93 protein-coding genes and 7 pseudogenes (1 of these 100 running past the window's edge) are annotated in these 113318 nt (G+C 72.1%); 43 read left to right on the top strand and 57 right to left on the bottom strand.

Annotated elements, in window-relative coordinates:
* Positions 1–466 carry the 3' portion of an Lrp/AsnC family transcriptional regulator gene (locus tag ACH5AC_RS29015; protein WP_398865144.1) on the top strand. It extends 11 nt beyond the left edge of the window, so 466 of the gene's 477 nt are visible here — the last part of the coding sequence; its start codon lies beyond the left edge, outside the window; the stop codon is at positions 464–466.
* A 15-nt stretch (positions 467–481) separates the two neighbouring features.
* Positions 482–1136 (top strand): annotated as a pseudogene (locus ACH5AC_RS29010) (glycosylase); the annotation flags it as partial.
* A gap of 195 nt (positions 1137–1331) precedes the next feature.
* On the opposite strand, the gene ACH5AC_RS29005 reads toward ACH5AC_RS29010, so the two are convergent.
* The 3 genes from ACH5AC_RS29005 to ACH5AC_RS28995 are packed head-to-tail and all read right to left on the bottom strand — an operon-like array spanning position 1332 to position 5025.
* Positions 1332–2381: an ABC transporter ATP-binding protein gene (locus ACH5AC_RS29005; protein WP_398865143.1), complete on the bottom strand. Its 1050-nt coding sequence runs from the start codon at positions 2379–2381 to the stop codon at positions 1332–1334.
* The gene (locus ACH5AC_RS29000; RefSeq protein WP_398865142.1) at positions 2378–3970 is read right to left on the bottom strand and encodes an ABC transporter permease; all 1593 of its coding nucleotides are present in this window, start codon (positions 3968–3970) and stop codon (positions 2378–2380) included. The genes ACH5AC_RS29005 and ACH5AC_RS29000 overlap by 4 nt, the downstream gene beginning before the upstream one ends.
* Positions 3971–3975: 5 nt before the next feature.
* Positions 3976–5025, bottom strand: a complete 1050-nt coding sequence (locus ACH5AC_RS28995) for an iron ABC transporter substrate-binding protein (protein WP_398865141.1) — start codon at positions 5023–5025, stop codon at positions 3976–3978.
* Positions 5026–5216: 191 nt separating this feature from the next.
* Between ACH5AC_RS28995 and ACH5AC_RS28990 the strand changes: the two genes are divergently transcribed.
* On the top strand, positions 5217–7820 hold the full coding sequence (locus ACH5AC_RS28990; protein ID WP_398865140.1) for an AMP-binding protein: 2604 nt from the start codon (positions 5217–5219) through the stop codon (positions 7818–7820).
* A 39-nt stretch (positions 7821–7859) separates the two neighbouring features.
* On the opposite strand, the gene ACH5AC_RS28985 is transcribed toward ACH5AC_RS28990, so the two are convergent.
* Complete coding sequence (locus ACH5AC_RS28985; protein ID WP_398865139.1) at positions 7860–8606, bottom strand: LysR family substrate-binding domain-containing protein; 747 nt, start codon at positions 8604–8606, stop codon at positions 7860–7862.
* A gap of 58 nt (positions 8607–8664) precedes the next feature.
* Between ACH5AC_RS28985 and ACH5AC_RS28980 the strand changes: the two genes are divergently transcribed.
* On the top strand, positions 8665–9060 hold the full coding sequence (locus ACH5AC_RS28980) for a DUF5997 family protein (RefSeq protein WP_398865138.1): 396 nt from the start codon (positions 8665–8667) through the stop codon (positions 9058–9060).
* A gap of 373 nt (positions 9061–9433) precedes the next feature.
* On the opposite strand, the gene ACH5AC_RS28975 is transcribed toward ACH5AC_RS28980, so the two are convergent.
* Positions 9434–10246, bottom strand: a complete 813-nt coding sequence (locus ACH5AC_RS28975; RefSeq protein ID WP_398865233.1) for an EamA family transporter — start codon at positions 10244–10246, stop codon at positions 9434–9436.
* Between the two features lie 164 nt (positions 10247–10410).
* Between ACH5AC_RS28975 and ACH5AC_RS28970 the strand changes: the two genes are divergently transcribed.
* Together ACH5AC_RS28970 and ACH5AC_RS28965 are read left to right on the top strand one after the other, a co-directional pair.
* Positions 10411–11286: a LysR family transcriptional regulator gene (locus ACH5AC_RS28970; protein ID WP_398865137.1), complete on the top strand. Its 876-nt coding sequence runs from the start codon at positions 10411–10413 to the stop codon at positions 11284–11286.
* An 87-nt stretch (positions 11287–11373) separates the two neighbouring features.
* Positions 11374–11763, top strand: coding sequence for a cold-shock protein (locus ACH5AC_RS28965; protein WP_398865136.1), 390 nt, complete (start codon positions 11374–11376; stop codon positions 11761–11763).
* A 21-nt stretch (positions 11764–11784) separates the two neighbouring features.
* Here ACH5AC_RS28965 and ACH5AC_RS28960 read toward each other — a convergent pair whose 3' ends face one another.
* Positions 11785–13152, bottom strand: a complete 1368-nt coding sequence (locus ACH5AC_RS28960) for an alpha/beta hydrolase (protein WP_398865134.1) — start codon at positions 13150–13152, stop codon at positions 11785–11787.
* Positions 13153–13420: 268 nt separating this feature from the next.
* Between ACH5AC_RS28960 and ACH5AC_RS28955 the strand changes: the two genes are divergently transcribed.
* Genes ACH5AC_RS28955 through ACH5AC_RS28935 form a run of 5 tightly spaced genes read left to right on the top strand, consistent with a single transcriptional unit; the run spans position 13421 to position 25896 of the window.
* Positions 13421–14275: a DUF4132 domain-containing protein gene (locus tag ACH5AC_RS28955; RefSeq protein WP_398865133.1), complete on the top strand. Its 855-nt coding sequence runs from the start codon at positions 13421–13423 to the stop codon at positions 14273–14275.
* On the top strand, positions 14272–19263 hold the full coding sequence (locus ACH5AC_RS28950; protein WP_398865132.1) for a hypothetical protein: 4992 nt from the start codon (positions 14272–14274) through the stop codon (positions 19261–19263). Before ACH5AC_RS28955 ends, ACH5AC_RS28950 begins: the two co-directional genes overlap by 4 nt.
* Before the next feature lie 53 nt (positions 19264–19316).
* Positions 19317–20492 (top strand): AAA family ATPase, encoded by a 1176-nt coding sequence (locus ACH5AC_RS28945; protein ID WP_398865131.1) that lies wholly within the window; start codon positions 19317–19319, stop codon positions 20490–20492.
* A gap of 5 nt (positions 20493–20497) precedes the next feature.
* Positions 20498–24082: a DUF5682 family protein gene (locus ACH5AC_RS28940; RefSeq protein WP_398865130.1), complete on the top strand. Its 3585-nt coding sequence runs from the start codon at positions 20498–20500 to the stop codon at positions 24080–24082.
* A complete protein-coding gene (locus tag ACH5AC_RS28935) occupies positions 24079–25896 on the top strand; it encodes a hypothetical protein (RefSeq protein ID WP_398865129.1) in 1818 nt (605 codons plus the stop codon). The genes ACH5AC_RS28940 and ACH5AC_RS28935 overlap by 4 nt, the downstream gene beginning before the upstream one ends.
* Before the next feature lie 14 nt (positions 25897–25910).
* On the opposite strand, the gene ACH5AC_RS28930 is transcribed toward ACH5AC_RS28935, so the two are convergent.
* The 7 genes from ACH5AC_RS28930 to ACH5AC_RS28900 all read right to left on the bottom strand — a co-directional run bounded on the left by ACH5AC_RS28930 (position 25911) and on the right by ACH5AC_RS28900 (position 30862).
* Positions 25911–26312: an anti-sigma factor antagonist gene (locus ACH5AC_RS28930; RefSeq protein ID WP_398865128.1), complete on the bottom strand. Its 402-nt coding sequence runs from the start codon at positions 26310–26312 to the stop codon at positions 25911–25913.
* A 30-nt stretch (positions 26313–26342) separates the two neighbouring features.
* Positions 26343–26780, bottom strand: coding sequence for an ATP-binding protein (locus tag ACH5AC_RS28925; protein ID WP_398865127.1), 438 nt, complete (start codon positions 26778–26780; stop codon positions 26343–26345).
* Positions 26777–28501, bottom strand: coding sequence for a SulP family inorganic anion transporter (locus ACH5AC_RS28920; protein ID WP_398865126.1), 1725 nt, complete (start codon positions 28499–28501; stop codon positions 26777–26779). The genes ACH5AC_RS28925 and ACH5AC_RS28920 overlap by 4 nt, the downstream gene beginning before the upstream one ends.
* Positions 28498–28836, bottom strand: a complete 339-nt coding sequence (locus ACH5AC_RS28915; RefSeq protein WP_398865125.1) for an ArsR/SmtB family transcription factor — start codon at positions 28834–28836, stop codon at positions 28498–28500. Before ACH5AC_RS28915 ends, ACH5AC_RS28920 begins: the two co-directional genes overlap by 4 nt.
* A 143-nt stretch (positions 28837–28979) precedes the next feature.
* Positions 28980–29630: a vitamin K epoxide reductase family protein gene (locus tag ACH5AC_RS28910; protein WP_398865124.1), complete on the bottom strand. Its 651-nt coding sequence runs from the start codon at positions 29628–29630 to the stop codon at positions 28980–28982.
* Positions 29631–29720: 90 nt separating this feature from the next.
* Positions 29721–30197, bottom strand: coding sequence for an SRPBCC domain-containing protein (locus tag ACH5AC_RS28905; protein WP_398865123.1), 477 nt, complete (start codon positions 30195–30197; stop codon positions 29721–29723).
* Positions 30198–30259: 62 nt separating this feature from the next.
* Positions 30260–30862, bottom strand: a complete 603-nt coding sequence (locus ACH5AC_RS28900; RefSeq protein ID WP_398865122.1) for a DM13 domain-containing protein — start codon at positions 30860–30862, stop codon at positions 30260–30262.
* Positions 30863–30981: 119 nt separating this feature from the next.
* Between ACH5AC_RS28900 and ACH5AC_RS28895 the strand changes: the two are divergent.
* Positions 30982–31158: pseudogene (locus ACH5AC_RS28895) on the top strand (hypothetical protein); the annotation flags it as partial.
* Here ACH5AC_RS28895 and ACH5AC_RS28890 read toward each other — a convergent pair.
* The 5 genes from ACH5AC_RS28890 to ACH5AC_RS28870 form a co-directional block, all read right to left on the bottom strand.
* On the bottom strand, positions 31148–31765 hold the full coding sequence (locus tag ACH5AC_RS28890; RefSeq protein WP_398865121.1) for a DUF4232 domain-containing protein: 618 nt from the start codon (positions 31763–31765) through the stop codon (positions 31148–31150). The pseudogene ACH5AC_RS28895 and the gene ACH5AC_RS28890 sit on opposite strands and share 11 nt — an antisense overlap.
* Positions 31766–32247: 482 nt before the next feature.
* A complete protein-coding gene (locus tag ACH5AC_RS28885; protein ID WP_398865232.1) occupies positions 32248–33483 on the bottom strand; it encodes an MFS transporter in 1236 nt (411 codons plus the stop codon).
* A gap of 50 nt (positions 33484–33533) precedes the next feature.
* Positions 33534–34625 (bottom strand): PLP-dependent cysteine synthase family protein, encoded by a 1092-nt coding sequence (locus ACH5AC_RS28880; protein ID WP_398865120.1) that lies wholly within the window; start codon positions 34623–34625, stop codon positions 33534–33536.
* An 89-nt stretch (positions 34626–34714) separates the two neighbouring features.
* The gene (locus tag ACH5AC_RS28875) at positions 34715–35125 is read right to left on the bottom strand and encodes a hypothetical protein (protein WP_398865119.1); all 411 of its coding nucleotides are present in this window, start codon (positions 35123–35125) and stop codon (positions 34715–34717) included.
* Positions 35126–35802: 677 nt separating this feature from the next.
* Positions 35803–37506 (bottom strand): VanW family protein, encoded by a 1704-nt coding sequence (locus tag ACH5AC_RS28870; protein WP_398865118.1) that lies wholly within the window; start codon positions 37504–37506, stop codon positions 35803–35805.
* 366 nt (positions 37507–37872) lie between these two features.
* Here ACH5AC_RS28870 and ACH5AC_RS28865 point away from each other — a divergent pair, with 366 nt between their 5' ends.
* On the top strand, positions 37873–38172 hold the full coding sequence (locus ACH5AC_RS28865) for a heavy-metal-associated domain-containing protein (protein WP_398865117.1): 300 nt from the start codon (positions 37873–37875) through the stop codon (positions 38170–38172).
* Positions 38173–38328: 156 nt separating this feature from the next.
* Here the strand turns inward: ACH5AC_RS28865 and ACH5AC_RS28860 are convergent, their stop codons facing one another.
* From ACH5AC_RS28860 to ACH5AC_RS28845, 4 genes are all read right to left on the bottom strand, one after another.
* A complete protein-coding gene (locus tag ACH5AC_RS28860; RefSeq protein WP_398865116.1) occupies positions 38329–39822 on the bottom strand; it encodes a flavin-containing monooxygenase in 1494 nt (497 codons plus the stop codon).
* A 167-nt stretch (positions 39823–39989) separates the two neighbouring features.
* Positions 39990–40460 (bottom strand): hypothetical protein, encoded by a 471-nt coding sequence (locus tag ACH5AC_RS28855; RefSeq protein ID WP_398865115.1) that lies wholly within the window; start codon positions 40458–40460, stop codon positions 39990–39992.
* Entirely contained in the window at positions 40436–40846 is a 411-nt protein-coding gene (locus tag ACH5AC_RS28850) for a hypothetical protein (RefSeq protein ID WP_398865114.1), read from the bottom strand. The genes ACH5AC_RS28855 and ACH5AC_RS28850 overlap by 25 nt, the downstream gene beginning before the upstream one ends.
* A 214-nt stretch (positions 40847–41060) precedes the next feature.
* A complete protein-coding gene (locus tag ACH5AC_RS28845; RefSeq protein WP_398865113.1) occupies positions 41061–41483 on the bottom strand; it encodes a secondary thiamine-phosphate synthase enzyme YjbQ in 423 nt (140 codons plus the stop codon).
* Between the two features lie 100 nt (positions 41484–41583).
* Here ACH5AC_RS28845 and ACH5AC_RS28840 point away from each other — a divergent pair, with 100 nt between their 5' ends.
* Entirely contained in the window at positions 41584–42687 is a 1104-nt protein-coding gene (locus ACH5AC_RS28840; protein ID WP_398865112.1) for an NAD(P)-binding domain-containing protein, read from the top strand.
* Positions 42688–42699: 12 nt separating this feature from the next.
* Here ACH5AC_RS28840 and mltG read toward each other — a convergent pair whose 3' ends face one another.
* Together mltG and ACH5AC_RS28830 are read right to left on the bottom strand one after the other, a co-directional pair.
* Positions 42700–43545, bottom strand: coding sequence for an endolytic transglycosylase MltG (gene mltG / locus ACH5AC_RS28835; RefSeq protein ID WP_398865111.1), 846 nt, complete (start codon positions 43543–43545; stop codon positions 42700–42702).
* A gap of 43 nt (positions 43546–43588) precedes the next feature.
* Positions 43589–45436 (bottom strand): ABC transporter ATP-binding protein, encoded by a 1848-nt coding sequence (locus ACH5AC_RS28830; RefSeq protein ID WP_398865110.1) that lies wholly within the window; start codon positions 45434–45436, stop codon positions 43589–43591.
* 130 nt (positions 45437–45566) lie between these two features.
* On the opposite strand from ACH5AC_RS28830, the gene ACH5AC_RS28825 reads away from it, so the two are divergent.
* Positions 45567–46016, top strand: a complete 450-nt coding sequence (locus ACH5AC_RS28825; RefSeq protein WP_398865109.1) for a MarR family winged helix-turn-helix transcriptional regulator — start codon at positions 45567–45569, stop codon at positions 46014–46016.
* A gap of 94 nt (positions 46017–46110) precedes the next feature.
* Here ACH5AC_RS28825 and ACH5AC_RS28820 read toward each other — a convergent pair whose 3' ends face one another.
* Complete coding sequence (locus tag ACH5AC_RS28820) at positions 46111–47511, bottom strand: cation:dicarboxylate symporter family transporter (protein WP_398865108.1); 1401 nt, start codon at positions 47509–47511, stop codon at positions 46111–46113.
* 285 nt (positions 47512–47796) lie between these two features.
* Here ACH5AC_RS28820 and ACH5AC_RS28815 point away from each other — a divergent pair, with 285 nt between their 5' ends.
* From ACH5AC_RS28815 to ACH5AC_RS28805, 3 genes are all read left to right on the top strand, one after another.
* Entirely contained in the window at positions 47797–49599 is a 1803-nt protein-coding gene (locus tag ACH5AC_RS28815) for an ABC transporter ATP-binding protein (RefSeq protein WP_398865107.1), read from the top strand.
* Positions 49596–51377, top strand: a complete 1782-nt coding sequence (locus ACH5AC_RS28810) for an ABC transporter ATP-binding protein (protein ID WP_398865106.1) — start codon at positions 49596–49598, stop codon at positions 51375–51377. The genes ACH5AC_RS28815 and ACH5AC_RS28810 overlap by 4 nt, the downstream gene beginning before the upstream one ends.
* A gap of 591 nt (positions 51378–51968) precedes the next feature.
* The gene (locus ACH5AC_RS28805) at positions 51969–52436 is read left to right on the top strand and encodes a DUF5709 domain-containing protein (protein ID WP_398865105.1); all 468 of its coding nucleotides are present in this window, start codon (positions 51969–51971) and stop codon (positions 52434–52436) included.
* A 38-nt stretch (positions 52437–52474) separates the two neighbouring features.
* Here the strand turns inward: ACH5AC_RS28805 and ACH5AC_RS28800 are convergent, their stop codons facing one another.
* Positions 52475–53269: a metal-dependent hydrolase gene (locus ACH5AC_RS28800; protein WP_398865104.1), complete on the bottom strand. Its 795-nt coding sequence runs from the start codon at positions 53267–53269 to the stop codon at positions 52475–52477.
* 145 nt (positions 53270–53414) lie between these two features.
* Between ACH5AC_RS28800 and ACH5AC_RS28795 the strand changes: the two genes are divergently transcribed.
* Both ACH5AC_RS28795 and ACH5AC_RS28790 read left to right on the top strand, forming a co-directional pair.
* The gene (locus ACH5AC_RS28795; RefSeq protein ID WP_398865103.1) at positions 53415–55928 is read left to right on the top strand and encodes a DEAD/DEAH box helicase; all 2514 of its coding nucleotides are present in this window, start codon (positions 53415–53417) and stop codon (positions 55926–55928) included.
* 19 nt (positions 55929–55947) lie between these two features.
* Positions 55948–56817, top strand: a complete 870-nt coding sequence (locus tag ACH5AC_RS28790) for an acyl-CoA thioesterase (RefSeq protein WP_398865102.1) — start codon at positions 55948–55950, stop codon at positions 56815–56817.
* On the opposite strand, the gene ACH5AC_RS28785 is transcribed toward ACH5AC_RS28790, so the two are convergent.
* From ACH5AC_RS28785 to ACH5AC_RS28755, 7 genes are all read right to left on the bottom strand, one after another.
* On the bottom strand, positions 56804–57706 hold the full coding sequence (locus tag ACH5AC_RS28785) for a DUF6397 family protein (protein ID WP_398865101.1): 903 nt from the start codon (positions 57704–57706) through the stop codon (positions 56804–56806). The two genes, ACH5AC_RS28790 and ACH5AC_RS28785, sit on opposite strands and share 14 nt — an antisense overlap.
* Before the next feature lie 123 nt (positions 57707–57829).
* Positions 57830–58243 (bottom strand): roadblock/LC7 domain-containing protein, encoded by a 414-nt coding sequence (locus ACH5AC_RS28780; protein WP_398865100.1) that lies wholly within the window; start codon positions 58241–58243, stop codon positions 57830–57832.
* A gap of 152 nt (positions 58244–58395) precedes the next feature.
* Positions 58396–59001 (bottom strand): GTP-binding protein, encoded by a 606-nt coding sequence (locus tag ACH5AC_RS28775; RefSeq protein ID WP_398865099.1) that lies wholly within the window; start codon positions 58999–59001, stop codon positions 58396–58398.
* Between the two features lie 48 nt (positions 59002–59049).
* Entirely contained in the window at positions 59050–59463 is a 414-nt protein-coding gene (locus ACH5AC_RS28770; RefSeq protein WP_398865098.1) for a DUF742 domain-containing protein, read from the bottom strand.
* Positions 59464–59485: 22 nt separating this feature from the next.
* Complete coding sequence (locus ACH5AC_RS28765) at positions 59486–59923, bottom strand: roadblock/LC7 domain-containing protein (protein ID WP_398865097.1); 438 nt, start codon at positions 59921–59923, stop codon at positions 59486–59488.
* Positions 59920–62508, bottom strand: a complete 2589-nt coding sequence (locus ACH5AC_RS28760) for a nitrate- and nitrite sensing domain-containing protein (RefSeq protein ID WP_398865096.1) — start codon at positions 62506–62508, stop codon at positions 59920–59922. Before ACH5AC_RS28760 ends, ACH5AC_RS28765 begins: the two co-directional genes overlap by 4 nt.
* 44 nt (positions 62509–62552) lie before the next feature.
* The gene (locus ACH5AC_RS28755; RefSeq protein WP_398865095.1) at positions 62553–63347 is read right to left on the bottom strand and encodes an MHYT domain-containing protein; all 795 of its coding nucleotides are present in this window, start codon (positions 63345–63347) and stop codon (positions 62553–62555) included.
* 193 nt (positions 63348–63540) lie between these two features.
* On the opposite strand from ACH5AC_RS28755, the gene ACH5AC_RS28750 reads away from it, so the two are divergent.
* Positions 63541–64140: a class I SAM-dependent methyltransferase gene (locus tag ACH5AC_RS28750; protein ID WP_398865094.1), complete on the top strand. Its 600-nt coding sequence runs from the start codon at positions 63541–63543 to the stop codon at positions 64138–64140.
* Between the two features lie 189 nt (positions 64141–64329).
* On the opposite strand, the gene ACH5AC_RS28745 is transcribed toward ACH5AC_RS28750, so the two are convergent.
* Positions 64330–65226, bottom strand: a complete 897-nt coding sequence (locus ACH5AC_RS28745) for an oxygenase MpaB family protein (protein WP_398865093.1) — start codon at positions 65224–65226, stop codon at positions 64330–64332.
* A gap of 263 nt (positions 65227–65489) precedes the next feature.
* On the opposite strand from ACH5AC_RS28745, the gene ACH5AC_RS28740 reads away from it, so the two are divergent.
* Positions 65490–66404: a hypothetical protein gene (locus ACH5AC_RS28740; protein ID WP_398865092.1), complete on the top strand. Its 915-nt coding sequence runs from the start codon at positions 65490–65492 to the stop codon at positions 66402–66404.
* Between the two features lie 40 nt (positions 66405–66444).
* On the opposite strand, the gene ACH5AC_RS28735 is transcribed toward ACH5AC_RS28740, so the two are convergent.
* A complete protein-coding gene (locus ACH5AC_RS28735; protein WP_266832363.1) occupies positions 66445–66627 on the bottom strand; it encodes a hypothetical protein in 183 nt (60 codons plus the stop codon).
* Positions 66628–66855: 228 nt separating this feature from the next.
* On the opposite strand from ACH5AC_RS28735, the pseudogene ACH5AC_RS28730 reads away from it, so the two are divergent.
* Together ACH5AC_RS28730 and ACH5AC_RS28725 are read left to right on the top strand one after the other, a co-directional pair.
* Positions 66856–68838 (top strand): annotated as a pseudogene (locus ACH5AC_RS28730) (DEAD/DEAH box helicase); the annotation flags it as partial.
* Positions 68839–69242: 404 nt separating this feature from the next.
* On the top strand, positions 69243–71270 hold the full coding sequence (locus tag ACH5AC_RS28725; RefSeq protein WP_398865091.1) for a HelD family protein: 2028 nt from the start codon (positions 69243–69245) through the stop codon (positions 71268–71270).
* Positions 71271–71367: 97 nt separating this feature from the next.
* Here ACH5AC_RS28725 and ACH5AC_RS28720 read toward each other — a convergent pair whose 3' ends face one another.
* The 8 genes from ACH5AC_RS28720 to ACH5AC_RS28685 form a co-directional block, all read right to left on the bottom strand.
* The gene (locus tag ACH5AC_RS28720; protein ID WP_398865090.1) at positions 71368–71505 is read right to left on the bottom strand and encodes a hypothetical protein; all 138 of its coding nucleotides are present in this window, start codon (positions 71503–71505) and stop codon (positions 71368–71370) included.
* A 25-nt stretch (positions 71506–71530) separates the two neighbouring features.
* A complete protein-coding gene (locus tag ACH5AC_RS28715) occupies positions 71531–72250 on the bottom strand; it encodes an SGNH/GDSL hydrolase family protein (RefSeq protein ID WP_398865089.1) in 720 nt (239 codons plus the stop codon).
* On the bottom strand, positions 72247–72717 hold the full coding sequence (locus tag ACH5AC_RS28710) for a cupin domain-containing protein (protein WP_071366020.1): 471 nt from the start codon (positions 72715–72717) through the stop codon (positions 72247–72249). Before ACH5AC_RS28710 ends, ACH5AC_RS28715 begins: the two co-directional genes overlap by 4 nt.
* 83 nt (positions 72718–72800) lie before the next feature.
* The gene (locus ACH5AC_RS28705; RefSeq protein ID WP_398865088.1) at positions 72801–73637 is read right to left on the bottom strand and encodes a helix-turn-helix domain-containing protein; all 837 of its coding nucleotides are present in this window, start codon (positions 73635–73637) and stop codon (positions 72801–72803) included.
* A gap of 320 nt (positions 73638–73957) precedes the next feature.
* Positions 73958–74371 (bottom strand): hypothetical protein, encoded by a 414-nt coding sequence (locus ACH5AC_RS28700; RefSeq protein ID WP_398865087.1) that lies wholly within the window; start codon positions 74369–74371, stop codon positions 73958–73960.
* Entirely contained in the window at positions 74368–76602 is a 2235-nt protein-coding gene (locus ACH5AC_RS28695) for an integrase (RefSeq protein ID WP_398865086.1), read from the bottom strand. The genes ACH5AC_RS28700 and ACH5AC_RS28695 overlap by 4 nt, the downstream gene beginning before the upstream one ends.
* Positions 76599–78329: a hypothetical protein gene (locus tag ACH5AC_RS28690; RefSeq protein WP_398865085.1), complete on the bottom strand. Its 1731-nt coding sequence runs from the start codon at positions 78327–78329 to the stop codon at positions 76599–76601. Before ACH5AC_RS28690 ends, ACH5AC_RS28695 begins: the two co-directional genes overlap by 4 nt.
* On the bottom strand, positions 78326–79783 hold the full coding sequence (locus ACH5AC_RS28685) for a site-specific integrase (protein WP_398865084.1): 1458 nt from the start codon (positions 79781–79783) through the stop codon (positions 78326–78328). The genes ACH5AC_RS28690 and ACH5AC_RS28685 overlap by 4 nt, the downstream gene beginning before the upstream one ends.
* 130 nt (positions 79784–79913) lie before the next feature.
* Here ACH5AC_RS28685 and ACH5AC_RS28680 point away from each other — a divergent pair.
* From ACH5AC_RS28680 to ACH5AC_RS28670, 3 genes and pseudogenes are all read left to right on the top strand, one after another.
* Positions 79914–80822: pseudogene (locus ACH5AC_RS28680) on the top strand (DEAD/DEAH box helicase); the annotation flags it as partial.
* Positions 80822–82126 (top strand): SWF or SNF family helicase, encoded by a 1305-nt coding sequence (locus tag ACH5AC_RS28675; protein WP_398865083.1) that lies wholly within the window; start codon positions 80822–80824, stop codon positions 82124–82126. The pseudogene ACH5AC_RS28680 and the gene ACH5AC_RS28675, both read left to right, overlap by 1 nt.
* An 83-nt stretch (positions 82127–82209) precedes the next feature.
* A pseudogene (locus ACH5AC_RS28670) lies at positions 82210–82689 on the top strand (esterase-like activity of phytase family protein); the annotation flags it as partial.
* 131 nt (positions 82690–82820) lie between these two features.
* Here the strand turns inward: ACH5AC_RS28670 and ACH5AC_RS28665 are convergent.
* Positions 82821–83198, bottom strand: coding sequence for a hypothetical protein (locus ACH5AC_RS28665; protein ID WP_398865082.1), 378 nt, complete (start codon positions 83196–83198; stop codon positions 82821–82823).
* A 157-nt stretch (positions 83199–83355) separates the two neighbouring features.
* Positions 83356–84522 carry a xylose isomerase gene (gene xylA / locus ACH5AC_RS28660; RefSeq protein ID WP_398865081.1) on the bottom strand — a complete coding sequence of 389 codons (1167 nt, stop codon included), beginning with the start codon at positions 84520–84522 and terminating at the stop codon, positions 83356–83358.
* A gap of 151 nt (positions 84523–84673) precedes the next feature.
* On the opposite strand from xylA, the gene xylB reads away from it, so the two are divergent.
* From xylB to ACH5AC_RS28625, 7 genes are all read left to right on the top strand, one after another.
* On the top strand, positions 84674–86113 hold the full coding sequence (gene xylB / locus ACH5AC_RS28655) for a xylulokinase (protein ID WP_398865080.1): 1440 nt from the start codon (positions 84674–84676) through the stop codon (positions 86111–86113).
* Between the two features lie 14 nt (positions 86114–86127).
* A complete protein-coding gene (locus ACH5AC_RS28650; RefSeq protein WP_398865079.1) occupies positions 86128–87336 on the top strand; it encodes an ROK family protein in 1209 nt (402 codons plus the stop codon).
* A gap of 257 nt (positions 87337–87593) precedes the next feature.
* Entirely contained in the window at positions 87594–88193 is a 600-nt protein-coding gene (locus tag ACH5AC_RS28645) for an N-acetylmuramoyl-L-alanine amidase (protein WP_398865078.1), read from the top strand.
* Between the two features lie 154 nt (positions 88194–88347).
* Positions 88348–89640 carry a GAF domain-containing protein gene (locus ACH5AC_RS28640; protein WP_398865077.1) on the top strand — a complete coding sequence of 431 codons (1293 nt, stop codon included), beginning with the start codon at positions 88348–88350 and terminating at the stop codon, positions 89638–89640.
* Between the two features lie 342 nt (positions 89641–89982).
* Positions 89983–91506, top strand: a complete 1524-nt coding sequence (locus ACH5AC_RS28635) for an aldehyde dehydrogenase family protein (RefSeq protein ID WP_398865076.1) — start codon at positions 89983–89985, stop codon at positions 91504–91506.
* Positions 91507–91763: 257 nt separating this feature from the next.
* The gene (locus ACH5AC_RS28630) at positions 91764–91976 is read left to right on the top strand and encodes a hypothetical protein (protein WP_398865075.1); all 213 of its coding nucleotides are present in this window, start codon (positions 91764–91766) and stop codon (positions 91974–91976) included.
* A gap of 352 nt (positions 91977–92328) precedes the next feature.
* The gene (locus ACH5AC_RS28625; RefSeq protein WP_398865074.1) at positions 92329–92910 is read left to right on the top strand and encodes a fibronectin type III-like domain-contianing protein; all 582 of its coding nucleotides are present in this window, start codon (positions 92329–92331) and stop codon (positions 92908–92910) included.
* 100 nt (positions 92911–93010) lie between these two features.
* Here the strand turns inward: ACH5AC_RS28625 and ACH5AC_RS28620 are convergent, their stop codons facing one another.
* From ACH5AC_RS28620 to ACH5AC_RS28610, 3 genes are read right to left on the bottom strand one after another with little or no spacing between them, the layout of a single operon-like run.
* Complete coding sequence (locus ACH5AC_RS28620; protein WP_398865073.1) at positions 93011–93931, bottom strand: DUF1918 domain-containing protein; 921 nt, start codon at positions 93929–93931, stop codon at positions 93011–93013.
* Positions 93932–93947: 16 nt separating this feature from the next.
* Positions 93948–94145 (bottom strand): hypothetical protein, encoded by a 198-nt coding sequence (locus ACH5AC_RS28615; protein WP_398865237.1) that lies wholly within the window; start codon positions 94143–94145, stop codon positions 93948–93950.
* A complete protein-coding gene (locus tag ACH5AC_RS28610) occupies positions 94142–94747 on the bottom strand; it encodes a hypothetical protein (RefSeq protein WP_398865072.1) in 606 nt (201 codons plus the stop codon). The genes ACH5AC_RS28615 and ACH5AC_RS28610 overlap by 4 nt, the downstream gene beginning before the upstream one ends.
* A 556-nt stretch (positions 94748–95303) precedes the next feature.
* Between ACH5AC_RS28610 and ACH5AC_RS28605 the strand changes: the two are divergent.
* Positions 95304–95522: pseudogene (locus ACH5AC_RS28605) on the top strand (universal stress protein); the annotation flags it as partial.
* A gap of 325 nt (positions 95523–95847) precedes the next feature.
* Here ACH5AC_RS28605 and ACH5AC_RS28600 read toward each other — a convergent pair.
* The 4 genes from ACH5AC_RS28600 to ACH5AC_RS28585 all read right to left on the bottom strand — a co-directional run bounded on the left by ACH5AC_RS28600 (position 95848) and on the right by ACH5AC_RS28585 (position 100476).
* The gene (locus ACH5AC_RS28600) at positions 95848–96549 is read right to left on the bottom strand and encodes a FadR/GntR family transcriptional regulator (RefSeq protein ID WP_398865071.1); all 702 of its coding nucleotides are present in this window, start codon (positions 96547–96549) and stop codon (positions 95848–95850) included.
* Between the two features lie 85 nt (positions 96550–96634).
* Positions 96635–97678: an ABC transporter permease gene (locus ACH5AC_RS28595; protein WP_398865070.1), complete on the bottom strand. Its 1044-nt coding sequence runs from the start codon at positions 97676–97678 to the stop codon at positions 96635–96637.
* A 2-nt stretch (positions 97679–97680) separates the two neighbouring features.
* Positions 97681–99258, bottom strand: coding sequence for a sugar ABC transporter ATP-binding protein (locus ACH5AC_RS28590; protein WP_398865069.1), 1578 nt, complete (start codon positions 99256–99258; stop codon positions 97681–97683).
* A 165-nt stretch (positions 99259–99423) separates the two neighbouring features.
* On the bottom strand, positions 99424–100476 hold the full coding sequence (locus tag ACH5AC_RS28585; protein WP_398865068.1) for a sugar ABC transporter substrate-binding protein: 1053 nt from the start codon (positions 100474–100476) through the stop codon (positions 99424–99426).
* Positions 100477–101049: 573 nt separating this feature from the next.
* On the opposite strand from ACH5AC_RS28585, the gene ACH5AC_RS28580 reads away from it, so the two are divergent.
* From ACH5AC_RS28580 to ACH5AC_RS28560, 5 genes are read left to right on the top strand one after another with little or no spacing between them, the layout of a single operon-like run.
* Positions 101050–101901: a fumarylacetoacetate hydrolase family protein gene (locus ACH5AC_RS28580; protein ID WP_398865067.1), complete on the top strand. Its 852-nt coding sequence runs from the start codon at positions 101050–101052 to the stop codon at positions 101899–101901.
* Positions 101902–101912: 11 nt separating this feature from the next.
* A complete protein-coding gene (locus ACH5AC_RS28575; protein ID WP_398865066.1) occupies positions 101913–103250 on the top strand; it encodes an L-fuconate dehydratase in 1338 nt (445 codons plus the stop codon).
* Positions 103247–104020 (top strand): SDR family NAD(P)-dependent oxidoreductase, encoded by a 774-nt coding sequence (locus ACH5AC_RS28570; protein WP_398865065.1) that lies wholly within the window; start codon positions 103247–103249, stop codon positions 104018–104020. The genes ACH5AC_RS28575 and ACH5AC_RS28570 overlap by 4 nt, the downstream gene beginning before the upstream one ends.
* On the top strand, positions 104017–105072 hold the full coding sequence (locus ACH5AC_RS28565) for an aldo/keto reductase (RefSeq protein WP_398865064.1): 1056 nt from the start codon (positions 104017–104019) through the stop codon (positions 105070–105072). The genes ACH5AC_RS28570 and ACH5AC_RS28565 overlap by 4 nt, the downstream gene beginning before the upstream one ends.
* On the top strand, positions 105069–105380 hold the full coding sequence (locus ACH5AC_RS28560) for an L-rhamnose mutarotase (protein WP_398865063.1): 312 nt from the start codon (positions 105069–105071) through the stop codon (positions 105378–105380). The genes ACH5AC_RS28565 and ACH5AC_RS28560 overlap by 4 nt, the downstream gene beginning before the upstream one ends.
* Positions 105381–105452: 72 nt before the next feature.
* Here the strand turns inward: ACH5AC_RS28560 and ACH5AC_RS28555 are convergent, their stop codons facing one another.
* From ACH5AC_RS28555 to ACH5AC_RS28540, 4 genes and pseudogenes are all read right to left on the bottom strand, one after another.
* Entirely contained in the window at positions 105453–105554 is a 102-nt protein-coding gene (locus ACH5AC_RS28555) for an RICIN domain-containing protein (RefSeq protein ID WP_398865231.1), read from the bottom strand.
* A 224-nt stretch (positions 105555–105778) separates the two neighbouring features.
* Positions 105779–105859 (bottom strand): annotated as a pseudogene (locus tag ACH5AC_RS28550) (hypothetical protein); the annotation flags it as partial.
* Between the two features lie 164 nt (positions 105860–106023).
* Positions 106024–106587 (bottom strand): MBL fold metallo-hydrolase, encoded by a 564-nt coding sequence (locus ACH5AC_RS28545; RefSeq protein WP_398865062.1) that lies wholly within the window; start codon positions 106585–106587, stop codon positions 106024–106026.
* 47 nt (positions 106588–106634) lie between these two features.
* A complete protein-coding gene (locus ACH5AC_RS28540; RefSeq protein ID WP_398865061.1) occupies positions 106635–107249 on the bottom strand; it encodes a TetR/AcrR family transcriptional regulator C-terminal domain-containing protein in 615 nt (204 codons plus the stop codon).
* A 178-nt stretch (positions 107250–107427) separates the two neighbouring features.
* Here ACH5AC_RS28540 and ACH5AC_RS28535 point away from each other — a divergent pair, with 178 nt between their 5' ends.
* Both ACH5AC_RS28535 and ACH5AC_RS28530 read left to right on the top strand, forming a co-directional pair.
* Positions 107428–109083, top strand: coding sequence for an amidohydrolase (locus ACH5AC_RS28535; protein ID WP_398865060.1), 1656 nt, complete (start codon positions 107428–107430; stop codon positions 109081–109083).
* Between the two features lie 89 nt (positions 109084–109172).
* Complete coding sequence (locus ACH5AC_RS28530) at positions 109173–110660, top strand: APC family permease (RefSeq protein WP_398865059.1); 1488 nt, start codon at positions 109173–109175, stop codon at positions 110658–110660.
* Between the two features lie 126 nt (positions 110661–110786).
* Here the strand turns inward: ACH5AC_RS28530 and ACH5AC_RS28525 are convergent, their stop codons facing one another.
* Entirely contained in the window at positions 110787–112103 is a 1317-nt protein-coding gene (locus ACH5AC_RS28525; RefSeq protein ID WP_398865058.1) for a ferric reductase-like transmembrane domain-containing protein, read from the bottom strand.
* Positions 112104–112604: 501 nt separating this feature from the next.
* On the opposite strand from ACH5AC_RS28525, the gene ACH5AC_RS28520 reads away from it, so the two are divergent.
* Positions 112605–113318 (top strand): SGNH/GDSL hydrolase family protein (locus ACH5AC_RS28520; RefSeq protein WP_398865057.1); only part of this gene is annotated, 714 nt, incomplete at its 3' end.

Below are 113318 nucleotides of genomic sequence, written 5' to 3'. Positions count from 1 at the left end.
CGAACTCGACACCCGCATCCTGAGGCTGCTGCTGGAGCAGCCCCGCACGAGCATCCGCGAGTACGCCCGCATCCTCGGCATCGCCCGCGGCACCCTCCAGGCCCGCCTGGACCGCCTCGAACGCGACGGCGTGATCACCGGCACGGGCCCCTCCCTCTCCCCCGCCGCCCTGGGCCACCCGGTGCTCGCCTTCGTGCACATCGAGGTCACCCAGGGCCACCTCGACGACGTGGGCGACGCGCTGGCCACCGTACCGGAGATCGTGGAGGCGTTCTCCATCACCGGCGGCGGCGACCTGCTCACCCGGGTCGTGGCCCGCGACAACGCCCATCTGGAGGACGTCATCCAGAAGCTGATCAGCCTCCCGGGCGTCGTCCGCACCCGCACGGAGGTCGCCCTGCGGGAGCGCGTACAGCACCGCCTGCTGCCCCTGGTGGAGTCGATCGGCCGCACGGCCAGGAAATGACGGCCGTCGAAAATGGCCGAGCGCGGGGTCACCGTCGAGCAGAGGACCGAGTTCCCGCGGGAGCACGGGACCACGCTCACCGTGCGCGGGCCGGCCTCCGCGTTCGCGCTGAAGCTGCGGGTGCCGTCGGGGGCCGTCGCCGGGTTCCGGGTGACGGTCAACGGGCGTGCGGTGAGCGGGACTCCGGCGCCGGGGAGCTACCTCACGGTGTCGCGGACCTGGCGGGACGGGGACACCGTGCGGGTGTCCATGCCGTTCCGGCTGCGGGTGGAGTAGCCGATCGACGACCCGTCGCTTCAGACGCTCTTCTACGGGCCCGTCAATCTGGTCGGGCGCGACTCGGCCACGTCGTACCTGCGGTTGGGGCTGTACCGGAACGCGGCGCTGTCCGGGGATAAGGGGACCGAGAATCCCACGCACGCCTACGTACGGCGCTCGGAGCCCCGTGTTGTCTTCGGCAACACCGACTCCGGTGTCGCCAACCCCGCGAAGGCGGACGGGACGACGCTGCTCGACGAGGTGTGGGCGGGGGACCGTTCGCCGGGAAGGGTGCGCTGGTGGCACGGGTGCGGTCCGTGGTCGACGCGTGGGTGGCGGCCGGGGGTCGCTGACGCCGACGGACGGGGAGACGGTGGCCCGCACCGCTCAGGCCGCGCAGTTCGCGCCCTGAGCGCGGACGCGGGCCTGAGCGCGGACGCGGGCCTGAGCGCGGACGCGGGCCTGAGCACGGACGCGGGCCTGAGCGCGGACGCGGGCCTGAGCGCGGACGCGGGCCTGAGCGCGGACGCGGGCCTGAGCGCGGACGCGGGCCTGAGCGCGGACGCGGGCGCGGCGCAGGGCGCGCGCCCGCTACGGTGCAGGTCCGCTACGGGTGCAGGTCCGCCTCGCCCACGACGCGGATGCCGGCCTCCTCGCCGGGGCGGACTGCCAGGGGGCCCGCGACGCGGATGCCGACCGGGGTGGGATGGCCGTCGACGGTCATGGTGACCATGGCGTCGTGACCGTAGTACGCGACATCGCTCACGGTGCCCCGGACCGAGCCGTCGGCGTCCGCGTCGGTGAGCAGGAGCTGTTCCGGACGGAGCAGGACCGTGCCGGACCGCAGGCCGTCGGACGGCGCGGCCAGGGCGACGGCGCCCAGGGCCGTCACCGCCGTGCCGTCCGTGCCGACCTTGCCCGGCAGCAGCACGGCGTCACCGACGAAGCCGGCGATCCAGGGGTCCGCGGGGCGCCGGTACAGGTCCTGCGGCGTGGCGCACTGGGCGACCCGGCCGTCCCGTACGACGGCGACCAGGTCGGCGGTGGACAGGGCCTCCTGCTGGTCGTGGGTGACCAGCACGGCGGTCGCGCCGGTCGCCCGCAGTGCCGCCCGGACGTCCGCCCGCACTCCGGCCCGCAGGGCGCTGTCCAGGGCGTTGAACGGCTCGTCGAGCAGGACGAGCTGAGGGCGGGGGGCGAGGGCGCGGGCCAGGGCGACGCGCTGCTGCTGACCACCGGACAGCTCGTGCGGCATGCGGTCGCCGTATCCGGCGAGGCCGACCAGCTCCAGCATCTCCTCGGTGCGGCCGCGCCGTTCGGCCCGGTCGACGCCGGTCAGGCCGAAGGCGACGTTGCGGGCCACGCTCAGGTGCGGGAAGAGGGCGCCCTCCTGGGGCACGATGCCGATGCGGCGCCGCTCGGGCGGGAGGTGGACACCGGGTCCGCCGAGTATCCGGTCGCCGAGGCGGACGGTGCCCGCGTCGGCGCGCAGGAATCCGGCGACGATCCTCAGCGTGGTGGTCTTGCCGCAGCCTGAGGGGCCGAGGAGGGCGGCCAGCGCACCGGCCGGAACGGTGAGGTCGAGGCCGCGCAGCACCGGCTCGCCGGCTCCGGCCGCGTAGGACTTGGTGAGTCCTTCGACGTGCAGTTCGTTCATGTCCGGTGCCTGCCTAGGAGGTACGAGGGGATGGCCGCCAGCAGGATCAGCGCGGCGGCGTAGGGCGCGGCGGCCGCGAAGGAGCCGGCGCCGGTCTCCGTCCACAGCCGGGTGGCGAGCGTGTCCATGCCGGTGGGGCGCAGGAGCAGGGTCGCCGGCAGTTCCTTCATGCAGACCACGAAGGTGAGCGCGGCCCCGGCGGCCACGCCGGGTGCGGCCAGCGGCACGGTGACGTCCCGCAGAACCTGCCAGGGCCGTCGGCCCAGCGACCGGGCGACGTCCTCCAGGACGGGCGGGGACTGGAGCACGGCGGCCCGGGTGGCGGCCACCGCGACCGGCAGGAAGAGCACGGCGTACGCGCAGACCAGCAGCGGGAGTTCCTGGTAGAGCGGGTAGGCGTAGCGCACGGCGAAGAAGACCAGGGCGAGCGCGACCGTGATGCCGGGCAGCGCGTGCCCGGCGTACGCCGCCTGCTCCAGCAGCCGGGCGCCACGCCCCCGGTGGCGCGCGGCGATCACTCCGACCGGCAGGGCGAGGAGCGTGGTGAGTCCGGCGCCGGCCGCGGCGACGCCGAGCGTCGTCCAGGCCGTGGCCGCGAGTCCGCCCAGGTCCCAGGTGGCCGAGGTGCCGACGGCCAGCCAGTATCCGAGGGTGCCCAGCGGGAAGGCCACGGCCACGGCCGTCACCGCGCCGCACCACAGCAGGGCGAGCGGACGCCACCGGCCGAGGGCGACCGCGGTGGCCGGGCGGGCGGTGCCCGTGCCGGTCCTGGCGTGGCCGGCCCGGCCGCGGGTGCGTGCCTCGCCGGCGACCAGCGCGATCGTCATCACCACCAGCACCACGCTGAGCGCGGCCGCCGGGGTCCGGTCGAAGGAGGCGCGGTACGAGGTGTGGATGGCCCGGGTGAAGGTGTCGTACCGCATCAGGGACACCGCGCCGAAGTCGGAGAGCACGTACAGGGCGACCAGCAGCGCCCCGCCCGCGGCGGCCGGCCGCAGCTGGGGCAGGGTGACGCGCAGGAACGTCCGCAGCGGGCCGTGCCCGAGGGAGCGTGCGGCCTCCTCCTGCGCCGGGTCGATGCCGCGCAGGGCGGCGGCGACCGGCAGGTGGACGTACGGGAAGCTGACCAGGGTGAGGGCGAGGGCGGCGCCGCCGAAGCCGGCGAGGCCCGGTTCGGCCGAGAGCCAGGCGAACGCGGCGACGTAGCTGGGCACGGCGAGCGGCAGCGTGGCCAGCACCGACCAGGCGCGGGCTCCGGGCAGCGCGGTGCGCACGGTCAGCCAGGCCAGCGAGACGCCGAGCACCAGGCAGGCCGCGACGACCACGGCGGTCAGCCCGAGGCTGCGGCCGAGGAGGTCGAGGGTGCGCTCGTCGGCGACGACGTCCCAGGCGAAGGCCGGGCCTCGTTCCAGGGCGCGGACGGCGAGGTAGCCGAGCGGCAGCAGGGCGAAGAGGGCGGCGACGCAGGCGGGCAGGAGCAGGACCAGGGGCGGTCTGCGGCCGGGGCCACGGCCCGTTCCCTGGTCGCGCCGGCGCCCGGCCGGGGCGACAGCTCCGGCCGGGCGCGCGGCGGACGGTGAGGTAGGCACGACGGTCAGACCAGCCCGACGTCCTGGAGCATGGCCAGCGTCTCCTGGAGCGACTCCAGCTTGCCGAGGTCGATGTCGGGGGCCTGCAGGGAGTCCAGCGGCGGCAGATCCTCGACGCTGCTGGTGACGCCCGCGGCCAGCGGGTACTCCTTGGTCTCGTCGGCGAAGTAGGTCTGGGCCTGCTTCGACAGCAGGAAGTCCACGGCCTTGCGGGCGGTTTCGCTCTGCCCGCCGTCCTTGAGGACGCCGGCTCCGGCCACGTTGATCAGTGCGCCGGGGTCCTTGCCGGGCAGGAAGTGCAGCTTGGCGTTGACCTTGTCGGCGCCCTTCTCGGCGACCCGCTCGTACCAGTAGTAGTGGTTGACCAGGCCCAGGGAGACCTCGCCGGACTCGACGGCGTCCAGCGTGGCGAGGTTGTGGGCGTAGGTCTTGCCGTTCGCCTTCAGGCCCTTGAGCCACTCACGGGTGGCGTCGTCGCCCTTGAGGACGCGCATGCCGGTCACGAACGCCTGGAAGGAGGCGTTGGTGGGCGCGAAGCCGACCTTGCCCTTCCACTCCGGCTCGACGACGTCGAGCACACTGTCCGGCACCTGGTCCGCGCCGACCTTGTCCGGGTTGTAGGCGATGACGCGGACCCGCCCCGAGAGGCCGATCCAGTCCCCGTCGGAGCCGCGGTACGCCTTGTCGACCTTGTCGAGCGTGGCCTCGGGCAGCTTCTCCAGCATGCCCTCCTTGGACAGGGCGCCCAGCGCGCCGGCGTCCTGGGAGAAGAACAGCCCCGCCTTGGTGCGGTCGCCCTCCTCCAGGATCTGAGCGGCGAGTTCGGCGCTGTCGCCGTAGCGCACCTCGACCTTGGCGCCGACGGCCTTCTCCAGCTCGTCGAGCAGGGGCTTGACCAGCTTCTCGTTGCGGCCGGAGTAGATGACGAGCGAGGAAGAGCCTCCGCCCTCGCTCCCGCCGTCCTTCTTGTCGTCGGAGCCGCACGCCGCGAGGGCGGGCAGCATCAGTCCGGCCGCGACCAGCGCGGTGGTACGGCGAACCGAGGGGCGTTGCATGCTGTGTGCCTTCCCGCGTCTGTGACGTTCCTGTGGCTTGTTTACGACCATGCTATGAATAAGGTAATCCTTACCTAAACGTCAAGCGTTTGTGCTATCGGCTGACATGCCGTGGAAAGGGCCCGCCTGTGCTCCACCCCTTCGAGCCCCTCGTGTCCCCTTCCCGGGTCTCCCCCGCTCCTGCTCCGGGTGTGCCCTTCGCGCGCGGGCTCGCCGCGTACGGCGACCGTGTCGCGCTCGTCACACCGGAGGGCGAGCTGTCGTACCGGGAGCTGGCCGAGCGGGTCGCCGTCACCGCCGCGCGTCTCGGCCCCGGGCGGCGGCTGGTGCTGCTGGCCGGCGCCAACCGGGCCGACGCGCTGGTCACCCACCTGGCCGCCCTGTCCGCCGGTCACCCCGTCCTGCTGGTCCCCGGCGACAACGACGGCACGATCCGCTCGCTGACGCGGGCGTACGCCCCCGACGTCGTGGCCCGCCCGGACGCCGACGGCACGTGGACCCTCGACGAACGGCACCCGGGCAGCGCCCACACCCTCCACCCGGACCTGGCCCTGCTGCTGAGCACCTCCGGCTCGACCGGATCGCCCAAGCTGGTGCGGCTCTCCCGCGAGAACCTCCAGGCCAACGCCGAGTCCATCGCCACGTACCTCGGCATCGACGACACCGACCGGGCGGCCACCACCCTGCCCATGCACTACTGCTACGGACTGTCCGTCATCCACAGCCACCTGCTGCGCGGCGCCGGGCTCGTCCTCACCGAGCGGTCGGTGTCCGACGCGGCCTTCTGGGAGGAGTTCCGCGCCGCCCGCGGCACCTCGCTGGCCGGGGTTCCGTACACCTTCGACCTGCTCGACCGGGTCGGCTTCGCGCGGATGGAGCTGCCGCATCTGCGCCGCGTCACCCAGGCCGGCGGCCGGCTCGCTCCGGACCGCGTCAGCCGCTACGCCGAGCTGGGGCGGCGCCGGGGCTGGCAGTTGTTCGTGATGTACGGGCAGACCGAGGCCACAGCCCGGATGGCCTACCTGCCGCCGGAGCTCGCCGCCGAGCGCCCCGAGGCCGTCGGGGTGCCGATACCCGGCGGTTCCTTCCGGCTGCGGCCGGTCGACGGCCATGAGCCGGGCGTCGGTGAACTGGTCTACTCGGGGCCGAACGTGATGCTCGGTTACGCCGAGAGCCCCGCCGACCTCGCCCTCGGCCGCACCGTGACGGACCTGCACACCGGGGACCTCGCCCGGCGCGCGCCCGACGGGCTGTACGAGATCGTGGGCCGCCGCAGCCGCTTCGCGAAGATCCTCGGGCTGCGGATCGATCCGCAGCGCGTGGAGAGCCTGCTGGCGGAGCACGGGGTCACCGCGTACTGCGCGGCGGACGGCGAGGCGCTGGCGGTGGCGGCGCTCGGAAACACCAGTGCTCTCGGGAACACCAGTGCGCTCGGGAACACCGGTGCGCTCGGGAACACCGGTGAGGAGGCACGGATCCGGCGGTTGGTGATGGGCGAGTGCGGTCTGCCGGCCCGCGCCGTGCGGGTCGGGGTCCTCGACGTGCTGCCGCATCTGTCCACGGGCAAGCCGGACTACGCGGCCGTACGACGACTCGCGCGCGCCGCGGAAGCCGCGACGCCCGGCCCCGGCGACGATCTGTGTCTCCTCTACGCGGAGATCCTCGGCCACCCGGACGTCACCGAGGACAGCAGCTTCGTCGGTCTGGGCGGCGACTCACTGTGCTACGTGGAGTTGTCCCTGCGCCTGGAGGAGACGCTGGGCCACCTGCCCGCCGACTGGCACACGACGACGATCCGCGAACTGCGTGCCGTGCCGGGAGAAGCTGCCGCGCCGGAGCAGCCGCGCCGGGCGCGGACCACGACGGGGCTCCGCGGAGCGCTGCGCTCCTGGACGGCCCCGGAGTCCTGGCGGACCCGCCGCACCCTGGAGACCGGCATCGCCCTGCGCGCCGTCGGGATCGTCCTCATCGTCGGCTCGCACATCCATGTCTTCTACCTCCCGGGCTTCGCCCACATCCTCCTCGGCGTCGCGGGCTACAACTTCGCCCGCTTCCAGCTGACCTCCGCGGGACGCCGGGAGCGCGTACGGCGTCTGGGGCGCAGCATCGCCCGCATCGCGGTGCCGAGCATGCTGTGGATCAGCGGTGCGGTGGTCCTGACCGACTGGTACGACCCGGCGAACGCTCTGCTGCTCAACAGCCTGGTCTCCCAGGGCACCGACCGCTTCGAGTGGTCCTACTGGTTCGTGGAGGCCCTGGTCTACTTCCTGGTCGTCCTCGCCGCCGTGATGTCCGTACCGCTGCTGGACCGGCTGGAGCGACGGTACGCGTTCGGGGTGCCGCTGGTGTTGGTGGCCGTCGCTCTGGTCGGCCGCTACGACCTGCTCGGTCTGGCGTCCGCCCGGCCGCATCTGAGTCCGACCGTGGTCTTCTGGCTGTTCGCGGTCGGGTGGGCGGCCGCTCGGGCCCGGTCGGTGTGGCAACGGGCGCTGCTCACGGGGGTGCTGCTGCTGTCCGTACCCGGGCTCTTCCAGAACCAGCCGCTCCGTGAGGCCACGGTGATCGCCGGGCTGGCGCTGCTGATCTGGGTCCCCTCGCTGCCGAGCCTCGGTCCGCTCAACGCGCTCGCGGGCGTCCTGGCGAGCAGTTCGCTCTACATCTATCTGACGCACTTCCAGGTCTACCCGTACCTCCAGCGGGACTTCCCGCTGACCGCCCTGTTCGCCTCCCTCGCGGTCGGTGTCGGCTACGCGACGGTCGTGACCCGGCTGTCGAGGAAGGTGGCGTGGCTGTGAGGGTGCCCCTCGTGCCCCTCGTGCCCGTCGTACCCGTCGTCAGGAGCGGCGGCGGGGCTTCCTGCCGCCCTGCCGGCCGCCGCCGCTCTTCGAACCGCTCCCGGCCTTGGCACCGCCGGTGCGGCGCGGCTGCTTCTTCTCCCGGGCCGGAGGCGTCTGGGGGGCCGGCTTGGTGCGGCCCCTCGTGCTGTTGACGGTGCGGCCCCGGACGATGCCGATGAAGTCGTCGACCTCGTCGGTGGTCGCGTCCTCCGGCCAGGAGAGGGCGACCGTCGACTGGCGGGCGTCGGTGACCGGGCGGTAGGTGAGGTCGCGGCGGTGGTGGAGACGGGCCAGGGACTGGGGGACGTAGAGGACGCCTATGCCCGCGGCGACCAGTTCGATCGCGTCGGCCGTCGTGGCGGGGCGTTCGAAGGCGGGCTCGCCGGGCGGGGTGCCGTCCCAGCCGAGGACGTCGTCCAGCGGGTGGAGGACGACCTCGTCGGAGAGGTCGTCGAGGGTGACCTCCTCGGCGGCGGTGACCAGGTGGTCCTTGGGGACCACGACGACGGTCGTCTCGGTGTAGAGGGGGATCGCGCTGAACACCTTACGGTCGACCGGGAGGCGGACCAGGCCCGCGTCGGCCGAGCGGGCGCCCAGGAAGTCCTCGGCCTGCGCGGCGGTGATCTGGAGGAGGGTGAGGGGGGTGTCCGGGTGGCGCTCGTTCCAGACGCGCACCCACTTGGCGGGCATCACTCCGGGGACGTGGGCGAGCCGGAACGTGGGGGAATCCGCCGAGTCAGTCACCCCGCCAGGTTACCGGCTGTGGTCGGAGGGCTCGGCCGCGGCCGATAGTCTGGACAGCATGAAGTCGCACCAGAGCGCCCAGACGATGAAGCCCGCCACCGCGGCGAAGAAGCTGGGCGTGTACCTCCCCGCCACCCCCGCCGAGTTCCAGGAGGGTGTCGTCTCACGCGCCGAGCTCAACGAGCTGCAGGCGAACCCGCCGGAGTGGCTGCGGGAGCTGCGACGCAACGGCCCGCACCCGCGTCCGGTGGTCGCGGCCAAGCTCGGTGTGTCCATCGCGGGGCTGGCCCGCGGCGGGGTGACCGAGGCGCTGACCACCGAGCGGATCGAGGCACTCAAGAGCGAGATGCCCGAGTGGCTGGTGAAGGAGCGCGCCACACAGGCCGAGGTGCGCAAGGAGGCGTCCCGCCTGAAGCAGCGCGACGCGGAGCGGGCGCAGCAGGCAGGCGAGTAGCCACCCCTAACCACGCACCAGCCGCCGGACGGCGGCGGGATCGCTGACGGCGACGCCCCTGCGGGGGCGGCGCCGTCGCACCTGTGGCCCCGCCACCTCCGACGACGGCAAGATCACCGTCCGCCTCGTACGCTGTCGACGCCGACGGGCCGTACGACAGCGTCCTGAAGGCCGGCCTGCCTGGCCGCGTCGAGGCCGTCACGGTGACCGCCGCCGGGGAATCCGACGACCTGGCCCCTTCCACCCCGGCGTCGGCCAGGTACGACGAACCGAAGTCGGCCCCGCGGGAGTCATCAGCGCGGCAGACCCGAGAACCATCCCGCGCGCGGGTGATTTCGGTCTTCCGGACCGGCCGGTCGGCCCGCTCGCCGTCTCACCTGCGCGGTGCCAGGATGCTCAGCGCGTTGGACGCGACGACGGCGCTGACGGCGGCCCAGTCGAGGAGGCCGAGGGTCTGTCCGAGGCCGATCCAGCCGACCAGTGCGGCGAGGACCGGGTTGACACTCATGAAGAGTCCGAAGGCGGCGGGCGGCACCCGGCGCAGGGTGAAGAGGTCGGCGAGGTAGGGCACCGCCGAGGACAGCACTCCGGCGGCGACGGCACAGCCGAGCGCCGGTGCGGTGGGCGGGGTGCGGACCGCGAGGACGATCCCGATCGGCAGGAAGAGCAGCGCGGACACGGCGGCGGCCGCGGCGGACCCCTGGGCACCGGGTATGCGCCGGCCGACGGTGCGGTTGAGCAGGATGTACGACGCCCAGCAGGCGGCGGCGAGCAGCCCGAGCCCCATGCCGAGGTAGTCGGTCGAGGGCTGAGGGCGCATCAGGGTCACGGCGCCCGCCGCGGCGACCACGGCACAGCAGGCGTCGACCCGGCGGCGGGCGGCGGCCAGGGCGAGGGCGAGCGGGCCGAGGAACTCCAGGGTCACCGCGAGGCCCAGGCCGATGCGGTCGATGGCCGTGTAGAGGGACAGGTTCATGGTGCCGAACACGACGGCGAGCAGCAGGACGGGGCCCCACTGCCGCCGGGTGAAGGAGCGCAGCCGGGGGCGGCCGACGGCCAGCAGGACGAGCGCGGCGACGTACTGGCGCACCGCGACGACGCCGACGGGGCCGAGCACGGGGAAGGCGAGGGAGCCGATCGCGGCGCCGGTCTGGTTGGACAGGCCGCTGCCGACCATGGTGGCCACGCCGGCGAGGCGGCCCGCGCCGGGCCGGGACGAGGGGACGGGGAACGTCGGAGGGGCGGCGGCAGGGGCCCCTGCGGGGGCGGACGCGGCAGGCATAGCGGGATGGTCCTCCGGGCGCGCCCTTGCGCAAAATGCATTCCGCATCCGATCTATACGATGAGCGTATGGATGAGGGTGTGGGTGCTGCGGGTGTGGAGCTGCGCCAGCTGAGGTGTCTCGTCGCGATCCTCGACGAGGGCGGCTTCACCGACGCGGCCGCGGCCCTCGGCGTCTCGCAGGCGGCCGTGTCCCGGACGCTCGCCTCGCTGGAGCGGGCCCTGGGCGTACGGCTGCTGCGGCGCACGTCGCGGGTGGTGACGCCGACGGCGACGGGGCTGCGGGTGGCCGCGCACGCCCGCCGGGTGCTCGGCGAGGTGGACACGCTGGTACGGGAGGCCACCTCGGGCCACCCCCGGCTGCGGATCGGGTACGCCTGGGCGGCTCTCGGCCGGCACACCCTGGCCTTCCAGCGGCAGTGGGCGGCGCAGCACCCGGAGACGGAGCTGCAGCTCGTCCGGGTGAACGCGATCACGGCGGGGCTGGCGGAGGGCGCCTGCGACATCGCGGTGGTGCGCCGACCACCGCCCGACCGGCGGTTCGACTCGGCCATCGTGGGCCTGGAGCGCCGCCTGTGCGCCCTGGCGGCCGACGATCCGCTGGCCCGGCGCCGCTCGGTGCGGCTGGCCGACCTGAGCGGTCGCACACTGCTCGTGGACCGCCGTACCGGTACCACCACGCCCGAGCTGTGGCCGCCGGACGCCCGGCCGGCCACCGAGGAGACGCACGACGTCGACGACTGGCTCACGGTGATCGCCACCGGCCGCAGCGTCGGCATGACCGCCGAGTCGACCGCGAACCAGTATCCGCGGCCCGGGATCGTCTACCGGCCGGTGCGCGACGCGGAGCCGGTCGCCGTCCGGATGGCGTGGTGGCGGGACGACCCGCACCCCGCCACACAGGCCGTGATGGAGCTGGTGGCGGCTCTCTACCGAGGTCAGTGACACCCGGGAGTCGCACTGAGGGCCCCGGCATGGCTACGATCTGGCCAGGTTCACCAAGAGGGTGTTTCGAGGCTGTTGGGGGTCGGGATGGTTACGGGTCGTGTGGTGCGCTTCGACAGCGCGCGAGGTTACGGGTTCATCACGCCCGATGACGGCGGGGAGGATGTCTTCCTGCACGTGAACGACATGCTGATGCCGGAGTCGCAGGTGCGGCGGGGTGTCGCGGTGGAGTTCGAGATCGAGGACGGCGAACGCGGTCCGAAGGCGTCGGGCGTGCGGCTCGCACGCGGGGCGGACGGAAAGCCGCTCACCCCGGACGACGATGTGCTGTGCGACGTACTGAGCACGGAGGAGTTCACGCGGGACGTCACGGAGGCACTGCTGACGGCGGCGCCTTCGCTGACCGCCGAGCAGATCCTGCAGGTCCGCGCCGGGCTGGCGCAGTTCGCCAAGCACCACGGCTGGGTCGAGGGCTGACCCGGCGCGCTCCCCTGGCCGTCAGCCGGTGCGGCCGACGGTCAGGGGTGCCGGGCGGTACGCGACGTACGCCGCGCCGTCCAGGCCGAGGGCCGTGGCCGCCCGCTGCAGGGCGGCCGGGGTGGCGGTGCCGTCCCAGCGGCCGGTGTCCACGCGGTGTTCGACGGCGTGCAGGGCGGCCACCGTCTCGGCGGTGGTGATGTTGCAGTGGCCCACCCGCTCGACGTACGCCTGCCGCAGCAGCGCGCCGTCGCCCGCCGCGCGCACCCGGTCGGCGAAGCGCCGCTCGTGTTCCACGGGGACGAGGTCGTCGGCGACGGTGTGCACGTTCAGCAGCGGTACGGCGAGCCCCTGCCCGGCGGACGAGGTGCGCTCGGCGGTGTGCACGGCGGCCGGGTCGGCGGTGATGTCGGCGCCTTCGGTCAGCTTCCTGAGATCCGCGCGCAGGTCGAGGCCGGCCGCGCGGTAGAGCGCCCGCACCTGCGGGGCGTGCGCGGAGCCGGCGAGCAGACGGGCGTAGTCGACGCCCTGGTTCCAGGAGTTGTTGCCGCCGAGGGACTGCTCGATCGCGTACCGTCCGCCCGCGACGAACGACAGGACGCCCTGCTCGAACCACGCGTACTGCTGCTCCTGCCGCCCCGCCCAGTCGGTCGGTGCGGGCGGGGTCGGACCGGACGACCAGGCGGGCAGGTTGAGGAAGGCCGCGGCCAGGGCGACCCGGGCGCGGCCCCGCGGGGTGGCCTGGGCGGCGGTGACGACGTCCGTGAGCCGCCGGGCGGCGGCGCCGGCCTCGGCGGCGGAGCCGAAGCGGACGAGGTCGGGCGGCTCCTGTCCGTCGTCGAGCAGGAGGCGGGCGATGGTGTACTGCGCGTCCAGTTGGTAGTTGGACAGGTCGGTGGCGCCCGCGACCAGGCCGCACAGGCCGAGGGCACCGTCGATCCGGCCGGCGCCGTCGCGGGCCAGTTGCGCGTTGACGAGACCGCCCATGGACTGGCCGACGGCGAGGGTGCGACGCGGGGTGCCGATCTTCGCGGTGACGGCGTCCAGCGTCTCGAACTGGTCGCGTTCGGCGCTCTCCAGGGCCCACATCGAGCCGTTCGGGTCGTACGACGATCCGGCGAGCGCGTAGCCCTGGTCGAGGAGTTCGGTGCGGACGGCCTCGGAGGGGGCGTTGCCGGCGACGGTCGGGCCGAAGCCGTGGCTGAACAGGACCAGGGTGCCGTTCCAGTCGGCGGGCACATCGGCGATCCAGGTGGCGCCGTCGGCGAGGGTGCCGGTGAGGCGGGCGGGTGTCGCGGTGTCCGCCCGCGCGGGCGAGGCGAGTAATGCGGCGGACAGCGTCAGGGCGAGGGCGGCCAGGGCGATCCGGGGGCGGGTGGGAGCGCGCATGTCGTCGTCGGCTCCTGTCTCGGGGGTGGGGGTGATGGAGCGTGAAAATACGAAAGACCAGTGCGCCGACGGTACTTGACGACCCGGAGTCCAGGGCAGTTTTCTCTGCGGCGGCCCCGGACGGGACGCAGCATCCTCGAACCGCTCGCCACCGAGGGCAGCGCGCCCGTGCAGGTCCGCGTAGCCGGTGAGCCCCGCCCCGGCGGGCGTTGTCAGTGGCCTGCCCTACAGTTCCCGTGACTTGATCAATGCGGTGCGGGAGGCACGTATGGGGTGGGTGTCGGCCGGTGACTACGAAGTCGCCCTGGACGGCGGGAAGGTGGTATGCCGCAACACGGCGGGGCGACGGCTGAAGTCCGTACCCGCCAAACTCGCGGACGACCCGGCGGTGGTGGGTCTGCGGCAGCTCGCCGAGTGGCTGGAGCGGCACGAACGGCAGTGCCTGGCCGACGTGGAGCGCTGGATGGTGCGCTCGCTGACGGTGCCGCTCGCCGTCGTCACGCGCGTGTGGCCGGATCCGGCCTGGCAGTCCGCTCTGCGTGACCTGGTCGTCACCGGACCCGACGGCGAGGTGGCCGGATTCCTGCGCGACGCCGACCCCGAGCGCGGCCTCGGCCTGGTGGACCTCGACGGCGACACCGTCCGCATCAGCCCCGACCTGGTGCGGCTGCCGCACCCGGTGCTCCTCGACGACCTGGAGGAACTGCGGGAGTTCGCCGTCGAACTCGGCGTCGAGCAGCGCGCCCAGCAGCTGTTCCGCGAGGTGTGGCACCGGCCGGCCGCGCTCGACGCCGAGGCCACCGAGGTCGACGAGTTCGCGGGCGGCACGTACAAGCAACTGCGGTTCCTGCACGGCCGGGCCGCCCAGCTCGGCCACCGGGTGCGCGGCGGCCACTCCGTCTGCGCCGTCCTGGAGGAGGGCCGCACCGTCGAGGCCCGCGTGTGGATCGGCGACTACGACGGCTACGACGACGCGGAGACCGGCCCCCTGGTGTTCACCGACACCGCCGGCCGGGTGCTGAGGCTGGGTCAGGTCGGGCCGGTGGCCTGGTCGGAGGGCATGCGCATGGCGGCCGCGCTGTACGCCGGGCGCGACATCGAGGACGAGGAGCGGGCGGCATGAACGCGATGTACGACGAGACCGCCGCGGCCGCGCTGCTCGACGCCGGCGCGGTCCTGCCGCCGGGCAGCACCGCGCGGGAGGACGCCGACACCCTCACCGTCCGCACCTACACCCATCCCGCGCTGGACGACCGTCCGGTCGTACGGCTGGTGCCAGGCACCCTCGGCGAGGCCGAGGACCTCGCCCTGGACTTCCTCGGCCTGGCCCGCGAACCGGAGACGCCCGAGGTGGGGCAGGTGCGCCGCGAGACCCTGGGCTTCCCGGCCTGGGCGCTGGTCCACGACCCGGCGAACGGCCATCACGCGCTGGCCCTGGTGAAGGACGTCGAGCGGCTCGCCCGGCAGGCCAAGTCCCGCCCGGGCACCGCCAAGGAGGGCTTCGAGGCGCTCGGGACCCGGCTCGGCCGGGCCGTGCCGCACTTCCTGCCGACCTTCTACGAGCAGGCCGCGCGCGTCTTCCTGCAGCACGAGAACACCACGTACGCCGCCGCCTTCTTCGGCAAGGCCCGCGAGGCCGAGCGGGTGCACGCCCTCGCCGTCGACGAGGAGCGGCAGCAGGCGGTGTTCCTGGAGTTCGCCTTCGCGGGGGCGCTGACCGTGAAGGCGCTCAAGGAACATGTGAAGGACCTCGCCCGGCGGCTGGAACCGGCCGCGGCCTGGGCGCAGTTCCGGCAGCTGACGGTGGAGCGCTGCGCGGCCGGCATGCCGCCGTACGCCTCGCTGCCGCAGGACGCGCGCGGGCTGATCAAGGCGGCCGGCCTCGACCGGGTCACCGAGGAGTGCGCGCTGGTCGCCGACCTGATCGCGTCCCCGGCGGCGGTGCGGGCCCCGGCCTCCTTCTGGACCGCGTACCGGGCCACGCTGCCCGTCCTCGCCGAGCGGCAGCCGGCCGTCCGGGAGCGGCTGCTGGAGATCATGCCGGCCGGACTGGGCGGCAAGGTGGAGGACGACGAGTTCTGGCTGACGCTGCTCACGGAGTGCGGCGCGGACCGGCTGCTGACCGGCGAGGACGACAGCGGGGTCGACTCCGCCGAGTGGCTGGGGCGTTGGGCCGGCCACCGCAAGCACGGCGGGTCGGTCTCCGGCCGCTCCCCCGCCACGCTCGCGCTGGTCGCGCGGATGGCGCCCCGGCTGCGCGACCGGGGCCGCCCGGTGGACATCTTCAGCGGCCGCTGGCACGCCGGCGCCGACCTCGACCTGCTGGACCTGTGCGCGGCGGAGGGCATCCCGCTGGCCGTGCCGGGCGAGGACGAGAGCGTGCACCTGGCGCTCGACCGCTGGCTGCGGGACGACCGGGACGGGCGGCGCGACCTCACCGCCACCGCGGCCGACCCGCGCCTGCGGCGGCTGCTGTACGACGCCGTCGGCGCGCTGGTCGACCACCGGTCGGCGGGCGCGGTGGCGGAGCCGCTGGCCGACCACCCCGTCCTCGGGGACGTACTGCGCGCCTGGCTGGACGACACGGCGGGCGAACTGCTCCGCGCGGCCGGTCTGCCCGCCGCCCGCGCGGCGCTGGCGCGGCTGCGTCCCTTCCGCCCGGTGGCCGCCCGGGTCAGCCCGCAGGCGGTGGCCCGGATCGCCGGGTACGCGATCGCGCCGCTGCTCGGCCGCACCCTGCGCGCCGGGATCCTCGACGAGCTGGGCTGGCCCGCCCTGGAGGAGGCGGTGGCGCTGCTCGACACCGAGACCCGCGCCGACCGCGACGACACCCTCACCGTCCACGACGCGTGGCCCGCGCTGATCCTCGCCCGTCGGCACAAGGCGGTCGTGGCGGGCCCGGACGGCATCCTGCTGGAGCACGACCTGCGCCTGCCGGTCGAGCTGGACCGCTGGAACCGCCCGCAGTTCCGCTTCGCGGACGGTGAGCTGCTGGTGATGTGGCGGCACGACCGGCACCAGTACGGCTACTGGTCCGCCCGCCCGTCCGAGGTGTTCACCCTGGGCGGCGAGAATCTTCCGCACTGGTACGGCGACGCCGACCACCCCTCGATCCCGCTGACCGGCGGGGGCCGGGCCACCGGCGGCCGCGCCCTGCACGCCGGGGACACCGTCCTGCCGCCGCGCCGCCGGATCCTGGGCGACGGCACCACGCTGTGGCGCCAGGGCAGGCAGGGCCGGCAGCAGGCGTGGCTGGAGTACGACCCGGCCACCGGCACGCACGGGCGTGCCTCGCTGCCCGCCTTCCTGGGGACCGGGATCCGTGAGGACGCCAGGCTGGACCAGGACGCGTGCGAGGTGCTGCCGTTCCAACCCGGCCTGGAGAACAGCCCGTTCGGTACCGACGGCACGGTCCTGGGCCGCTGGGTGCGGGTCGAGGGCGAGGGCGCCGAGCGGCGGACGACCGTGGGCACGCCGGACGGCCGCACGGCGACCCTGCCGACACCGCGCGGCCGCAGTGCGGGCGCGCCGCTCGGTGCGCTGCGGCTGCCGGGCGGCGCCGAACCCGTCGCCGTCCGGGCGCACCGGCAGATCGTCCTGTTCGCCGCCGACGACACCACCACCGCCGGGGAGCTGGGCCGGGTCACCGTGAACGAACGCGGGGGCGAGTTCGCCGCCGGCACCCGCTTCGTCCCGCCGGCCGCCTTCTGGCACGCGCTGCGCCCGCGCGACGAGGAGGGTTCGCGGCTGCTGCGCGCCCTGACCGACGCGCAGGTGGCCGAGGTGCTGCACGCCGGGGCCGAGGCGCTCGCCGAGCGCCGGGAGCGGCTGGCCGCCGCGGGTGGCTCCGTCGCCGAGCAGCTGGCCGTGCCGGGTGAGGACGCGTTCGTACGGGACGCCGTGGCGCGCCTGCTGGCCGGCATCGGCGACGAACGGCTGCTGACGGGTGTCGTCGCACTCGTCCGTGGCGCCCTGAAGGTCGCCGACTCCAGCGCCTCGTTCGCGGCGCCGCCGCCGCAGGAGCCGACGCCGGTGGACCGCCGTCGTGTCGAGGGCATGTTCGCCGACCTCAGCCCGGTCCACGGCGACGACCAGACGCTGCGCGAGGCCGCCGCCGGGCTGGCGCACCAGCACGGCTGGTGGGGTGGCCGGAAGGGATGGACGGCGCTGCGCCAGATCCGCTCGGTGAACCATGTGCTGTCCGGGCGTCCCGCCGACGGCAGACCGCTGCCCGCGCACACCCGGCGCGCCCCGCTGGAGGGCGGCTGGCACACCGAGGAGTTCACGGTCCCCGGGATCGGGCTGGTGTGGCCTCCGGTGCTGTCCGTGCTGCGGCCGCTCGCCTACCGTGCCGCCTCCCCGACCCTGTCCGAGGCGCACCGGGAGGCGCTGGCCCTGCTGTTCGAGGCCGTCGCCGAGGGACCGCTCGCCGTGCACGACGGCACCCTGCGGGAGGTCGTGCTCACCGAGGCGTACGACCGGCAGGAGCGGGCCGGGCAGGTGCTCCGCCAGGGCGACCGCACCGTGGTGGTCCTCGGCTGTGAACGCGTCGACACGGCCCGCGACCGGGCGAGCTGGCTGGCGCTGGACCACGACCCGACCGGTGCGTTCGGCGCCGTCGCCCACTTCACGCTGACCCGGGAGACCCGGTTCGCGTCGGAGTTCCCCGCGGAGCGTCTCGCCGCCGTCGCCCGGCTGGTCCGGGACAAGGGGGCGAGCACCTGGCTTCCCGAGGCCCCGCAGGCGCTCGTGGCCGCGACGGAGGGCGGGCTGGGCCCCGTACAGGCGACGCTGGTGCTCGCAGGGCTGCCGGAGGAGGCGTCCGGGGACGTGCTGGCCCTGATCGGACTGAAGCCGGGTCAGCGGGACCTCGGAAACGGGCTGCTGGCCTCGCTCACCGCGGCGGACCGGGCGGCGCTGGTGGGCGCCCTGCTGCCGCGGGACCCGGCCGACCTGTGGACGTCGGGGCCGGACACGGCGGCCGCCGGCCGGGTGTGGCAGGAGCGCCGGGGCGGGCAGCTGCGCCTGCCCGAGGAGGTCGCCGCCGGTCTCGACCTCAGCCGGGTGCCCACCGCCACCGCCGAGGAGATGCTCAACCCCGCGCGGACACCCTGGCTCACCCGCACCACCGTCCAGCGGCTGGACGGCGAGGGCAACCTCGTCCCCGACGACCCGACCGCGTTGCCCGGCGGCTCCGACCTGACCCACTGCGTGGCCGCCCTGACCACGCTCGCCTACGGCCTCCCTTACGGACACCCCCTGCGGGCCAAGCTGCCGGAGGGCCTGGCCGCGCTGCGCCGCCGGGTCGCCGATCCGGGGCTCCTGCTGGACCTCGGCATCTCGAGGGCGGAGCAGGGCGGCACCACATGCGTCGCCCTGCGCAAGGCGCACGGACTGCCGGCCTCCGGGGGCGCCGGGGCCGACGGGCTGACACGGCTCGGCGAGGCGCTCGTCCTGCGGCCCTGGTACGCCGACGAGGAGGCGGTGCTGGTCCGGCCGGCCGGGCTGACCGGGCCCGACGACGCGGTGTTCGAGCTGGTCGAGGGGCTCGTCGACAGCTGGCGTGGCGGGGGCATGCGTGCCCTGCGCGCGATCCTGGGCGACGACCTCGCCCGCGCGGTCGCGGCCGACAGCGGATCCGAAGGGTCCTCCGGGTACGCCCAGGACCCGACCGTCAGTGTGCCCGCGCTGGTCGCCGAGGTGGCGGGGGCCCACGGCCTGAGCGGGGACGCGGCCGCGCTGTATCTGCAGTTGCTGGCGCTGCCCGACCCCACGGACCGCAACTGCGCCCGCTGGACCGGGTGGAAGCCCGCCCGGCTGAAGAGGGCCCGCGCCGAACTCGCCGCGACCGACCTCGTCGTGGAGGCCAAGCGGCCACGGGCCGGCCGCACCCTCTTCCTGCCCTGCGGCTGGCTCGACCTCAAGTCGCCCGCGCTGCCCGTGGAGATCTGGAAGCGGGGCCTCTACCCGATCGTCGGGTACGCGCGCGCGGTACCACTGGTGCCGGTGCCCGAGTTGTTCACGCGCGCCTGGGAGCGGGTCCGCGCGGGCGACGCGCCGGCGTACGAGGAGCTCACCACACGGGCGACCCGTAAGGGCCGGCGGCGATGAGAACCGACAACGCTCCGTCCGCTTCCCCGTCCCCGTCGAAAGAGCGCCACTCGATGACCACCACTCTCGCCCCCGCCGCCGACGCGACCCGGCAGATCGTCCCGCCGGAGGAGCGGTACGCCACCGAGCTGGCCTTCCTCGCCGCGTACGACACCGGGCCCCGGCCGCCCGCCTGGCGGCTCACGCCGCGGTCCGTCGTCACGTTCGTGAGGGGCAGCGACGGGCAGGCACTGAAACTGCCCGACGACGCGGAGGTGCCCGACGGGGTGCCGCGGCGGCTGGTCGTGGAGGGGAAGTTCGTCGGTGACCGGGCCCTGGTCGAGCGGTGTGTCGTCACGCTCGCGGGAGAGCGCGGTCTGCTGCTCGTCGGCGAGCCCGGCACCGCCAAGTCGATGCTGTCCGAGCTGCTGGCGGCGGCCGTGTGCGGTACCAGCGGGCTGGTCGTCCAGGGCACGGCGGGTACCACGGAGGACCAGCTCAAGTACGGCTGGAACTACGCCCTGCTGCTCGCCCAGGGGCCGAGCCGTCAGGCGCTGGTGCCCTCCCCCGTGCTGACCGCCATGTCCCGGGGCGCCGTCGCCCGGGTCGAGGAGGTCACCCGGTGTCTGCCCGAGGTGCAGGACTCCCTGGTGTCGCTGCTGTCCGAGCGGCGCATCGCGGTGCCCGAACTGGCGGGCACCGCGGACGCCCTGGCGCACGCCGCGCCCGGCTTCACCCTCATCGCCACCGCCAACCTGCGGGACAAGGGCGTCTCGGAGATGTCGGCCGCGCTCAAGCGCCGCTTCAACTTCGAGACGGTCGGGCCGATCGGGGACCTCGACGCGGAGACCGCGCTGGTGCGCCGCCAGGCGCGGGCCGCCGTGGAGCGGGCCGGGGCGCCCTTCCAGGTCGACGACGCGGTGCTGGAGGCCCTGGTCACCGCGTTCCGCGACCTGCGTGAGGGGCGGTCCGCGGAAGGGTGGGAGGTGGAGCGGCCCTCGACCGTGATGAGCACGGCCGAGGCCGTGGCCGTCGCGGGTGCCCTGGGGCTGGCCGCGGCGTACTTCCCCGGCGACCGCGATGTGCTGGGGCTGCTGCCCGGCCATCTCCTCGGCGTCGTACGCAAGGACGACCCCGCCGACGCGGCCCGGCTGCGCGGCTACTGGGACGGCCCGGTGCGGCGGCGCGCGGAGCAGGGGTCCGCGACCTGGCGGACGCTGTGGGATCTGCGCACGGTGCTGGAGGGCTGACGGTCGTGTCACGCATCGTCGGCTCCCCGGACGCGGCCGTCGCCGCGCTGACCGATCCGGACGGTCCCTATCTGATCGGGGTGCGGCACCACGCGCCCTCGCTGGCGGCCGTCGTCCCCGCGCTGCTGGATGAAGCGAAGCCGGATGTGGTGCTCGTCGAGCTGCCCGGGGAGATGCAGGAGTGGCTGCCGTGGCTGGGCCACGAGGAGACGCGTGCCCCGGTGGCGCTGGCCGCCGCGCCGGGTGACGGCAGAAGTGGGGGGCCGGCGTTCTATCCGTTCGCGGACTTCTCGCCCGAACTGGCGGCGGTGCGCTGGGCTCTGCGGCATGACGTGCCGGTGCTGGCGTGCGATCTGCCGCTCGCCGACCGGGCCTGGGGCGAGGGGCGGGAGGGGACGTCGGCCGGTGGTCCGGGGCTAGCCGGTGCGCTGCGGGCACGGCTGACCGGGCGCCCGGGGGACGACCTGTGGGACCGCCTGGTAGAGGCCGCCGCACCCGGTTCGCCGCCGGAGTCCCTGCGCCGGGCCGCGCTGCTGACCGGGTGGGCGCTGCGCGAGGACGCGGCGGCGGCGGGCGGGGTGCCCGAGCTGGATCTGCGGCGGGAGCGGTGGATGCGCGGCTGTCTGGCCTCGGCCACGGCTCGGGGGGAACGGGCCGCGGCGGTGGTCGGTGCCTTTCACGCGCCGGCGTTGGTGGGGGGTGCGCGGGACGGTGATGGCCCGTCCGTTCCTGATGAGTGGGACGGTATCGGCCCGCCCGACCCGGGTGAGCGGAACGGTATTGTCCGCTCCGCCTCGGGTGAGCGACGGTCCGGATGGACGACCTCGCTCATCCCCTACGCCTACGCGCTGCTCGACGAGCGGTCCGGGTACCCGGCGGGTATTCGCGACCCCGAGTGGCAGCACATGGTGCTGCGGGCGGCCGGTGATCCGGGGGCGCTGGAGGAGGCGTTGACGCGGGCGGCGGTCCGGGTGTGCACCGAGCTGCGCGATCTGGGTCATCCGTCGGGGCCCGCCGACGCGCGGGAGATCAGCCGGCTCGCCGGGGACCTCGCACGGCTGCGCGGGCTGCCCGCGGCGGGCCGGGGTGAGCTGGTAGAGGCGGTGCAGACGGTGCTCGCGCAGGGCGAACCGTACGGGCGGGGCCGGGCCGTGGCGCGGGCGATGGAGCGGGTGCTGGTCGGCACGCGCACCGGACGTCCGGCGCCCGGTGCGCCGCGCAGTGGGCTGGCTCCGGCGGTCGAGGCGGAGGCGGCGGCGCTGGGGCTGCCCGGGCCGGAGTCGGGCGGTGCGCGTACGGTGGCCCGGGATCTGCGGCTGGATCCGCTGCGCTCGGACCTCGACCGCCGCAGGGAGCTGCTGCTGCGCCGGCTCACGGTGTGCGGTGTGCCGTACGGGGAGGTCAAGGAGGTTGTCGGCGCGGGCGGCGCCGAGGCGCTCACCTCCCGTTGGGAGGTGCGCTGGACGCCCGCGACGGCGGCGATGCTGACCGTCGCCGGAATGCGCGGGGTCACCTCCGCCCAGGCCGCCGAGGGGGTGCTGCGCGAACGGCGCCGCGCCGAGGCCGACGAGGGCGGTCCGACGGCCGCACAGGCCCTCCAGGGGCTGGAGCGGGCTGCCGAGTGCGGGCTGCCCGAGCTCGCCGACGAGCGCCTCGACGATCTCACCGACGTGCTGCCGGGCTCCGGCACGCTGCCCGAACTGCTCGCCGGGCTGGCCCTGCTGGACCGGCTGCGAGCCGGCCACATCCCGGGGCTCGGCGCCGAGGAACGGCGTACGGCCCGGGCGGCGACCGTGGCCGACCTGCTCACCTCGGCGGCCGTGCGGCAGGTGGACGGTCTCACCGGTTCCGAGGACTCGGCCGACGCCCACGCCCTGCTCGAACTCGCCCACCGCGCCGACCAGTCGGGCGGCATCCGGCTCACCGACGCGCTCGCCCGGCTGGCGGCCGACGGTTCCCCGCTGATGCGCGGAGCCGCCGGAGCCGTACGGGTACTGCTGGGGCACGCGGACGCGCGGGAGTTCGGTGTCCTGGTCGTCTCCTGGGTGGACGCGGCCTGCGACAGCCCGTCCCGGGCCGCGCTCACCGCGCGGCTCACCGGTCTGCTCACGGCCGCCGGCCCCCTTCTGGAGGCGGCACCGCCCACCCTGGAACCCCTGCTCGACCGGGTCTGCGAGCTGCCCGACCGGGAGTTCCTCGACCGGCTGCCCGCACTGCGCGGCGGCTTCGACACGCTCAGCCCCGCGGCGCGGGAACGGCTGCTGACCGCCGTGGAGGAGCGGGTCGGTGTGTCCCGACCGGACGACACCGGCGGTGCCGATCCGGCCGCCCTCGCGGCGTGGACGCGGGCCGACCTGGAGGCGCGGGCGACGCTGAGCACATGGGGCTTGCTGCCGGTGGCGGTCGGTGTCGAGGGGAGGGCGGTCGGCTCCGGCCCGGACGTGAGCACCGCCGACTCCCCCGCCACGGGCCCCGTCCGCGCCGATCGCTTCCTCGCCCCCGCCGACCGCTGGCGGCTGCTGCTCGGTCGGCACACCGACCAACTGCCGGTGTCCGCCGCCCCGTTGGCCACCGCCCTCGACGAGTTGTACGGCAGCGGGCGGGGCGAGGGCAGCCGGGGTGACCTGGGCGGGTCCGGGGGCGGCCGGGAGATGCCGTACCCCGGTGTGCGGGAGTGGTCGCAGGAGCTGGCGGCGCTGTTCGGCCCTGGCATCCGCGAGGAGGTGCTGGCCGCGGCGGCCGCCGCCGGGCGGGACGACGTGCTCGCGGAGCTGGACCCGGACGCCGTACGGCCCTCGGTCGATCTGCTGCGGACCGTGCTGCGGCACGCGGGCGGACTGCCCGAGGCCCGACTGGCCGCGCTGCGCCCCCTGGTGCGCCGCCTGGTCGAGGCGCTGACCCGGGAGCTGGCCACCCGGCTGCGGCCCGCGCTGCACGGCACCGCGCTGCCCCGCCCGAGCAGACGGCCGGGCGGTGGCCTCGATCTGCCCCGCACCCTGCGGGCCAACCTCGCGACCGCCCGCCGGCTGCCCGACGGCACGGTGCGGGTGATCCCCGAGCGCCCGGTGTTCCGTACCCGCGCACGGCGGGCCGCCGACTGGCGGCTGATCCTGGTCACGGACGTGTCCGGGTCCATGGAGGCATCCACGGTCTGGGCGGCGCTGACGGCCTCGGTGCTGGCCGGTGTGCCCACCCTGTCGACGCACTTCCTCGCCTTCTCCACGGAGGTCATCGACCTCACCGGTCACGTCGAGGATCCGCTGTCGCTGCTGCTGGAGGTCAGCGTGGGCGGCGGCACGCACATCGCGGCGGGGCTGCGGCACGCGCGCGAGCTGGTCACCGTCCCGTCGCGCACGCTCGTCGTGGTCGTCAGCGACTTCGAGGAGGGCTATCCGCTGGGCGGGCTGCTCGCCGAGGTGCGCGCGCTGGTCGGGGCCGGCTGCCATGTGCTGGGCTGCGCCGGCCTGGACGACACCGGCCGTCCCCGCTACTCCACCGGCGTCGCCGGCCAGCTCGTCGCCGCGGGCATGCCGGTCGCCGCGCTCAGTCCGCTCGAACTCGCCCGCTGGGTAGGGGAGAAGATCTCATGACCGCGCAACTGCCCCCGGTCGCCGCGTCCGTGACCGCCGAACTCGTCGCGGCCCTCTCGCCCCGCCTGCGCAAGCGCCTGGACACGGGCGTCGCCAAGCTGACGGCCCGTCCGGTCGCCGTCGACGGCGACACCGTACGGATCGCCGTCGACGACGAGACCGAACTGGTCCTGCACGCCCCCGGCGGCGCGGTGACCGACCCGGACGCGATCCGCTGCGGCTGTCTCCTCGCTCCCGACTGCCTGCACCGCGCGGCGGCGGCTTCGGCGGCGCCGGTGGCGGAGGCGGACGCGGCTCCGGGTGCCGGCTCACCTGCGGACAAGCCGCAGCGGCAGGAGCTGCCCGGGGAAGCCGAGGCCGAGGCCGCGGCGCCGAACAGGGGCTCCGCCGCCGAGACCGCAACGCCGATCCAACGCAATGCCGCGGAATCGGCCACGTCGGCCGAGTGTGCCGCCGCCGAGGCCGTCCGGGAGGCGGCGGCCGCGGTGCTGGAAGCCGGGGCGGACGGTGCGGGCGCTGTGCTGCAGGCGCAGTTGCTGCGCGCGGCGCACACCGCGCGGCTCGCGGGCCTGCACCGGGCCGCCGCGTCGGCGGTCTCCGTGGTCACGGCCGTTCGCGCGGCCCGCTCCGGCGATCCCGCGTACCGGTTGGATGACCTCGTGGCCGCGCTCCGGGACGTGCTGTTCGTCGGCCGCCGTGTCCCGGACGCCGCCGGGCCGGAACTCACCGCCCTGCGCGGCACGGTGAGGCAGCCGTACACACCGGACGGTTCCCTTCGGCTGTACGGCCTGTTCTCGGAGCCCGTCCTCACGGCGACCGGCTATGCCGGGGCGGTCACCTGGACCGCCGACGCCGACGGCCGGCTGCTCACCGTCTCGGACGTGGCCCCCGGCGGCCCCGGCCGCGCCACGGGCGCCGCCGACCGGGCCGTACGCCTCGGCGACACGGCTCTGACACACCGGGAGTTGTCGCGTGCGGGACTCGCGGTGTCCGGGGCGACGGTCTCCCCCACGGGCCGACTGGGCGCGGGCGCGGGAGTACGGGCGGTGCGCGCGGCCGGCGCGTCCTGGACCGAGCCGCCCCTGGACCGGCTGTGGGCGGTGCCGGTCGCCGAACAGGTCACGCGGGCCCTGAGCGGCGCCCATGACCTGCTGTTCCTCGACGTCACACTGCTGGGCGCGGCCCGTGAGGCGGCGGGCGACTGTCTGCCGGCCGACTGTGCCGGGCTGCCCCTGCGCCTCACCGTCGCCCACGACCACCCGGCGCTCCCCCACCGTGACAACCTCCGGCTGCTGGCGCAGGCGCGGGGCGCGCGGCTGCGGGTCGTGGCACGCCTGACTCCGGCGGAGCGGCCGCGCGCCCGGCTGCTGGCCGTCGAGCATCCGACGGTGGCGGGGAGCCGCGTCGACCTGGGGCTTGACCGTCTGGCGCGCGCCGATCTGCCGGCGCCCGCCGCGACGCCGCCCGGACCTGACGGCCCGCTGGGCGACGAGGCGCCGCTGCACCTCCTGCGGCGGCGAGTGCGGCAGGCGGTCTCCGGCGGGCGGCGCGTGCTGGCGCTGCCGGGCGGCGGCACCGGCGACAGCCGGCGGCTGCGCACCCTGGGCCTCGCCACGGCGGGCGATCTCCTGGACGACCTCCACGCGGCGTCCGCCGACCGCACCCGGGACGTCTTCGGCCGTCTCCTGCCCACCGACCGGGCCCGCTTCTCCCGCGCCTGGCTCGCGGCGGCGCTCTACACGGCCGAGGTCGACAAGGCGCTGTGCGCGGCGGCGTGGGGTGCGGGGAAGGGAGCGGCGGCCGCGGTGGGGTGAGGGTGGGTGCCGTGTCACTCCCCGGTCGGCCATCCCGTCGTACGCCACTCCTGGCGCCCTTCGCCCGGTTCCTCCTGTTCGCCGCGGTGTGCGGCGAGGGCGGCGGTCAGGTCGGGGTGGACCGGCATGACCGGGCAGTCGCCGGAAGGGACGAGGGAGCCGTCGGCCGGGATCGCGGCGAGTTCGAGGCGGCGGCCGCCCTCGGCCAGGCGGCGGGCGGCGTCGGTGATGGCCAGCTGGCCCTCGGCGGACCAGCCGCGCAGCTCGGTGAGGTCGACGACGACCGGTCCGGTGCCCCGGGCGACGACCCAGCCGATCGCGCCGGTGAAGCGGCGGACCGCCCCCGGGCCGAGGTAGCCGGCGACGGCGAGGATGCCGAGTTCCTGCTCGACGGTGTAACGCCATTCGATGGTCATGCTGTTCAACCTCGTGGTGCGGGTGGGGGATCAGAGGGGCAGGGTGATCCAGATGCTCTTGCCCTTGCCGTCGGCGTCGCCGCGTACGACCGCGGTGCCGCCGAGGGAGAGGGTCAGTTCCATGACGGTGGCGAGACCGCTCGACCGGCGTCCGGCGGCCACTCCGTAGAGCCCGGGCCGGTGGGGATGGCGATCGTGCACGGCGAGGGCGAGGCAGTCGGCACCGGCGGCGTAGACGACGGTGAGCTGAGGTGAGACCCCGGCCGCGTGCCGCACGCTGTTGGTGACGAGTTCGCCGAGGATCAGCAGGGCGGGGGCCACGCTCGGGTGGCGCAGCCCGATGCCCCACTCCACCAGCGCCAGTTCGGCGGTCTCCCGGGCGACTCGGACCGCGGCGGGCTCGTTCGGCAGGGTGAGCACGTGCCGGTGCGGCAGGGCGGTGAGCGTCATGGCGTTGAGGGTGCTCATCGGAGGGCTTCCTCGCTGGAGGCGCGGTGCGGGGCGGAGGCCGAGGGCAGTACTCCGGCGCGCTCCAGGTGGTCGCGGGCGCCCCGGATCGCCTCGGGGGTGGTGGCGTACTCCCGTCCGTCGCGCCGCAGCAGGGCGAGTGCGCCGACGGAGTCGAGGACCTGGCGCTGGCCGGGGCGTATACCGGAGGCCATGACGACGATGCCGCGCCGGGTGAGTTTCTCCACGGCGTCCTTGAGGACGAGGGCGCCGGTGGCGTCCATGGTGGACACCCGTGACATGCGCAGGATGACGACGCGCACGTCGGCCACTTCGGTCAGCTCCAGCAGGAAGCGGTGGGCGGCGGCGAAGAACAGCGGCCCGTCGATGCGGTAGGCGACGATGTGCTCGGCGAGCAGGGCGTGTTCCTCGGCGGTGTGGTCGCCGCGGTCGAGCGGAACCTGGTCCATGCGGGCCTGGAGGGCGACCGCGCGCAGGGCGAGGGCGCCGGCCACGGCGAGGCCGATGATGACGGCGTAGACGAGGTCGAGGGCGAGGGTCGCGACGGCGGTCAGGACGAGGATGACGGCGTCGGAGCGGGTGGCCCGGGCCATCGCCTTCAGGGAGCCGACCTCGACCATGCGGATCGCGGTGGCGAGCAGCACGCCCGCGAGCGCGGCCAGCGGGATCCTGGAGACGAGGGGCGCGGCCGCGAAGACGATCACGGCGAGTATCGCGGCGTGGGTGAGCGCGGCGAGGCGGGAGCCGGCGCCGGTGCGGACCGCGACGGCGGTGCGCGCGATGGCGCCGGTCGCGGGGACGCCACCGAACAGCGGGACGGCGATGTTGGCCACGCCTTGGCCGAACAGTTCCCGGTCGGGATCGTGCTTCTGGCCGACCGTCATGCCATCGGCGACCGAGGCCGACAGCAGGGACTCCAGTGCGGCGAGGGCGGCGACCGCGACGGCGGGAGCGAGCAGCGAGCCGAGGGAGCCGAGGTCGAGGAAGGACAGGGAGGGCGCGGGCAGCCCGGACGGAAGATCACCGATGGGCTTCGCCGCGTCGAGGTCCGCGAGCTGGGCGACGACGGTGGCGGCGATCACCGCGACGATCGAGAAGGGGATGGTCGGCCGCCAGCGGGCGCCGACGAGCATCACCGCGGCGACGGCGACCGTGAGACCGACGGCCGTCCAGTTCGGGGACGCGGCGAACTCCTCGAACGCCCGCCAGGTCACCGCCAGGACGCGGTCGCCCTCGAGTCTGGGCACGCCGAGGGCGTTCGGTATCTGCTGCAGTCCGATCACGCAGGCGATGCCGAGGGTGAAGCCCTCCACCACGGGGGCGGGCACGTACTGCATGTACTTGCCGGCCCGCAGTGCGGCGAGGGCGACGAGCAGGAGGCCCGCGAGCAGGCCGACGGTCAGCACGCCGGTGGGGCCGTACTGGGCGACGATCGGCACGAGGACGACGGTCATCGCGCCGGTCGGGCCGGACACCTGCAGGTTCGACCCGCCGAAGACCGCGGCGAGCGCGCCGGCCACGACGGCGGTGGCGAGGCCCGCCTCGGCGCCGAGGCCGGAGGAGACACCGAAGCCGAGCGCGAGCGGCAGTGCCACGATCGCCACGGTGAGGCCGGCCAGCAGGTCGCGGCGCGGGTCTCGCCGGATCTCGTGCAGGTCGGTGCGGGTGGGCAGAAGTGCGGTGATCCGGCCCCAGGCGCGGCCGAGGGTCGTAGTGGTCATGCCACGGCCTCCGCGTCGCGCAGCTCGGCGAGGAGTTCGTTGCGGCCGGTCAGCATCTCGGTGAGGATCCGCCGGGCGGCCTTCATCAGATCGGCGACGTCACCGCCCGCGAGGGAGTAGACGACGGTCGAACCCTCGCGGGCGGAGTTGACGATGCCGGAGCGGCGCAGCATCGCCAGCTGCTGGGAGAGACGGGACGGTTCGATCTCGATCGCCGCGAGCAGGTCGCGTACCGGGAGGGGGCCGTCCTGGAGGAGTTCCAGGACCCGGATGCGGACGGGATGGCCCAGCATCCGGAAGAACTCGGCCTTGGCCTGGTACAGCGGAACGGACACGGCGCCTCGGTTTCCCCGGTCACTCACGGAAGGGCCGCGCCCGTGGCTACCGGTGACGCGAGCGCGGCCACCTAAGCATGTAACCAATTGCAGAATTTAGCAATTCCTACATCCATTGTGTGAGGTTCGCCCTATTTCGGGTGTCAGAGGAGGGTCTGCCAGTAGTCCCACCAGCGGGTCGCGATCAGCAGCACGATGACGCCGTACCAGGTGACCGGCACCACCCAGTGGAACTCCAGCACGCCGGCGACCAGGGCGCGGGGTGCCGGCAGGACGCCGTGGCGCAGGTTGCGCGCGGTGGTGTACCAGAACATGGCGATGGTGGCCGCCCAGGCCAGGCTGCACCACAGGCACAGCGCGCCGATCTCGTACAGCGCCTGACTCATCAGCCACATGCAGAAGCCGGCGCCGAACAGGGTGCCCAGGTTGAGCCCGAGCCAGAACCAGCGGCGGAAGCGGGCTCCGGCCAGCAGTGCGGCGCCGACGGCGACGACCACCGGGTAGGCGAGCAGGCCGATCAGCGGGTTGGGGAAGCCGAAGGCGGACGCCTGGGCGCTGCGCATGACGTTGGAGCAGGAGACGATGGGGCTCAGATTGCAGGAGGGAGAGAAGTCCGGGTTCTGGATCAGCTCGATCTTGTCGACGGTGATCACGAAGGACGCCAGGATCCCGAGCGCCCCGGTCACGATCAACAGCCAGGCGAAGGCGCGTCCGGCGCCGGTCGCGCCCCGCGTGGAAGGGGCGCCTCCGTGTGAGGTGACGGGGAGGCGCTCGGTGGTGATGCCGCTGGTCATCGCAGCAGTGAAGCGTCGCCGTCCGGTCACCGGCCAGGGCCGAACGGCCCCGTTCAACGGCTGTTCGGGCCCGTCGCCTCGGTCCGGCTCTCAGTCCCGGTCGATCTCGGTCCCGGTCTCCACGAGCCGGGCGAGGTTGGCCAGGGCCATGCGGGTGCCGGTCGTGTTGTCCTCGGCGGAGACGGCGTCGGGCAGGCCCTCGTGCACGATCAGTACGGCCGTGCCGCCGTCCTCGTCGGTGAGGGTGGTGGTCATCGTCATCGTCCCGCGCAGAGCGGGGTCGTCGGTCTCGAACTCGACGACCTCGACGACCTGTTCGTCCGGCACGAGCCTTGCGAAGCGGCCGTGGTAGGTGTCGGTCCGCGGGTCCGACTTCCCGGTGCCGGTCGGCATGTCGTAGGTGAGGGAGACCCGGAAGGCTCCGCCTTCGCGGGCCTCGAAGGTGTGGACCCGCGCGGTCATACCGTCCGGCACCCGCCAACGAGCGATGGCGTCCGCGTCCACGAGGGCCCGGTAGACCGCGGCACGTGGGGCGTTCACATGGTGTGCGACCCGAGTGGAGTGCATGACTCCACGGTAGCCGCGGAGGCCCGGGCCCCCCATCGGACCCGGGCCGTCCGCGCGGTGCCTCAGACGCGGGCCAGCTCCGCCGCGCCGAAGGAGACGTTGAAGCGGTCGCACCAGATGCTCATGCTCGAATAGGCGGCCGGGTCGACGTCGGCGGGCAGGGCGTAGTTCTGGTCGCCCTTGTTCCCCTTCAGCTTGCCGAGGCTGACGTACTTGCCGTCGTCGAAGACATGCCAGCCGGCGCGGCCCTCCTTCACCGGCGCGTCGGTGAGCCAGACGCGCAGGTCGGGGCCGTTGCTGGTGTCCAGGTTCTCCAGGCGGAGCACATGGGAGCCGTCGGCCAGCCGCAGCAGTCGTACCGTGCCGGACGTCTCGTGCTCGTGGCTGATCAGCTCACCGGTGGCCACGGTCTGCGGCTCGGCCGGCTCCGTCGGCTGCTCGGTCGGCTGTTCCGCGGCCGGCGACTCGGCACCCGCGCCCGTGGCCGGCTGTGGCGCGGAGGGCGTCGGTGCCACGCTCACCACGGGCAGGGCCTCACTCACCGTCTCGTTCTGCCACAGCTTCCACGGCTGGAACCAGTACAGCCCCGCGGCGACCACCGCGACGACCACGCCCAGCACACCCACGGCCACCGGCCCGGTCAACCTCCGGCGCACGTGCCTCATATCGCTCTCCTCCCGTCCCGAGAGCTCCATTCAACCTACCCGGGGACGGTTTTCGGCCGCGGAAAAGGTGACGGAACCCTTACGACGCCGAACTGGCCGCGCCGTCCGCGACGTTCGCCATGCAGTGGCTCCGGGACCAGTACACGACCGACGAGACCCAGCGTGCCCAGATCACCGGCGTCCCTGTCACCGCCGTCCGCTATCAGGGCATCATCCACGACTTCGTCATGGTCGACGCCCTGCGCGACACACCTTCGTCGTCCGGGACCCGACCAGGTGATGCGGCTACAGGCTGAGCGCGTCCTCCGCGTTGTTCACCCACGGGGTCACGGAGTTCACGTCCGGCGAGACGTACAGCCTGGGCGTCGATGCCCTGAGGGGCGTCTGCTCCAGGTCGGACTGGGTGTTCATGGTCATCTCGATCCAGTCGACGGTCTTCCCGGAGCCGTCGGCGAGCCCGCCCATGAGCCCGGCGTACGCCGACTCGCCCGGTTCCAGCCTGAGCGCGTCCTCCAATGCGGGAGCCGCGCCCCGCTCCGTGGCCGCTCCGTCCAGGTCACCGAAGGTCACGACCGGGTGGCCCAGCGCCCTGCACGCCTTACTCCCCTTGTTGGTGATCTTCAGCAGGTAGCTGCTGGTGGTGGGCTCCGCCAGGGAAGCGGTGAACCGCACGTCGAAGGTGCTGCAGGGGAAGACGTCGAAGTCGGGGTCGGGCGAGCTTTCGCTCGGGGACGCGGACGGCGTCGCCGACCCGGCCGGCCCGGACGGCGTCACGGACGTCGTCGGGGCGGCAGTCGACCCCCCGGCGCTGCCCGCCGCGTCGTCCTCGGACGGGCCGCACGCGGTCAGGGCCAGTCCGGTGACGACGGCGAGGACGACGGCGGCTCTGCGAGCAGTGTTCATGGTGGTGTTCCCCCGAGTGAGAAGCAGTGCTGTGCTGACCAGGAAAAGGTCCCACCAGATCTTCACAGTCCGGTGACAGCGGCTTCCCGAAGTCACCACAGCCGACACAGCGGCTCAGAGGCTCCCGACGATCCGGAGGGCGTCGTCGGTGGCGACGCCGAGGCGGGAGGCGAGGGCGAGGGCGTCGGCGAAGGTGACGGTGAGGGCGAGGGCGAGGTACCGCAGGCCCCGGGAGGTCCGCCAGCGCGGTCAGGCCGGGATTGTCGGCGCCGGAGACTCGACGGGCAGGTCGCTGCTGCCCACTCCCGGCCACACGCCCGGCCCCGAACCCGCCGCGTTCATCCGCCCGGGCGAGCTGTGCCTCACGGCTCGGCCACGTTCCTGCTCTTGGCGTCTCCGCTCCGGTCCGCCGCACCGCCAGCGTCTCCTGTGCAGGGGCGGGCGCCGTGTGGCGCCCGCCCCTGGTGGCACGGTTCGTCCGGTCAGGCGGCCACGGGGTGCGGTGCGGGTGCGGCCAGGCGCCCGGTGCGGTGCAGACCGTGGAGCGCGGCCGCGCAGGCGAGGCCGAGCGCGCACAGGGTGAGCCACGGCAGCGCGGGCATCCCGGCCTCGCGGGCGGCGTCGAGGGCCGCGCCGGTGAGCAGGTTGCCGACGGTGATGCCGACCCCGCAGACGGTGTTGTAGAGCCCGTAGTGCGTGGCGACGAGGCGGTCACCCGAGAGACGGACGATGGTGTCCATCTCGAAGGGGTAGGCGATCATCGTGCCGACCGCAAGCAGCAGCGCGGCCAGCGCCGGCGGTACGGCGGCCAGCGCCCACAGCCCCGTGCCGGACTCCGGCACCGGTACGGCGGTGGCGAGGAGCAGCGGCACGAAGGCGAGCCCCATGATCGCCAAACCGCGGGTCAGTGCCTGACCGGGCTCGTAGCGGGCCTTGCACCATGCGGTCACCCGGGTCTGGCCGAGGATCGTGCTCAGTCCGGAGACGGCGAAGAGCGCCGCAACCGCTGCCGTGCCGAACTCCCCGTCCCCGCCGAGCCGTCGAACCTCCAACGGCAGCGCCAGATAGACCTGGAAGGTGAGGACGTACGAGCCGATCATGGCGCCGGAGAAGAGCAGGAACGGCCGGTTGGCGAGGATGCCGCGCCACTGGGCGAGGACGCTTTCCTGCTCACTGCGGCGGTCCTCGGTGTCTGCCGCCCTGCGGGAGGGCAGCGCGCGGATCTGCACGATCGACAGCAGCGCGAAGATCGCGGCCGCCGCCAGGCAGGTGATGCGGAAGTCCACTCCGGTCAGCACCATGCCCACCAGGGGACCGAGCAGGATGCCGGCCTGGTAGAACACGTTGAACAGGGCGAACGCCTCCACCCGACGTTCCCCCGCGTCCGCGGCGAGATACGCCCGCACCGCCGGGTTGAACAGCGCGCCCGCGAGCCCTGTCGCCGCGGACGCGGCGAGCAGCGCGGGCAGCGAGTCCACCAGGCCGAGCGTCGCGAAGCCCATGGTGCGCAGCACGCATCCGGCGACGATCAGTGGCTTGTAGCCGAGCCGGTCGGCGAGCGTCCCGCCGACCAGGAACATGCCCTGCTGACTGAAGTTCCGTACGCCCAGCACGAGCCCGACCACCCAGCCGGCCAGGCCGAGCGTTCCGGACAGGTGGGCGGCCAGATACGGCATCAGCATGTAGAAACCGAGGTTGATGGTGAACTGGTTCACCATCAACAACTGGACACTGCGCTCGTACGAACGCACCTGTGCGAACGTCCGCTTCACTCGGCGTTCTCCTCGTCCGACTCGGCGGCGAGGGTGAAGGGGTCGACCACATCGGTGCACCGGGTCCAGCGATCGACTTCCTTCTCGTCGACGCGGCCGATGGCCTCGGGTTCCAGGGGTGGTGGTCCGTCGAGCAGCCCGTGCCGGGCGCAGTACTCGTCGTCGTAGACCGTGCCCAGGTAGCGCTGCGGACCGTCCGGGAAGATCGCCGCGATGCGGGCGTCGGCGGGCAGGGTGCGGGCCAGCCAGCCCGCCACCAGCGCCACCGCGCCGACGCTCCAGCCTCCGGTGGCATAGTGCGAGGCCGCGAGCTGGCGACAGGTCCACACCGCCTCGCGCGGGGCGACCCAGTGGACCTCGCTGAAGTTCTCGTACGCCACATTGCGCGGATAGATGCTGGAGCCGAGACCGCGCATCAGCCGTGTCCGCGCCGGCTGGCCGAAAATGGTCGAGCCGATGGTGTCGACGCCGACAATCCGGATCTCCGGGTACAGCTGGCGCAGTACCCGGCCGACGCCGGCCGAGTGCCCGCCGGTGCCCACACTGCACACGAGGACGTCGATGTGTCCCATTTCCCGGGCGAGTTCGAGCGCCAGCGGGGTGTATGCGGTGGTGTTGTCGGGGTTGTTGTACTGGTCCGGGCACCAGGAGCCCGGGTGTTCGCGGAGCAGCTCGGTGACCCGGTCGCGCCGGGCCTGCTGCCAGCCACCGGTCGCACAGGGGTCGGTGACGATGTCGACCTCGGCGCCGTAGACACTCAGCAGGCGCGTCATCGACGGTTCCAGACCCGGGTCGGTGACCAGCGTGACGGGATGGCCGTACACCATCCCCGCCAGGGCCAGTCCGAGGCCGAGGGTGCCGCTGGTGGACTCGATGATCCGTCCGCCGGGGCGCAGGTCGCCACGGGCACGGGCACGCTCGACCATGAAGAGGCCGGGCCGGTCCTTGATACCACCGGGGTTGAAGCCTTCCAGCTTCGCCCAGAAGCCCCGGCCGGCCGGAGCCAGAGGCTCCGAGATCCGCAGCAGCGGCGTGTCCCCCACCAGCGCCGACAGCGCGGAACGACCAGGCGTGACAGCGGTTTTCATCAGTGACTGCATCTCTTTCACTCTCGCTCGAAGAACGCGTGTGCATTGCGCGCGGCAGCCGGTACGGCGACCGGCCACGGGCGAGAGATCTAGATCCGCCACCGACTGGTGCGGGCGAGCGCCGTCCGGCCCGTGCGGGCTCGGCGACGCTCGCGTGGACGGCGAAGCCGCTGCCCCACGCCCCCCAGGGCACCGGCGAATGGCGCCGTCCCGGTGCCGACGGTCCGGGGTTCGGTCACCTGATCGGTGGCACGGAAGGCGTTGTCCGCGCCGCACTCCGCGTCGCCGTGGGGGCCGTGGGGGCCATGCGGTTCATGGGGAATCTGGGGCGGCTCACCGATCGTCGCGGGGGCGGCGGCCGTTGCCATGGCGGCAGGCTGGAGCCGGTCGTTCCCGTCCGTCGGCCCGTTGCCGTGTCCGAGGGCGCACAGAGCGACCACGACGAGCAGGACACCGCGCATCAGGGCGATCAGCCCGCGCAGCCACAAGGCACCGGCCAAGCATTTCGTGGCGTACGAGGGCATACGAGTGTGTGTCGGCACGGGTCCTCCGGGTGAGGAGCGGCAGGCGTGGGTGGGGGCAGGAAGGACGCCGAGTCCTAGACCTGCTGCACCACGGCTGCTCTCAGGGCCCCGGAGGACGAGACGGAGATCTCCGGCCCGCCGGGACCCCGCTCGGGCTCGGCGCGGCCGGACCCGCGCGGTTCGCGAACCGATGCTGCAAAGACAGGCGACGACAGGGCAGGGCCCTGGTACGGCTGCCCGGACACACAGCGTTCGCCCGTATGCGACGGCGCATGGTCGACGGGCCCGCCGTCCGTGAGGGCGGAACGGGACACGGCTCGCGCGTGCACGGCGCCGTGCGACCCTTCGTACGACGCCGCGACGGACACTGCCGCACCGGTCACCAGGTGCGCTCTGGCGCTGTCGGGGGTCGCTCCGTGCAGGAGAACGACACCGAACAGCAGCACGGCGAGGGCCGACAGACGCAGAAGCGGACCCGCACAAGCACGGGCCCGAGATATGCGCCAGGGCGACCACGTCGTAACCACGCCGTGATACTAGCGACTCCTGGACGGTGATCCACCGACTGCCGCAAAAGCGCCTTCAACGAGCCATGCAAATGACCGGTTTGCTTCGGTGAGCATCCCGTGAGTCATCCCGAGGGCCCGTGACGGTCACTCGCAGGTGATCTCGTCACGGGGGACGTAGCGGGTACGGAAGGGTTCCCGCTTCACTTCCCTGCCGTCGTTGTAGAAGACCCGCTCCACGGTGACGGCGAACCCTTCGAGGGGGGTCTGCGGCACGCACGACTCGCCGCTCTTCGTCTTCGTCTCCGGCTCCCTGACGTCGGTGCGCGGCCCCGTGACGGACTTGATCTCGTCGTACTTCTTGGTGCCGAGGAACGTGATGGTCACGGAGGTGTCGGTCGCTTCGGCCTGGATGTAGATGGCGTTGCCGGAGTCGTTCTTGAACCTCAGGTCGAGGCTGCCCCAGGCGACCGTCGCCTCGCGGCCCTCCGGGTAGCGCTCGATGTAGAAGGAGTGGGCGCCGTACTCGACGGGCTTGACCCCGGCGAAGAACATCGCGTTGAAGACGGTGGTGGCCACGGCTGAGACACCACCGCCGGCTGCCTTCGTGAACTCGTCGTTGAGGATGATGACGCCCTCGACGAAGCCGTTGTCCTCGGTGCGTTCGCCGACGGTGCGGTTGAAGCTCCAGGTCTCGTCCGGCATGACGAGGGAGCCGTTGATGAGTTCGGCGGCCCGGCCGATGTTCTTGACCCGGTAGGGGGCCGGGTCGAAGTTGACGGTGAAGGAGGACATCTTCTCCTTCAGCCCCAGCTGTGCGGCGTTGGCGCGGGTCAGTTCCGGCTGGATCTGCCGGATGGCCAGCTCGCCGGTGCGGGCGGCGGTGCCGGACTTGGTGAGCAGCGGCATCACGGCCTTGGCCAGCGCCTTGTCGGTGACCTCCCGGCCGGGTGTGCCGTCGGCGGCGACCACGACCTGGTCGCCGTTGAGCCGGAACCTGGCGTTCTGGGGCTTGGTGGTCACGTCCGCCAGAGGCCGGGCGACCGCGCGGTCGGCGAGCAGGCCCTTGGCGTCGAGCTTCGGAGTGAGGCTGCCCTTGCTGTCCGGCCGCATGGTGAGGTACTCGCCCAGCACGGCGGGACTGATGGTGAACTTTGTGTCACCGGCCGTGAGGGTGACGGGTGCCGACATGGCCGGCTGCGCGAACTCGCGCAGTGCCCGCCGTGTCTCGTCGGCGGAGACCTTGGGCTCGGTCTCGCGGGCGGGAAGAACAGTGACGGAGCCGGCCCCACCGCGCAGGAACGCGTCGCGCAGAGGGCCGACCGCGGCGTCCACATCGAGGGCGTATCCGGTGCGTGCGGCCACCTGGGTGACGTGACCGTCGTCGAAGGTGACGGCGCCGTCGCGGACCTTCTGGTCGAGATTCTTCGCCAGCTTGCCGAGCGCGCGTCGGGCCTTGTCCTCGTCGACGCGCACCACCGGCTCGATTTCTCCCCCGGAGCGGAACAGCCCGCCGATCACGCTGAACGGATCGGCGCCGACGCGGGCCGCCTGGTCGATGGTCCGCGGGATGTCGAGGGTGATTCCGGCCTGCCGCGGGTCGACCGTGCCCTGGCGCTCTCCGACCTTCACCGCCATGTCCCTCGAGGCGGTGGCGGCCAGCTGCTGCTCCAGTTTCCGGGTGGCTTCCTCGCGGGTCAGGCCGCCGATGTCCACACCGCGCACCGTCGTCCCCGCGTCGATCTCGCCGCCCGTGAGCAGCAGCCCGGTCAGGTACATGCCTCCGACACCGACGGTGAGAGCGCCGCCGGCCAGGGCTACGGGCGAGAGGGAGGCTATTTGACGGCGCATGAGGCTCCGGGGGAGATCGATACGACGGTCCGCCTGATGGCGCATTGCCGTGTGCGTGCGATGTCAATTCAGTGTCCTGTCACTGGGCGCCACATGTGTATGTCCCAAGTCACGCCGGACGGCCCGCGCGGCCCCGGACGACGGCGGGCGGGGGTGGGCGAGAGGCCCGTAGTCCTACGGGGCTGTGCCGCCGGTCAGCTCGAGCCACGCTGTACGCCGCGCTGTGATGCCGCGTGTGGCATCGACCACACCCTCGCTTCACAGCGGGGGGAAATACCCCTAGGGGGTATAACGTAGCGTCGTAGGGAGCCAGGGAGACCAGGCGTCCCGCAAGCTCACCCGCGCGCTCACACCGAGGAAGAAGCCATGACCGACCAGACGAAGTCCACCTCCGGCTCCTGCTGCGGCGGGAGCTCCTGCGGCTCCGGCGCCGCGGCCGATGTGCAGACCATCGGGATCACCGCGGTCTACAAGGTGTCCGGCATGACCTGCGGCCACTGCGAGGGCGCGGTCTCGAAGGAGATCTCCGCCCTGGACGGCGTGACCACGGTCCAGGCCGTCGCCAAGACCGGCGAGGTCACCGTCACCTCCGCCACCCCGCTCGACGAAGAGGCCGTCCGCGCAGCCGTCGACGAAGCCGGCTACGAGCTCGTCGGCCGCGCCTGACGCTCCGGGCCCACCCGAGCGATCTCTCGGTCGGGATTGTCCACGTTGGCGTCCGCCAAACTCCGTCAGGAAAGCAGGATCGGGAGAAACGCCAGGTCAATACGCGTTTCGCGGTCCTTCGGGAGATCTGGCACTGATGGGATCACCTGCCGCCGATCACCCATCGGGGCCGCTCATGCCCCCCATTCGTTGCGCCGAACTCGATCGAGTCAGGCCCGCGTAGCGGTGGGCGAGTCCGCCGGGGAGCAGGTACTCGGCCAGTAGGTTGCCTGCGCGGTGGGACGGCAACCCCATGTCGTGCAGGAGCTCGTCGGCACAGTGGATGTCGTAGGGGCCGAAGTCGTAGCCGCCGGAGCCCGGCAGGACCTGTTCCTGCCAGGCCAGGCGGGCGTCGATGGTGTTCTGCATCTCCTGCTCGCCTGGGGTGGTGCGCAGCGTCGCCCGGAAATGGCGGGTCAGCCAGTGGGCCGTGAGTTCCATGCCCATGATGTTGTTGAAGACCTGCCGGAAACCGACGAACCCCAGCCGGTCGGCGTCGGGTGGCACGATGCCTCGGTAGAGCCGCAGCCGCCCGGCGGAATCGTGCACCGGCACTCTCCGATCCAGGAACGGGAAGACCTTGTGGTGACCCGTGGCGAACACGATGACGTCCGCGGTCACTTCCTCGCCGGTCGCCAGTCGCAGTCCCTGCTCGGTGTACGCCTCGACCGCGCTGACCTTGGGGGCGATCAGGCCATGGCGGACGGCCTGCACGTAGCCGCGTGGCATCACGCCCGCGTGGGCCAGGTGGAAGGGGAGCGCTCGGGCGGGTCGCAGGTGCTTCGGCAGCCGGTAGAGCCCGGTGGAGAACAGCATGTCGTGGGTGATGAGCCACCACAGAGCCCGTTTGACCCGCTCGTCGATGCGGTCGATCGCACGGATGCAGGCCGGATCGTGGTAGCGGGGCAGGAGTGCCTCGCCCAACCGGGTGAACAGGATCCACTTGTAGCCGACCAGACCGAGCAGGAGCCGCTCGGGAACCATCCAGTTCACCTTGCGCTGCACAAGGGTGGCCGAGGTCGCCTCGTGTGCGGCGCGGGTGATCAGATCCAACGCGGACTTGCCGCCACCCACGACGACCACGCGCCGGCCGGAGAATGTCCCGGCCCGCACCTCGTTGGAATGCAGCACGAGGCCGCGGAACGAATCACGCCCGGGTAACTCGGGCAGGTGGGCATGGTGATGAGCTCCGCTGGCGACGACGACGTAGTCGAATCGTTCGCGCTGAACCTCCGCTGTCTTCTCCCCCGCGGGCCGTGAGTCGATCCACCAGCCGCAGGCGCCCACCCGCCCAGCTCCCTCCACCGGCCGGATGGAGACCACCTCGGTGCCGAGTCGGACGCAGTCCAGCACACCGAAGGTCTCGGCGTAGTTCTCCAGGTAGCGTTGCGTGTCCACCGCGCCGGCGAAGTGCAGGCGGTTGGGAAGGTCCGCGAACTCGAAGAGGCGGCGGCTGGCCTGGTTGGCCAGCCCGTCATAGCAGCCTCCCGATGACCAGGTCCCGCCGACCTGCTGGTACTTGTCGAAGACGGTGACGTCGAAGCCATTCTCCAACAGCACCTTGGCGCTGACGATTCCCCCGGGGCCGGCCCCGACAACACACGCCCTCATCAGCTGTCACTCTCCTTGCGCGATCAACGCAGCCGGCTCGCTCATCATCCCGGTTGTAGACCCCTGTGCCCAGCGCATGGCCAGGGTCCTTCGCCCTGGGCCTTTCCACATCCGGGCGAGGGAAGTTGAACGCAGGACCCGTCCGGCACGATGACCTCGACGGCCTGTCAGCCTGCCAGCCGCGCTTTCCAGATCTCCTCGCTGCGCCATTGCTGGGCCCACTCAGCGGGAACTTCTGTGTAGTCCAGGTGTGCGGACCGGGGTGCCTGAACCTCAACCAGGTCCTCAACGATGAAACCGGACGACCGAAGCAGACGAAACATCTCGCCATGCGGCAGGATGAACTGCACGTGATCCCCCCAGTCCAGCCGTGTCAGGCCAAATTGTGCGCGAGACAGGGTGGTGGATACCGACCCTTCGGGCCGTACGCACAGCGCGAACAACGGTGAGTAGCGCATGAACACCAGATGGCCTCCAGGAACGAGAAGCCGGGCCGCCTCCAGGATCCACTGATAGGGGTCGCACCACAACGAGGCGCCATACTCGCTGATCACGGCATCGGTGCGCTCAGCGACCGTCCCGACCGATCCGGTCGCCGCGTAGATCAGGTCGATCAGGCCAGGGGAGGCTGCACCCAAGGCGCGAGGCGTTCGCCAGCGGCCGGCTCCCGCCAGTATCGGAAAACGGTGCCCTCGACTATGTCGAGCTGCCCGGCAGCGATCAAGCAGGAGGCCCGATCCGGGCCGCCCGCGTCCGCTTCGAAGGCAAGGACGACTGGCGGCGTCTCCCCGACCTGGCCGGCCACCAGCTGCACCTCGGGCGCCGTCGGGGCGCGGAAGACCGGATCGTGGAAGCTGGCCGGGCACCTGACCAAGACCGGGTCGGCGAAGACCAGTTCCAAGTGATGTGCGTACGAGATGTCGTGCCCAGCACCCAGGCGCAACCGGCCCGCGTTCCACTCCACAACGTCCCAGTCCCACCAGGACCCTTCGGGAAGCTGGACCACCATGTGGCCGTCGCTCATGCTCCGGACTCCGGGGCGACGAGCCCGAAACGCTCCGCGTCTGCCTGGAAGAGCACCGAGACTCCCTGCTCGGTCAGCGACTCCATGAAGCGCACCAAATCCACCGAAGCTCCCTTGGGCCCGAAATCGAACAGTCAGCAAAGCCACCCAGCCGTCACCGCCGCCTGCTTGGCGGCTTGGAGCCGCGAGGCGTCCACCTCCAGGGTGATCTCGCTCAGCCCAGGAAGCTCAGTCGAACCTGACGGTTGACGTTATCCCTGTTCGTGTCGACCAGGCACACCGACTGCCATGTCCCCAGCGCGAGTCGGCCGTCGAGGACGGGCAGGGTGGCGTGGGGCGGGACGATGGCCGGGAGGACGTGGTCGCGGCCGTGGCCGGGGCTGCCGTGACGGTGCTGCCAGCGGTCGTCGGCGGGGAGGAGGGTGTGCAGGGCGGCGAGGAGGTCGTCGTCGCTGCCGGCGCCTGTCTCGATGACGGCGATGCCCGCGGTGGCGTGGGGGACGAACACGTTCAGCAGGCCGTCGCGGCCGGCCGCCGCCTCCCGCAGGAAGGTCTCGCAGTCGCGGGTGAGATCGACGACCCGCTCCCTGGATCCGGAAGCGATGTGCAGGACATGGGTGGTGAAGGCATCGGACATGCCTCCATCCTGACTCATGGCCCGGCTCCCGCTGGCTCATGGCCCGGTTCCCGTGGGGACGTGCGGGAAGATCCAGGCCCCCCGCACCGTTGGTAGAAGCGTGAACAACTTGCGCGAGGTCGAGGTCGTCGTCATAGGCGCCGGGCAGGCCGGGCTGTCCAGCGCCTACCACCTGCGCCGCACCGGGTTCATGCCCGAGCGCGACTTCGTGGTGCTGGACCACTCCCCCGGGCCGGGCGGCGCATGGCAGTTCCGGTGGGCGTCGCTGACGTACGGGAAGGTGCACGGGATGCACTCCCTGCCGGGCATGGAGCTGACCGGAGCCGACCCCGCGCGGCCCTCGTCGGAGGTCATCGCCGAGTACTTCGACGCCTACGAGCGCGCCTTCGACCTGCGGGTGCGGCGCCCCGTCGACGTACGGGCGGTGCGTGAGGGCGGTGGCGGGCGGCTGCTCGTGGAGACCTCGGACGGTACGTGGTCGACGCGGGCGCTGATCAACGCGACCGGGACCTGGGACCGGCCGTTCTGGCCGCGCTATCCGGGGCAGGAGACCTTCCGTGGCCGGCAGCTGCACACCGCGCGGTATCCGGGGCCGCGGGCGTTCGCCGGTCAGCGGGTCGTCGTGGTGGGGGGTGGGGCGTCCGGGACCCAGCATCTGCTGGAGATCGCCCCGTACGCGGCCGCCACCACGTGGGTGACGCGACGTCCGCCCGTCTTCCGCGAGGGGCCGTTCGACGAGGGCGCCGGGCGTGCCGCGGTCGCGCTGGTGGAGGAGCGAGTGCGCCAGGGGCTGCCGCCCAGGAGCGTGGTGTCGGTGACCGGGCTGCCGCTGAACGACGCGATCCGGCAGGGGCTGGCGGACGGGGTCCTCGACCGGCTGCCGATGTTCGACCGGATCACCCCGGACGGGGTGGAGTGGGACGACGGGCGGCGGGTTGACGCCGATGTGATCGTCTGGGCGACCGGCTTCCGGCCGTCCATCGACCACCTCGCGCCACTGCGGCTGCGCGAGCCGGGCGGCGGGATCCGGGTCGAGGGCACCCGCGCGGTCGCCGACCCCCGGATCCACCTGGTGGGCTACGGCCCCTCGGCGAGCACGATCGGCGCCAACCGGGCAGGCCGCGCGGCGGTACGGGACATCAGGCGGCTGCTGGCCACGACCGACGGGCGCGCCGGGGAACGCCCGGCCCCGGTCGCCGCCTGACGGGCCGCCGGCTCACTTGGCCGCGGACTCGCTCTGCCGCTGGTTTCGGTTGAACTCGGCGACGTTGCGCTGGTGTTCCGCGTAGTCGGCGGTGAAGCGGGTGTCGCCCGGCTTGACGGTGACGAAGTACAGCCAGTCGCCCGGCGTCGGGCTGATCGCGGCCTTCATGGCGTCCTCACCGGGATTGGCGATCGGCGTCGGCGGCAGGCCCATGCGCTGGTACGAGTTGTAGGGGCTGTCGATCCGGGTGTCGGCCTCGGTCGTCCGGAGCGTGGAGCGGTTGAGCGCGTAGTTGATGGTGGAGTCCATCTGCAGCGGCATGCCACGCTCCAGCCGGTTGAAGACGACCCGCGCCACCTTGCCCATCTCGGCCTTGGTGGCGGCCTCGGCCTGGACGATGCTCGCGACGGTGACGGCCTGGTAGACGTTCATGGCGTTGCGCTGCGCGCCCGCGGTGATGGGTGCTTTGTTGAACTTCTTGTTGGCGGTGTCGACCATGTAGGTCAGCAGCGACTCGGGCGTCGCCTTCTTGTCGAGCGGATAGGTGGCCGGGAAGAGGTATCCCTCGGGGTTGCCCTCGGCGTCGTTGGGCAGTTTCAGACCGGCCTTGGGCAGTGCCTTCCTGGTGGTGCCGGCGGGCAGGGCGAGCGCCTTGTCGACGGCCTCGTAGACCTGCCCGGCGCGCCAGCCCTCCGGGATCACCAGGGCGGTCGGCTCCTTCTTCTCGGGTCCGCTGTCCAGGCTCAGCAGCGGCACCGCCACGGCGGTGCCGGCCACGACGGCCCCGGTCGCGACGAGGACGATACGGCCCCGGCGCGTCAGTCGAATCGTGCTCCGTGGCGGAGTGTTCATCTGCATGTGGGCACGTTAACCCGCATACCACCGCAAACCCGGCATATCTTCATCTCGTCGGCTCCAGTCGGGAGGGAGCCTCATCCGGTCGGACCTCCACCGGGGGATCCAGTCGCGCGTCCTTGCGCACCAGCGCCGCGTACCGCCCGTCCCGGGCGAGCAGTTCCTGGTGCGAGCCCCGCTCGGCCACGCGACCGGAGTCGAGGACCACGATCTGGTCGGCGTCGCGAACGGTGGAGAGCCGGTGGGCGATGGTGAGGGTGGTGCGGTTGGCCGACAGGGCGTCGATGGCCTCCTGCACGGCCTGCTCAGTACGGGTGTCCAGGGCACTGGTGGCCTCGTCGAGGATGAGCACCGGCGGGTCGCGCAGGATGGTGCGGGCGATGGCCAGGCGCTGCTTCTCCCCGCCGGAGAAGCGGTGGCCGCGCTCGCCGACGACCGTGTCGTACCCGTCGGGCAGCGACGCGACGTGGTCGTGGATCTGGGCCGCCCGCGCGGCCGCGTACAGCTCCTCGTCGGTGGCCTCCGGCTTGGCGAAGCGCAGGTTGTCGGCGACCGAGGCGTGGAAGAGGTACGTCTCCTGGGAGACGACGCCGACGGCGCGCGCGAGGGTGTCGAAGTCCAGGTCACGCACATCGACCCCGTCGAGGGTCACCCGGCCGCCCGTCACGTCGTACAGCCGCGGCACCAGGCAGCCCAGCGTGGACTTGCCCGCGCCGGTCGGGCCTACGACGGCCAGGCTGCCGCCGGCGGGCACGGTGAGGTCGATGCCGTCGAGGACGGGGCCGCCCTTGCCGTCGTAGCCGAACGTGACGTCCTCGAAGCGGACCTCGCCCTTGATCCGGTCGAGGTGGACCGGGCGCTCCGGCTCGGTGATGTCGATGGGCAGGTCGAGGTACTCGAAGATGCGCTGGAAGAGGGCGAGCGAGGTCTGGATCTGCACGCCGGTCGACAGCAGGCTGACGGTCGGGCGGAACAGGCCCTGCTGGAGCGAGACGAAGGCGACGATCGTGCCCAGTGAGACGTCCGGGCCGCCGAATTGGAGGGCCATGCCGGCGGTCCAGTAGATGACGGCCGGCATCGCGGCCATGACGATGGTGATCACGGCCATGCGCCAGCGGCCGGCCATGTTCGACTTCACTTCCAGGGCGACCAGGCGCTCGGACTCGTCGGCGAAGGACGCGGTGAGGGAGTCGGCGCGGCCCATGGTGCGGCCGAGGAGGATGCCGCTGACCGACAGCGACTCGGTGACCGTGGCGGCCATCGCGGCCATCTGCTGCTGGCGTTGGGTGGTGATCCTCTTGCGCTCCCTGCCGACACGGCGGCTGATCCACACGAAGACCGGCAGCAGGAGCAGGGAGACGACGGTCAGGCGCCAGTCGAGGACGACCATCGCGACGATGGTGGCGACCACGCTGGTGAAGTTGGAGACCAGCGAGGTGGCGGTGGAGGTGACGGTGGCCTGCATGCCGCCGATGTCGTTGGCGATGCGGGACTGCACCTCGCCGGTACGCGTGCGCGTGAAGAACGCGAGCGACATGCGCTGCAGTCGGCCGTAGACGGCGGTGCGCAGGTCGTGCATCACGCGCTGGCCGACCGTCGTGGAGATCAGGGTCTGCAGGACGCCGAAGACGCTGGTGAGGACGGCGCTCAGGATCATGCCGAGGGCCAGCAGGCTCAGCAGGCCGGTGCGTCCCTCGGGGATGGCGACGTCCAGGGTCTCCTTCAGCAGGAAGGGGGTGGCGACCGAGACGAGCGAGGAGGCGCCCACCAGCAGGCCGACGACGGCGAGGCGCCCGCGGTAGGGGCGGAAGAGCCTCAGGATGCGGCGCACCTGCCGGGGCTGCTCCTGTGCGTCGGCGGGCGGGGTCCAGGACTGTTCGTGGTCGGGATGCATGGGCTCCTACGGGGGTGGGCGGCGCCGGCGGTGCGGGACCCGGGGTCCGGAACCTGTCGACGGTGACTGACGGATCGTAGCTCATTGTTACCTATACTCACAATGCACGAGGTCCTGATATTGTTCCCGCATGACCACCCCAGATCCCGACGGCGTGCTCGCCGAGCAGCTGCTGCGGTTCACCCGCCGGGTGCACCGCATCCAGAAGCGCCATCTGGAGCGCTCCGATCTGGGCATCACCCCCGCCCAGTCGCGACTGCTGCGGACTCTTGCGCACTTCGGCGAGCCGCCGCGCATGGCCGATCTCGCACAGCGCCTGGAGGTGGTGCCGCGGGCCGTGACCACGCTGGTCGACGGGCTGGAGGCGAGCGGCAAGGTGCGCCGGGTGCCCGATCCGACCAACCGGCGGGTGATCCGCATAGAACTCACGGACACCGGCCGCGCGACCCTGCGGGACCTGCGGGGTGCGCGCCGGGCCGCCGCCCGGGAGATCCTCGCTCCTCTGACGGAGGACCAGCGGGAGGCGCTGGGCGACCTGTTGGACACGCTGATCGACGGGACGCCGGTGGGCGGTCTGTGAGCGGGCGCCGTTCCGGCGGTGTACGTGAAACGGGCCGCGCGCCCCGAATCCGTACGACGGGAGTCGGGGCGCGCGGCCCGTTCGGCGGGTGGGGTCAGCCGGCCTCGGCCGCGGCTTCCTTGTCCTTGACCAACCGCCCCGGGACTCCGGTCGTTTCGGAAGCCTCCGGCCCCTCCGCGCCGGAATCTGCCTGCGCGTCGGACGGGACCTCACCGCGCAGCACCTTCTTCGCCCGTACGGTGTCCAGCGCGCCCTCCCAGCGAGAGACGGCGAAGACGGCGACACAGTTGCCCAGCAGGTTGGTCACCACGCGCATCGAGTCCATGATGCGGTCCACACCCAGCAGCAGGGCGACGGCACCGGCGGGGAGCACACCGAGCGAGGAAGCGGTCGCGGACAGCGCCAGGAAGGCCGAACCGGGCACGCCCGCCATCCCCTTGCTGGTCAGCATCAGCACGAGGATCACGGTGATCTGCTGACTGACGCCGAGGTCCACACCCACCGCCTGCGCGATGAACAGCGTGCCGATGGACAGATAGAGGGAGGCGCCGTCGAGGTTGAAGGAGTAGCCCGTGGGCAGCACCAGACCCACCGCGTCGTCGCGGGCGCCGGCCCGGCGCAGTTTGAGCATCACGCGCGGCATGACCGACTCGGTGGACGCGGTGCCGAGCGCGAGCAGCATCTCCTCGCGGATGTAGCGGACGAAGTTCCAGAGGCTGAGCCCGGACACGATCCGCAGCGCGAGGGCGAGCAGGACGATGAAGAACGCCGCCGCCGCGTAGCACAGCACGATCAGCTTGGCGTAGGTCTCCATCACGCCCAGCCCGTACTGGCCGACGAGATGGGCCATCGCGCCGAACACCGCGAGCGGCGCCAGCCGCATGACGAAGCCGATGACCGCGAAGATGACGTCCTGGGCCTGCTCGATCGCGGGCAGGATCTTCGGCACCTTGGTGTGCCCGAGGTGCAGCAGCGCGGCACCCACCAGGCAGGCCAGGATGAGGACTTGCAGCAGCTCGTTCTCGGCGAATGCGCCGATGAAACTATGCGGAAGCGCGTCGAGGACGAACTCGGTCGTGGACGGCAGATGCCCGCCGCCCGTCTTCGCGTCGACCGCCGAGGTGTCGAGCGTGGCCGGGTCGACGTTCATGCCGCTGCCCGGCTTGACAACGTTGGCGGCGAGCAGACCGATGATCAGCGCGGCCGTGGAGGCGACCTCGAACCAGATCAGGGCCTTCACCCCGATCCGGCCGAACGCCTTCAGATCACCGGCCTTGGCGATGCCGACGACGACCACGCAGAACACGAGCGGGGAGATCACGGTCTTGATCAGTCGGGTGAAGCCGTCGCCGAGCGGCTGGAAGGCGGTGGCCGTCTCCGGCCACAGCCTCCCGACGATGATTCCGAGCACGAGGGCGCAGGCGACCTGCGCGAAGAGCGAGGTACGCAGCAAGCGTGCGACGCGTCGCGGCAGGGACGGTGCGGACTGCGGCACGGGCACTCCTTGAGGAACGGGGAACTCGCGGAAGCCAGGGGGTACTTCTGCGATACGGAAAGCGACTTCCGTGTGGATCACCCTGAAGGGCTTCTCGCTCACGAGGAAGACCACTGTGTTGCGGACAGGTAAATCGCGCCACGAGTGACGCATCGCACACCACCGGCGTCGTGGCGACGGGGACGCTCCATCAGCGCCGAGGCCGCACAGGAAAACCGGTTGATTCCGACCACCCTGCGACGCGACCCTGTCACGGTTTGCAGCCGCACGAGCCACTGGGACGTCATGCAGATCCAAGACCTTCCGTATCCCGACCCGGGCGTGCCGGACGCGCGCTCGGGACCCCACTTCCTGCGGTGGCTCTTCCGCAACCAGCTGGGCGGCCAACTGAAGTCGCTGGCCTGGGGCCTGCTGCACTTCGTGGCCGTCTCGGCGCAGCCCTTCTGCGTCGGGTTCGCCGTGCAGGCCGTCGTCGACCGCTCCGGGACCCGACTCGCCCTCGCCGGCGGGCTGATGGCGCTGTGCGGGGCCGCCACCGCGATCGGGGACACCTTCCTGCACCGCACCGCCGTCACCAACTGGATCACCGCGGCGGCACGCGTCCAGCAACTCCTCGCCCGCAAGGCCGCACAGCTCGGCTCGGTGCTGACCCGGCGGGTCGCGGCCGGCGAGGTCGTGGCCGTCTCCACCGGCGACGTCGAGAAGATCGGCTGGTTCGTGGAGGCCGTGTCCCGGTTCACCGCCGCGGCCCTCACCGTCCTGTTCGTCTGCGTCGGCCTGGTGGTCTACGAGCCCGCGCTCGGCGCCGTGGTCGCCCTGGGCCTGCCCGTGCTGGCGCTGGCGGTGCTGCCGCTGCTGCCCCGTGCCACCCGGCGGGCCGACATCCAGCGTGAGAAGGCCGGGCGGGCCACCGAACTCGCCTCCGACACCGTCGCCGGGCTGCGTGTGCTGCGCGGCATCGGCGGCGAGGACCTCTTCCTCGACCGCTACCGCAGTGCCTCCCAGGAGGTACGGCACGCCGCTGTGCGCAGCGCCCGCATGTGGTCGCTGATCAGCGCCATCCAGGTGCTGCTGCCCGGCCTGCTGCTCGTCGCGGTCGTCTGGTACGGCGTCCATCTGGCCCGCGAGGGACGTGTCTCGGTCGGCGAACTCGTCACCGTCTACAGCTCCGTGATGCTCCTGACGTATCCCCTGCGCCATTTCGAGGAGATCGCGATGGCGTACTCCTTCTCGCGGCCGTCCGCGAAGCGGGCCGCACGCGTGCTGTCGCTGGAGCGAGGCACGGCCACCGGGGGGTCCCGGGCGGCCGAGGCACCGTCGGGCGACCTGTACGACCCGGGCACCGGGCTGCTCGCTCCGTCGGGCCGGCTCACCGCCGTGGTCTGCGGCGACCCGGACGCGGCCGGACGCCTCGCCGAACGGCTCGGCGGGCACCCCGCCGAGGACGGGCCCGCCGTCCTCCTCGGCGGCGTACCGCTGGACGAACTCCCCCTGGACTGCGCGCGCACCGCCGTGCTCGTGCAGGACAAGGACCCGGTCCTGCTGTCGGGTTCGCTGCGCGACCTGCTCGACGTGCCGGCCTCGGGCGAGGTCAGCCCCAAGGAGGCGCTGGCGGCCGCGCAGTGCGCGGACGTCCTGGAGGCTCTGGTGCAGGGGTCGTTGGACGTCGAGGATCCGATGGACGCCCGGATCACCGAGCGCGGCCGCTCCCTGTCCGGCGGCCAGCGCCAGCGGCTCGCCCTGGCCCGGTCACTGCTCACCGACCCGGAGGTGCTCGTCCTGGACGAGCCGACCTCGGCCGTGGACTCGCACACCGAGGCCCGGATCGCCGAGGGCCTGCGCGATCTGCGGTCCGGGCGCACGACCGTGGTGTTCACCTCGTCGCCGCTGCTCCTGGACCGCGCCGACCGGGTCGTACTCGTCCACGAGGGCGAGGTCGCGGCGGTCGGCGTGCACCGGGAGCTGCTGCACGAGGAGCCCCGGTACCGGGCCGTCGTCACGCGCGAGACGGACGAGGAGGCCGCGCTCGGCGGCGTACTGCGCGCATGGGACAAGCAGGAACTGGAAGAGATCGAGGAGACCGCATGATCGGCGTGGCGCCACCGGCGTACGACCCGGCGGCCCCGACGACGGCGAACACGCTGCCCGTCGGCGCCCCCGCGACCGTACGCGCCTATGTGGGCGAGCTGTTGCGCAGGCACCGCCGCGCCTTTGTGCTGCTCGTCCTGGTCAACACGGCCGCCACGGTGGCCTCGATGGTGGGGCCCTGGCTGCTGGGCGACCTGGTGGAGCGGGTCTCGGACGACGCGCGGGAGCTTCATCTGGGGCTCACCGTCACGCTGTTCGTCCTGGCATTGCTCGTCCAGGCGTTCTTCGTGCGCCAGGTGCGGCTGCGCGGGGCGATGCTGGGCGAGCGGATGCTGGCCGACCTGCGGGAGGACTTCCTCGTGCGGTCGGTGCGACTGCCGCCGGGCGTGCTGGAGCGGGCCGGGACGGGCGACCTGCTGTCCCGGATCACCACCGACATCGACCGGCTCGCCAACGCGATGCGTGAGGCCGTGCCGCAGCTGACCATCGGTGTGATGTGGGCGGGGCTGCTGCTGGGCGGGCTCGTCGTCATGGCACCGCCGCTGGCGCCGGCCGTGCTGGTCGCCGTGCCGCTGCTGGTCATCGGCTGCCGCTGGTACTTCAAGCGGGCGCCGGCCGGCTACCGCTCGGAGGCCGCCGGATACGCCTCCGTCGCCGCCGCGCTGGCCGAGACCGTGGACGCCGGGCACACCGTCGAGGCGCACCGCCTGGGCGAGCGCCGGGTCGCGCTGTCCGAGCTGCGGATCCGGCAGTGGACGGCCTGGGAGCGCTACACGCTGTGGCTGCGCTCGGTGCTCTTCCCGGTCATCAATGTCGTGCACGTCACCGTGCTGGGCTCGGTGCTGATGCTCGGCGGCGTGTTCGTCCTGCAGGGCTGGATCGGTGTCGGCCAGCTGACGACGGGCGCCCTGCTCGCGCAGATGCTCGTCGACCCGGTCAACCTGATCCTGCGCTGGTACGACGAGCTGCAGGTGGCGCAGGTGTCGCTGGCCCGGCTGGTCGGCGTCCGGGAGATCGAGCCGGACGCCGGGAACGCGGCGCTGACACCGGACGGACACGAGGTGCTCGCCGACGAGGTGCGCTTCGGCTACCGCGAGGGCGTCGACGTGCTGCGCGAGGTGTCCCTGGCGGTCGCGCCCGGCACCCGGCTGGCCCTGGTCGGCCCGTCCGGCGCGGGCAAGTCCACGCTGGGCCGGCTCCTCGCGGGCATCTACGCGCCCCGGAGCGGCCGGATCACCCTGGGCGGGGCAGAGCTGTCCCGGATGACCGCCGAGCGGGTCCGCTCCCATGTGGCCCTCGTCAACCAGGAGCACCACGTCTTCGTCGGCTCCCTGCGCGACAACCTGCGGCTCGCCCGAACGGACGCCGAGGACGCCGAGCTGTGGGCGGCGCTGGGCGCGGTCGACGCGGCCGACTGGGCGCGGGCGCTGGACGACGGGCTGGACACCGAGGTCGGCTCGGGCGGCGCGGCGCTCACCCCGGCGCAGGCCCAGCAGATCGCCCTGGCCCGGCTGGTCCTCGCCGACCCGCACACGCTGGTCCTGGACGAGGCGACCTCGCTCCTCGACCCGCGCGCCGCGCGTCACCTGGAGCGCTCCCTGGCCCGGGTCCTCGACGGCCGCACGGTGGTCGCCATCGCCCACCGGCTGCACACCGCCCATGACGCGGACGTCATCGCCGTCGTCGAGAACGGCCGCATCACCGAGCTGGGCAGCCATACGGAGCTGGTCGCGGCGGACGGCGCGTACGCGGCTCTGTGGAGGTCCTGGCACGGCTGACACCGCCGGCCCGCCTGGGCCTGTGGAGGGTGCCCGGTCCTGGGTGGCCTGCGCCCGTGTGGGACGAGCAGAGGGCACCCGGTCCCCGGCGGGCACCGCCCGGGTGGAGCAGGCAATGCTTGCCCGGTTCCCAGCCACCGCCCCTCGGGTGAGGCAGGCAGAGCTTGCCCGGTCCCCGGCTGCCACCGCCGGGTAGGGAGCCAGGGATGCCTTCCCTGGCTCCGGGCCCACGCCCGAGGGAGGCAGGCATGCCCTCCCGGTCCCCAGCCACGGCCCGGGTGAGGCGATCGGCGGGCTCCTTGCGCCGGGGGCCCACAAGTGTGCGGGTGCGGTCGGCGGGGACACCGCCGGGTCCGGGGCGCTCCGTGGCCGCAGCCCCGGTGACCTGGTGCTCGGCGCGGCGCCCCGGGTCCTCGTGCCGTCTGGCGTTGCGCGGTGCCGAAGGGGGGTGGAACGCTGGGAGGCAGCACCCGCGCGGGCAGCGGCCGGACTCCGACCGGCGTCTGCCGTGCGCGGCCGGTGCCCTGTGCGGCGGCGGCCCGCTGCCGACCGTGGTGAGCACGGGCTCGTCCCCACCCCCTGGAGGTAGCCGTGAACAGCGCCGACGGATGGGGCGACGACGTCTACCAGCCGGACGCGACCGAGATCCGGGAGGACTCGGGGCTCCTCGACGCCGAGGACACCCTGGAGAACGACGGCATCGGCGCCCTCGACCGGGGCTGGTCCCCTCCGGAGCGGCCGTGGGCGGTGGAGCACACCGGTGTGACCGCCGCCGAGCGGCTGCAGGGGGAGAGCCTGGAGCAGCGGCTCGCCGAGGAGCTCCCGGACACCGTCGCCCCGTACGGCGACGGTCTCGGCGACGCGGAGGGCACCGACGGAGAACTCCTCGACAACGAGGTCGGCGCCGTGCGCTCCGGCCGCCTCGTCGCGCCGGACGAGGGCGCCCACGAGGACGAGGAGAGCGCGCTGGTCGCCAGGGACGTGGGCATCGACGGCGCGGCCGCCTCCGCCGAGGAGGCCGCGATGCACATCGTGGACGAGGAACCCCTGTCCGGCTGACGCCTCCTCCACAGCCTCCCCGCGATGGGCCGGGCGCCTCAGATGAAGTTGAGCGCGGCCGCCCCGCCCACCCCGCCGAGCAGCATGAACACCGGCATCAGGACCTTCAGCTCCACCCAGCTGCCGGCCCGGAACCGCATGCCCTTGGGCGGCCCGACCGGGTACCAGCGCTTGCGCCCGATCGGGATGGGCCACAGGATCGGGCAGCCCGAGACGGTCAGGGCGTCCCCGATGTCGTGCACCAGCGCGCCGAGCACGATCGGCAGTCCGAGCCACAGGTACTCCTGGCCGGGGCCCGTGAACAGCCAGTCCGCGCCGTTGCCGGGCTTGTCCAGCACACCGGCCAGGATCCAGGCGCTGGTCGCCGCCAGCAGCCAGACCAGCACATCGCTGCTGGAGCCCCGCGCCGCCCGCCACAACAGGCCCTCGATGGCGAGCACCATGTGCACGAAGAGGATCGCCAGGACCGCCCACCGCCCACCGGTGATCGCCAGCACCGAGGTGCCCCCGCCGATCAGGACCGCCCACAGCCAGGTGTGCGTCAGGGTGCGGTGACCGCCGGAGCGGCGTGGGTCGCCCGGCTTCCTGGTCGACTTGTAGACGGCGTAGGAGAGCTTGTCGACGATCTCGCAGAGCCAGCGCGAGACGGGGCCGAAGGCCCGCGAGATGGTCGCGGCCTTGTGGTCGAGGTCCGGGGCGAGTGCGGCGCCGGCGCAGATCAGCGCGCCGACGACCACCACGGGCCAGGGCATCGAGTGTCCGGCGGCCGCGGCCGCCGCCCCGACACCGAGCCAGGCGGCGGCGCCCGACAGTGAGTGTGCTGGTCCCATCATGGCCGTTGCCCGCCCCATTCCTCGTGTGCCGCTGTCCAGTTGACCGGGTGCGTTGACGCTCCGTCGGCGACACAGCGTAGCGGCCGTGATCTTCGGGGCCGCAGCCGATTCCCCCATCGGGCCTCGGTGCAGGCAAGATGGGGGCGTGACCCTCATCGATCAGCTCCCGCCGACCGCAGACCCCGACGCCCTGTACGAAGCCTTCGAGTCCTGGGCCCAGGAGCGCGGTCTCACGCTCTACCCCCACCAGGAGGAGGCGCTGATCGAGGTGGTCTCCGGTGCGAATGTGATCGTGTCGACGCCGACCGGCTCCGGCAAGAGCATGATCGCGGCGGGTGCGCACTTCGCGGCGCTGGCTCGCGACGAGGTCACCTTCTACACCGCTCCGATCAAGGCGCTGGTGTCGGAGAAGTTCTTCGAGCTGTGCAAGCTGTTCGGCACGGAGAACGTCGGCATGCTGACGGGCGACGCCTCCGTCAACGCCGACGCCCCGGTCATCTGCTGCACCGCCGAGGTCCTGGCCTCGATCGCGCTGCGCGACGGCAAGGACGCGGACGTCGGCCAGGTCGTCATGGACGAGTTCCACTTCTACGCGGAGGGCGACCGCGGCTGGGCCTGGCAGATCCCCATCCTGGAGCTGCCGCAGGCGCAGTTCGTGCTGATGTCGGCGACCCTCGGTGACGTGTCCTTCTTCGAGAAGGACCTCACCCGCCGCACCGGCCGTCCCACGGCCGTGGTCCGCTCGGCGACCCGGCCGGTGCCGCTGTCCTACGAGTACCGCTACACCCCGCTCACCGAGACCCTCACCGACCTGCTGGACACCAAGCAGGCGCCGGTGTACATCGTGCACTTCACGCAGGCGCAGGCCGTGGAGCGGGCGCAGGCGCTGATGAGCATCAACATGTGCTCGCGGGAGGAGAAGGAGCAGATCGCCGAGCTGATCGGGAACTTCCGCTTCACCACCAAGTTCGGCCGCAATCTCTCGCGTTACGTCCGCCATGGCATCGGTGTGCACCACGCGGGCATGCTGCCCAAGTACCGGCGCCTGGTGGAGAAGCTCGCGCAGGCCGGTCTGCTGAAGGTGATCTGCGGGACGGACACGCTGGGTGTCGGGGTCAACGTGCCCATCCGGACCGTGCTGTTCACGGCGCTCACCAAGTACGACGGCAACCGGGTGCGCACGCTGCGCGCGCGGGAGTTCCATCAGATCGCGGGCCGGGCCGGTCGGGCCGGCTTCGACACGGCCGGCTTCGTGGTCGCGCAGGCGCCGGAGCACGTCATCGAGAACGAGAAGGCGCTCGCCAAGGCCGGCGACGACCCGAAGAAGCGCCGGAAGGTGGTCCGCAAGAAGGCGCCGGAGGGCTTTGTGGCCTGGACGGAGAACACCTTCGAGAAGCTGATCGAGTCGGAGCCGGAGCCGCTGACGTCCCGTTTCCGGGTGACGCACACGATGCTGCTGTCGGTGATCGCCCGGCCCGGCAACGCCTTTGAGGCGATGCGCCGCCTGCTGGAGGACAACCACGAGCCGCGCCGGCAGCAGCTGCGACACATCCGGCGCGCGATCGCGATCTACCGCTCGCTCCTGGACGGCGGCATCGTCGAGAAGCTCGACAAGCCGGACGCCGAGGGCCGGATCGTCCGCCTCACGGTCGATCTGCAGCAGGACTTCGCGCTGAACCAGCCGCTGTCCACCTTCGCCCTGGCCGCGTTCGAGCTGCTGGACCCGGAGTCGCCGTCGTACGCGCTCGACATGGTGTCCGTCGTGGAGTCCACGCTGGACGACCCGCGGCAGATCCTCGCCGCCCAGCAGAACAAGGCGCGCGGTGAGGCCGTGGCGGCGATGAAGGCGGACGGTGTCGAGTACGAGGAGCGCATGGAGCGTCTCCAGGACATCACCTACCCGAAGCCTCTGGAGGAGCTGCTCTCCCACGCGTACAACACGTACCGCAAGAGCCACCCGTGGGTCGGCGACCACCCGCTGTCGCCGAAGTCGGTCATCCGTGACATGTACGAACGGGCGCTGTCCTTCACGGAGTTGGTGTCGTACTACGAGCTGGCCCGCACCGAGGGCATCGTGCTTCGCTACCTGGCCAGCGCTTACAAGACCCTGGACCACAACATCCCCGACGACCTCAAGTCCGACGACCTCCAGGACCTGATCGAGTGGCTGGGCGAGATGGTGCGCCAGGTCGACTCCAGTCTGCTGGACGAGTGGGAGCAGCTGGCCAACCCGGAGGAGATGACCGCCGAGGAGGCCCAGGAGAAGGCCGACGAGGTCAAGCCGGTCACCGCGAACGCGCGTGCCTTCCGCGTCCTGGTGCGCAACGCGATGTTCCGCCGCGTGGAGCTCGCCGCCCTCGACCAGGTCGACGAACTCGGCGAGATGGACGCCGAGTCCGGCTGGGACGCCGACGCCTGGGGCGAGGCGCTGGACAAGTACTGGGACGAGTACGAGGACCTCGGCACCGGTCCGAACGCGCGCGGTCCGAAGCTGCTGGTGATCCAGGAGGAGCCGGAGAACCGGCTGTGGCGCGTCCGGCAGATCTTCGACGACCCCAACGGCGACCACGACTGGGGCATCAGCGCGGAGATCGACCTCGCGGCCTCCGACGCGGAGGGCCGCGCGGTGGTCCGCGTCACCGACGTAGGCCAGCTCTGAGCACAGGAGATTCCCACGCATGACGACGAATCCGGCCGAGAGACTTGTCGACCTGCTCGACCTGGAGCAGATCGAGGTCAACATCTTCCGCGGCCGCAGCCCGCAGGAGTCCCTGCAGCGGGTCTTCGGCGGCCAGGTGGCGGGCCAGGCGCTGGTGGCCGCCGGGCGGACCACGGACGGCGACCGGCCCGTGCACTCGCTGCACGCGTACTTCCTGCGCCCGGGCCGGCCGGGAGTGCCGATCGTGTACCAGGTGGAACGGGTCCGGGACGGGCGGTCGTTCACCACTCGCCGGGTCACCGCGGTGCAGCAGGGCCGCACGATCTTCAATCTCACCGCCTCCTTTCACAAGCCTGAAGAGGGTTCCTTCGAGCACCAGCTGCCGCCGGCCCGCAAGGTTCCGGACCCGGAGTCGCTGCCGACGGTCACCGACGAGATCCGGGAGCATCTGGGCGCGCTGCCCGAGCAGTTGGAGCGCATGGCCCGGCGTCAGCCCTTCGACATCCGCTATGTCGACCGGCTGCGCTGGACCGAGGACGAGGTCAGGGGTGCCGAACCGCGCAGCGCGGTATGGATGCGCGCGGTCGGGCCGCTCGGCGACGACCCGCTGGTGCACACCTGTGCCCTGACCTACGCCAGCGACATGACCCTGCTGGACGCCGTCCGCATCCCGGTCGAGCCCCTGTGGGGTCCGCGGGGCTTCGACATGGCGTCCCTGGACCACGCCATGTGGTTCCACCGTCCCTTCCGCGCGGACGAGTGGTTCCTGTACGACCAGGAGTCGCCGATCGCGACGGGTGGCCGGGGCCTCGCCCGCGGGCGGATCTACGACCTGGAAGGGCGCCTGTTGGTGTCCGTCGTCCAGGAGGGACTGTTCAGGGCGCTGTAGGCCGTGGAGTTCTGCGGCGCAGCCGGCTCAACAGACCGCTCCTGGACCGCTGGGGCGACTCGGTGACGGGCGCGGGTGGCGGTGCCGGGCGGGCGGGACCCTGGGCGTTGGGACGGGGCGCCGGCCGCTGTTCGCGTGCCTCGGCCAGGACCTGGGCCAGATCGGACCGGAGCCATGCGATCTCGTCCGGGTCGTCCGCCGTCATGATCTCCTCGGCGAGACGGGCGGCCGGTGATCCGGGCGCTCCGTGCGAGGGCGGCCTCGGCCGGAACCGGTTGAGGTGGGAACGTTCGTAGGGATCGGGGACGATCTCCGCGATCTGTACGGGGTCCAGGAAGGCGGCCAGGGCTCCGGCGCGCTCCCAGGGTCCGTCGGCCTGCCGCAGCAGGAAGCCGAGGTGGCGGCCCCGCCAGTTGCGCCGCCGCAGGTCGACTCCGTCCGTGAGCCGGCGGCGCAGGCCCTCGGGCGTACGCCCGCGCAGCAGCCGGGTGTTCTCCTCCCCGTCGGCGAACTGGCGCAGTTCTTCGGCGAGATACAGCCAGACCACAGCCCGGTAGCGATTCAGGTAGAACGTCACGGGCACCAGCAGGCCGAGGCGCGCCAGGCGGGCGAACCTGCCCACGGGTACGTCCAGGAGGGCCGCGCCCTCCGTGGTCCCGACGGTCCTGACGCTCGCGCGCAGCGTGTCGGGAAAGCCCTCGGCGGCGCGCAGCCGGTCGATCTCCGCGCCGGGGACCCTGCGGCCCCCGCCGCCTTCGTCGGGCACGGTCCTGATACGGCCCAGGTGGACGGCGAGGTCGAACTCGCGGCGCCTCAAGTCCAGTTCCCGGGCGGCCCGGCTGAGCGTGCGGGATGCGGTGGGCAGTGGTACGACGGTGTTCGCGGTCATTGGTCTCCCCCGTGGAATGGCCGGCCCGCGCTGTCCGCGCCGGCCTCGGAAAAACCGTAGCCGGATTCGCGGACCTCGTGGGAAGCCTGTGGATAACTCCCACGGGACTAGTGAAGCCGCAGGTCAGAAGCCTGTGTCCGGGAAGCGCTCGGGCTGCCGGGGGTCGACTGCGAGGTGCTCGCCGACCCGGTTGACGAGCAGGGTCATCTCGTAGGCGATCTGCCCGATGTCGGCCTCGGCCGCGCTGAGCACGCACAGACAGCTGCCGGTGCCCGCCGCTGTGACGAACAGCACCGCGTCGTCGAACTCGACCATGGTCTGGCGTACCCGGCCCGCGCCGAAGTGGTGGCCGGAGCCCTTGGCCAGGCTGTGCAGTCCGGACGAGACGGCGGCGAGATGTTCGGCGTCCTCACGGCGCAGTCCGGTGCTCGCGCCGGCCACCAGGCCGTCGGTGGACAGCACCAGTGCGTGCCGTACGTGGTCGACGCGTTCGGTCAGATCGTCCAGGAGCCAGCCCAGTCCCTGCTTCTGCGCCATGATCCGTTCTCCCCGTGTGCCCGTTCCCCGTGCGGTCCCTCGTCGGTCCGGAGGGCGCGTGTTCGTCAGCCTTCCCCACGACTGGGCGGTGGGCAAGGAGGACAGGCCCATGGCACAGAAGATGACCGACAAGGAACGGCGGGATCCCGTGGTCACCCCACGGAGTCGAGGAGCCGGGCGGTGTGCATGCGCCCGGCGTACTCGACGAGGCTGATCAGCACCTCCTTGCCCGAGTCCCGGTCACGGGCGTCGCACAGCACCACGGGCGTGCCCTCGTCGAGGTCGAGGGCGCGTGAGACGTCCTGGGCGTCGTGGGTCCGCGCGCCCGCGAAGCAGTTGACGGCCACCACGAAGGGGATGTGGCGGTGCTCGAAGTAGTCGACCGCGGGGAAGCAGTCCTCCAGACGCCGGGTGTCGGCGAGCACGACGGCGCCCAGGGCGCCCTGGGACAGTTCGTCCCACAGGAACCAGAAGCGGTCCTGGCCCGGCGTGCCGAACAGGTAGAGGGAGAGGCCGGAGCGGATGGTGATGCGGCCGAAGTCCATGGCGACGGTGGTGGTGACCTTCTGGTCGACGCCGTCGGTGTCGTCCACCGACTGCCCCGCCTCGCTGAGGAGTTCCTCGGTGCGCAGCGGTCTGATCTCGCTGACCGCCCCGACGAGGGTGGTCTTGCCCACCCCGAATCCGCCGGCGACCAGTATCTTCAACGCCAGGGGGGCCGTCTCGCCGCCCGTGGCGTCGGTGTGCTCGGAGACCATGGATCACTTCCCTCGCTGATCGCAGCGACGATCGATGTCGGGGTTCATCTAGAGCGCCCGCAGCCCTTCGATGACTTCGCGCAGAATCCGTTCGTCAGGGAGTTGCGCGGGTGGTACGGGTCGGCTGACGGTGAGGCAGCCGAGTTCCAGCAGATCGCCGAGGAGCACCCGGACGACACCCACAGGGAGGTCGGTGCCCGCGGCGAGTTCGGCGACCGACTGGGTCTCCGTGCGGCACAGGTCGATCAGGGCCCGGTGTTCCGGACCGAGCGCTGGGTCACCGGCGAGACCGGGTGCGCCGGGGTCCAGGGTGACGAGGGCGATCAGGTCGAAGCGGACCCCGCTGGGGCCGGGGCGGGTGCGCCCACCCGTCATGGCGTACGGGCGCACCAGGGGTCCGGCCTCGTTGTCGTACCACTGGCTGCCCGGCTCGCGCGGGGTGCCGGTCATGTCCTCGGTCATCGGTGTGCGCCGCCCTCGTGACTCATCCCGCGGCGGGTGGCCGTGCGGCGACGCGTGGCGCCGTGTAGAGGTGTTCCCCGACGCGCTTGACCAGCCGTGCCATCTCGTAGGCGACCAGGCCGATGTCGGCCGTGGCGGCGGTGAGGACGGCGAGGCAGGAGCCGTCGCCCGCGGCGGCGACGAACAGGAAGGCGTCGTCCATCTCCACCATGGTCTGGCGGACACCGCCGACACCGAAGTGCCGGCCGGTGCCCTTGGCCAGGCTGTGGAAGCCGGAGGCGACGGCCGCGAGGTGTTCGGCGTCCTCGCGGCCGAGGCCCGTCGAGGCGCCCACGGCGAGTCCGTCGTTGGACAGCACCACGGCGTGCCGTACCTCGCTGACGCGCATCACCAGGTCGTCCAGCAGCCAGTCGAGTTCACCGGACCGCTGGGACGGCCTCGTGCTCGGGTCCTGGATCATGCGGGGTCTCCTTCGCTGCTGTCGCTGCCCGGGGCGGGCTCCGTGGTGGTTCCGCCGCCGGGTTCTCTGCCGCCGCCCCGCGCCCAGCCGTCCCGGTAGGCGGCCATGCGGTCCCGTACGAGTTCGGGGGTGCGTCCGTCGTCGCCGCGGGGGCCGGACGGCCGGTCCGGTGCCTCCGGGCGCGGGTTGCGCAGCTGGGGGGCGAGGCTCGCCTGCCGTACCCGGCGGGGCAGGTCTTCGGACGCGCCGGTGTCGTCGTCCGGGGGACGGTGCAGGCGCAGGGCGGTGACTCCGGGGGGTGGGGAGTCGGTCTCGGCGGCGTGGACGGGAGCGACCAGCGCCGGCCGGTCGGTGGAGGTGGGTACGACCGTCTCCTGGTGCGGCCGGTCGAGGGCCGTCTCGTGGTGCGAGTCCGGGGCCGTCTCGTCGTGCCGGTCGAATGCCGTCTTCCGATGTCGGTCGGCGGCGGCCACGCGCGCGTAGGCGCGTTCCGCGGGCGCCTCGGCGTGCTCCGTCGCCGGGGTCGACCGCTCCGCCGCGCCGCTGTGCAGCAGGGCGGTGGGCAGGAGGACGACGGCTGTGGTGCCGCCGTAGGGTGAGGTCCGCAGTTGGACCTTGACGCCGTGGCGGGCGGCGAGCCTGCTGACCACGAACAGGCCGAGCCGGTCGCTGTCGAACAGGTCCAGTGCCTCGGACTGGGCGATGCGCCGGTTGGCCTCGGCGAGGGCTTCCTTGCCCATGCCCAGGCCGCGGTCCTCGACTTCGACGGCGTATCCGTTGCCGACGGGTTCGCCGCTGATGCGCACCCGTGTGTGCGGGGGCGAGAACTGGGCGGCGTTCTCGACGAGTTCGGCGAGCAGGTGGGTGAGGTCGGCGACGGCGGCGCCGTTGACGGACGCCTCCGGGAGCCGGCGCACCTCCACGCGCGCGTAGTCCTCGACCTCGGAGACGGCCGCGCGGACGACGTTGGTGAGGGAGACGGGCATCCGCCAGGCGCGGCCTGGAGCGGCCCCGGAGAGGATGATCAGGCTCTCCGCGTGGCGCCGCATCCGCGTGGTGAGGTGGTCGAGACGGAAGAGGTCGCCGAGTTCGTTCGGGTCGTCGGAGCGGCGCTCCATGCTGTCCAGCAGGCTCAGCTGGCGGTGGACGAGGACCTGGCTGCGGCGGGCGAGGTTGACGAACACCCCGGAGATGCCGCTGGCGAGTTCGGCGCGCTCGACGGCGGCCCGCAGCGCGGCCCGGTGGACGGTGTCCAGGGCCTCGGCGACCTGTCCGGTCTCGTCCTCGGCGCGCGGTCCGGGCGGGGCCTCCGCGCGGATGTCGATCTCCTCGCCCGCGCGCAGTCTGCGCATGGCCTCGGGGAGTTTGCGGCGGGCGATCTCCAGGGCGCCGTTGCGCAGGCTGACCAGTTCGACGACGAGGGTGCGGCCGATGCGGACGGAGATGACGAGCGAGGCGGCGACGGCGGCGAGTCCGAGCAGTACGGCGGCGCCGGCCGGGGTGAGGAGTCCGCGGGTGAACGGGTCGGCGCGGTCGGCGACCCCGCGTGCGGCGTCCGCCTCGATGGTGCGCATCGCGCTCTGCACGTGCGCGTGGGCCTGGTCCCAGGTGCCCGCGGGAGCGGCGGAGAGCGCCCGGGTGCCGGTGCCCCGGGCGAGCACCTTGTCCTCGGCCGTGTCCAGCGTGGCGTAGGCGGTGCCGCCGGCGAGGGCGCGCCAGGCGGCGCGTTCCGGGCCGCGCAGGTCGGCGACCGCGGAGTCGGTGAGGGCGCGTCGGGTCTGGACGGCTCCGGTGAACAGCCGCATGCGCTCCGGGTCCAGCCGCCCGGCCAGGCGGGCGGCGGCGAGGACGGTGTCCTCCTGAGCCAGGGCCTCGCCTGCGCGGGAGAACTCCAGCAGCACGCGCGCGTCGGAGCCGAGTTCGGCGTCCTGGATGCCGCTGAGGGCACCGCCGACCGTGAAGGCCGTGGCGATGGTCGTGGAGTACTGGTCGTAGGTCCTGCGCCAGCCGGCGTCTCCGTCGAGGACGGCGGTGCGCAGCGTGCGCAGTTCCTCGGCCCGGGAGACGAACGTCTGGAGCCGCTGGGCGACTCCCGCGGGCAGTTCCTGGGCGTCGGCGACAGTGCTGTCGTCGCCGAGCCGGAGCCGGGCGACGGCGCGGTCGGTGTCCTGGGCCAGCTTCGTCAGATCGCCGTCCTGTCCGGCTCCGGGGTCGGTGGCGTGGCGGACGGCCGCCTCACGCTCGGCCTGGAGCGCGGCGACGGCGGCCGCGACGGGGGCGCGTACCTCGGCGTCGACCCGCTGCAGCTGGCGCAGCCGGGAGATGTCCTGGGCGGTGGTGACGGTGGCGTACGCCCACAGGGCAAGCAGGGAGACGACCGGCACCATCAGCAGACAGACGATCTTGGCTCGGACGGTGCGCGGGCGGATCAGCGGGCGTCCCGCGCGCGTGGATGGCGTGTCCCGTGCGACGCCCGTCCCCTCGTCCGGGGTCTCGTCGGCGGGCGGTCCGGCGTGGGCGCGGCGGCCGCGGGGTACGGGCCGGCTCTCGGCGCCGGTCGTGAGGGTCCTACGGGGTGTACGCATGGCCTCCTCGCTGGGGAGTGGGTCGGGGCGGGCCGTCCGGTCCGTCACGCGGTGCGGGTCCGCTGCCGTGCGGAGGGGTGCTCGGCCGGTCGTTGTGCCGAGGCGGTTGCCTCGCGCTCCCCCGTGGTGGGCGACAGCGCGACGAAGGCCGAGGTGAGGAAGAGGTAGGACCCGAGGCCGACGGCGAGGGGGAAGATGAACTGCATCGCCGTGGCCCCGGGCAGGACCTCGCCGGAGGGCGTGACACGCACGCGTACCGCGGCCATTCCGGTGTAGTGCATGCTGCTCACCGCGGCTCCCATGACGAGGGAGGCGAGGGTGACGGCGACGGGCGACTTGATGTTGAGCGCGGCCCACAGGGCGGCCGTCGCCGCCACGACCGCGATCAGGACGGAGAGCCCGACGAGCATCGGGTCGTAGGTGATGTCGCCGTGCAGCCGGACCGCGGCCATGCCGAGGTAGTGCATGCTCGCGACGCCCAGCCCGGTGGTGAGTCCGCCGAGCAGCAACGCGCGCGTGCGGTCACGTCCGTATCCGACGGCGAAGACGCCGGCGCAGACGACGAGCATGGCGACGAGCAGGCTGAGGACGGTCAGCGGCACGTCGTAGCGGATGTCGGTGCCGCTGACGCCGAAGCCGAGCATGGCCACGAAGTGCATGGTCCAGATGCCGGTGCCGATCGCCGAGGCGGCGGTGACGAGCCAGTTGCGCCGGGAGCGTCCGGTCGCGCCGAGCGCGCGGACGGTACAGCGCAGCCCGAGGGCGGCGCCTATGCAGGCCATCGCGTACGACAGCACGGGGGTCAGCCAGCCGAAGGTGGCGTGGTCCAGGTGTCCCATGGCCAGGGGACGCTAGGGAGGCATGGGCGCACACACGGGGCGCATTTCGAAAGCTGTTGGAATATGACGCGGAAGTGCGCCGGAACGACCGCGTGACGCTCGAACATGCGCGCAGAGACGTCATCCGTGTCGGTGACGCGCGCAGGAGGCGCGGGGGAGAATTCAGACCTGCGGGTGAGGGATCATGCGCTCCATGAGCGACGACCACACACACGTCCAGGAGTTCTTCACGGCCCGCGCCGCCGACTGGGACACCCGCTTCCCCGACGACGCCCCCGCCTACACGGCCGCAGTCGCCGAGCTGGGGCTGCACGAGGGCGACCACGTGCTGGACGCGGGCTGCGGGACCGGGCGGGCCCTGACACCGCTGCGGGCGGCCGTGGGGCGCTCGGGAGTGGTCCTGGGGGCCGATCTGACGCCGGCCATGCTGGAGGCCGCAGTACGGGCCGGGAGGGACCATGACGGGCAGCTGCTGCTCACGGACGTGGCCGCCCTGCCGCTGCGGTCGGGGGCGCTCGACGCGGTGTTCGCGGCGGGCCTGATCTCTCATTTGTCCCATCCGGCGGAGAATCTGCGGGAGTTGGCGCGGGTGGTACGCCCGGGTGGCACGATGGCGCTGTTCCACCCGATCGGCCGGGCGGCGCTCGCGGCGCGTCACGGGCGGCAGCTCAGCCCGGACGACCTGCGCGCGGAGCCCAACCTCCGACCGCTGCTGGCCGGTTCCGGGTGGCGCTTGACCTCGTACGTCGACGAGGACGCCCGGTTCCTGGCGCTGGCCGTCCGGGAGGGGTGAGGGCTCACGCCCGCCTCTTCCAGGGCCCCGGCCCCTTCAGCTCGCCGCTGAGCCCGCCTGGGCTTCTTCTACGACGGCGACCGGCCGCCGCGCGTCGAGGAACTGGACGACCCCTTCGGGCACGGCGTCCTGACCATCGCGCCTGCCACCTCGCGGGCCGACCTCAGCCGGCTGCGGGAGACTCTGGAGTCACTGGTCGGCTGATCGGCCCGTGCTCCGCACGGGGCAGCCCCGCACGCCCGGCACCGGGCGGGTGCCCAGGTCCTCCAGCCGGTAGCCGTCCGGATAGCCCTTGATCTCCCAGTTCTGCCGCGCGAAGTGCGGCGCGCGACGCGGCGGCAGCAGCCGGACCACGCGTCCACGCGCGCGTACCGCGCGACGCACCAGGGTGCGCGTCATGGGTCCCGGCGGTGTGTAGCGGAATGCCTTCAGCAGCGGGTCGTCGAGCAGCGCGAGGGTGGTGGTGCGCAGCAGGGGCGCCAGCGGGCGCGGGTACCACGAGGCCATCAGGCTGAGGGTGGCGTCGGAGACGCGGCGCGCGCCCTCGTCCCAGGCGAAGTGGGCCGTCTCGTAGGCGTCGAGGCAGTCCTCGAACTCCTCGTAGGTCTCGGGGATGTCCTTGATGCCCATGTGCCGGCCCAGCGTGCCGTAGTGGACGGTCGAGGCGACGATCTCGTGGCGGGACAGCCTGCGCCAGCCGTAGGCGTCGATCCACCGCTTGGGCACGACGACGAACGTGCACAGCACGTACCGCATGTCGTCGTTGGTGATGTCGTAGCTGCGGTGCATCTGGTTGATGCGGCGGATCGCCGTGCGGCCCTCCTGGCTGTCGAAGCCGTGCTCGACGACGGCGTCGAGGAGCAGCGAGGTGTCGTCGTAGCGCTTCTGCGTACGGTCGGTGAGCTCCGCCGTCCGTGCCAGCAACCGGCCGATGGAGGGGACGGCGTAGGTGCGGAACAAGGCCAGTTCGAGGGCTCGGGTGGTGTCCCAGGGGAACTCGTGTGCCACGGTGAGCCGATAGATCTCCGAGGCGTCCTCGTACGGATCCATCCGCCGGATCTGTTCGAGCCGCTCGAAGCGCTTCACCGGGCCGTCCCCTCTCAGTCGCCGAATCCCCAACTCTACGTCGGAAGACGGAAGATGGACGGCCCCAGAACGCGACGAGTCGTCGCGGACGGTGGCCCGGGAGCTGCTCCGTCCGTCGGCGGCCCGAGACCGGGGGACCGAATGGCCGATTCGCCCCGTCCCAGGCGGAAAACTGCAGCTCCGAGTGGGTTGAGGAGTGGTGACAAGGGCCTTCCGGTCGGTCTAGGGTGCGCGCCGATGGACGAACCGATGGGGAGGCTGCGATGGACGGGACGGACGAGGACACCGTCGCCGCCCAGGACGACGCGCTCTATGTGCTCACGGCGGTGCTGCTGACGCCGGCGCAGTTCCCGAGCGTGCTGGGCGACGACTATCCGGCGGCGTGCGCGGCGCTCGGTCTGGCACCCCTCGCCGATGGCTACGGCCTGGTGCTGGGCCAGGACGGTGCCGGCGCACGGTGGACCGTCGTCGTCGACGACGTGTCGCTGGTCGCCGTCGCCATCGCGTCCTGGGACTGCGGCATGGAGTACGACCTGTCGCCGGACGACCGGACGGTCGTCGCCGCCCTGGCCGGCTGGCCGCTGGCGCTCGCCGTGGCGGCCCCCGGGGTGCCCGCGCCGCACGATCCCGACCCCGAGACCGCGGACGGCCCTTTGCTGGCCGCTCCGGACATGTCCACCTGGGGTCCCGCCCAGCGGCGGCTGGGCGCCGACGAGGTGGCGTTGCAGTGGGCGATGTGGCGGGACCAGCTCGACGACTCGGCGTTCGCCAGGCCGAGGCCGGCCGAGGAAGCCGGGACCGCGGGGACGGCCGAGGAGAGCGAGAGCGCCGGGCAGGGCGAGGAGACCGGGAACGCCACGAAGGAGGTCGCTGGGGACGGCCAGGAGGATGGTCGGGGCCGGGTGCACAGCCACAGCGGCATCCGGCGTGCCCTCGCCGAGGCCCGCGCCTACGTGGACTCGCCGCCGCCTCTGGGTCGCGTGCGGTCGTCCTTCGCGCCCGGTGACGCGCGGACCCTGCGCGCCGACGGTCCCGGCTGGTCACTCGTGGCCAGGACCGACGACATCGCGTTCGTGCTGCTCGACGAGGAGCCCGGCGAGGTGCTGCCGGTCGGCCGGGGACCGGAGCTGCCGGGACTGCTGGCGGCACTCGACAAGATGGCCGTACGGCCGAGCTGAGCCGCGGCCCGGGGCGCGCCGGAGGGCGGGCCCCGTAGCGTCAGCGGCCCAGTTCCTTGCGGGTGACGCGGCGCAGCCTGCGTCGCTGGGAGGGGTCGAGCGTGAGGTACGCGGCCGCGGGAACCCCGAGCACGATCAGCAGCGCCGCCCACCAGGGCAGCCAGATCAGCAGCAGGATCCCGACCGCCACACCTCCCGCGGCGATCTTCGCGTTCTTCGACATGTGTGTCGCCTCCTTCGCGGCCACTGCCGCATCTCTGTTGTGAGAACGGGCCCGCGCACCGCGCGGTTCCAGGCCGCGTCCCTGAGACATCCCTGAGACGCGTCCCTTAGTCATCCCTGAGACGGCCGCCGTCAACAGGTCGTCGGCAGGAGTCCTCACTCGCCCACCAGGTGATGTACCCTCGACCGCTCACCATGCTAGTCAAATTTGAGGAGCAGGCTCGTCGTCGTGCAGAGGGTTCCCAAGGAAACACCGTCGCAGACCGTCGAACTGGCCCACTGCTGTGCCGTGTTCATGCCCGGCGATCCGGCCCGGTGCGGCCGTGTCGCCTTCTGGCGACCGGACGGCGGCGCTCCGCCCGGCGCCGTGTCAACGACAGTCGATGACCTCACCGCCGTCGAGGACATCACGGTGGTCCGGCCCGACGGCGACGGCGTCGCGTCGGTGCGCGTGCCCGCCGCGGTGCTGCCCGTGCGGGCGGCGCTGCCGCTGCTCACGCGCGCGCGTGCCGTGTCCGACGGACACCGGGCGACGGCCTTCTGGGGTGCGGCCGCCCTGCTGGCCCTGCGGTTCGTGGCGCGCGGCCTGCTGCTGCCCGGACTGTCCCCCAGCGATCACGACGCCTGGCGGGTGGGACCACTGGGTCCGGAGGATCTCGACGAGGTCCGTCGGCTCGCCGCGGCGATGCCGCCCGAGGCGCACGCCGTGCCGCTGGACGACGGCCCGCCCCTGCGTCTGCCGGCCCCGGAGGGGCTGCTGCGGGCCTTCCTGGACGCGGCCGCCGACACCCTGCCCCGCTCCCCCGCCGCGGCCCTGGTGACGGGCGGCCCGGCCTACGCGGCGCGCCGTCCCCAGCATCTGCCGGAGCAGCGCGCCTGGGTGGCCGATGTCGCCGCGGGGCATGACGCGGGGGTGCGTCTCTCGCTGCGGATCGAGGTGTCGGGGCTCGGCGAGGGTGCGCTTGGTGGCGAGGCGCCGCCGGCGTTCCGGGCCGTGCCACAGGTGCACAGTGTGAGTGACCCCACGCTGGTCGCGGACGCCGCCGAGGTGTGGGCCGGTTCCGCCGACACGGGCGGTGTGTTCGGCCCCCGCGCGCGAATGGACGCGTTGCTCATGCTCCGCCGGGCGGCCCGGGCCTGGCCCGCGCTCACGCCGCTGCTGTCGGCCGCCGTACCCGACGCGGTCGACCTCCTCGACGACGAGGTCGCCGAACTCCTCGGCGAAGGCGCACGGGCCCTGGCCGCCGCAGGGGTGGAGGTGCACTGGCCGCGGGAGCTGGTCCGCACGCTGACCACGCGCGCGCGGGTGGGACCGCCGGAGGACGGTGACGGGCCCGGGCGGGTGTTCTCCGACTCGCCGTCGTTGCTGTCGGCGGACGCGCTGCTCACGTTCAGCTGGTGGTTCGCGCTGGGCGAGCAGCGGCTCACGCGCGAGGAGCTGGACCGTCTGGCCGAGGCGAGCCGCCCGATCGTGCGGCTGCGTGACCAGTGGGTGCTGATCGATCCGGAGGAGGTGCGGCGCGCCCAGGCCCGGCAGGACCGCAAGGTGACCCCGATCGACGCGCTGGGCGCCGCGCTGACGGGCTCCACGGAGGTCGACGGCCGCATGGTCGAGGTCCAGCCCACCGGCTGGCTGGCGGCGCTGCGGGAGCGGCTCGTGGGGGCGCCGGAGCGGGAGCCGGTGCCGCAGCCCGCTGCGCTGGCCGCCACGCTGCGGGACTACCAGCGGCGGGGCCTGGACTGGCTGGCCACCACCACGTCGCTCGGACTGGGGTGCTGCCTCGCCGACGACATGGGCCTCGGCAAGACGATCACGCTGATCGCGCTGCATCTGCACCGCCGGCGGGACCCGGATGCCGCGGGCCCCACGCTGGTCGTGTGCCCGACGTCGCTGATGGGCAACTGGCAGCGTGAGATCGAGCGGTTCGCGCCCGGCACGCGCGTGCGCCGCTTCCACGGGCCGCGCCGCGATCTCGACGCCCTGGCCGCCGGGGAGTTCGTACTCACCACGTACGGCACTCTGCGGCTGGACGCGCCCCGGCTGGCCGAGGTGCCCTGGGGGCTCGTCGTGGCCGACGAGGCGCAGCACGTGAAGAACCCTTACTCGGCCACCGCGCGGGCCCTGCGCTCCCTCGGCGGACGCGCGCGCGTGGCGCTCACCGGCACCCCCGTGGAGAACAACCTGTCCGAGCTGTGGGCGATCCTGGACTTCCCTGTCAAGTCAGCATGTTGAGTCGTTGAGGTCCGGCATCCGGGCCGCACACGGCGGCGGGAACATCACCCAACTCGCCGCGTCGCACAACCGGATCACGGCGGCCGCCGGTGTCCGCATTTGGAATGCAGGCCAGCCCCGTCCCGGCCTGTGACGCGACCACGAACCTTTCCCGTGGATTCACTGCCTTTCCCGTGCACGGGAAAATGTCACCGGCATTCAAGGGAAACGACGGAATGCATGACACGAAGTGCGGTCAGCCGTAAGGACATAGACGCAACAAGTAAGTCAAGACTTACGTTTAGGGAACTTTGGCCGTATGGTGCGGCTCGAATCGAAGGAGTCCCTTGTTGTCAAACATAAATGATTCTGCCGTGCGTGCGGTTGAATCGGAGCAAGGTTACGTGTCCTCATTGTATGAGCTGCTCACCGAGCGGCTTTCCGAGGCGCGAGCGAACCGGACGAGTGTGCTGAAGGCCCCGGCGGACGGCGTCGGCGAGGCGTACGAGAGAGAGATCGCCGCCGACCGTCTGACCAAGGAGATCGGCCGGCTGGAAGGCGCCGAGAAGGGGCTGGTCTTCGGGCGCATCGACTGGACGGACGGCACGGCCCTGCGCATCGGGCGGATCGGACTGCACACGGAGGAGGACGAACTGCCGCTGCTCGTGGACTGGCGCGCGAACGCGGCGCGGCCCTTCTACGAGGCCACACCGGTCCACCCGATGGGTCTGCGGCGGCGCCGGCACCTGCGCCTCGAGGAGCGCACGGTCGTCTCGGTGAGCGACGAACTGCTCGACGGGACCGCCCCGACCGACGAAGACGTCGTGGGGGACGGCCCGTTGACCGAGGCTCTGTCGGCACGGCGTACGGGCAGGATGCACGCGGCCGTCGCGACGCTGCAGGCCGAGCAGGACGAGATCGTCCGCTCCGCCCACCGCGGGGTGACCGTGGTACAGGGCGGGCCCGGCACCGGCAAGACGGTGGTCGCCCTGCACCGGGCGGCCTACGTCCTGTACGCGTTCCCGCGCGCCGCGGAGGAAGGCGTCCTCGTGGTGGGCCCCAACGCCCGTTTCCTCGACTACATCTCCCAGGTCCTTCCCTCGCTCGGGGAGAACGACGTCGATCTGGCGACCTGTCAAGAACTAACCGGAGTGTCCCCGGACGCGGTGGACCCGTTCGACACGGCGCGCCTCAAGGGCGGCCTGGACCTCGCCGACGCCCTGGCCGGCCTGCTGCGAGACCACCAGGCCCCCGCCGGTGACTTCACCGTCCGGGTCGGGCAGGAACTGGTCCACCTGTCCGAGAAGGAGGTCGCCTCTGCACGCACCGCCGCCCTGGCGGCCGCATCCGGCCACAACCCCGCGCGCCAGGCGTTCAAGGAACTCCTGGTCGACGCCGTCACCGACGCGATGCAACGGGACATGGGCGACCTCCTGGAGCAGATCGACGCCGATGCCGAGCAGATGACGGGCCTGAACCTCGACCGGTTCACGGGGGTCGCCCAGCGCCGTGCCGAGGGCGCCGCCGACCCGGGTCCGGTCCACGAGCTGGACCTGGACGCCATCGGGGCCGATCTCCTCGACGACGCCGGTGTCGACCGGGCGGTCGAGGCGCTGTGGCCGAGGCTGGTACCCGGCGACCTCGTGAAGGCACTGCTGACGGATGCCGACGCCCTGGCCGAGCGCCTGCCGACCCTGACCCCGCAGGAGCGGTCCCTCCTCCTGCGTGCCCCGGAGGCCCCGTGGACCGATGCGGACGTGCCGTTGCTGGACGAGGCAGCGAGCCTGGTCGACGGCCCGCCCGAGCGGACGTACGGGCACGTCGTCGTCGACGAGGCGCAGGAACTGACCGCTATGCAGTGGCGGATGATCGTCCGCCGCTGCCCGGCGAGGGCGATGACGCTGGTGGGTGACTTCGCCCAGTCAGGCCCGGCCACGACGGCACGCGACTGGAAGGAAGCCCTGAGCCCGCATGTCGGGACGCGGTTCAGACTGCACGACCTGACGGTCAGTTACCGCACCACGCAGGAGATCCTGGAGAGCGTCCGGGACCTGCTCGCGCGGATCGCTCCGGACCAGCGGCCCACACGGTCACTGCGCAGCGGTGAGAGCCCACGCACCGTGACCACACATGGGGACGGGTTGGTCACCGCCGTCGTGGAGGAACTGCGCGCCCAGAGCACCGCGCAGCCCGACGAACTCCTGGGAGTGATCTGCGCGGACACCCGGGTGAGCCAGTTGACGGCTCACGGCATCGCCGACCACGCACGCATCGTGCCCGCGTCCGAAGCACGTGGCCTCGAGTTCGACGGGGTCGTCGTCCTGAACCCCGAGGAGATCATCACGGCCCGCCCCGGCGGGGAGAGAGACCTGTACGTGGCGCTGACCCGGGCCACCAAGCGCCTGTGCACCATCACCACCCAGCCCGCATGATGGCGCGGCGCCCGCGTGGTCGCCGCGGGCGCACAAGTGCCCCAACGCGCCGTCAACGTAGGGGCGTGAAGAGGTGGCGGATCGCCGCTGTGCGTCCTCACTGGGGCGGGAAGCCCAGGTGGCGGAGCCCGAATTCCAGAGTCTCCGGGGTCATGGGCTGTCCGGCCCAGCCGAGCCGGATGGCGTAGGCGTTGACCGCCTGGATCGGATGCCACCTCTGCGCGGTAGATGGCATCCGACTGGCCGGGCGCCGGAACCAGCTACGCGCTCTGGGTCAGCAGACCGGCGTCGATGACCTCAGCGATATGGGTGGCGCCGCGGCTGTTCTGGTGGATGTGGTCGGTCGTGAGCACGAGACCTCGCCGCCGCGAGATCGTGTCGAGGCTGCGGCGCAGCACTGCGTGCTGGACGAGGACGCCGACGGCCGCTGCGGGCGTCACCTCCCGGTATGAAATCGGCGGCGGGTCCGCTTGGCGCAGTTCCTCGATCTGGCGTTCGTGGAGCGGAAGGTAGGCCACCTCGTTGGTGGCGGCGACCTCGGCGATCATCCGGCTGTACGCCTGCGATGCCTGTGCCGCTGCTCCGTCGAGTTGTTGGCCGAGTACCGGTAGCGACAGCAGACCGATCGTCGCGTCGGTCTCCGCTCGCAGCCGTGCGACGACGGCTCCCAGGCACTGTTGGAACCAGCCTGCCGACGGGCGATCGGGGAGTTGTTTGCGCTTCATGGCCTGCTCGACGGGGTAGCCGGCAAGGCTCGCTCGGGCGTCGTTGGTTCCGATCAACACGGTGATCACATCGGGTGGGTTCGTGACGACAGCATCGAGGCGCTGCAAGAGGTTGTAGGCGAAGTCGCCGTTGGTGCCGAAACGGGCAAGCTGCACGTCACCGGGAGGGTGGCGTCGTCCGAGAAGATCCAGGTAGTCGACGCTGAACTGCGCGCGGGTGAGGCTGTCGCCGAGGCACGCGATGCGTGTCGTCACGGCGCTTCCTCCGGGCTGGGCGTGCCGACGCGTTCAGTCGGGCGGGTGTCGGTCCGAGGACGGTGGTCGGTGCCGAGGGTCGCAGTGATGGCCAGGATGGACGTCGGCCCCTCCATGTCGACCACGTGCCATACCCCGGCCGGGTTGATGGTGGCCTCGCCCGGTCCGAGCAGAACGCGGTCGGGCAGCCCGTCCACGTCGCGGGTGACCGTCACGGACCCGGTGAGGCAAACCACCAGTTCGTCGCCTGCAGGGTGGCTCTCCCAATGGTCGCCGAGCCCGTCACCGTCGAAGATCATCACCATCCGGCCCTCGGCGCCGTCTGCCGCGACCGCGGCGCTGTAGGCCTGGAGCACCTCCGGGTCCCAGGTGAAGCCCTCGACGGGTTTCGCTCTCGATCCCAGTCCGAGGTGCACGGGGGTGGTCCGCAGGTCCATGGCATTGCGTTCGTGGTTGACGAGTCTCATGCCGACGATCGTCCACGACAGCGATTGGGCAGTCTTGAAGAAATGGGAAGAGAAGCCGGCGCGACGGGCAGACGGTTGGCGGGCTACCCGGCTCCGAGGAGGACTTCGCTGCGACGCCAGGCCGTCGGCGATCGGCCCGTGAACTCGCGCCAGTCCCGAACGAGATGGGCCTGGTCGGCGTAGCCAGAGACGGTTGCCACATCGCCCCACGGGAGCGGGTCCTGCGCCGCCGCCAGTTCGTGCGCGTGCTCGAAGCGCAAGACTCGGGCGAAGGTCTTCGGCGACAGGCCCACCTCACCGCGAAACCGCTCGGTGAGGTACCGACGGCTCCAGCCGAGTTCCGTGGCGACCGCACCAACCTGAACGCAACCCCGCGCGGCGACGAGGCGGCGCCACGCCTCGGCTACCTCGGGGCGCACCCAGCGCACATGGTCGCCGCAGGCGCCACGGCCGACAGCTCGGAGGAGCAATTCGTCCAGCACGGTGAACCGCGCCGCCCATGTTGTCGCCGATCGGAGCCGGTCGACCAGCTCGACGGCCAGCACTCCGAGAAGCTCGTCAAGTGGGACCAGTCGCTGGGCGAGCTCGGCGGCGGGCATGCCGTAGATGGCCCGGGCCCCGAGCGGTGTCAGCGATACCTGAACACCTTGCTGGCGTCCGTCGTGGTGAATCGCGACGGACCGGCACATCAGACCGCCGGCCACGCTGCCGAATCGGGTGACCGGTGACCCGTCGTCAACGCCCGCCGCCACCTCCAAAGGATCTGACAGGCTGATCACCGCAGTGAGCGCGCGGCTCGGCGGGCCGCAGTGCACCCCCGTCGGGAGCCCGCGGAGATCGAAGCCGACATACGAGTCGACGTACTCCCGCAAGACGGGCGCCGGACGTGCACCGATCCCGGTGGCCGTGTGGTCCTCCATTTTCGTCAGTGTACGAGCCGCCCCAGCCCAGGAAGATCACCATCCAAGGACTGATCACCGCCGTTTGCTGCTGGTGACGCGGTTCATACCGGCACCCCCCCCACGTACGCACTGGTGTAGCCCTGGCCTCCCTGCTCAGCCTGATGTCCTGCCTTCCGGCGTGCGTCGTCCAACGAGGGAGCCTGCTACCGGGTCCCTGCAGACTGAGACCGACGGAGTCTGCGACCTGCTCTACCCGTCCGAGGGGTTCGCCTCGGACGGGTAGGCGACCACCAGGCTGTTGTGGATTCGCAGCGCGGGATAGTGTCTCGCGCTACCGCTCACCGGCTACCTGGTCCCGCCCGAAGCCGAGTGACGTTGCTCGGGCGCCCGCTGAGCACGTCCCGCAACTCCTCGTTCTCCAGGGTCAGTCGCGTGTTCTCCGCCAGAAATCCCTGGACATCGTCGCGAAGCCGGACGATCTCCTTGTTCTTGTTAGCGATGGTGGTCTTGAGATCGGCGATCTTCTTGCGGAGCCGGGCTTCAGCGTCCGGGGTGCCTCCGCGAGTCCTGACGTGGTCGTAGAACTCGTTCTTAAGGTCGGTGTGCCGTTGGGTCAGGGCGTTTCTGGGTACATCCGCTTCGATAGCAAGGGCGACGATGGTGAGCGCTCCGTTGGAGCGTTCGGGGGTGCCGCCGAGGATGCGGTGCATGGCGGCGCGGATGCGGGCGCGTTCGTCGGGTGCTGGACTCATGCGGTGTTCTCCTGGACAGTGAAGCGGGTGCGGTCGTGGTCGTCAGCCCAGCTGCGGAGTTTGACCGCGTTGGCCCGCAGGCGGTCTGCGATGCGTCCGGGGGTTCGGGCTGCCTTTCGGTCGATCTGGTCGGCGCGCTCGCGCAGGGCGGCGGCTTGCTCGTCGGTGCGGACGATGTTGCCGCAGCCGGGCACGCACCGTTCCAGGACGGGTGCGTCGAATTGGCCCTCGCGGTCACACAGGGCGCGGTCACGCTTGTGAAGGCAGAGCAGAAGAGCGTGGGGGTTGTCGTAGAGGACTGCGCCGTCACGGGCCAGGTGCCGGCGGGCGAGCGTGTACTTCTGGGCGAAGTCGCGGTTGACCAGGCCGCCCTGGAAGAGTGGACCGGTCGCTGCCCGGAGGAGTGCCTGTCGTGCGGCTGGTCCGGAGATGCCCTCTCCGTCGTTGAATCGCTCCATGAGTTCCGCCGCGGTGTCCGCGGTGGCCAGGGCGGTCTCGATGTCGACGAGCTGGTGGATTCCGCTGCGGCTGCGGGTGCCGTAGCGTCCCGACTCGTCGATGTTCAGCACGGTGCGCATGTGTCCGTACTGGATGGCCAGGGCGATGAGGCCGCGTGGGCGGCGGGCGATGTGCCAGGCCAGGGATCGCCGGAATCGGGCGGTCCCGATGTTGCCGTGCGGGTCGGGCGGGACAACCTCACTGGGCAGTTCCTGGGCCTCGGCCTCGGCGTTCACCCAGGCCACGAGATCCTCGATCCGGTTCCTGATCGCGCCGGCAGTCAGCGCGCCAACGCGCTGGTGAGAGTGCGTGGAGTCATGAATTTGCACGTCGAAGAGAAGCCCGCCGTCTGGAACAAGTCGTTCGAGGACGCGGATGGCACGGACCACCGGGGCGATGGCAACCCAGGGGACGGAGCGTTCTGCGCCGCCAGGCAGGTAGTTGCCGGTGTCCGGATCTGTGGCCGTCTTGAAGTGGCGGCTATGGATCAACAGATGCGGCTCGTCCTCGTCACCTTCGTCGGTGTCAAGGGAATCCTCTTCATCTTCGTCCTCGACGATGTCCTCGGGATGGACGTGAAGGAGATGGCGCCCTTGGCCCGGTTCCGGGTCAGGGCAGCAGCCTGAGCGCATCGCGAGCACTTCCTGCGGGCGAGCGCCTGTCAGGTACGCACAGACGATGAATGCGGCCGTGCCGAGGTGCTTGAGCAGGGTGTTTACCTCGGTGTGGTCGATGGCCTGGCGCCAGAGGCGGCCGGCGATGCGCCCCGTGACAGGAGCGTTCAGCGGACAGGGACCGGGGTTCGTCTGTACCAGTGCCGAGAGCCCGAACTTGTCGCAAGCGCTTTGGACCTGGTTGTAGGAGGCTCCCGCGATCCCTGCGATGTAGGTGCGGGCAAGCGCGATCTTTCCGTTCTTGCGGGTGGTGGGCACCGGGCCTCCAGTGATGACCAGCGGCTCCAGATAGGAGTAGAGGGCTTTCCTCCCGACGGAAGTACTCGGCTGGCTGAGGGCGTACTCAGTGAGGCGTCCGGCTTCGGCATGGGCCGCGAGGATGTCGTCCGCCAGGTCCTCGACGAAGCGAAGCGCCCATATCAGGAGTGGTCCCATGACCTCCTCGGCGAGTGGTTCCCGCGCGTTCTCGACGCCCCGGTCAGCAGCCGCGGGGAGGTAGTCGTCCATTCCTTCCTCGTCCCACGGTGGTCGGGCCATGCCAGCGGGACGTGCGCTGAGTCCGTCGAACGCCCACAGGCGCGTCAGGGCGACCAGCTTCTTGTGTGCACGCTCGCGCGTGGTGCCCGTGTCGCGCAGGTGCTGTGCGTACTCGGCCAGCAACGTGCGATCGCAATCTCCCAGGGTGTGAATGTCCCGGTCTAGCAACCAGTCCGCGAAGCGCATCCAGATGGACACGGTGGCTTGAGCGACTTCCGGGGAGAGGCGGGTGCGCATTCGGGCTCCACGTGCCCGTACGAACGTGTTCCGCAGTTCTCCGTTGAGGAACGTCCATGCCACCAAGCGGAGTTCGTCGCGAAAGCCCTCCGTGCACGGCTCCCAGGGGATCGCGCGAACCTTGCTGGTGGGGTCGTCGACGAGCGGCAACATCGACCACACCATGTCGCCGAACCGGCTGTTGTGGTGCGCGTGTCGGGCGATGACCAGGTGCGGAGGAATGACAGGGGTGTCCGCGGTGGGCAGTGGCAGAAGGTAGGCATCCGCCTCCATGGGGGAGGTCACAGGTTGAGGTCTCCGTTCAGAAGGTCGTCGACGATCTCGCGGTCGAGGTCGGTGATCCGGTCGGCTGCTTGCTGCCAGCGGCCGTCGCCGATCTTCCGCTTGAGATCCTCCAGTCGGGCAGCAGGGTCTGACCAACGGCGGTCCCAGACTTGCTGGGGCAGAACGGACCGGGCATTGCCCAATGCCCGGTGCAGCGCGACGAGCCGGGGGTGATGATCGTCGTGGACGCGGGCGTTCTCGCAGGCCAGGCAGAGGAGGAACGAGGCTCCGCAGCCGCCGTCAGGCAGCGGGACGGGGCTGCCGCTGGTGTCCGAGCAGTCGGCAGTGGCGGTCTCCTGGTCGTCAGGGTTGCGCTGGGTGACGAGCTGGGCTGCGAGCTTCACCGTCTCCTGTGCGTGCCGTAGTGCGGACGCCGCGCCGGCGGCGATGACGGGAGCTGCTTCCCGCTGGACTCGCTGATCGGGCAGCACGTACTTGCGCTCGTGTGTGCTCTGGGTGTGCTGGGTCGGCTCCCCGCGATCCACCACCACGGTGCGACGGCCCCGCTGGAACGGCGAACCCCACCCGAAGAGCTTGCCCCACTCCGTCCCGTCGGCGCTCGACAGGCCGAGACGAATAGGACCGACGACCAGGCGGCGTTCCATGGACTTGACCTGCTGGCTCGGATGGCCCTGGTAATGCGCGCGCCAGGCAAGGAACCGATCGGCGTCCGGGGCAAGATCGTGGGCCAGAGCGCGGGCAAAGCGGGTGGCCTGCAGGGCCTGGGTGAGCAGGCGGCCAGGCGTGCCGGCCCCGGTGTCCGTGACGTTCTCGGTCTCGAACCGGTCGCCCTTGTGCTTCCTGACCTTGACCTTGTAAGTCGGGTGACCGTCCCGGCCCTGGTCGGGGGCCGCCCTGGGAGTCGGCATGACGTTGATGACGGACAGATTCCAGCCGAACTCGACCACGAGGAGCACGCCCAGGGCCGTCGCCTCCATCCGGTCCAGAAACAGGCGCTTCCAAGTCGCCTCAACCGACTGCCCGCCTACCGCATCCAGGAAGTACTTCTTGATGTCCCTGTTCACGTACCGCGGCAGATCACCGGTCCGGGCGATCAGGTCCAGTGCCTCCCCGAGCGCGGCATCCGTTGTATCCGGGGCGAAGGCACCCTCGTGCCAACGCTGCAAGTGGGCGGCGTTCTCTTCGATCCGCAGCCACGCGGCCCGGAACATCCGGCGGGCCTCGAGCTTGATGCCGTCAAGTTCACCCGATTCGTACGACTCGACCTTCCGGGGCAGCACGGGAACGCGGCGGGCGAGTTCTTCGGCCACCGGACCACTCTGTAGACATGGGTCATCGTGCAGCAATGAGGCCACGAGCCGGAGAGTCTCCCGCCCTCCCTGGCTGCCTTTCAGCTTCAGCCACCAGGCTTTCATCAAAGAACCGGTGAGTTCGTCGAGGTCACACGGAGGCCGGTCCTGTTCCGACACGAAGGCGGCGAACGCCCGCAGGCTGTCGAAGTGAGAGCGGGATGTGGTGTGGGAGCCCCAGCGGCGAGCTCGGGCGGCGAACAGCACGGCCAGTGAATGCTGCAAGGTCTCGGCCACCGGAAGCACCGAAAAGCCGTAGTCCCTGACGTGGCCGTCGCGGTTGCGATGATGGACCGTCAGCCCGTCGAGTGAATCCAGGACTTCGGGTGCGGTGTGGTCAGCTGGCGGGAGCGAGGCCTTGCGGCCCTTGGGGCTCACGTCGCGGCCTCCGCCTGCTTGACCGTCATCTTCACGTCGATGTCCTGGATACCTTCCGCTTCCCTGGCCAACCGCGCGAAGACACCGTCCAGGTCCCGCGTCTCCTCGGCCCGCGGCTCGTCGGCCTCCTTGAGCAGCGACTCCAGATCCAGGTGCCGCACCGGGGCCAGATAGGTGTCGACCGTGACTTGTCTGGTCGCATGCCCGAGCAGCCCTTGCACCATCTGCCAGGGATCGCCGAGGATTTGGCCGTACTCGCGGCGCTCTCGCGGGCTCAGCCCGAACCTGCGGTTTAGCACCTCGTTCAGCGTCACGAGCATCCGCAGCGCGAAGCTGTGGCGCCCGGCGTGCACGGTGGCATGGGGCCAGTAGACCTTGTGCGGGTCCCGCCGAAGATGCTTTGGCGGCTCCAGTTCTGCCCTGCACCGCAGGTTGGCTGTGCGATACACCGCCTCCCACGAATGCGGCCGAAACGGCAGGCCCGCCTCGTTGAGCCACAACCACATCGGCTCCGGGCCTTCCGCTCCCTCGACGAACAGCAGCATCCGCTCCTGCCAAGTCAACCGGTCCAGCAGTTGCTCGAACACGACGCCGCCGCGATCAACCCAGCGGACCTTCCGCTTCGGGCCGGGAGTGACCTCGGCAACCAATCGCAGGTCCGGCAGCCTCTCGTACCGCCCCCGGGCCTGAGCTTTACGGACAGCCCAGGCCCGCGACGACTCCACGTACGACTCGATGTCGCGCATCGCCTCGGTGGACGTGTAGAACGTCCGAGCCGTCTTCGCTCGGGTGACCCCAGCCGCAAGCCGCCCGTAGGAGTAGCGGCTGTTGCTGAGCCGCTTGTCGGGGACCTCGAAGGTCAGCAGTGAACCAGCCTCCTGCCGCCGCAGCCCTGAAGAGAGCACCAAACCGGAGAAGGCGACGTTGCGGTCCTCCAGCCGCCCGAGCCATCCCGGCTCAACCACCCCGTGCCGGGTCTGCCCTCGCAGGCCGATGTCCACCCACAAGCGCCACGACCGCGGTGTCAACCAGTGCATCCCCGACTCCGGCCTCACAGGCTCCAGGTCCTCGGGCACCTCGCGCACCAGACCGTCGCGTCCGGTGATCTCCCGTACCGTCACCGGACTCCGGCCGATGTAGCCGTTCTTCCTTGCCCACTTGAAAAGGGAGGAGAATGCCGCCAGTTCCCGATTCCACTTCGATGCCCCGACGCGTTCGGGATTCTGTGGTGCGCGGATCCGCCAGTCTTTGAAATCCTCGAGATCTTTCTCTCTTGTCTCCGTCCAGTGACGGCGCCGCAAAGTCAGGAAGATCAGCAAGAGCACCAGGTCGGTCGCATAGTTCCGTCTCGTCTCCGCGGTGTATCCACGGAACGTTTCCGACTGCCCGTACCGGCAAAGCCCCGGATCAATACGGTGGTCTGGCGACACGAATACCGCGTCTCCGGCGCGCATAGCCGCCCCAGCACCCTCCACGTCCGGCGCCCCCGACCGCGCCACCCAGTCCGACCCCACCCAGAACACACGCCACTGGCCCACGTCCCACCTCTCCTGTTGCCCTTCAACACGCTGAATCTATAGGGAACTGGACTGGACGACCCCGGGCCTCCTGGGCCGGCTGGGCACCTTCCGCGCGCGGTACGCGCAGTCGGTCGAGGGCGGCGCGGATCCGGCCGCGGCCGAGCGGCTCGCCCGGCTCGTGGCGCCGTTCCTGCTGCGCCGCCGCAAGTCGGATCCCGGCATCGCCCCCGAACTGCCGCCGAAGACCGAGACCGATCACCCGGTCGCGCTGAGCACGGAACAGACGGGCCTGTACGAGGCCGTCGTCCGCGAGACGCTCGCGGCGATCTCCGCGGCCGACGACATGGCGCGGCGCGGCCTGATCGTCAAGCTGCTCACCGGCCTGAAGCAGATCTGCAACCACCCGGCGCAGTACCTGAAGGAGGACCGCCCGATCCTCCCCGGGCGCTCGGGCAAGCTGGAGCTGCTGGACGAACTGCTGGACACCATCCTCGCCGAGGACGCGAGCGTCCTGGTCTTCACCCAGTACGTCGGCATGGCACGCCTCATCGAGCGACACCTGACGGCGCGCGGGGTGCCCACGCAGTTCCTGCACGGCGGAACGCCCGTCGCCGAGCGCGAGGCGATGGTGGAGCGCTTCCAGAACGGCGACGTGCCCGTGTTCCTGCTGTCGCTGAAGGCCGCAGGCACGGGGCTGAACCTGACGCGGGCCGAGCACGTCGTGCACTACGACCGCTGGTGGAACCCCGCCGTGGAGGCACAGGCCACCGACCGCGCGTACCGCATCGGTCAGACGCGGCCGGTGCAGGTGCACCGGCTGATCGCCGAGGGCACGATCGAGGACCGCATCGCCGAGATGCTCGACCGCAAGCGCCGGCTCGCCGACGCCGTGCTCGGGTCGGGCGAGGCGGCGTTCACCGAGCTGACGGACGCCGAACTGGCCGAGCTGGTGGAACTGCGAGGGAGCGCGTGATGAGCCGGTACGACGACGAGACGCAGCGTACGTTCGCCGCGCTGCCGCCGGCGGGCGGCCGTGGCTTCGCGCAGACCTGGTGGGGCCGGGCCTGGCTCGCCGCTCTGGAGGACGGCGCGCTGGACGCGGAGCAGGTGCGCACCGGCCGCAGGCTCGCGCGCGCGGGTGCCGTGGGCGCGGTGTCGGTACGTCCGGGCCGCATCACGGGGGTCGTACGGGACCGGGACGGCACGGGGCATCGGGCCGATGTCCTGCTGGAGGAGCTGTCGACGGCGCAGTGGGACCGTTTCCTGGATCTGGCGGTCGAGCGGGCGGGTCATGTGGCCGCCCTCCTCGACCGCGAGATGCCGCCACATCTGGTCGAGGACGCGGCGACGGCCGGTATCGAGTTGCTGCCGGGGCTGGGCGATCTGGAGGCCGAGTGCGGCTGCGGGGCGTGGGACCACTGCGGGCACACCGCCGCGCTCTGCTACCTGATGGCGCGGCTTCTGGACCAGGATCCGTTCGTCCTGCTGTTGCTGCGGGGCCGCCCCGAACGGGCCGTGCTGGACGGCCTCCAGGCCCGCAGTGCCGCCCCGCCGGCTGCCGAGCCGCCCGCACCGGCGCAGGACGGGGTGGACGCGGCGCAGGCGTACGCGAACGCCCCGTCCCTGCCCTCCCTTCCGACGCTGCCGGAGTTGCCCGAGGGGCCGGGCACAGCGCAGTCGCTGGACACCGAGGCCCGGCCCGCGCCGGGCGTCGACCCCGCCGCGCTGGAGTTCCTGACCGGGCGGACAGCCACCGAAGCGCACCGACTACTGGCGGCGGCACTGGGCGCCGGAGCGGAACGAGCCCTTCCTCCTGAGGAGTTGACGGTCGGTCAGGACGCTGTACGGCTTGCCGCCGGATGTCTCCCGCACGTGTCGGCGGACGATTTCGCCCACCCGGCGGTCGCCGACCGCCTCGCCGAGGGCTCGGGCCGCAGCCGGGAGGCACTGGCCGTCGCGGTCCGGGCCTGGCGGTATGGCGGACCGGAAGCGTTGGCGGTGCTGGAGGAGGAGTGGACCGTCCAGAGCGAATCGCTCGCACGCGCGCGTACGGCTCTGGAGGCTGCCTGGGAAGGGGACGAGCGGCCGGTGCTGCGGGCGCGCGGCAACCGGTGGACAGCGGTCGGGGCTCCCTGCCAGCTGCGGCTGGGGCGGGACGGGCGCTGGTGGCCCTACCGCAAGGAGCGGGGCCGCTGGGTGCCCGCGGGCGACGCGACCAGGGATCCGGCGACGGCTCTGGCCTCGGCGCGGCTCACCGGCAAGGAAGGCGACTCCTAGGCGCCGTCGGCGCGCGGGGACGATCGGCCGGCGCGTGGGGCGGGCGGCGGTGCGGAGCCCGGGTGCGTGCCGGACGTGCAGGTGGGCGGGCGTCCCTCACCACGTGGCTGCTGTGTTTCTCACCGCGGGAACGGGCGGTCACCGCCGAGTACACGTACCGCGTCGACCCGGTGGGCGTGGTCGGCCGGGTCAGGACGACACCTCCGAGCTCAGGGTCTCCTCGAGGGTCGCGATGGGCGGCGACCGGCTGTTCGTCGGGGAGTGCGCCGAGGGGGTCATGCGGCTGGGCCGCGAGGCCGACATCCTGGGCGCCCCCTGGGACGGCGCGGCGACCTGCCGTCGCTGGAGCAGCTCGACGACCCGGCGGCGGGGGTGCCGGTGCCGGCCAAGCGGCTGAAGATCGAGGGCACCGCGCGCGTGACACCGGACCACCGCACGCTCGGGCTCGTCGATGACACGACTTCGGGGTGGCGGCCGGCACCGACGCGTTCGACGCTCAGGGCCGGCTCGTCGACGGCGGCGTCGAGACGACGGTGTATGTGCGGCTGCCGCGGGGCGCGTGACCGGCCGGACCGGGCACGCGCGCGTGGGGGTCACGACGGGTGCTCCACGCGCGCGTGTGGCACCCCAGCGCATCGGCGCCGGTCCACTGCCGGGCGGGTGCTCCACGCGCGCGTGCTGGCGCACCGCCCCGCTACGGCAGCAGTTCGTCGATCGAGGGCAGCAGTGACCGGATCTCGCTGGGCACCTCGCTCGGCAGCTCCGTCGGCAGTGGGGACGGCAGCTCGCTCGGCAGTGCGGTGGGCAGCCGCGTCGGCAGGCTGAAGGACGGCGCGGGCGAGGAGTCGGTGCTCGTCGGGCTCTCGGCGGGCGGCTTCTTCGGCCCGTCGTCACCTCCCGCGGCCATCAGCACGATCACCGTGACGGCCGCGACGGCCACCAACACGGCGAGCACGATGAACAGCGGGTTCCGGCGGCGCGGCGGAGGCGGCCCGAAGCCGCCGCCCGCAGGGGGCGGTGGCGTGTCGTACGGCGGGCCGGGCGGTCGGGGCGGTACGGGCGGCGTGGCCATACCGTCCAGCGTGGCGACCGGCCGCGCGTGACGCGACCCCGCGCGCGGAGGTCGGCACCGGCTCATGCCGTGGACGGCACGATTCCGATGCATTCCGTGCGCGGGTCTCACCTCGTCCTGAAGCAGGGCCTCAGGCGGCACACGCGTGTGCGGATGTTCAGCCGCGCGCGCCCAGCAGGTGGTCCATGGCCAGCTGGTCGAGGCGCTCGAAGGCCATGCCGCGGGCGGCGGCCGCGTCCGCGTCGAAGTCCTCGAAGGCCGAGCGGTCGGCGAGCAGCGCCTCCAGGCCGTCGGCGGCGGTGGCCTGGGCGAGCTGGTCGAGGCGGGAGGCGCGCAGGGCCTCCTGGACCTCCGGGTCGGCGCGGAAGGCGGCGGCGCGCTCCTTGAGGATGAGGTAGTTGCGCATGCAGCCGGCGGCCGACGCCCACACGCCGTCCAGGTCCTCGGTCCGCGGCGGCTTGAAGTCGAAGTGGCGCGGCCCGGTGTAGCCGGCGCTCTCCAGCAGGTCGACCAGCCAGAAGGCGGAGCGCAGGTCGCCGGCGCCGAAGCGCAGGTCCTGGTCGTACTTGATGCCGGACTGGCCGTTGAGGTCGATGTGGAAGAGCTTGCCCGCCCACAGGGCCTGCGCGATGCCGTGCGGGAAGTTCAGGCCGGCCATCTGCTCGTGGCCCACCTCGGGGTTGACGCCGTACAGCTCGGGGCGCTCCAGGCGGTCGATGAACGCGAGCGCGTGGCCGACGGTGGGCAGCAGGATGTCGCCACGGGGCTCGTTCGGCTTGGGCTCGAGCGCGAAGCGCAGGTCGTAGCCCTGGGAGGTGACGTACTCGCCGAGGAGGTCGAATGCCTCCTTCATGCGGTCGAGGGCCACGCGCACGTCCTTGGCGGCGCCGGACTCGGCGCCCTCGCGGCCGCCCCAGGCGACGTAGATCTTGGCGCCGAGCTCCACCGCCAGGTCGATGTTGCGGATCGTCTTGCGCAGGGCGTAGCGGCGCACGTCGCGGTCGTTGGCGGTGAACGCGCCGTCCTTGAAGACCGGGTGGGTGAACAGGTTGGTGGTGGCCATGGGGACGGTCATGCCGGTCGCGTCCAGGGCCTGGCGGAAGCGCTTGATGTGCGCCTCGCGCTCGGTGTCGGAGGACCCGAAGGGGATCAGGTCGTCGTCGTGGAAGGTCACGCCGTACGCGCCGAGCTCGGCCAGGCGCTGCACGGTCTCGACCGGGTCGAGGGCTCGGCGGGTGGCGTCGCCGAACGGGTCCCTTCCCTGCCAGCCGACGGTCCACAGGCCGAAGGTGAACCTGTCCTCGGGGGTGGGCTGGTAGCTCATGCCGCGGCTCCTTGCTTGATGAAGGCTCGATGGGGGTGACGGGGCTATTTCGTCATGGCCGTTTACAAATTAGTATGCGGACGCATCTCTGGGAAGACAGATCCCGCAGAGCCGTGAAAAAAGCTCGTGGAAAAAAGCTAGGGAGAGCCCGATGTCAGCAGCCGAGGGTCCGCTCGTCGTCGGCGTGGACTCGTCCACCCAGTCCACCAAGGCGCTGGTCGTCGACGTGGCCACCGGCCGGGTCGTCGCGAGCGGCCAGGCCCCGCACACCGTGTCCTCGGGGGCCGGCCGGGAGAGTGACCCGCGCCAGTGGTGGGACGCGCTGTGCGAGGCGCTGCGCCAGTGCGGTGACGCGGCGCACGAGGCCGCCGCGGTGTCGATCGGCGGCCAGCAGCACGGGCTCGTCACCCTGGACGAGCGGGGTGGGCCGGTGCGTCCGGCGCTGCTGTGGAACGACGTGCGTTCGGCCCCGCAGGCGCGCCGGCTGACCGAGGAACTGGGCGGGGCGAAGTTCTGGGCGGAGCGCACCGGGTCGGTCCCGGCCGCCTCCTTCACGGTCACCAAGTGGGCCTGGCTGGCCGAGCACGAGCCGGAGGCGGTGCGCGCGACCAGGGCGGTGCGTCTCCCCCACGACTACCTCACCGAGCGGCTCACCGGGGAGGGCACGACCGACCGCGGCGACGCCTCCGGCACCGGCTGGTGGGCGTCGGGGAGCGAGTCGTACGACGCGGAGATCCTCGCCCATGTGGGCCTGGATCCGGCGCTGCTGCCCCGCGTGGTGCGGCCCGGGGAGGTCGCGGGCACCGTGCGCGACAGCCATGACCTGCCGTTCTCCAAGGGCACCCTGGTCGCGCCCGGTACGGGCGACAACGCGGCGGCCGCGCTGGGCCTCGGGCTGCGGCCCGGCACTCCGGTCATGAGCCTCGGCACCTCCGGCACGGTGTACGCCGTGTCCCGGCGGCGCCCCGCCGACCCGACGGGCACGGTGGCGGGTTTCGCCGACGCCCACGGCGACTGGCTGCCGCTGGCCTGCACCCTGAACTGCACGCTCGCCGTCGACCGCCTCGCCGCCCTGCTCGGCCTGGACCGCGAGGCAGTGGAGCCGACCACCGGTGTCACCCTCCTGCCGTACCTGGACGGCGAGCGCACCCCGAACCTGCCGAACGCCTCGGGCCTCCTGCACGGCCTGCGCCACGACACCACCGCCGGGCAGCTCCTCCAGGCCGCCTACGACGGTGCCGTGCACGCCCTGCTGGGCGCGCTCGACCTCGTCCTCGACGAGGACGCCGACCGCTCCACTCCCCTGCTGCTGATCGGCGGCGGCGCCCGGGGCACGGCCTGGCAGCAGACCGTACGCCGGCTGTCGGGCCGTCCGGTCCAGGTCCCGGAGGCGAAGGAGCTGGTCGCGCTGGGCGCCGCCGCCCAGGCCGCCGGTCTGCTGACCGGCGAGGACCCGGCCGCGGTCGCCCGGCGCTGGAACACCGCGCAGGGACCGGTGCTGGACGCCGTGGAGCGGGACGAGGCGGCGCTGGCCAGGATCTCCGGGGTACTCTCCGACGCGGCTTCGCTGCTGGAGCGGGGCACGGACTGAGGGCTGAGGGAGGCATGAGCGCACCGCTGCACGAGGCCCGGCCGTCCGGCCCGGGGCGAGCGCTGCCCGACACCCAGCAGGGCATGCGCCGGCGCAACCTCGCCCGGGTGATGCACGCCGTCAGCGCCGAGGGATCGCTGTCCCGGGCCGCGGTCGCCTCCCGCATCGGTCTGACCCGGGCAGCGGTGTCGACCCTCGTCGACGAGCTCATACGCACCGGCCTGCTCGAGGAGCTGGGACCGGAGCGCCCCGGCCGGGTGGGCCGGCCGGGCTCGGCGCTCGCCGTGAGCGGGCACGGGCCGGCCGGGATCGGCGCGGAGGTCGGCGTCGACCACCTCGCGGTCTGCGCGGTGGACCTGCGCGGCGAGGTGCGGGCGCGCGCGGTACGGCACGGCACCAACCGCGGGCGCTCCCCCGAGCCGGTCGTGGCCGAGCTGAACGGCCTGATCGGCGAGGTCGTCGCCGCGGCCCGCGGCGAGGGGCTGTGGCCGGTCGGCCTCGCCGTCGCCGTGCCGGGCCTGGTGGCCCGCGACGCCCGTACCGTCGTCCGCGCCCCGAACCTCGACTGGCGCGACACGGACCTCGGTGCCCTGCTGCCCGGCGACTTCCCGCTGACCGTCGACAACGAGGCCAACTTCGGCGCGCTCGCCGAACTCTGGCTCGGACAGGACACCCCGAGCGACTTCCTGCACGTGTCGGCGGAGATCGGTATCGGCGGCGCGGTCGTCGTCGACGGCAGTCTGCTGCGCGGAACGCGGGGATTCGCGGGCGAGTTGGGGCATGTGCCGGTCCATCCGGACGGCCCGGAGTGCGTGTGCGGCGGGCGCGGCTGTCTGGAGCAGTACGCCGGTGAGGAGGCGGTGCTGCGCTCGGCCGGCCTGGAGCTGGGCGAGGACCGTGTCGGGCTGCTCGCCGGGCGCGCGACCGACGGCGACGAGGACGTACAGCGGGCCCTGCGCGACGCGGGCAGGGCGCTCGGCGTGGCGCTGACCGGGGCAGTGAACCTGCTGGACCCGCAGGGCGTGGTGCTCGGCGGCGCCCTGGCGGGGCTGGCGCCGTGGCTGCTGCCGTCGCTGGAGGCCGAGCTGGCGCGGCGCACGGCGGGGCCGGTGTGCCCGGTGTCCGTGTCGCGGCTGGGGCCGCAGGGGCCGTTGCTGGGGGCCGCGCACTCGGTGGTGCGCGGGGTGCTGGACGATCCGGCGGCGGTGACGGGCCGGGGCTGAGGGGCCGGGACGCGCCGGTCGTACGGCCGGAACTCCCCCTTCGGGTGAGCGAGTTGTCCACAAGCGGGCCCTCGTCCACAGATCTCCCTCCGGCCCTTCTGCGTGTCCTCCCGGCGCCGTACCGTGATCCACGTGGGGCACAGCCGTCGAGTCGTGGCGACGGTGACGGTGTGTGGGACGGCGGCCTCGTTTCGTCAGCCGCCGCCCCGAGACCCCGCTCTGCCTCCCTACGCACCCGTTTTCCGAAAGGCGATCCCGTGGAACGAGCCGGCTCCGGCGCCGCCAGGCGGCGCTTCCTGAAGGGCGCGGCCCTCGCCGCCGTCCCCTACGCGGTGCTCCCCACCCCCCGGGCCGGCGCGCGGGCCCGGGCCGAGGACTACCCCGCGGCCGAGTGGCAGCCGGCGAACGCCTCCAACTACACGGCGGCGGACCGCCCCGTCGAGCACCCCGTCGATCTCGTGATCGTGCACGTCACACAGACCGCCTATGCCGGAACCCTGGCCATCTTCCAGAACCCGAAGAAGGACGTGTCCGCGCACTACGTGGTGCGCTCCTCCGACGGCCATGTCGCGCAGTGCGTGCGTGAGGCGGACATCGCGTGGCACGCCGGCAACTGGGACTACAACACCCGCAGCATCGGCATCGAGCACGAGGGCTGGGTGGACCGGCCGGCGTATTTCACGGACGTGCTCTACGAGCGGTCCGCGCGACTCACGGCGTCGATCTGCGACCGGTACGGCATACCCAAGGACCGCGCGCACATCATCGGCCATCACGAGGTGCCCGGCACCGACCACACCGATCCCGGGCCCGACTGGGACTGGGCGCGCTACATACGGCTGGTCAACGGGGCCTGACCTGGATCGGCCGGCCCCGCCGCGGGCCAGGGCGGCTTGCCCCGCCCGACCGGCATCCACACCTCACGTTCGAGTGACGCCTGTCGAAACGGTTGTCGGCAACCGCACCCGGGATGACGATGTCCCCAGCCGCATCGCTGTCCGGGAGGCCGAGTTGACCGATCCCTGGGTGGCCCTGGAGCCGGGGGCCGACCCTGCCGAGCGCGTACGGGTCCTGCGGCGCGCGCACGAGACGTTCACCGAGGCGGGCACGGTGCCGCGGCCGGTGCGAGCCGTGGTGGCCGACTCGTGGCGCCGGTCCGCGCGGGCCGGTGTCGGGCCGGACGCCGGGGCGAGCGTGGAGCTGTCCGACGGCGATCTGCATGCCTACCGGGCGGAACATCCGCTGGCGCGGGTGATGCCGTTGTTCCGGGAGCTGATGGGCACCTTCGCCGCCGACGGGGAACACCTGCTCGCGGTGTGCGACGCGCACGGCAGGCTGCTGTGGGTGGAGGGGCACGCGGCGACGCGCCGGCTGGCGGGCCGGATGAACTTCGTGCCGGGTGCCCGCTGGGCGGAGAGCGCGGTGGGCACGAACGCGCCGGGCACGGCCGTCGCCGTGGGCCGGCCGGTGCAGGTGTTCGCCGCCGAGCACTTCGTCCGGCGCGTCCAGCCGTGGACCTGCGCGGCGGCCCCGGTGCACGATCCGCGCACCGGGCGGGTGCTCGGCGCGGTGGACATCACCGGCGGGGACGGGCTGGCGCACCCGCACAGCCTGGGCTTCGTGCAGGCGGTGGCCAGGGCCGCCGAGGCGCAGCTGGCGTTGCTCGCCCCGCAGCCGTCGGCCGTCGACACACCGGAGCTGACCGTGCTGGGTCGGGACGAGGCGCAGTTGGTCACCGGCGGCCGAACGATCAGGCTGAGCCGACGGCACAGCGAGATCCTGATACTGCTGGCCCGGCACCCGGAGGGGCTGAGCGGGGACGAGCTGCTGTGCGCGCTGTACGAGGGCGAGTCGGTGACCCCCGTGACACTGCGCGCCGAACTCGCCCGGCTGCGCGGGGTGCTGGGGTCCGGTGCGGGGGCCGAGCTGCTGGCCTCACGGCCCTACCGGCTGACGGTGCCGGTCGCGTCGGACGTCGCCGTGGTGGAGCGACGGCTGGCGGCAGGCGCGGTGACGGCGGCGATGGCCGCGTACGCCGGGCCGCTGCTGCCGGCCTCGCAGGCGCCGGCTGTGGTGCGGCTGCGGGACCGGCTCGCCGACGGTCTGCGCGCGGCCCTGATCGCCCACGGCGACCCCGACCTGCTGGCGGACTGGGCTCACGCGCCGTGGGGCGAGGACGACCTCGACGTATGGCGCGCGCTCACGACGATCCGACCCACGGCGGCGAGCCTGGCCCGCCTCACGGCCCTGGAGTCGGAACTGACGGCACCGGCGGGGTGGGCGGGCCGGGCACGGCTGCCGTAAGTGCGGAGGCCGGGCGCGCCAACCGGTAGGAGCGAGGCCGAGTGCAGCGGCCGTATGAGCACGGCCCGGGCACGCCAACCAGCAGGAACGAAGAGCCAGGCCCAGCAGCCCAGAAGCACAGCCCAAGCACGCCAACCAGTAAGAGCGGAGGGCCAGGCGCAGTAGCCGTGAGGGCGCGGGCCAGGCACGGCAGCCGTACGTGGAGAGACGGTGGTGGCGACCCAGAGGGGGCGGTAGCGGCGGGGCGTTGGAGTCCGCGCAACGTCTCCGCAACGTCCGTCTCCCTAGCCTCCCGTCGAGAGCTGCCCGACGGCGGGCAGCGCTGCTGAGGGAGGCACCCGTATGACCCGTTACGCCGCGCCCAACACCGAGGGCGCGATCGTCTCCTACCAGGCGCGCTACGACCACTTCATCGGCGGCGAGTATGTGCCTCCGGCTCGCGGGCAGTACTTCGAGAACACAAGCCCGGTGAACGGGCTGCCGTTCACCGAGGTGGCGCGCGGCACGGCCGAGGACGTGGAGAAGGCGCTGGACGCGGCGCACGCGGCGGCACCCGGCTGGGGCCGCAGGTCGGCGACCGAACGCTCCGACATCCTGCTGAAGATCGCCGACCGCATGGAGGCGTACCTGGAGCCGCTGGCGGTGGCGGAGAGCTGGGAGAACGGCAAGCCGATCCGCGAGACGCTGGCCGCCGACATCCCGCTGGCCATCGACCACTTCCGCTACTTCGCCGGCGCGGTGCGCGGGCAGGAGGGTTCGCTCAGCGAACTGGACCACGACACGGTGGCGTACCACTTCCACGAGCCGCTGGGTGTCGTCGCGCAGATCATCCCGTGGAACTTCCCGATCCTGATGGCCGCGTGGAAGCTCGCCCCGGCCCTCGCCGCCGGCAACGCGGTCGTGCTCAAGCCGGCCGAGCAGACGCCGGTGTCCATCCACTACTGGATGAGCCTGATCGCCGATCTACTGCCGCCGGGTGTGGTGAACATCGTCAACGGGTTCGGCCCGGAGGCGGGCAAACCGCTGGCGTCGAGCCCGCGCGTGGCGAAGGTCGCCTTCACCGGCGAGACGTCGACGGGCCGGCTGATCATGCAGTACGCGGCGGAGAACCTGAAGCCGGTCACCCTGGAGCTGGGCGGGAAGTCGCCGAACATCTTCTTCGACGACGTGTGGGACAAGGACGACGAGCTGCGGGACAAGGCCCTGGAGGGCTTCACCATGTTCGCGCTCAACCAGGGCGAGGTGTGCACCTGTCCCTCGCGCGGGCTGATCCAGCGCGGCAACTACCCGGACTTCCTCGAGGCGGCCGTGGCCCGCACGGAGCTGATCAAGCCCGGCCACCCACTCGACACCGACACGATGATCGGCGCCCAGGCGTCGAGCGAGCAGCTCGCGAAGATCCTCTCCTACATCGACATCGGCCGGGACGAGGGCGCGAAGGTCCTCACCGGCGGGGAACGCGCCGAGCTGGACGGCGACCTGAAGGGCGGCTACTACGTCCGGCCGACCATCTTCGAGGGCGACAACCGGATGCGGATCTTCCAGGAGGAGATCTTCGGTCCGGTGGTCTCGGTGGCCTCGTTCGACGACTTCGACGACGCCATCAAGATCGCGAACGACACGGCGTACGGTCTCGGCGCGGGTGTGTGGACCCGCGACGTCAACACGGCCTACCGGGCGGGCCGGGCGATCCAGGCGGGCCGCGTCTGGACGAACTGCTACCACGCGTACCCGGCGCACGCGGCGTTCGGCGGCTACAAGCAGTCCGGGATCGGCCGCGAGACCCACAAGATGATGCTGGAGCACTACCAGCAGACCAAGAACCTCCTGGTGTCGTACTCGCCGCAGAAGCTGGGCTTCTTCTGACGAGCCGCTGGAAGGCCCTGCAGGACGGTGGCCGAACAAAGACGTACGTCCCCGACGGGACGCGGTGGACGGCCCGGTCGCCGTCGATGCGCTGGAACCGCGCGCCCCCGGTCGCGTGCACGCTGCGGTCACCCGTCGGCACCCGCACCTCGGCCGTGGTGTTCGGGAGGATCGCGACCGTCAGCCGGAAGGTGCCCTTGTCGAGGGTCCATTCCGTTGCCGCCTTGCCATAGGGGGGTCCGGTAGCTCCCTTCGGCTTGGGTGAGGTCGCCGACGACGCGTGGATCGACCACCAGGTCGCGGTAGCCGACGGAACCGGGAGCCTGCCGGATGCCGGCCAGGCCGCCGTGCAACCACTCCTCGATCTGCAAAAGGATCATGTGGTTCTTCGATGCGTCGATGCCCCAGTGCTCGGGGATGGTCGTCAGGCCCCCGGGGTCGCCGTGGTCGGTGCCATGAAGAAGCCGTAGCGCGCACGGTCGGGGCGAGCCCTATGGTGGCGCCGCTCAGGTGGGGCCCGCCGCCGAACGGCTGGAATCCGCGGACCAGCTCGACCAGGGCGTCGAGGACCCGCTCGCGCTCGCCCTCGGGGACCAGCCCCGCGTCGAGCGCGAGGGCCTGGGCCGCCTGGGTCGCGCCGGTCGTGCCCGCGTCGCCCTCGCTGGTGTAGCGGCCGGGCGCGGAGTTGTAGAACGCGGTGTTGAACGGCCTCCTTGCTGGCGGCCGCGAGGTCGCGGTACTCACGCGCGTCCGCGTCCCGTCCCAGCAGGGCGGCCATCTTCGCCATCCGGTCGGACCTGGTGGTATCCCCAGGTGCCGGTGATGCGGCCCGAGGTGGGTTCGGCCGCGATCCAGTCCGCCAGCGCGGCGTCGACGATGTGCGCGTCGGCGCACGTGCTCGTCTTCCTGGTCCTGATGTACTGCAGCTTCGCCAAGGTCGCGCTCGCCCCTGGCGCGAGCATCACCGTCGAGATCGCACTCGACCGCCGTGCCTTCGCCTACTGGGACATCAGCCGCGACGACTGGACCGTCGCGCCCGGCCGGTACCAGGTGCACCTGGCCGACAACGCGCACGACGTCGTCGCCACCGCCGTCCTCGACCTGCCCGGGGACACGCTCGCGCGGCCGCTCACCCTCGACTCACCCGTTCGTGACTGGTTCGGCCACCCCGTGGTCAGGCCCGCGCTGACCTCCGCGATGCTGTCCGGGCTGACCGCGGCCCGCTGCGCCCTGACACGCAGCGGGCCGCCGACACGCCTCGCCGCACGGCCGCCAACGTCGCCGTGCAGGAGCGGCACGGGCAGTCCGCCGGCGAGTGACCGGCCATCGGCCCCCGCAGATCATCACGTTCCTTGCCGGTCAGGCCGCACACCTGAACACCCTCACCGCACGGCATCTCACTGAGGCGGAGGACGAGTTGATCGTGGGGGGGCCGCCGCACCGTGGTGTCGTACGTCTTCCCGCCAGTCGGCCGATCCGGACACGCCCGGGGAGACGTGGCCGCCTACTGGTCGGCCGGAGTGATGCGGCGGCCTGTGAGGCTCGTGGGCCGGATCGACACCCACATGTCGCGTTCACCGCCCGCCCATGGTGTGGTGTGGGCGCGTTGGGTGAGCCTGCGCACGGCGTCGGGCTCCGTGACGACGCTCGCGGGGCCGACGGCGAGCACGCTCCAGCCCTGGCTCATCGCTTCGTCGACGTGGTCGACCTCGAAGGCCACTTCCGCTCCGACAGCCGCCGCGGGCACGGAGTCGGGTGCAGTCCGGAAGACGATCGCCCCATCGACGACGTCGTAATTGACCGGGACGACCGCGGGGCGTCCGTCGGGCGCCGACACCGCGATGCGCCCCACGCCGTGTGTGGAGAGCAGGGTGCGGCATTCCTCCGGGGCGAGCTCCCGCAGTTGAGGGTGCAGCAGGGCGTGGCCCTGGCCGGGTGGCAGATCCATGCCTCCGCCGCGCAAAGTCGCGGCGGTGGTGCCCAGCGCGTCGGCGAGCCTGATGAGGGTCGCCACGTTGGGGTCGGCGGGGTGTTCCTCCAGGTAGGCCAGGTAACTGGGCGACATGCGGGCGCGGCGGGCTGTTTCCTCCCGGCTTAGCCCCTGCCTGTGGCGTTCCACGGCCACCCGCCGGCCGATGACTCCGGGGTTGGGCGTCCCCGGCCGAGCGGCCGCGGAGGCGGTCTCCGCCTCCCCCGTATCCGGCCGGGAGGACACAGGGGTGGTGTCTGGCTGCCCGTGCTCGACATGACGGATGTGTGCGTCGGGGCCCGGGAACACGAGCGTCACCTCGTCCGTGTCCGACCAGCGCACGTCGTAGGGGGGTGTTCCATCCTCATGGTGAAGTCCGACGATCTCGCCGTCGCGCCTGGTGGCGCCGGCTGTCGGGCTTTCGATGACGAGTTGGTCGCCGAGGTGAGCTCGCATGATCGTCGCCCTCTCCTCAGAGAACGGTGCTGTATCCAAACGTGCCGCGCGCTTCCCGAGGCGGGTCGCGCACGAACAGGCTGAACGTGGCCGGGCCGGTCATCCCTTCCCGCAGGTAGGGCATGGCCATCGTCACTTCGTACAGATCCGTGGTCGTCGCGTCGGACATCACCGCCACTTCCCTCGGCTCCCGTCCCGTCTCCTTGCCCGTCACCGGCGAAAGCGCGCGGACCACAGCGGCTCGACCAGATCCCACTCGGTGTCCCATTGCGCATACCGTCGGCGGTCCAGCAGGCGACGCATGCCGGACCGCGCCGCGAGGACCCCTGCGACCACAGCGACCGCCGCCATACCGCCCCCGAACCAGCCGTTCGTCCTGGCCTGGAGTTCGGTCATCGGCGGACTGGTGAGGCGGCCCTCCCGGTCCACCCACACCCGCACAGCGGCGCCCTTGGGCGTTCCCGATTCCACGAGCGCCGTTCCGGTCCGCACCGTGCCGTTCCCGTCCGTCCAGCGGACCTGCGCCTGTTGTTTCGCCACCTCGGTGTCGCCCTTGACGTTCGACGTCAGGCGGGCGGTCATCTCCTGGCGCGCCGCCGACTGGGCGTACACGGTGCGCATGGAGGACTCGTACGCGGCCAGCCCCGCGCTGATCGCGGCCACCGGCAGTCCGAGGACGAGGACGCACATCAGGAAGCGGCGGAACCAGGATTCGAACCTGTCGGACGTACGTCTCAGGGGGTTCGCCTTCTGTGCTGCGTGTTCCCTGCGCGGCGAGGGCGGACCGGACATGTGCTGCGGGTCTCGTGCGCTCATGAGTCAGCCTCCAGCATTCGCTGGTCCACTCCCCCACCCGGCGCGGTCCGTCTCCCCCGGTCGCGGTCATGTCTGGGGGCGACCGAGGCCGGACACGGCGCGTGATGGAGTACCGCATGATTGATCAGCCAGGTCCGCCCTGAGGCGGCCTCCAGCAGCGCCTGGCGCGCCACACTGCCGAGCCGCTGCCCTCCCCCTCCTCGGCCCCGACGACCACGCTCCCGAACCGGGCGTCCCGGTGTGGGACCGCGCCCGTTCCGAAGCGGCGCTGACCACCTCGCCGGCGGCCCAGTCCACCGTCTCCAGGCTCGCCCCGGACCCGTCGATGCCGACCACCAGGGGAATCGCCACGGCCCCTGTCTCCTCTCGTGCCGGACTCCGTGCCTCCGGCCTCCTCCACAGGTCCACCTGCGCCGTGGAGGAGATTGGGGTACTCCTCGAAGGAGAGACGCACCTTGCTCGGCAGGCCGGCGACGTCCAGCCAGTCCACGCCATCGGACTCGTTCACCGACACTCACCGTCATCTCCAGCTTCTTACGGGATGGAGGCCGCCGCCATGCAACCAGTCGTCGCCGTGGGCCTCGACGGCTCACCCGAGAGTCCTGCCGCTGCCCGTTGGGACGCCGGCGAGGCCGAGAAGTCGGAAGTTGGTCAGGACTACTGGGCGAAGCGTCTGCCGCACACCGCACGGGCGGAACTCCAAGCACACCACCCTGGACTGACCATCGTCGGCAGCCTGGTCGCCGACGACGCCCGGAACCGAGTGGTCCTGGCCCTGAAACCGCAGGCCGCCGTTCATCACGGGCACTGCCCGGCGGCCGTGGTCGCTCATGACTGAGCCCGGCCTCCGCGGGAGATCAGTGCGGTCGGTGCCTCTGATCGACGCTTCCGCGCTCCGGTGCAGTGCCCGGCGCGACGGCGAGCCGCTTCCGAAAGAAGCCGGCCACGGGGGCGCCGAGCTGTTCCAGGTCCATGGCGAGGGAGGCGGCGCGCGGGCGTGGATGTCGGACGAAGGCGTCCGCGTGCTCGATCCCGGCGGCCCGGAGCACGGCGCGGCTGTGGCCGTTGCCCTCGCGGAGGCGGACTGGGACCGAGGGGAGTCAGGAGCCCGCCCTCGGTCTCGGCGAGTCGACGAGGCTGGCGGCGAGCCACTGCTCGACGGCGGTGACATGGACGGTGGCGGCGGATGCTGCCAGCAGGGCGTCACGGGCCCGGAGGGCGCCGAGGATGGCGTCGTGTTCCCGGTGGGCGTGCTCCACGGCGCGCTCGGTGCGGCTGCCCCGGACGATGCGGACCCGTTGGGTGCGGGTGGAGAGCACCCGCAGCAGCATGGACAGCACCGGGTTGCCGACGGCGTCGACGATGCGCTGGTGGAAGGCGATGTCCTGGGCGACGAACTCCTCGACCGTGGCGGCGGACCGGGCGCGCTGCAGGATGTCGTGGAGTTCCTGGAGGTCCTCGGGGGTGAGCAGAGCGGCGGCCAGGCCGGTGGCCTGCGGTTCGAGCAGTCTGCGTACCTGGAGCAGTTGGAGGGCCGTATGTCCCTGGGAGACGTCCGAGGCGAAGGAGAGGGTCTCCAGCAGCAGATGGGGTTCCAGGCTGGACACGTAGGTGCCGTCGCCCTGCCGGGTGACCAGGATCCGCATCGCGGTCAGCGCCCGGACCGCCTCGCGCAGCGAGTTGCGTGACAGGCCGAGCTGTCCGGCGAGGATCTCCTCCTTGGGCAGGCGGGAACCGGGGGCGAGTTCGCCGGCGACGATCATCGCCTTGATCTTGTCCATTGCCTCGTCCGTCAGTGCCATGGGCGGGCCTCTCTGCCTGGTGCACACGGGCTGGCTCCGCCCGGTCCCCTGCGGAACCCTGGGCGGAGCCGACCGCGCACTGCGCCTACTCCTGCTTCTCGCCGGAGGCGAAGCGGGAGATGATCAGGGCGACGATGATGATCGCGCCGTTGAGGAACTGGTTCCACAGTGGTGGTACACCCGCCAGCGTCATGACGTTGACGACGAGCTGGAGGGTGAGCACACCGGTGAGGGCGCCGACGACGGAGCCCTTGCCGCCGTTGAGGCTGACCCCGCCGATGACGGTCGCGGCGAACACCTGGAAGATCCAGCCGCTGCCCTGGGTGGCGGAGATGGAGCCGTAGTGGCCGCTGTAGAGGATGCCGGCGAACGCGGCGAGCACGCTGCCGAGGATGAGGACGGCCCAGACGATCCGGTCGACGCGGATGCCCGCGGTGCGGGCCGCCTCCGCGTTGCCGCCGATCGCGTACAGCGCCCGGCCGTGCCGCAGCCACGCCAGCGCGCTGCCGCCGATCGCGAACAGCACCGCGCAGATCCAGATGGCGGCGGGCACGCCCAGCCAGGACGCCTTGCCCAGGTAGGTGAAGGAGGGCGGCAGGTCGACGATGGACTGGCCTTCGGACAGGGCGACCTGCAGGCCGCGGAGCATGGTCAGACCGCCCAGGGTGACGATGAACCCGTTGAGCCGCAGCTTGAGGATGAGGAAGCCGTTGACGGCGCCGATCAGGACGCCGGTCAGCAGGCAGAGCGGAACCGCCATCCACTCGGGGAAGAGGCCGAGGCCGGTGAACCGCCCGCCGCTGCTGGGCAGGACCAGCCATACGGCGACGACGGGGGCCACACCGATGGTGGACTCCAGGGACAGGTCCATCCGGCCGGCGATCAGGATCAGCGCGGTGGCGAGGACGAGCAGACTGAGTTCGGTGGACTGCTGCGCCACGCCGATGAGGTTGTCCGCGGTCAGGAAGGCCGGGGAGACGATGAACCCGATCAGGCCGAGCACGAGGATGACCGGGACCAGGGACAGGTCGCGGAAGCGACCGAGGGCGAGGCCGCGTCGGGCGGGGTCGGCGAGGGGCGCCTGATCCGCGCTGGTCGCGGGCTCGGTGACGTCTGTGGTGGCGGACATGGCTACCTTCCGTGCTCTTCGGTCTCTGATGCGGCGGTCGTGCCGGCGACGCCTTCCATGGCGGCGACCACGTGCTCGTCGGTCCAGCCGCGGTCGAACTCGCCGACCACCCGTCCGTGGAACATGACGACGACCCGGTCGCACACCTTGAGGTCGTCCAGTTCGTCGGAGACGATCACGGCCGCCTTCCCGGCGTCGGCGACCTGCCGGATCCGGCCGAGGAGGAACTCCTTGGATCTGATGTCCACGCCGTTGGTGGGGCGGATGGCCACCAGGACGTGGGGGTCGGTGGCCAGGGCGCGGGCGACCACGACCTTCTGCTGGTTGCCGCCGGACAGCGCGGAGACGGGGACGGCCGCGTGCGGGGTCTTGATGTCCAGATCCTCGATCATCCGCCGGGCGAAACTCCTGGCACGCGCGGGCAGCACGGTACCGAACGGCCCCAGCTGGTCGGTGACCGTCAGGGTCGCGTTCTCCGCCACGCTGCGGTCGCCCACGAGGCCCTGGAGGTGGCGGTCCTCGGGCACCAGTCCGACTCCGGCGGCCAGCGCCGCCGGCACGCTCCCGCCGCGTACGCCGTGGCCGTCGACCGAGACCCGGCCGGCCTCGGGCCGGTGCAGACCGGCGATGGCCTCGCCCACCTGCACGTTGCCGCTGGCCGTCGCACCGGCCAGCCCGACCACTTCGCCCGCGCGGACCGTGAGGGACAGCTCGCGGCAGGCGCCGGGGAGTGTGAGGTTCTCGACGGTCAGCAGTTCCCTGGCGGCGGTCCGGGGGGAGGGGGCATCGTCCGCGGGGGTCGCGCCGGGGGTGACCGAATCGCCGGTCATGGCCTCCACCAGGGCATGGTGGCCGAGTTCGGCCACGGGTGCGGTGACGATGTGGCGTGCGTCGCGGTAGACGGTGACCGTGGTGCAGAGGTCGTAGACCTCCTGCAGGTGGTGGGAGATGAAGAGGAAGGCGACGCCCTGGCGCTGGAGGTCGCGGAGCTTGTCGAAGAGCCGGGTGATGCCGCGGGCGTCGAGTTTGGCGGTGGGCTCGTCGAGGATGATGAAGCGCGCCCCGAAGGACAGGGCGCGCGCGATCTCGACGAACTGCCGCTGCTCGACCGTCAGATCCCTCGCCCGGGCGTTCGCGTCGACATCGACGCCGTACTCGCCGAGGAGGTCCTCGGCACGTCGGCGCAGTTCCTTCCAGCGGATGGGGCGCAGTGCCCGCGGGCTCTGCCGGTTGAGGAAGAGGTTCTCGGCGACGGTCAGTTCGCCGAGGATGGTGGAACGCTGGTAGACGCAGGCGACCCGGGAGCGCCAGGCGTCGATGTCGCCGAAGGTGGGGGCCGGCCGGCCCGAGAAGCGCAGGGTGCCGGTGTCGGGCTGTTGCAGCCCGGTGAGGATGGACACGAGCGTGGACTTGCCGGCGCCGTTGCGTCCGACCAGGGCGTGCGACTCGCCTGCGGCGATGGTGATACGGGCGTCGCGCAGTGCGACGGTGGCGTCGAATCGTTTGCTGATCCCGGTCGCCTCGGCCACGGGGGCCGGACTCCCGGTGTCGATCGCCGAGGCGGTCGCGGTGTCCGCCATGCTGGTTACCGTCCTTTGCGTACGGATGTGGTCAGGAATGCGCCAGTCGACGAGTGCGTGCGGACGCGTGCGGGCGTGACGGTCAGGTGTACGGCCGCGGAGGTCGCGGGGGCGGGGGCGGAGGGGAGATGTCCCGCCCCCGCAACCGGCCGGCGGACCGCTCGGTCACTGGCCGATGTTGTTGCCCCACAGCGTCTTGTCGTCGACGTTCTCCTTCGTGACCAGCGGTGCGGGCAGCTGGTCCTCCAGGCCGTTGGGCAGTTCGATGATGGTGGAGTCGTGGTCGGTCGGCCCCGGCTGGAACGTCTTGCCGTCGGCGGCGGCCTGGGCGTAGTAGAGCGCGTACTTGGCGTAGAGGTCGGCGGGCTGGGAGATCGTGGCGTCGATCTGGCCCTTGCGGATGGCGTCGAACTCCTGCGGGATGCCGTCGTTGGAGACGATCGTGATGTGCCCCTTCTCGCCCGCGGGCTTGAGCAGGCCCTTCTGCTCCAGCAGTGCCAGGGTGGGCTGCAGGAACACTCCGCCGGCCTGCATGTAGATGCCGTTCAGGTCCGGGTGCTGGGCGAGCAGCGACTGCAGCTTGGCGGAGGCGACATCGCCCTTCCAGTCGGTGGGGAGCTCGAAGACCTTGATCTTCGGGAACTTCTCCTTCATGCACTCGGCGAACGCCTCGGAGCGGTCGCGTCCGTTGATCGAGTCCAGGGCGCCCTGGAACTCGGCCACCTTGCCCTCGCCTCCGAGCTTCTCGCCGAGGAACTCGCACGCCTTGGTGCCGTACGCCCGGTTGTCCGCCCGCACCACCATGTACACATCGCCCTTGTCGGGCCGGGTGTCCACGCTGACCACCGGGATCTTCGCAGCCGACAGGCTGTCGAGGGTCGAGGCGATGGCACCCGTGTCCTGCGGGGCCATGACGATGGCCTTCGCCTTGGTGTTCTGGAAGACCTGGACGTTCGCCACCAGCTTGGTGACGTCGTTCTGCGAGTTGCTCAACGGCAGCGCGTTGATGCCCTGGGACTTGATGTCCTTCTTCAGGTACTGCGCGTACGAGTTCCAGAAGTCGGAGTCGGAACGGGGCAGGTCGATACCGACGGCCGGCTTGCCGCCCGAGGCGCCGGAGTCGGTGCTCTCGCGGTTGCACGCGGTGGTGGCGAGCGCCAGCACCGCGAGGACGACGGTGGTGGCTGCGGCGGTGGAGCGGGTACGAGCGAGCTTCATGGCCGTGTGATCTCCTTAGCCAGGGCAGGGAGGCCGTATCGCCGCGAGGGCGGGACGGCCGGCCGGACACGTCACGGTCGGGCACGGTGTGTGCGCGAGCCGCGCCCGGTGGGATGGGGACGGGGTCAGCCGGTGTCCGAGCGTGCGGAGGCGGAGCAGCCGAGCGCTGGATGGTGATTCCTCGGATGAATCTCGGACGCAGAGGACGTTACGACGACGTTGCCAGCGTTGACAAGGGGGTGAGCATCCACGGAATTCACCTGACGCTCCTCCCGGTCAGTCGCTCATTCATCGGAGGCTGACCCCATGTCGGCCCACCCTTGAGGGACCGCATGTGCGGTCGCCTTGCCCTCTGACCCCCTTGTTTTCCGGACCAGGGACAGACATCCGAGGTCTGCCTTGTCAGGCGAACTCGTTGCCTTTACAGTCGCGGTGCCGTGAAACATCCGATGACAGGCGATGAACACGGACAAAAGCCTGACGGGCGTCGGCCCTGACGAATCGCGGGTGGCCCGTGCCGGCCCGGTCGGCGGCCGCCCGCGGCGAACCCACCCGCGACAAGGGAGCTGCTCAGTGAAACTGCTACGCGTCGGTGCCCCCGGTGAGGAACGGCCCGCTGTCCGCACCGATGACGGCCGACTGCTGGATCTCTCCCCGGTGACCCCCGACATCGACGGCGCCTTCCTCGCCTCGGACGGCGTCGAGCGCGCCCGCGCGGCGCTCCGGACGGCGGACCTGCCCGAACTGGCCCAGGAGGGGATGCGTGTCGGGGCACCCGTCGCCCGCCCCGGCAAGATCGTCTGCATCGGTCTGAACTACCGTGACCACGCCGCCGAGACCGGGGCACCGATCCCGCCCCGCCCGGTGGTGTTCATGAAGGACCCGGGAACCGTCGTCGGCCCCTACGACGAGGTGCTCATCCCGCGCGGCTCGGTGAAGACCGACTGGGAGGTCGAGCTCGCGGTCGTCATCGGCCGCCGGGCACGTTACCTCGAAGGACCCGAGGCGGCGCGGGCCGTGATCGCGGGATACGCGATCAGCCACGACGTCTCCGAGCGGGAGTTCCAGCTGGAGCGCTCCCCGCAGTGGGACCTCGGAAAGTCCTGCGAGACGTTCAACCCGCTCGGCCCCTGGCTGGTCACCGCCGACGAGGTCGGCGACCCGCAGAACCTCTCCCTGTCCCTCAGCGTCAACGGCGTCAGGCGGCAGGACGGCCACACCCGGGACATGATCTTCCCGGTCGACCACATCGTGGCGTACCTGAGCCAGTACATGGTTCTTCAGCCGGGAGACGTGATCAACACGGGGACGCCCGCGGGCGTGGCCCTCGGCCTGCCCGGCACCCCCTATCTCCGCGCCGGCGACACCGTCGAACTGTCCGTGGACGGCCTCGGCGACCAGCGCCAGACGTTCGGCCAAGCGTGAAAGGCACTTCCTTGACTGCACCCTGCGCCCGGATCACCGCGGTCGACACCTTCGACGTCCGCTTCCCCACCTCGCGGGAACTGGACGGCTCCGACGCGATGAATCCGGATCCCGACTACTCGGCCGCCTACGTGGTGCTGCGCACGGACGCCGGCGACGGGCTCGAAGGGCACGGCTTCACGTTCACCATCGGGCGCGGCAACGACGTGCAGGTCGCCGCGGTCGGGGCGCTGCGCCCCCATCTCCTCGGCCGCTCGGTCGAGGACCTGTGCGCGGACCCCGGCTCCCTGAACCGTGACCTGATCGGCGACAGCCAACTGCGCTGGCTGGGCCCCGAGAAGGGCGTGATGCACATGGCGATCGGCGCCGTGGTCAACGCCGTGTGGGATCTGGCCGCCAAGCGTGCCGGACAACCCCTGTGGCGGCTGCTCGCCCACGCCGAACCGGAGTGGCTCGTCTCCCAGGTCGACTTCCGCTACATCACGGACGCACTCACCCCCGCCGACGCGCTCAGCCTGCTGCGCGCGGGCCGAACGGGGCTCGCCGAGCGCGAGGCGGTGCTGCTGGAGCGCGGCTACCCCGGCTACACCACCTCGCCGGGCTGGCTCGGTTACTCCGACGACAAGCTCACCCGGCTGGCCAAGCAGGCGGTCGCCGACGGGTTCACCCAGATCAAGCTGAAGGTCGGCGCCGACCTTCAGGACGACATCCGGCGCCTGCGCACCGCCCGTGCGGCCGTCGGGGACGGCATCCGCATCGCCATCGACGCCAACCAGCGGTGGAACGTCGGCGAGGCGATCGACTGGACCAACGCGCTCGCCGCCTTCGACCCGTACTGGATCGAGGAGCCGACCAGCCCCGACGACGTGCTCGGACACGCCGCCGTCCGCAAGGCGGTCGCGCCCGTGAAGGTGGCCACCGGCGAGCACGTGCAGAACCGCATCGTCTTCAAGCAGTTGCTCCAGGCCCAAGCCGTCGACGTGCTGCAGATCGACGCGGCCCGGGTCGGCGGCGTCAACGAGAACCTGGCGATTCTGCTGCTGGCCGCCAAGTTCGGGGTGCCGGTGTGCCCGCACGCCGGCGGCGTGGGATTGTGCGAGCTGGTGCAGCACCTGTCGATGTTCGACTTCCTCGCCCTGTCCGGTACGACCGAGAACCGGGTCATCGAGTACGTCGACCATCTCCACGAGCACTTCACGGATCCGGTGCGGATGCGCGCCGGGCACTACGCGGCGCCGCTGTCCCCCGGCTTCTCCGCGACCATGCGCCCGGACTCGATCGACCACTACCGCTACCCGGACGGCGGCTTCTGGGTCGCCGACCGCGCCGGACGAAGGGACGCGGCATGACAGAACTGACCGGACTGCGGGCTCTGGTGACCGGCGGCGCGTCCGGCATCGGGCTCGCCACCGCCCGGGCCCTGACGGCGCGGGGCGCGGCCGTCGCCGTACTCGACATCGAACCGGGCGGCGTCCCCGAACCGATCCTCGGCCTCAGGGCCGATGTCGGCGACGACGCCTCGGTGCGCGCCGCCGTGGACACCGCGGCCACGCGGCTCGGCGGCATCGACATCCTCGTCAACAACGCGGGTGTCGGCGCGGCGGGAACCGTCGAGGACAATCCCGACGAACAGTGGCACCGCGTCCTGGACATCAACGTCCTCGGCATGGTCCGCACCACCCGCGCCGCACTCCCCCACCTGCGCCGCGCCGCCACTGCCCGTCCGGGCACGGCGGCCGTCGTCAACACGTGCTCCATCGCGGCGACCGCCGGACTGCCGCAGCGGGCCCTGTACTCCGCCAGCAAGGGTGCCGTTCTGGCGCTGACCCTGGCCATGGCCGCGGACCACGTCCGGGAGGGCATCCGCGTCAACTGCGTCAACCCCGGCACCGCCGACACCCCGTGGGTGGCCCGGCTCCTCGACGCCGCGGAGGATCCGGAAGCCGAGCGTGCCGCCCTGAACGCCCGCCAGCCCATGGGGCGCCTGGTCACCGCCGAGGAGGTCGCCGCTGCCATCGTCTATCTGGCGAGTCCCGCCGCGGCGTCCGTCACCGGCACCGCCCTCGCCGTCGACGGCGGCATGCAGGGCCTCCGGCTGCGGCCGGCGGCTCGCTCATGAAAACCGTGCGGCTGGGGGGAACCGGCGTCCCGGTCACCGCGCTGGCGCTCGGGTGCGCGGGCATCGGGAACCTCTACCGGCCGGTCGGCGACGAGACGGCCGCGGCCACGGTGGACGCCGCCTGGAACGCGGGGATCCGCACCTTCGACACGGCGCCCCACTACGGACTCGGCCTGTCCGAGCGGCGGTTGGGCGCCGCGCTGCGCGGCCGCCCCCGGGACGCGTACACCGTCTCCACCAAGGTGGGACGGCTGCTCGTGCGCGACGACGGGGACGGTGCCGGGGACGATCTGACGCACGGCTTCGCCGTTCCCGCCACCCATCACCGTGTCTGGGACTTCAGCGGCGACGGTGTCCTGCGCTCCCTGGAGGCCAGCCTGGAGCGCCTCGGGCTGGACCGGATCGATGTCGTCCTGCTGCACGACCCCGACGACCACGCCGAGCAGGCGCTGCGCGCGGCGTGTCCGGCACTGGAACGGCTGCGGGGCGAAGGCGTGGTCGGGGCGATCGGCGTCGGCATGAACCAGTGCGCGCTCCCGGCCCGCTTTCTGCGCGAGACCGACATCGACGTGGTGCTGCTGGCCGGCCGCTACACCCTGCTGGAGCAGGAGGGGCTCGCCGAGCTGCTTCCCGAGGCCGCCGCCCGCGGCAAGAGCGTCATCATCGGCGGTGTCTTCAACTCCGGGCTGCTGACCGATCCGAAGCCAGGCGCCACGTACGACTACGCGCCCGCCCCGCGGGAGGTGCTCGACCGGGCGCTGCGGCTCAAGGCGGTCGCCGAGCGTCACGGGGTGCCCCTGCGGGCGGCGGCGCTGCACTTCCCGTTCGGGCATCCGGCGGTCACCGGCGTCCTGACCGGGGCGCGTTCCCCCGAGGAGGTGCGTGACACCGTGGAACTGCTACGGCGGCCGGTCCCGGATGCCTTCTGGAACGAGTCGCGCGCCGCGGGTCTGCTGGGACCCCGCACCCCTGTCCCCTCTGTCCCCCCGTTCACACCGACCGGCCCGGCCGTCCCGCCCGGACAGGCCCCGCCGCTGAAGGAGCCGTTGTGAGGATCGCCCTGCACACGAAGGTACGCGCCGACCGCATCGAGGAGTACGAGGCGGCGCACCGTGAGGTCCCCGAGGAACTGACCGCCGCCATCCGCGCCGCCGGAGTGAGCCAGTGGACGATCTGGCGCAGTGGTACGGATCTCTTCCACGTCCTGGAAGTGGACGACTACCAGGCGATGATCGCCGAACTGGAGAAGCTGCCGGTCAACATCGCCTGGCAGGCGCGCATGGCCGAGCTGCTGGACGTCGTCCACGACTACTCCGCCGAGGGCGCCGACGCCTCGCTGCCGGTGGTGTGGGAGCTGTGACCGTCTGCGCGCCTGGTGGCCCCGGGAGCGGGGCGCCGGCCCTGCTCCCGGGGCCACACGGGTGCGTGGTGGTCAGCCGATCCTGGTCAGGGTCCACCTCTGCGGTGATCCGCCGTTGGCGGTCCACTGGATGACCTGGCTCCCCTCGGCTTCGGCGTTGCCGTTGTCCAGCACCTTGCCGCTGTGACGGCCCACTGCTGCTGATGGCTGCCGTTGTCGGTCCGCTGCTGCATTCCCGCTCCGTCGGAGGTGGAGCCGCCGCCGTCGAGCGCCTTGCCGCTGCGGACGCCGACCCGCCGGTGGACGCCGTTCGGGAGGACGGCCGGCATGCCGTTGACCTCGGCCATCCAGGAGGCCAGGCCGTTCAGGACGTTCACGGTTCCGGCGCTCACGCCGCCGTCGCCCTTGGAGCCGATGTTGAGCAGGTAGTTGCCGTCACGGGAGACGACCGTGACCATCTCCCGGACCAGGTCCTTGACGGACCGGTAGTTGTTCTCGGCCCAGTCGGTGTAGCCCCACTGGCCGTTCGCCGAGACCGAGGTCCCGCTTGACGCGTTCGTTGACGACGAGGTTGGGTTTGCGGGCCATCAGCCAGCTGTAGAGGTCCTCGCCGTCGGCCTTGATCCACCGGTGCGTCCCACTGCTAGACAGGCGTCGACGCCGACGGTACGAACGGCGCCCCGTGTCCCGGCACGATCAGGGCCGGGCCCAGGGCCAGGACCTTCTCCCTGGCCGCCCGCAGTTGCTCGCGATCGGGCGCGAAGGGGTCCTCGGCCGGACCCTCGGCGGTCCACCACAGATGAGTCAGGACCACCAGGCCCTCGGCGGCCGTGACCAGGGTGCTGACGTCCTCTGCGGTGTGGCCGGGCGTCGTCATGAGCGTGATCGACGGCGACAGCCGGTATCCGTCGGCATCGCGGTCCTCCCAGACGTCGTTCCGGTAGATCGCCATGTGGTCGTGGAAGCGGGCCTCGGGGAACAGGGCCGCGTTCAGCGTGTGGTCCGGGTGGTGGTGGCTGAAGACGACGTCGGTGACGTCCTCGGGGTTCAGCCCGTGGTACTTGAGCGGGTCCAGGATGAGCCGACGGTCCGCGACCATACCCGGATCGACGATAGCGACCGTCTCGCCGTCGACGAGCAGGGTGACGGTGCCGGCCACCCGCTCGTCGGCGTAGCCGGTGGTCAGGACGTGGAAGGCAGCGGTCATGAGGGGCTCCTCGGGCGAGTCGGGTGGTGTGGGGCCGTACGAGCCGGTCACCGGGGCAGGAGCGCCCGGAAGCCGGTGAGGAGGGCGCGGAGCCCGAGGTCGAAGGCGAGCTCGGCCCGGCGGTGGTCGGTGGGGGTGTCGTCCAGTGCGGCGCTGAGGTGGGGGGCGGTCTCGCGGATCACGTCGGAGACCATCACCGGCGGCGCGACGAGGTCGAGGGCCGAGCCGAGGACGAAGCTCTCCAGCGCGTTGATCAGGGGCATGACCTGGCCGGCGGTGAAGCCGGCGGTCAGCAGGAGTTCGGCGACCTTCTCGTACATCGCGTGCATGAAGGGTTCGGCCAGCGGGGCCGTGGCGAGCAGCGGCACAGCTCCGGGGTGGGTGGCGAAGGCCGCGCGGTAGGACCGGGCCCATGTCTCCAGGGCCTGCTCCCAGGACCCTGAGGAGTCCCAGTCGTCAGGGCCGGCCTCCAGGGCCAGCTCTTCCCTCATCAGCGAGATGATCTCGTCGCGGCCGGACACGTGGTGGTAGAGCGCGGAGGGAGCGACGCCGAGCTCACGGGCCAGGGCGGGAATGGTGAGGACTCCCTGCTCGTCGGCGATTCTCAGCGCTGCCGCGCCGATGCGGCGGCGGTCCAGCAGAGGGGTGCGCGGCCTTGGCACGTGGGCTCCTCTTCGTACGTCTCCCCGCAGGGCGGCGGCACGGCCGCCCGCGGCTGTCACGCGAACTTTACCGAATGACTTTCAGTAAAGCTCTTCCCGAGCGATCGAGCGGTGCCTACATTACCGAAACCGAATCAGTTTCAGTTCGGTTGCCGTACGAAGGAAGGGCCCCACCGCCATGCAGGCCGACATCGTGTTCACCGGAGGGACCGTCAGGACCGGGGCCGCCGAAGGCCCGGTGCTCGACGCCCTCGCCGTCACGGGCGGCAGGATCAGCGCGCTCGGGGTGGAGGCCCTCGCCGCCCGCGGCAGCGGCACCGTCCTGATCGACCTGCGAGGAGGCACCCTGCTGCCCGCGTTCGGCGACGGGCACGTACACCCGGTGATGGGCGGCCTGGGCCTGCTCGGAGCACCCGTACGCGAGTGCACCTCGGTGCAGGGGATCGTCGAGGCCGTACGGCACTGGGCCGACGAGCACCCCGAGGCCGAGTGGATCACCGGCGACGGCTTCGACGCCTGGCTCGCCCCCGGCGGCCGGTTCGACGCCCGCCTGCTGGACGCGGCCGTGCCCGACCGGCCCGTGGTGCTGCGCACGATGGACCACCACACGGCGTGGGTGAACAGCGAAGCGCTGCGCCGGGCCGGGTTCGACGCCGCCACGCCCGACCCGGACGGCGGGGAGATCGTGCGCCGGCAAGGCTCCACCGAACCGCTGGGCACCCTGCGCGAGTTCGGCGCCGTGCTGCCCGTACTCGAACTCGTGCCCCAGCCGTCGCACGAAGCCCAGGTGGACGCGCTGCGCGCGACTGCCTCCCGGTTCGCCGCCGCCGGGGTGACCTGGGTGCAGGACGCCTGGGTGGAGCCGCACCACGCCGACGTCTGGATCACCGCGGCGACCTGCGGCCCGGGACTGCCGATCCGCGCCGACCTGGGCTTCTTCCTGGGACCTGAGCACTGGCGCGAGCGGGTCGCCCGGCTCGCCGCCGAGCGTGAGCGCGTGGAGGGCGCCGCCCCCGGGCTGCTCACGGCGCACACCGTGAAGTTCTTCGCCGACGGGGTCATCGAGTCCGGCACGGCCGCCCTGCTGGAGCCGTACACCGACTGCCCGCACTCCCACGGCATCGCCAACTGGACTCCCGAGGAGCTGGCGAAAGCCGTCACCGCGATCGACGCCCTCGGTTTCCAGCCGCACATCCACGCGCTCGGCGACGGCGGTGTCCGGGTCGCCCTCGACGCGATCGAGGCCGCAGCCCGTACCAACGGCCCCCGCGAGCGCCGCCCGGTCGTCGCCCACGCCCAGCTGATCCACCCCGCCGATCTGCCCCGCTTCGCCGAACTCGGGGTGATCGCCAATCTGCAGCCGCTGTGGGCCCAGCCCGACCGGCTGATGACCGACCTCATCCTGCCGAAGATCGGCCCGGAGCGCGGCGCGCGCCAGTACCAGATCGCCGCCCTGCTCGCCTCCGGCGCCCGCATCGCGTTCGGCAGCGACTGGCCGGTCACCGACCACGAACCGCTGCGGGGCATCGCCACCGCCGTGACCCGCCAGACACCCGAGGGAATCCCCGAGGGCGGCTGGCTTCCCCAGGAGCGGATCGACACCGCTACCGCCCTGGCAGCCTACTCCGCCGGATGCGCCTACCAGGCGTTCGAGGAGAAGGAGTGGGGCGTCCTCAGCCCCGGAATGCGCGCCGACCTGGTGCATCTCGCCGCCGACCCGGTCGGGACCGCTCCCCGCGACCTCGCGCATCTGCCCGTCCTTGGTACCTGGCTCGCCGGCCGACGTACGCACGGCTCCGGCATCCCCGCGCCCGTGTCGGCCGGAGGGCGATAGCCTTCCGGCGCCGTCACGGCCGGGCCCGCGTGCCAGGGACAGTCCGCTCCCCCGTCGACTCATGCAGCACGCATCACGCGGAGACCTCCATGACCCAGCCCCACACCTCCACCGCTCCCCAACAGCCCCCGGCGGCCGCCGGGACGGATCCCACCGGCCGTCTGCGGCGCGGCACGCTCGGCGTCAGCGACATCGTGTTCTTCGTCGTGGCGGCGGCGGCGCCGCTCACCGTGATGGCCGGTATCGCCCCGCTCGCGATCCTCTTCGGCGGCATCGGCGCCCCGGTCGCGTATCTGACGGTCGGCGTCGTGCTGTGCCTGTTCGCGGTCGGTTTCACCGCCATGACGCCGCACATCCGCAACGCGGGCGCCTTCTACTCGTACGTCTCCCGGGGCCTGGGCCGCCCTGCCGGCCTGGGAGCGGCGCTGCTCGCGGTGTTCTCCTACAACGCCCTGCAGATCGGCACCTACGGGGCCTTCGGCTTCTTCGCCGCCGGCACCGCGAGCGACCTGCTGGGCGTCGACCTGCCCTGGCCGGTCTACGCCTTCGCGGGGATCGCCGTGGTGTGGTTCCTCGGCTTCCGGTCGATCCATGTGGGCGCCAAGGTCCTCGCCACCCTGCTGATCGCCGAGACCGCCATCCTGGTGCTGCTCGCCGGCGCGATCCTCGTCAAGGGCGGCGCGAACGGGCTGAGCCTGGCCTCCTTCGCCCCCTCCAACGTCTTCACCTCGCAGATGAGCGCGCCGCTGGGCCTCGCCATCGCCGCCTTCATCGGCTTCGAGGCCACCGCCCTCTACCGCGAGGAGGCCCGCGACCCCAACCGCACCGTGCCGCGCGCCACCTACCTTGCCGTCGGATTCCTGGGCCTGTTCTACACGTTCGTCGTCTGGGTCATCGTCCAGGCGTTCGGCGACGACCAGGCCGTCGGGGCCGCTGCCCAGAACCCCGCCGAGATGTTCTTCACCGCGATGACCCGCTACGTGGGCGGCTGGGCCACCGACCTCCAGCGCGTCCTGATCGTCAGCAGCCTCCTGGCCTCCCTGCTCGCCTTCCACAACGCCATCGCCCGCTACGGCTACGCGCTGTCCGCCGAGGGTGCCCTCCCCGCGCGCCTCGGCCGTATCCACCCCCGGCACGGCTCGCCCTGGATCTCCGGCATCGCGCAGACCGTGCTGGCGGTCGTGGTCACCGGCGTGTTCGCCGCCATCGGCGTCCACCCCTACAACCAGTTCCTGCTGTGGGTGAACACCCCCGGAGTGGTCGGCATCCTCGCGCTGCAGACGCTCGCGGCCTGCGCCGTGGCCGTCTTCTTCCGCCGCAACCCCGGCGGCCACGCGGCGGGACGCCTGCGCACGGTCGTCGCACCGGTGGCCGCCGCGCTCCTCCTCGCCACGATCACCGGGCTGGTCTGCACGCGCCTCAATCTCTTCACCGGTGCCGCGCCCGCCGTCAACTGGACGCTGGTCGCGCTCACCCCGGTCGTCTTCGCGACGGGCACGGCACTTGCCGTACGGATCCGCCGCAACCGGCCCGACGTCTACGCCAGGCTCGCCACCACGGACGTCGACTCCGCGTGACCGAGCACGGGGCCCCGCCGCGGGACGTGGAGTCACCGCGGCGGGGCCGCCGAAGCGCGAAGCCTCGATGGACATCAGCACGATGACCGCGCCCAAACAGTCTGCCCCTGCACGCCCTCGCGGTGCTCAGGCCAGGCCGAACCGCTCGGCGTGCACTTGCCTCTGGGGAACCCTCAGCCTGCGCAGGGCGCTCAGCACGGCCGAGGTCATCGCCGGCGGGCCGCAGACGTACACGTCGCGTGCGGCCACGTCGGGAACCAGGGCACGGAGACTGTCCGGCTCGAACGGCGTGTTCCCCTCCCCCGTGCGGCCGGTGAGCAGGTGCAGTTGCCCACCGCGGCCCGCGACCAGGGCTCGTACCGCGTCGACCAGCACGGCGTCGTTCTCGCTGCGCACCCGGTAGAGCACGACGACGTCGCCGGCCGGTTCCTCCTCCAGCAGGGCTCGGACCGGCGTGATCCCCACGCCTCCGGCGATCAGTAGTACGCCGGGCCGCGTTCGATGCAACGAGGTGAACGCCCCGTACGGCCCCTCGACGAACGCGCGGCTCCCGACCGGGATGTGCCGCAGGCCGGCGCTGGTGCTGCCGACCGCCTTGGCGGTCAGGCGCAACGTCCGGCCGTCGGGTGCCGCCGACAGCGAGAACGGATTCGCCAGCCACCAGTGGTTGTGCCCGGGGAACCGCCAGATGCAGAACTGGCCGGCCCGGGCCGGCAGCTTGTCGAGGTGGCGGCCGGTGACGTGCACCGACACCACGTCGTCCGACTCCGGCACCACCGCCGTGACCTCGAAGCGGTGGTAGGCGTTGCGCCAGACAGGCATGATGACCCGGCCCGTGATCAGGGCGCCGAACGCGAACAGCCACATGGCCCACCAGTACGTCTTCGCGGGCGCGGAAGAGCTGAAGGTCGTGGTCTCCAGCAACTGGTGGACGAACGCCAGCCCCAACGCCACGTACAGCAGCAGGTGCAGGCCGTGCCACGTCTCGTATCGCAGCCGCAGCCTCACATACCGGGCGGAGATCGCGGCGACCACGACGACGATCGCCGCGGCGCACATCCCGAGCAGGGAGGCCGGCACGCCGGCCAGCGCGAAGAACGTCTTCGTCATCGACGCGTCATCGAGCCGCGCGTAGCCGAGCACCACCAGCAGGGCGTGGGTGAGGACGGTCCACAGCAGGGTGAAGCCGACCCACCGGTGCCACACCGTCAGCCGGTCCATGCCGATACGACGGTCGAGCCATGGCAGCCGGGCCACCAGCAGCAGCTGGAACAGCATCAGCACCGCGGCGTGCAGGCCGAAGAACTTGGCGACGGTGAGCACCCCGTTCTTGCCGGTTCCGGCGGTGAGGAACAATGCCTCGACGATCACCAGGTTGGTGATGACAAACGTCCACAGCGCCCACCGCGCCGCAACGACCGGCGGTATGGCGCGTTGCCGCACCCGTGTAATTGTCGCCTCCACTGCTTCCCCTCTTGTCCACCGGCGGCCGGTTCCAGCCACCCTCGCTGGGTAACGCTGAGTGATTAATGCCTTAACCACAAGCCGTCACGCGACAGGGGGATCAGCCGGCATCGGCAACATGCCGCCACAGACATGGGATGTCAGCGGGTCGATACGGGAGCAGGCCGGAGGAGCGAACAGACCGTGCGAGCAGTGCCCCTGGGACGAAACAGCGCAATGCTCGCCCTCACGCCACCGATCCTTAATACCTGCGCATTCATGGGATGTTCCAGCCGGAATTCGTGGTATCTATACGGGTGCGCTCGTCACACGGGTTCGGGCCGACCCGCCAGGGCTCACAGCGCGAGACGTTCCCCCCACGCCGTTCTGCCGGTACGTCAGGCGGCCGCCGACGCCGACGGGAAGGCACGGCGGCCGAGCCGCTGATGAACGGCGATCAGCCACTCTGATTCAGCAGTCACCCGCAGAAGAGGACGCCGCATGAGAAAGCCTTGGGTTCTCCCCCTGACCACGCTTGTCGCTGTCGCGCTCGGGGCGACGACGGCAGGGGTGGCCCCTGCCTCCGCCGACTCCACCACGCCCTTGCGGGTCATGCCGTTGGGCGACTCGATCACCTGGGGCGTGGGAAGCAGTACGGGCAACGGCTACCGGGGCCCGTTGTGGAACAAGCTCGCGGCGGACGGTCATCCGCTGGACTTCGTGGGCACACTGCGGGGCGGTTCGATGTCCGACCCCGACAACCAGGGCCACTCCGGATACAAGATCCACGAGGTCGCCGCGCTCACCGACGCCTCGCTGACCCGCTACCGGCCCAACGTGGTGACGCTGCACATCGGTACCAACGACCTCAACCAGAGCTACCAGGTCTCCACCGCCACCGCCCGGCTGAGGTCGCTGGTCGACCAGATCACCGCCGCCGCCCCCGACGCGACCGTCCTCGTGGCCTCCCTGGTCGTGTCCACCAGCGGCTCGGAGGAGCAGTACCGTGCCGCGTACAACCAGGCCATCCCCCAGATCGTGAGGGACGCCCAGGCCGCGGGCAAGCGTGTCGCGTTCGTCGACATGAGCAGCCTGACCACCGCCGACCTGGACGACGCCCTGCATCCCAACGACGCGGGCTACCAGAAGATGGCCGACGCCTTCCACCGCGGCGTCCGGGCCGCGGACAGCGCGGGGTGGCTGAGGAACCCCGCC

The sequence above is a fragment of the Streptomyces sp. NPDC018693 genome (assembly GCF_044391385.1).
Taxonomy (GTDB): Bacteria; Actinomycetota; Actinomycetes; order Streptomycetales; family Streptomycetaceae; genus Streptomyces.
This window is presented reverse-complemented; position numbering and strand designations above follow the sequence as displayed.

What these genes read in the sequence shown, in the direction of transcription:
- ACH5AC_RS29005 (WP_398865143.1), bottom strand. Translation starts at nt 2,381, where the DNA reads ATGAACGAACTGCACGTCGAAGGACTCACCAAGTCCTACGCGGCCGGA.
- ACH5AC_RS28995 (WP_398865141.1), bottom strand. Translation starts at nt 5,025, where the DNA reads ATGCAACGCCCCTCGGTTCGCCGTACCACCGCGCTGGTCGCGGCCGGA.
- ACH5AC_RS28980 (WP_398865138.1), top strand. Translation starts at nt 8,665, where the DNA reads ATGAAGTCGCACCAGAGCGCCCAGACGATGAAGCCCGCCACCGCGGCG.
- ACH5AC_RS28970 (WP_398865137.1), top strand. Translation starts at nt 10,411, where the DNA reads ATGGATGAGGGTGTGGGTGCTGCGGGTGTGGAGCTGCGCCAGCTGAGG.
- ACH5AC_RS28965 (WP_398865136.1), top strand. Translation starts at nt 11,374, where the DNA reads ATGGTTACGGGTCGTGTGGTGCGCTTCGACAGCGCGCGAGGTTACGGG.
- ACH5AC_RS28960 (WP_398865134.1), bottom strand. Translation starts at nt 13,152, where the DNA reads ATGCGCGCTCCCACCCGCCCCCGGATCGCCCTGGCCGCCCTCGCCCTG.
- ACH5AC_RS28955 (WP_398865133.1), top strand. Translation starts at nt 13,421, where the DNA reads ATGGGGTGGGTGTCGGCCGGTGACTACGAAGTCGCCCTGGACGGCGGG.
- ACH5AC_RS28950 (WP_398865132.1), top strand. Translation starts at nt 14,272, where the DNA reads ATGAACGCGATGTACGACGAGACCGCCGCGGCCGCGCTGCTCGACGCC.
- ACH5AC_RS28945 (WP_398865131.1), top strand. Translation starts at nt 19,317, where the DNA reads ATGACCACCACTCTCGCCCCCGCCGCCGACGCGACCCGGCAGATCGTC.
- ACH5AC_RS28935 (WP_398865129.1), top strand. Translation starts at nt 24,079, where the DNA reads ATGACCGCGCAACTGCCCCCGGTCGCCGCGTCCGTGACCGCCGAACTC.
- ACH5AC_RS28930 (WP_398865128.1), bottom strand. Translation starts at nt 26,312, where the DNA reads ATGACCATCGAATGGCGTTACACCGTCGAGCAGGAACTCGGCATCCTC.
- ACH5AC_RS28925 (WP_398865127.1), bottom strand. Translation starts at nt 26,780, where the DNA reads ATGAGCACCCTCAACGCCATGACGCTCACCGCCCTGCCGCACCGGCAC.
- ACH5AC_RS28920 (WP_398865126.1), bottom strand. Translation starts at nt 28,501, where the DNA reads ATGACCACTACGACCCTCGGCCGCGCCTGGGGCCGGATCACCGCACTT.
- ACH5AC_RS28910 (WP_398865124.1), bottom strand. Translation starts at nt 29,630, where the DNA reads ATGACCAGCGGCATCACCACCGAGCGCCTCCCCGTCACCTCACACGGA.
- ACH5AC_RS28905 (WP_398865123.1), bottom strand. Translation starts at nt 30,197, where the DNA reads ATGCACTCCACTCGGGTCGCACACCATGTGAACGCCCCACGTGCCGCG.
- ACH5AC_RS28900 (WP_398865122.1), bottom strand. Translation starts at nt 30,862, where the DNA reads ATGAGGCACGTGCGCCGGAGGTTGACCGGGCCGGTGGCCGTGGGTGTG.
- ACH5AC_RS28890 (WP_398865121.1), bottom strand. Translation starts at nt 31,765, where the DNA reads ATGAACACTGCTCGCAGAGCCGCCGTCGTCCTCGCCGTCGTCACCGGA.
- ACH5AC_RS28885 (WP_398865232.1), bottom strand. Translation starts at nt 33,483, where the DNA reads ATGGTGAACCAGTTCACCATCAACCTCGGTTTCTACATGCTGATGCCG.
- ACH5AC_RS28880 (WP_398865120.1), bottom strand. Translation starts at nt 34,625, where the DNA reads ATGAAAACCGCTGTCACGCCTGGTCGTTCCGCGCTGTCGGCGCTGGTG.
- ACH5AC_RS28870 (WP_398865118.1), bottom strand. Translation starts at nt 37,506, where the DNA reads ATGCGCCGTCAAATAGCCTCCCTCTCGCCCGTAGCCCTGGCCGGCGGC.
- ACH5AC_RS28865 (WP_398865117.1), top strand. Translation starts at nt 37,873, where the DNA reads ATGACCGACCAGACGAAGTCCACCTCCGGCTCCTGCTGCGGCGGGAGC.
- ACH5AC_RS28860 (WP_398865116.1), bottom strand. Translation starts at nt 39,822, where the DNA reads ATGAGGGCGTGTGTTGTCGGGGCCGGCCCCGGGGGAATCGTCAGCGCC.
- ACH5AC_RS28850 (WP_398865114.1), bottom strand. Translation starts at nt 40,846, where the DNA reads ATGAGCGACGGCCACATGGTGGTCCAGCTTCCCGAAGGGTCCTGGTGG.
- ACH5AC_RS28845 (WP_398865113.1), bottom strand. Translation starts at nt 41,483, where the DNA reads ATGTCCGATGCCTTCACCACCCATGTCCTGCACATCGCTTCCGGATCC.
- mltG (WP_398865111.1), bottom strand. Translation starts at nt 43,545, where the DNA reads ATGCAGATGAACACTCCGCCACGGAGCACGATTCGACTGACGCGCCGG.
- ACH5AC_RS28830 (WP_398865110.1), bottom strand. Translation starts at nt 45,436, where the DNA reads ATGCATCCCGACCACGAACAGTCCTGGACCCCGCCCGCCGACGCACAG.
- ACH5AC_RS28825 (WP_398865109.1), top strand. Translation starts at nt 45,567, where the DNA reads ATGACCACCCCAGATCCCGACGGCGTGCTCGCCGAGCAGCTGCTGCGG.
- ACH5AC_RS28815 (WP_398865107.1), top strand. Translation starts at nt 47,797, where the DNA reads ATGCAGATCCAAGACCTTCCGTATCCCGACCCGGGCGTGCCGGACGCG.
- ACH5AC_RS28810 (WP_398865106.1), top strand. Translation starts at nt 49,596, where the DNA reads ATGATCGGCGTGGCGCCACCGGCGTACGACCCGGCGGCCCCGACGACG.
- ACH5AC_RS28800 (WP_398865104.1), bottom strand. Translation starts at nt 53,269, where the DNA reads ATGATGGGACCAGCACACTCACTGTCGGGCGCCGCCGCCTGGCTCGGT.
- ACH5AC_RS28790 (WP_398865102.1), top strand. Translation starts at nt 55,948, where the DNA reads ATGACGACGAATCCGGCCGAGAGACTTGTCGACCTGCTCGACCTGGAG.
- ACH5AC_RS28785 (WP_398865101.1), bottom strand. Translation starts at nt 57,706, where the DNA reads ATGACCGCGAACACCGTCGTACCACTGCCCACCGCATCCCGCACGCTC.
- ACH5AC_RS28780 (WP_398865100.1), bottom strand. Translation starts at nt 58,243, where the DNA reads ATGGCGCAGAAGCAGGGACTGGGCTGGCTCCTGGACGATCTGACCGAA.
- ACH5AC_RS28775 (WP_398865099.1), bottom strand. Translation starts at nt 59,001, where the DNA reads ATGGTCTCCGAGCACACCGACGCCACGGGCGGCGAGACGGCCCCCCTG.
- ACH5AC_RS28770 (WP_398865098.1), bottom strand. Translation starts at nt 59,463, where the DNA reads ATGACCGAGGACATGACCGGCACCCCGCGCGAGCCGGGCAGCCAGTGG.
- ACH5AC_RS28765 (WP_398865097.1), bottom strand. Translation starts at nt 59,923, where the DNA reads ATGATCCAGGACCCGAGCACGAGGCCGTCCCAGCGGTCCGGTGAACTC.
- ACH5AC_RS28760 (WP_398865096.1), bottom strand. Translation starts at nt 62,508, where the DNA reads ATGCGTACACCCCGTAGGACCCTCACGACCGGCGCCGAGAGCCGGCCC.
- ACH5AC_RS28755 (WP_398865095.1), bottom strand. Translation starts at nt 63,347, where the DNA reads ATGGGACACCTGGACCACGCCACCTTCGGCTGGCTGACCCCCGTGCTG.
- ACH5AC_RS28750 (WP_398865094.1), top strand. Translation starts at nt 63,541, where the DNA reads ATGAGCGACGACCACACACACGTCCAGGAGTTCTTCACGGCCCGCGCC.
- ACH5AC_RS28740 (WP_398865092.1), top strand. Translation starts at nt 65,490, where the DNA reads ATGGACGGGACGGACGAGGACACCGTCGCCGCCCAGGACGACGCGCTC.
- ACH5AC_RS28735 (WP_266832363.1), bottom strand. Translation starts at nt 66,627, where the DNA reads ATGTCGAAGAACGCGAAGATCGCCGCGGGAGGTGTGGCGGTCGGGATC.
- ACH5AC_RS28720 (WP_398865090.1), bottom strand. Translation starts at nt 71,505, where the DNA reads ATGCCATCTACCGCGCAGAGGTGGCATCCGATCCAGGCGGTCAACGCC.
- ACH5AC_RS28710 (WP_071366020.1), bottom strand. Translation starts at nt 72,717, where the DNA reads ATGAGACTCGTCAACCACGAACGCAATGCCATGGACCTGCGGACCACC.
- ACH5AC_RS28705 (WP_398865088.1), bottom strand. Translation starts at nt 73,637, where the DNA reads ATGGAGGACCACACGGCCACCGGGATCGGTGCACGTCCGGCGCCCGTC.
- ACH5AC_RS28700 (WP_398865087.1), bottom strand. Translation starts at nt 74,371, where the DNA reads ATGAGTCCAGCACCCGACGAACGCGCCCGCATCCGCGCCGCCATGCAC.
- ACH5AC_RS28685 (WP_398865084.1), bottom strand. Translation starts at nt 79,783, where the DNA reads ATGCGCGCCGGAGACGCGGTATTCGTGTCGCCAGACCACCGTATTGAT.
- ACH5AC_RS28675 (WP_398865083.1), top strand. Translation starts at nt 80,822, where the DNA reads ATGAGCCGGTACGACGACGAGACGCAGCGTACGTTCGCCGCGCTGCCG.
- ACH5AC_RS28665 (WP_398865082.1), bottom strand. Translation starts at nt 83,198, where the DNA reads ATGGCCACGCCGCCCGTACCGCCCCGACCGCCCGGCCCGCCGTACGAC.
- xylA (WP_398865081.1), bottom strand. Translation starts at nt 84,522, where the DNA reads ATGAGCTACCAGCCCACCCCCGAGGACAGGTTCACCTTCGGCCTGTGG.
- xylB (WP_398865080.1), top strand. Translation starts at nt 84,674, where the DNA reads ATGTCAGCAGCCGAGGGTCCGCTCGTCGTCGGCGTGGACTCGTCCACC.
- ACH5AC_RS28650 (WP_398865079.1), top strand. Translation starts at nt 86,128, where the DNA reads ATGAGCGCACCGCTGCACGAGGCCCGGCCGTCCGGCCCGGGGCGAGCG.
- ACH5AC_RS28635 (WP_398865076.1), top strand. Translation starts at nt 89,983, where the DNA reads ATGACCCGTTACGCCGCGCCCAACACCGAGGGCGCGATCGTCTCCTAC.
- ACH5AC_RS28625 (WP_398865074.1), top strand. Translation starts at nt 92,329, where the DNA reads ATGCGGCCCGAGGTGGGTTCGGCCGCGATCCAGTCCGCCAGCGCGGCG.
- ACH5AC_RS28620 (WP_398865073.1), bottom strand. Translation starts at nt 93,931, where the DNA reads ATGCGAGCTCACCTCGGCGACCAACTCGTCATCGAAAGCCCGACAGCC.
- ACH5AC_RS28610 (WP_398865072.1), bottom strand. Translation starts at nt 94,747, where the DNA reads ATGAGCGCACGAGACCCGCAGCACATGTCCGGTCCGCCCTCGCCGCGC.
- ACH5AC_RS28600 (WP_398865071.1), bottom strand. Translation starts at nt 96,549, where the DNA reads ATGGCACTGACGGACGAGGCAATGGACAAGATCAAGGCGATGATCGTC.
- ACH5AC_RS28595 (WP_398865070.1), bottom strand. Translation starts at nt 97,678, where the DNA reads ATGTCCGCCACCACAGACGTCACCGAGCCCGCGACCAGCGCGGATCAG.
- ACH5AC_RS28590 (WP_398865069.1), bottom strand. Translation starts at nt 99,258, where the DNA reads ATGGCGGACACCGCGACCGCCTCGGCGATCGACACCGGGAGTCCGGCC.
- ACH5AC_RS28585 (WP_398865068.1), bottom strand. Translation starts at nt 100,476, where the DNA reads ATGAAGCTCGCTCGTACCCGCTCCACCGCCGCAGCCACCACCGTCGTC.
- ACH5AC_RS28570 (WP_398865065.1), top strand. Translation starts at nt 103,247, where the DNA reads ATGACAGAACTGACCGGACTGCGGGCTCTGGTGACCGGCGGCGCGTCC.
- ACH5AC_RS28565 (WP_398865064.1), top strand. Translation starts at nt 104,017, where the DNA reads ATGAAAACCGTGCGGCTGGGGGGAACCGGCGTCCCGGTCACCGCGCTG.
- ACH5AC_RS28545 (WP_398865062.1), bottom strand. Translation starts at nt 106,587, where the DNA reads ATGACCGCTGCCTTCCACGTCCTGACCACCGGCTACGCCGACGAGCGG.
- ACH5AC_RS28535 (WP_398865060.1), top strand. Translation starts at nt 107,428, where the DNA reads ATGCAGGCCGACATCGTGTTCACCGGAGGGACCGTCAGGACCGGGGCC.
- ACH5AC_RS28530 (WP_398865059.1), top strand. Translation starts at nt 109,173, where the DNA reads ATGACCCAGCCCCACACCTCCACCGCTCCCCAACAGCCCCCGGCGGCC.